The sequence below is a fragment of the Thiocapsa bogorovii genome, from assembly GCF_021228795.1.
In the GTDB taxonomy this organism is placed as follows: domain Bacteria; phylum Pseudomonadota; class Gammaproteobacteria; order Chromatiales; family Chromatiaceae; genus Thiocapsa; species Thiocapsa bogorovii.
Genome location: NZ_CP089309.1, coordinates 2295911 through 2410942 on the forward strand (window position 1 = coordinate 2295911; position 115032 = coordinate 2410942).

The 115032-nt window shown below is 65.3% G+C and carries 98 protein-coding genes, 1 tRNA gene and 12 pseudogenes (2 of these 111 only partly in view); 42 read left to right on the forward strand and 69 right to left on the reverse strand.

Features of this window, described 5'->3' with window-relative positions; genetic code table 11:
- From prmA to purD, 6 genes are all read left to right on the forward strand, one after another.
- Positions 1-798, forward strand: the 3' portion of a protein-coding gene (gene prmA / locus LT988_RS10405; protein ID WP_232410074.1) for a 50S ribosomal protein L11 methyltransferase. Its footprint begins 105 nt before the window's first position; 798 of the gene's 903 nt are visible here — the last part of the coding sequence; its start codon lies beyond the left edge, outside the window; its stop codon occupies positions 796-798.
- A 183-nt stretch (positions 799-981) separates the two neighbouring features.
- Complete coding sequence (gene dusB, locus LT988_RS10410; RefSeq protein ID WP_232410075.1) at positions 982-1980, forward strand: tRNA dihydrouridine synthase DusB; 999 nt, start codon at positions 982-984, stop codon at positions 1978-1980.
- Positions 1977-2285, forward strand: a complete 309-nt coding sequence (locus LT988_RS10415; protein ID WP_232410076.1) for a helix-turn-helix domain-containing protein — start codon at positions 1977-1979, stop codon at positions 2283-2285. The genes dusB and LT988_RS10415 overlap by 4 nt, the downstream gene beginning before the upstream one ends.
- 60 nt (positions 2286-2345) lie before the next feature.
- On the forward strand, positions 2346-3905 hold the full coding sequence (gene purH / locus LT988_RS10420; protein ID WP_232410077.1) for a bifunctional phosphoribosylaminoimidazolecarboxamide formyltransferase/IMP cyclohydrolase: 1560 nt from the start codon (positions 2346-2348) through the stop codon (positions 3903-3905).
- A 186-nt stretch (positions 3906-4091) separates the two neighbouring features.
- Entirely contained in the window at positions 4092-4865 is a 774-nt protein-coding gene (gene lpxA, locus LT988_RS10425; protein WP_232410078.1) for an acyl-ACP--UDP-N-acetylglucosamine O-acyltransferase, read from the forward strand.
- Positions 4866-5066: 201 nt separating this feature from the next.
- Complete coding sequence (gene purD, locus LT988_RS10430) at positions 5067-6356, forward strand: phosphoribosylamine--glycine ligase (protein WP_232410079.1); 1290 nt, start codon at positions 5067-5069, stop codon at positions 6354-6356.
- A 104-nt stretch (positions 6357-6460) separates the two neighbouring features.
- Here purD and LT988_RS10435 read toward each other — a convergent pair whose 3' ends face one another.
- The 4 genes from LT988_RS10435 to LT988_RS10450 all read right to left on the reverse strand — a co-directional run bounded on the left by LT988_RS10435 (position 6461) and on the right by LT988_RS10450 (position 10676).
- On the reverse strand, positions 6461-9196 hold the full coding sequence (locus LT988_RS10435) for a phospholipase D-like domain-containing anti-phage protein (protein ID WP_232410080.1): 2736 nt from the start codon (positions 9194-9196) through the stop codon (positions 6461-6463).
- Positions 9193-9471: a hypothetical protein gene (locus tag LT988_RS10440; RefSeq protein ID WP_232410081.1), complete on the reverse strand. Its 279-nt coding sequence runs from the start codon at positions 9469-9471 to the stop codon at positions 9193-9195. Before LT988_RS10440 ends, LT988_RS10435 begins: the two co-directional genes overlap by 4 nt.
- A 74-nt stretch (positions 9472-9545) precedes the next feature.
- Positions 9546-10340 carry a hypothetical protein gene (locus LT988_RS10445; protein ID WP_232410082.1) on the reverse strand — a complete coding sequence of 265 codons (795 nt, stop codon included), beginning with the start codon at positions 10338-10340 and terminating at the stop codon, positions 9546-9548.
- A gap of 36 nt (positions 10341-10376) precedes the next feature.
- Positions 10377-10676, reverse strand: coding sequence for a hypothetical protein (locus LT988_RS10450; RefSeq protein ID WP_232410083.1), 300 nt, complete (start codon positions 10674-10676; stop codon positions 10377-10379).
- A gap of 372 nt (positions 10677-11048) precedes the next feature.
- Between LT988_RS10450 and LT988_RS10455 the strand changes: the two genes are divergently transcribed.
- Positions 11049-12347, forward strand: a complete 1299-nt coding sequence (locus tag LT988_RS10455) for an IS256 family transposase (protein WP_232410084.1) — start codon at positions 11049-11051, stop codon at positions 12345-12347.
- 511 nt (positions 12348-12858) lie between these two features.
- Here the strand turns inward: LT988_RS10455 and LT988_RS10460 are convergent.
- Positions 12859-13101, reverse strand: a pseudogene (locus LT988_RS10460) (transposase); the annotation flags it as partial.
- A gap of 70 nt (positions 13102-13171) precedes the next feature.
- Here LT988_RS10460 and LT988_RS10465 point away from each other — a divergent pair.
- From LT988_RS10465 to LT988_RS10475, 3 genes are all read left to right on the forward strand, one after another.
- Positions 13172-13918, forward strand: a complete 747-nt coding sequence (locus LT988_RS10465; RefSeq protein ID WP_232410086.1) for a hypothetical protein — start codon at positions 13172-13174, stop codon at positions 13916-13918.
- Positions 13919-13974: 56 nt separating this feature from the next.
- A protein-coding gene (locus tag LT988_RS10470; RefSeq protein WP_232406471.1) for an IS3 family transposase occupies positions 13975-15542 on the forward strand; the annotation gives its coding sequence in 2 pieces (ribosomal slippage) (positions 13975-14431 and positions 14431-15542; 1569 coding nt in all).
- Positions 15543-15559: 17 nt separating this feature from the next.
- Positions 15560-16492, forward strand: coding sequence for a transposase (locus LT988_RS10475; protein WP_232410087.1), 933 nt, complete (start codon positions 15560-15562; stop codon positions 16490-16492).
- On the opposite strand, the gene LT988_RS10480 is transcribed toward LT988_RS10475, so the two are convergent.
- From LT988_RS10480 to LT988_RS10505, 7 genes and pseudogenes are all read right to left on the reverse strand, one after another.
- The gene (locus LT988_RS10480; protein WP_232410088.1) at positions 16475-16891 is read right to left on the reverse strand and encodes a transposase; all 417 of its coding nucleotides are present in this window, start codon (positions 16889-16891) and stop codon (positions 16475-16477) included. The genes LT988_RS10475 and LT988_RS10480 overlap by 18 nt on opposite strands.
- A 17-nt stretch (positions 16892-16908) precedes the next feature.
- Positions 16909-18476, reverse strand: a protein-coding gene (locus LT988_RS10485) for an IS3 family transposase (RefSeq protein ID WP_232406471.1) whose coding sequence is annotated in 2 segments (ribosomal slippage) — positions 16909-18020 and positions 18020-18476 — 1569 coding nt in all. Because the reading frame shifts where the segments join, the coding sequence is not laid out codon by codon here.
- Between the two features lie 175 nt (positions 18477-18651).
- Positions 18652-19397, reverse strand: a pseudogene (locus LT988_RS25690) (ISL3 family transposase); the annotation flags it as partial.
- Positions 19398-19606: 209 nt separating this feature from the next.
- Positions 19607-20626, reverse strand: a complete 1020-nt coding sequence (locus LT988_RS10500) for a hypothetical protein (RefSeq protein ID WP_332460563.1) — start codon at positions 20624-20626, stop codon at positions 19607-19609.
- A gap of 63 nt (positions 20627-20689) precedes the next feature.
- Positions 20690-20743, reverse strand: a pseudogene (locus tag LT988_RS25550) (DUF1156 domain-containing protein); the annotation flags it as partial.
- A gap of 45 nt (positions 20744-20788) precedes the next feature.
- Positions 20789-20923 carry a hypothetical protein gene (locus tag LT988_RS25410; protein WP_332460564.1) on the reverse strand — a complete coding sequence of 45 codons (135 nt, stop codon included), beginning with the start codon at positions 20921-20923 and terminating at the stop codon, positions 20789-20791.
- 30 nt (positions 20924-20953) lie between these two features.
- On the reverse strand, positions 20954-21766 hold the full coding sequence (locus LT988_RS10505) for an NYN domain-containing protein (protein WP_232410091.1): 813 nt from the start codon (positions 21764-21766) through the stop codon (positions 20954-20956).
- Between the two features lie 203 nt (positions 21767-21969).
- On the opposite strand from LT988_RS10505, the gene LT988_RS10510 reads away from it, so the two are divergent.
- Together LT988_RS10510 and LT988_RS10515 are read left to right on the forward strand one after the other, a co-directional pair.
- Complete coding sequence (locus tag LT988_RS10510) at positions 21970-22260, forward strand: type II toxin-antitoxin system TacA family antitoxin (protein WP_232410092.1); 291 nt, start codon at positions 21970-21972, stop codon at positions 22258-22260.
- Entirely contained in the window at positions 22257-22754 is a 498-nt protein-coding gene (locus LT988_RS10515) for a GNAT family N-acetyltransferase (RefSeq protein WP_232410093.1), read from the forward strand. Before LT988_RS10510 ends, LT988_RS10515 begins: the two co-directional genes overlap by 4 nt.
- Positions 22755-22844: 90 nt before the next feature.
- Here LT988_RS10515 and LT988_RS10520 read toward each other — a convergent pair whose 3' ends face one another.
- The 3 genes from LT988_RS10520 to LT988_RS10530 form a co-directional block, all read right to left on the reverse strand.
- Entirely contained in the window at positions 22845-23411 is a 567-nt protein-coding gene (locus LT988_RS10520; RefSeq protein ID WP_232410094.1) for an anti-phage-associated DUF3780 domain-containing protein, read from the reverse strand.
- Positions 23408-24973, reverse strand: coding sequence for an IS3 family transposase (locus tag LT988_RS10525; RefSeq protein ID WP_232410095.1), 1566 nt, complete (start codon positions 24971-24973; stop codon positions 23408-23410). The genes LT988_RS10520 and LT988_RS10525 overlap by 4 nt, the downstream gene beginning before the upstream one ends.
- 275 nt (positions 24974-25248) lie before the next feature.
- Positions 25249-28359 carry an anti-phage-associated DUF499 domain-containing protein gene (locus tag LT988_RS10530; RefSeq protein WP_232410096.1) on the reverse strand — a complete coding sequence of 1037 codons (3111 nt, stop codon included), beginning with the start codon at positions 28357-28359 and terminating at the stop codon, positions 25249-25251.
- A gap of 380 nt (positions 28360-28739) precedes the next feature.
- Here LT988_RS10530 and LT988_RS10535 point away from each other — a divergent pair, with 380 nt between their 5' ends.
- Together LT988_RS10535 and LT988_RS10540 are read left to right on the forward strand one after the other, a co-directional pair.
- On the forward strand, positions 28740-28967 hold the full coding sequence (locus tag LT988_RS10535) for a hypothetical protein (protein ID WP_232410097.1): 228 nt from the start codon (positions 28740-28742) through the stop codon (positions 28965-28967).
- A gap of 328 nt (positions 28968-29295) precedes the next feature.
- Positions 29296-30684, forward strand: a pseudogene (locus LT988_RS10540) (IS1380-like element ISTro1 family transposase); the annotation flags it as partial.
- A gap of 265 nt (positions 30685-30949) precedes the next feature.
- On the opposite strand, the gene phbB reads toward LT988_RS10540, so the two are convergent.
- The 4 genes from phbB to LT988_RS10560 form a co-directional block, all read right to left on the reverse strand.
- A complete protein-coding gene (gene phbB / locus LT988_RS10545) occupies positions 30950-31690 on the reverse strand; it encodes an acetoacetyl-CoA reductase (RefSeq protein WP_232410098.1) in 741 nt (246 codons plus the stop codon).
- Between the two features lie 179 nt (positions 31691-31869).
- The gene (locus tag LT988_RS10550) at positions 31870-32235 is read right to left on the reverse strand and encodes a phasin family protein (protein ID WP_232410099.1); all 366 of its coding nucleotides are present in this window, start codon (positions 32233-32235) and stop codon (positions 31870-31872) included.
- A 143-nt stretch (positions 32236-32378) separates the two neighbouring features.
- Positions 32379-32903: a polyhydroxyalkanoate synthesis repressor PhaR gene (gene phaR, locus LT988_RS10555; protein WP_232410563.1), complete on the reverse strand. Its 525-nt coding sequence runs from the start codon at positions 32901-32903 to the stop codon at positions 32379-32381.
- A 113-nt stretch (positions 32904-33016) separates the two neighbouring features.
- Positions 33017-34201, reverse strand: coding sequence for an acetyl-CoA C-acetyltransferase (locus tag LT988_RS10560; RefSeq protein WP_232410100.1), 1185 nt, complete (start codon positions 34199-34201; stop codon positions 33017-33019).
- 194 nt (positions 34202-34395) lie between these two features.
- On the opposite strand from LT988_RS10560, the gene phaE reads away from it, so the two are divergent.
- Both phaE and LT988_RS10570 read left to right on the forward strand, forming a co-directional pair.
- Positions 34396-35475, forward strand: a complete 1080-nt coding sequence (phaE, locus tag LT988_RS10565) for a class III poly(R)-hydroxyalkanoic acid synthase subunit PhaE (RefSeq protein ID WP_232410101.1) — start codon at positions 34396-34398, stop codon at positions 35473-35475.
- A 99-nt stretch (positions 35476-35574) separates the two neighbouring features.
- Positions 35575-36645 carry a class III poly(R)-hydroxyalkanoic acid synthase subunit PhaC gene (locus LT988_RS10570; protein ID WP_232410564.1) on the forward strand — a complete coding sequence of 357 codons (1071 nt, stop codon included), beginning with the start codon at positions 35575-35577 and terminating at the stop codon, positions 36643-36645.
- Positions 36646-36692: 47 nt separating this feature from the next.
- Here LT988_RS10570 and LT988_RS10575 read toward each other — a convergent pair whose 3' ends face one another.
- Entirely contained in the window at positions 36693-38423 is a 1731-nt protein-coding gene (locus LT988_RS10575) for a B12-binding domain-containing radical SAM protein (RefSeq protein ID WP_232410102.1), read from the reverse strand.
- Between the two features lie 276 nt (positions 38424-38699).
- On the opposite strand from LT988_RS10575, the pseudogene LT988_RS10580 reads away from it, so the two are divergent.
- The 5 genes and pseudogenes from LT988_RS10580 to LT988_RS10600 form a co-directional block, all read left to right on the forward strand.
- Positions 38700-40088 (forward strand): annotated as a pseudogene (locus tag LT988_RS10580) (IS1380-like element ISTro1 family transposase); the annotation flags it as partial.
- A gap of 589 nt (positions 40089-40677) precedes the next feature.
- Positions 40678-42867 carry a transglutaminase family protein gene (locus LT988_RS10585; protein ID WP_232410103.1) on the forward strand — a complete coding sequence of 730 codons (2190 nt, stop codon included), beginning with the start codon at positions 40678-40680 and terminating at the stop codon, positions 42865-42867.
- Positions 42864-43835, forward strand: a complete 972-nt coding sequence (locus LT988_RS10590; protein WP_232410104.1) for an AAA family ATPase — start codon at positions 42864-42866, stop codon at positions 43833-43835. The genes LT988_RS10585 and LT988_RS10590 overlap by 4 nt, the downstream gene beginning before the upstream one ends.
- Before the next feature lie 102 nt (positions 43836-43937).
- Positions 43938-45224, forward strand: a complete 1287-nt coding sequence (locus LT988_RS10595; protein WP_232410105.1) for a DUF58 domain-containing protein — start codon at positions 43938-43940, stop codon at positions 45222-45224.
- Between the two features lie 240 nt (positions 45225-45464).
- Positions 45465-46973, forward strand: a complete 1509-nt coding sequence (locus tag LT988_RS10600; RefSeq protein WP_232410106.1) for a hypothetical protein — start codon at positions 45465-45467, stop codon at positions 46971-46973.
- A gap of 128 nt (positions 46974-47101) precedes the next feature.
- Here LT988_RS10600 and lipB read toward each other — a convergent pair whose 3' ends face one another.
- The 18 genes and pseudogenes from lipB to LT988_RS10690 all read right to left on the reverse strand — a co-directional run.
- A complete protein-coding gene (gene lipB / locus LT988_RS10605; protein WP_232410565.1) occupies positions 47102-47749 on the reverse strand; it encodes a lipoyl(octanoyl) transferase LipB in 648 nt (215 codons plus the stop codon).
- 8 nt (positions 47750-47757) lie between these two features.
- A complete protein-coding gene (locus LT988_RS10610; RefSeq protein ID WP_232410107.1) occupies positions 47758-48033 on the reverse strand; it encodes a YbeD family protein in 276 nt (91 codons plus the stop codon).
- A 116-nt stretch (positions 48034-48149) separates the two neighbouring features.
- Entirely contained in the window at positions 48150-49289 is a 1140-nt protein-coding gene (locus tag LT988_RS10615; RefSeq protein ID WP_232410108.1) for a D-alanyl-D-alanine carboxypeptidase family protein, read from the reverse strand.
- Positions 49290-49399: 110 nt separating this feature from the next.
- Complete coding sequence (gene mltB / locus LT988_RS10620) at positions 49400-50425, reverse strand: lytic murein transglycosylase B (RefSeq protein WP_232410109.1); 1026 nt, start codon at positions 50423-50425, stop codon at positions 49400-49402.
- Between the two features lie 148 nt (positions 50426-50573).
- Positions 50574-51671 carry a rod shape-determining protein RodA gene (gene rodA / locus LT988_RS10625; RefSeq protein WP_408648076.1) on the reverse strand — a complete coding sequence of 366 codons (1098 nt, stop codon included), beginning with the start codon at positions 51669-51671 and terminating at the stop codon, positions 50574-50576.
- A gap of 28 nt (positions 51672-51699) precedes the next feature.
- Positions 51700-53574 (reverse strand): penicillin-binding protein 2, encoded by a 1875-nt coding sequence (mrdA, locus tag LT988_RS10630; protein ID WP_232410111.1) that lies wholly within the window; start codon positions 53572-53574, stop codon positions 51700-51702.
- A gap of 196 nt (positions 53575-53770) precedes the next feature.
- A complete protein-coding gene (gene mreD, locus LT988_RS10635) occupies positions 53771-54259 on the reverse strand; it encodes a rod shape-determining protein MreD (RefSeq protein ID WP_232410112.1) in 489 nt (162 codons plus the stop codon).
- Positions 54256-55158 (reverse strand): rod shape-determining protein MreC, encoded by a 903-nt coding sequence (gene mreC, locus LT988_RS10640; RefSeq protein WP_269752141.1) that lies wholly within the window; start codon positions 55156-55158, stop codon positions 54256-54258. The genes mreD and mreC overlap by 4 nt, the downstream gene beginning before the upstream one ends.
- Positions 55139-56185 carry a rod shape-determining protein gene (locus tag LT988_RS10645; RefSeq protein ID WP_232410114.1) on the reverse strand — a complete coding sequence of 349 codons (1047 nt, stop codon included), beginning with the start codon at positions 56183-56185 and terminating at the stop codon, positions 55139-55141. Before LT988_RS10645 ends, mreC begins: the two co-directional genes overlap by 20 nt.
- 194 nt (positions 56186-56379) lie before the next feature.
- On the reverse strand, positions 56380-56652 hold the full coding sequence (locus LT988_RS10650; protein ID WP_232410115.1) for an oxidative damage protection protein: 273 nt from the start codon (positions 56650-56652) through the stop codon (positions 56380-56382).
- Complete coding sequence (locus LT988_RS10655) at positions 56649-56996, reverse strand: NUDIX domain-containing protein (RefSeq protein WP_232410116.1); 348 nt, start codon at positions 56994-56996, stop codon at positions 56649-56651. Before LT988_RS10655 ends, LT988_RS10650 begins: the two co-directional genes overlap by 4 nt.
- A 117-nt stretch (positions 56997-57113) precedes the next feature.
- Positions 57114-58448, reverse strand: coding sequence for a group II intron reverse transcriptase/maturase (gene ltrA / locus LT988_RS10660; protein ID WP_232407872.1), 1335 nt, complete (start codon positions 58446-58448; stop codon positions 57114-57116).
- Positions 58449-58962: 514 nt separating this feature from the next.
- Positions 58963-59742 (reverse strand): annotated as a pseudogene (gene mutY, locus LT988_RS10665) (A/G-specific adenine glycosylase); the annotation flags it as partial.
- A 43-nt stretch (positions 59743-59785) separates the two neighbouring features.
- The gene (locus tag LT988_RS10670) at positions 59786-60112 is read right to left on the reverse strand and encodes a putative signal transducing protein (RefSeq protein ID WP_232410117.1); all 327 of its coding nucleotides are present in this window, start codon (positions 60110-60112) and stop codon (positions 59786-59788) included.
- 57 nt (positions 60113-60169) lie between these two features.
- Positions 60170-60243, reverse strand: a tRNA-Gly gene (locus tag LT988_RS10675).
- Between the two features lie 108 nt (positions 60244-60351).
- On the reverse strand, positions 60352-60801 hold the full coding sequence (locus LT988_RS10680) for a hypothetical protein (protein ID WP_332460566.1): 450 nt from the start codon (positions 60799-60801) through the stop codon (positions 60352-60354).
- A 228-nt stretch (positions 60802-61029) separates the two neighbouring features.
- A complete protein-coding gene (locus tag LT988_RS10685) occupies positions 61030-62424 on the reverse strand; it encodes an IS1380-like element ISTro1 family transposase (RefSeq protein WP_232406659.1) in 1395 nt (464 codons plus the stop codon).
- A gap of 98 nt (positions 62425-62522) precedes the next feature.
- Positions 62523-63908: pseudogene (locus LT988_RS10690) on the reverse strand (AMP-dependent synthetase/ligase); the annotation flags it as partial.
- Positions 63909-64311: 403 nt separating this feature from the next.
- Here LT988_RS10690 and LT988_RS10695 point away from each other — a divergent pair.
- Complete coding sequence (locus LT988_RS10695) at positions 64312-65388, forward strand: efflux RND transporter periplasmic adaptor subunit (RefSeq protein WP_232410118.1); 1077 nt, start codon at positions 64312-64314, stop codon at positions 65386-65388.
- Complete coding sequence (locus tag LT988_RS10700) at positions 65381-68626, forward strand: efflux RND transporter permease subunit (RefSeq protein ID WP_232410119.1); 3246 nt, start codon at positions 65381-65383, stop codon at positions 68624-68626. Before LT988_RS10695 ends, LT988_RS10700 begins: the two co-directional genes overlap by 8 nt.
- Before the next feature lie 237 nt (positions 68627-68863).
- On the opposite strand, the gene LT988_RS10705 is transcribed toward LT988_RS10700, so the two are convergent.
- Genes LT988_RS10705 through LT988_RS10715 form a run of 3 tightly spaced genes read right to left on the reverse strand, consistent with a single transcriptional unit; the run spans position 68864 to position 70247 of the window.
- Positions 68864-69205 carry a hypothetical protein gene (locus LT988_RS10705; RefSeq protein ID WP_232410120.1) on the reverse strand — a complete coding sequence of 114 codons (342 nt, stop codon included), beginning with the start codon at positions 69203-69205 and terminating at the stop codon, positions 68864-68866.
- A 33-nt stretch (positions 69206-69238) separates the two neighbouring features.
- On the reverse strand, positions 69239-69625 hold the full coding sequence (locus LT988_RS10710; RefSeq protein ID WP_232410121.1) for a thioredoxin family protein: 387 nt from the start codon (positions 69623-69625) through the stop codon (positions 69239-69241).
- Between the two features lie 46 nt (positions 69626-69671).
- On the reverse strand, positions 69672-70247 hold the full coding sequence (locus LT988_RS10715) for a Uma2 family endonuclease (protein WP_232410122.1): 576 nt from the start codon (positions 70245-70247) through the stop codon (positions 69672-69674).
- A 202-nt stretch (positions 70248-70449) separates the two neighbouring features.
- Between LT988_RS10715 and hemB the strand changes: the two genes are divergently transcribed.
- From hemB to LT988_RS10735, 4 genes are all read left to right on the forward strand, one after another.
- Complete coding sequence (gene hemB, locus LT988_RS10720; RefSeq protein ID WP_232410123.1) at positions 70450-71463, forward strand: porphobilinogen synthase; 1014 nt, start codon at positions 70450-70452, stop codon at positions 71461-71463.
- Positions 71464-71649: 186 nt separating this feature from the next.
- Positions 71650-72471, forward strand: a complete 822-nt coding sequence (aroE, locus tag LT988_RS10725) for a shikimate dehydrogenase (protein ID WP_232410124.1) — start codon at positions 71650-71652, stop codon at positions 72469-72471.
- A gap of 5 nt (positions 72472-72476) precedes the next feature.
- On the forward strand, positions 72477-73352 hold the full coding sequence (locus LT988_RS10730; RefSeq protein WP_232410566.1) for an NAD(P)-dependent oxidoreductase: 876 nt from the start codon (positions 72477-72479) through the stop codon (positions 73350-73352).
- Positions 73353-73521: 169 nt separating this feature from the next.
- Positions 73522-74229, forward strand: a complete 708-nt coding sequence (locus tag LT988_RS10735; protein ID WP_232410125.1) for a hypothetical protein — start codon at positions 73522-73524, stop codon at positions 74227-74229.
- A 30-nt stretch (positions 74230-74259) separates the two neighbouring features.
- Here the strand turns inward: LT988_RS10735 and LT988_RS10740 are convergent, their stop codons facing one another.
- A complete protein-coding gene (locus tag LT988_RS10740) occupies positions 74260-74694 on the reverse strand; it encodes a helix-turn-helix transcriptional regulator (RefSeq protein WP_232410126.1) in 435 nt (144 codons plus the stop codon).
- Between the two features lie 44 nt (positions 74695-74738).
- Here LT988_RS10740 and LT988_RS10745 point away from each other — a divergent pair, with 44 nt between their 5' ends.
- The 4 genes from LT988_RS10745 to LT988_RS10760 all read left to right on the forward strand — a co-directional run bounded on the left by LT988_RS10745 (position 74739) and on the right by LT988_RS10760 (position 78203).
- On the forward strand, positions 74739-75290 hold the full coding sequence (locus LT988_RS10745; protein ID WP_232410127.1) for a hypothetical protein: 552 nt from the start codon (positions 74739-74741) through the stop codon (positions 75288-75290).
- Between the two features lie 159 nt (positions 75291-75449).
- A complete protein-coding gene (locus LT988_RS10750) occupies positions 75450-76391 on the forward strand; it encodes an ADP-ribosylglycohydrolase family protein (RefSeq protein ID WP_232410128.1) in 942 nt (313 codons plus the stop codon).
- Positions 76388-77164 carry a metallophosphoesterase gene (locus LT988_RS10755; RefSeq protein WP_232410129.1) on the forward strand — a complete coding sequence of 259 codons (777 nt, stop codon included), beginning with the start codon at positions 76388-76390 and terminating at the stop codon, positions 77162-77164. Before LT988_RS10750 ends, LT988_RS10755 begins: the two co-directional genes overlap by 4 nt.
- 79 nt (positions 77165-77243) lie before the next feature.
- Positions 77244-78203 carry a metallophosphoesterase gene (locus tag LT988_RS10760; RefSeq protein WP_232410130.1) on the forward strand — a complete coding sequence of 320 codons (960 nt, stop codon included), beginning with the start codon at positions 77244-77246 and terminating at the stop codon, positions 78201-78203.
- Between the two features lie 509 nt (positions 78204-78712).
- On the opposite strand, the gene LT988_RS10765 is transcribed toward LT988_RS10760, so the two are convergent.
- Together LT988_RS10765 and LT988_RS10770 are read right to left on the reverse strand one after the other, a co-directional pair.
- On the reverse strand, positions 78713-79384 hold the full coding sequence (locus tag LT988_RS10765) for a cysteine hydrolase family protein (RefSeq protein ID WP_232410131.1): 672 nt from the start codon (positions 79382-79384) through the stop codon (positions 78713-78715).
- A gap of 429 nt (positions 79385-79813) precedes the next feature.
- Entirely contained in the window at positions 79814-80524 is a 711-nt protein-coding gene (locus LT988_RS10770) for a DUF3581 family protein (RefSeq protein WP_232410132.1), read from the reverse strand.
- Positions 80525-81008: 484 nt separating this feature from the next.
- Here LT988_RS10770 and LT988_RS10775 point away from each other — a divergent pair, with 484 nt between their 5' ends.
- A complete protein-coding gene (locus tag LT988_RS10775; RefSeq protein WP_232410133.1) occupies positions 81009-81356 on the forward strand; it encodes a hypothetical protein in 348 nt (115 codons plus the stop codon).
- 64 nt (positions 81357-81420) lie between these two features.
- Complete coding sequence (locus tag LT988_RS10780; RefSeq protein WP_232410134.1) at positions 81421-81843, forward strand: hypothetical protein; 423 nt, start codon at positions 81421-81423, stop codon at positions 81841-81843.
- Between the two features lie 527 nt (positions 81844-82370).
- On the opposite strand, the gene LT988_RS10785 is transcribed toward LT988_RS10780, so the two are convergent.
- Together LT988_RS10785 and LT988_RS10790 are read right to left on the reverse strand one after the other, a co-directional pair.
- Complete coding sequence (locus LT988_RS10785) at positions 82371-82670, reverse strand: hypothetical protein (RefSeq protein ID WP_232410135.1); 300 nt, start codon at positions 82668-82670, stop codon at positions 82371-82373.
- A 64-nt stretch (positions 82671-82734) separates the two neighbouring features.
- Entirely contained in the window at positions 82735-83232 is a 498-nt protein-coding gene (locus LT988_RS10790; protein WP_232410136.1) for a YHS domain-containing (seleno)protein, read from the reverse strand.
- A gap of 243 nt (positions 83233-83475) precedes the next feature.
- Between LT988_RS10790 and LT988_RS10795 the strand changes: the two genes are divergently transcribed.
- Positions 83476-85308 carry a sigma-54 interaction domain-containing protein gene (locus LT988_RS10795; protein WP_232410137.1) on the forward strand — a complete coding sequence of 611 codons (1833 nt, stop codon included), beginning with the start codon at positions 83476-83478 and terminating at the stop codon, positions 85306-85308.
- Positions 85309-85413: 105 nt separating this feature from the next.
- Here the strand turns inward: LT988_RS10795 and LT988_RS10800 are convergent, their stop codons facing one another.
- The 10 genes and pseudogenes from LT988_RS10800 to LT988_RS10845 form a co-directional block, all read right to left on the reverse strand.
- Complete coding sequence (locus LT988_RS10800) at positions 85414-86793, reverse strand: FAD-containing oxidoreductase (RefSeq protein WP_232410138.1); 1380 nt, start codon at positions 86791-86793, stop codon at positions 85414-85416.
- Positions 86794-86861: 68 nt separating this feature from the next.
- Positions 86862-88607 (reverse strand): MOSC domain-containing protein, encoded by a 1746-nt coding sequence (locus tag LT988_RS10805; RefSeq protein ID WP_232410139.1) that lies wholly within the window; start codon positions 88605-88607, stop codon positions 86862-86864.
- Positions 88608-88692: 85 nt separating this feature from the next.
- On the reverse strand, positions 88693-89169 hold the full coding sequence (locus LT988_RS10810; protein WP_232410140.1) for a nuclear transport factor 2 family protein: 477 nt from the start codon (positions 89167-89169) through the stop codon (positions 88693-88695).
- 90 nt (positions 89170-89259) lie between these two features.
- On the reverse strand, positions 89260-89667 hold the full coding sequence (locus tag LT988_RS10815; RefSeq protein WP_232410141.1) for an isochorismatase family protein: 408 nt from the start codon (positions 89665-89667) through the stop codon (positions 89260-89262).
- A 102-nt stretch (positions 89668-89769) separates the two neighbouring features.
- Positions 89770-90003 carry a hypothetical protein gene (locus tag LT988_RS10820; RefSeq protein ID WP_232410142.1) on the reverse strand — a complete coding sequence of 78 codons (234 nt, stop codon included), beginning with the start codon at positions 90001-90003 and terminating at the stop codon, positions 89770-89772.
- Positions 90004-90420: 417 nt separating this feature from the next.
- Complete coding sequence (locus LT988_RS10825; protein ID WP_232410143.1) at positions 90421-90915, reverse strand: anthrone oxygenase family protein; 495 nt, start codon at positions 90913-90915, stop codon at positions 90421-90423.
- A gap of 122 nt (positions 90916-91037) precedes the next feature.
- Complete coding sequence (locus tag LT988_RS10830) at positions 91038-91460, reverse strand: VOC family protein (protein ID WP_232410144.1); 423 nt, start codon at positions 91458-91460, stop codon at positions 91038-91040.
- Between the two features lie 236 nt (positions 91461-91696).
- Positions 91697-91819 (reverse strand): annotated as a pseudogene (locus tag LT988_RS10835) (Rpn family recombination-promoting nuclease/putative transposase); the annotation flags it as partial.
- Between the two features lie 66 nt (positions 91820-91885).
- Positions 91886-92416 (reverse strand): ester cyclase, encoded by a 531-nt coding sequence (locus LT988_RS10840; RefSeq protein ID WP_232410145.1) that lies wholly within the window; start codon positions 92414-92416, stop codon positions 91886-91888.
- Between the two features lie 138 nt (positions 92417-92554).
- On the reverse strand, positions 92555-93493 hold the full coding sequence (locus LT988_RS10845; protein ID WP_232410146.1) for an alpha/beta fold hydrolase: 939 nt from the start codon (positions 93491-93493) through the stop codon (positions 92555-92557).
- Positions 93494-94077: 584 nt separating this feature from the next.
- Between LT988_RS10845 and LT988_RS10850 the strand changes: the two genes are divergently transcribed.
- The 3 genes from LT988_RS10850 (at position 94078) to LT988_RS10860 (ending at position 96103) form a co-directional block, all read left to right on the forward strand.
- A complete protein-coding gene (locus LT988_RS10850) occupies positions 94078-95031 on the forward strand; it encodes an alpha/beta fold hydrolase (RefSeq protein ID WP_232410147.1) in 954 nt (317 codons plus the stop codon).
- 218 nt (positions 95032-95249) lie between these two features.
- Positions 95250-95627, forward strand: coding sequence for a DUF6152 family protein (locus LT988_RS10855; RefSeq protein WP_232410148.1), 378 nt, complete (start codon positions 95250-95252; stop codon positions 95625-95627).
- Positions 95628-95629: 2 nt separating this feature from the next.
- Entirely contained in the window at positions 95630-96103 is a 474-nt protein-coding gene (locus LT988_RS10860) for a hypothetical protein (protein ID WP_232410149.1), read from the forward strand.
- Between the two features lie 72 nt (positions 96104-96175).
- Here the strand turns inward: LT988_RS10860 and LT988_RS10865 are convergent, their stop codons facing one another.
- Both LT988_RS10865 and LT988_RS10870 read right to left on the reverse strand, forming a co-directional pair.
- Positions 96176-97369, reverse strand: coding sequence for a serine hydrolase domain-containing protein (locus tag LT988_RS10865; RefSeq protein ID WP_232410567.1), 1194 nt, complete (start codon positions 97367-97369; stop codon positions 96176-96178).
- A 672-nt stretch (positions 97370-98041) separates the two neighbouring features.
- Positions 98042-98704, reverse strand: coding sequence for a DUF1826 domain-containing protein (locus LT988_RS10870; RefSeq protein WP_232410150.1), 663 nt, complete (start codon positions 98702-98704; stop codon positions 98042-98044).
- Between the two features lie 453 nt (positions 98705-99157).
- Between LT988_RS10870 and LT988_RS10875 the strand changes: the two are divergent.
- A pseudogene (locus LT988_RS10875) lies at positions 99158-99409 on the forward strand (ATP-binding protein); the annotation flags it as partial.
- A 218-nt stretch (positions 99410-99627) separates the two neighbouring features.
- On the opposite strand, the gene LT988_RS10880 reads toward LT988_RS10875, so the two are convergent.
- The 7 genes from LT988_RS10880 to LT988_RS10910 all read right to left on the reverse strand — a co-directional run bounded on the left by LT988_RS10880 (position 99628) and on the right by LT988_RS10910 (position 108613).
- Positions 99628-100608, reverse strand: a complete 981-nt coding sequence (locus LT988_RS10880) for a universal stress protein (RefSeq protein WP_232410151.1) — start codon at positions 100606-100608, stop codon at positions 99628-99630.
- A gap of 22 nt (positions 100609-100630) precedes the next feature.
- Positions 100631-102313: a cation:proton antiporter gene (locus LT988_RS10885; protein ID WP_232410152.1), complete on the reverse strand. Its 1683-nt coding sequence runs from the start codon at positions 102311-102313 to the stop codon at positions 100631-100633.
- A 45-nt stretch (positions 102314-102358) separates the two neighbouring features.
- Positions 102359-105094 (reverse strand): cation-transporting P-type ATPase, encoded by a 2736-nt coding sequence (locus LT988_RS10890; protein WP_269752121.1) that lies wholly within the window; start codon positions 105092-105094, stop codon positions 102359-102361.
- A gap of 290 nt (positions 105095-105384) precedes the next feature.
- The gene (locus LT988_RS10895) at positions 105385-105540 is read right to left on the reverse strand and encodes a hypothetical protein (protein WP_232410154.1); all 156 of its coding nucleotides are present in this window, start codon (positions 105538-105540) and stop codon (positions 105385-105387) included.
- 946 nt (positions 105541-106486) lie between these two features.
- The gene (locus tag LT988_RS10900) at positions 106487-106951 is read right to left on the reverse strand and encodes a DUF1826 domain-containing protein (protein WP_232410155.1); all 465 of its coding nucleotides are present in this window, start codon (positions 106949-106951) and stop codon (positions 106487-106489) included.
- A 294-nt stretch (positions 106952-107245) separates the two neighbouring features.
- On the reverse strand, positions 107246-107782 hold the full coding sequence (locus LT988_RS10905) for a GNAT family N-acetyltransferase (protein ID WP_232410156.1): 537 nt from the start codon (positions 107780-107782) through the stop codon (positions 107246-107248).
- Positions 107783-108376: 594 nt separating this feature from the next.
- Positions 108377-108613 (reverse strand): hypothetical protein, encoded by a 237-nt coding sequence (locus LT988_RS10910; RefSeq protein ID WP_232410157.1) that lies wholly within the window; start codon positions 108611-108613, stop codon positions 108377-108379.
- 97 nt (positions 108614-108710) lie between these two features.
- On the opposite strand from LT988_RS10910, the gene LT988_RS10915 reads away from it, so the two are divergent.
- Positions 108711-109028, forward strand: coding sequence for a hypothetical protein (locus LT988_RS10915; RefSeq protein ID WP_232410158.1), 318 nt, complete (start codon positions 108711-108713; stop codon positions 109026-109028).
- Positions 109029-109252: 224 nt separating this feature from the next.
- Here LT988_RS10915 and LT988_RS10920 read toward each other — a convergent pair whose 3' ends face one another.
- The 3 genes and pseudogenes from LT988_RS10920 to LT988_RS10935 all read right to left on the reverse strand — a co-directional run.
- Positions 109253-109849 carry a diheme cytochrome c gene (locus LT988_RS10920; protein WP_232410159.1) on the reverse strand — a complete coding sequence of 199 codons (597 nt, stop codon included), beginning with the start codon at positions 109847-109849 and terminating at the stop codon, positions 109253-109255.
- A gap of 16 nt (positions 109850-109865) precedes the next feature.
- A pseudogene (locus LT988_RS10930) lies at positions 109866-110221 on the reverse strand (DUF1924 domain-containing protein).
- A gap of 26 nt (positions 110222-110247) precedes the next feature.
- Positions 110248-110517, reverse strand: a pseudogene (locus LT988_RS10935) (cytochrome b/b6 domain-containing protein); the annotation flags it as partial.
- 349 nt (positions 110518-110866) lie between these two features.
- On the opposite strand from LT988_RS10935, the gene LT988_RS10940 reads away from it, so the two are divergent.
- Both LT988_RS10940 and LT988_RS10945 read left to right on the forward strand, forming a co-directional pair.
- A complete protein-coding gene (locus LT988_RS10940) occupies positions 110867-111082 on the forward strand; it encodes a PepSY domain-containing protein (protein ID WP_232410162.1) in 216 nt (71 codons plus the stop codon).
- 567 nt (positions 111083-111649) lie between these two features.
- A pseudogene (locus LT988_RS10945) lies at positions 111650-113038 on the forward strand (IS1380-like element ISTro1 family transposase); the annotation flags it as partial.
- Positions 113039-114102: 1064 nt separating this feature from the next.
- Here the strand turns inward: LT988_RS10945 and LT988_RS10950 are convergent.
- A complete protein-coding gene (locus LT988_RS10950; protein ID WP_232410163.1) occupies positions 114103-114255 on the reverse strand; it encodes a hypothetical protein in 153 nt (50 codons plus the stop codon).
- Positions 114256-114953: 698 nt separating this feature from the next.
- Here LT988_RS10950 and LT988_RS10955 point away from each other — a divergent pair.
- Positions 114954-115032 carry the 5' end (the start) of an NAD(P)H-dependent oxidoreductase gene (locus tag LT988_RS10955; protein WP_232410164.1) on the forward strand. Its footprint extends 557 nt past the window's final position, so the window shows 79 of its 636 coding nt (coding positions 1-79); its start codon is at positions 114954-114956; its stop codon lies off the right edge, out of view.

Sequence of the window (115032 nt, forward strand, 5' to 3'; positions counted from 1 at the left end):
GCCGACGAACCCCAGCTCGAGCCGGGCCCGGGCGAGACGCCACTCTGGTCGCAGGTCAAGATTTCAGCCCTGTTCGATGCGGACCCCGAGAGCGAGGCACTGGTCGGCCGTTTGGTCGATCAACTGGTGCGTGAGCCGCGCTCCGGCGGTGCTTGTGGGCCTCGCGTCGAGCGGATCGAGGATCAGGTCTGGGAGCGGGTCTGGCTCGACACCTTCAAGCCGACCCGCTTCGGTCGGCGTCTTTGGGTCTGTCCGCACGGGCAGGATCCGGATGATCCGGAGTCCGTCGCCGAGGCCGTGGTCGTCGCGCTGGATCCGGGGCTGGCCTTCGGGACCGGGCATCATCCGACCACCGCGCTCTGTTTGGAGTGGCTCGACGGTACCGCGCTCGACGGCAAAACGGTTCTGGATTACGGCTGCGGCTCGGGGATCCTCGCGATCGCGGCGCTGCAACTTGGGGCTGCACAGGCGATCGCCGTCGATCATGACCCTCAAGCACTGGAGGCGACGCGGGACAACGCCCTTGCCAACGGGGTCGCCGACCGACTCGCGATCTACGGGCCGGATGAGGTGCCCGAGCTGAAGGTCGATGTGACCATCGCCAACATCCTCGCCGGGCCGCTGATCTCGCTGGCCCCTCGGCTTGTCGAGTCGCTGCGACCGGGCGGCGCGCTGGCCGTCTCGGGCGTGCTTGCCGAGCAGGTCGAGACAATCCGCGCGGCCTATGGCGAGCGGATCGAGCTCGCACCGACACGCCTGCGCGAGGATTGGGCGCTCATCTGCGGGACGCGCCGGTAGAGCGGACAAGCGTAGCGCAGTCCGCCGGCTCCGGCTCAGGGATCGGTAGACTGCGCTCTCGAATGTCCGCCCGATCCTCCATGTCGACCCGACCGCTCCGATCGGCGACGTGGCCAGGCGGGCGAGTCAGGCTCGTTTCGAAACATGATTGGTTCAATCGCGCCTACTGTATCGAGTCCGTCCATGAATCGCTCATTCGCCATCGGCCCCCACCGCTTCGAAAACAATCTCATCCTTGCCCCGATGGCCGGGGTGAGCGATCGACCCTTCCGTGCGCTTTGTCGGCGAATGGGTGCGGGGCTCGCGGTTGCCGAGATGGTCTCGTCGAACACCGCGCTTTGGGGCACACGCAAATCGGTGCGGCGTCTGGACTACGCGGGCGAGGCCGGTCCGGTGTCGGCGCAGATCGTCGGCGCGGATCCGCTCGACATGGCCGAAGCGGCCCGGATCAACGTCGACCTGGGCGCCGACATCGTCGACATCAATATGGGTTGTCCCGCAAAGAAGGTCTGCAAACGCGCGGCGGGCTCTGCACTGCTGCGCGACGAGGTCCTGGTCGGGCGTATCCTCGAGTCCGTGGTGGCTGCGGTCCCGGTCCCGGTCACCTTGAAGATCCGCACCGGCTGGTCGCCCGAGAACCGCAATGCCGTGCGGGTTGCGCAGATCGCGCAGGAGTCCGGGATCGCCGCCTTGACCGTCCATGGGCGTACGCGTGCCTGCAGCTACGGCGTACCCGCCGAATACGACACGCTCCGTGCCGTCCGCGCGGCGGTGACGATACCGCTCATCGCCAACGGCGACATCGCGAGCCCCGAACGGGCGAAACAGGTCCTGGACTGCACCGGCGCCGATGCTATCATGATCGGACGCGCGGCCCGGGGACGACCCTGGATCTTCCGCGACGTCACGGCTTACCTGACCTCGGGCACACTGCCGGTCGAACCTCCGAGGCACTGGATCCATGCGCTCCTGCACGAGCATCTCGATGCCTTGTATCGGTTTTACGGCGCCCATGCCGGCGTGCGAATCGCGCGCAAACACATCTCCTGGTACTGCCGTCACTTACCGGGTGCAGCGATCTTCAGAGACATCGTCAACGGGACCGAAACCCCGGCGGAGCAGTTGTCGCGGGTCGCCGCGTTCTTCGAGCAATGCCCCGAAACGGAGAATCAAGCAGCATGAATTCAGTCGCCTTGGACAGTGTATCCGAACCGACATCGATGGGGCTGCAGGTGGTGGAGGCGGATCGCACCGACCCACTGAGTAAATGCGTACAGGATGCCCTGCGCTTCTATCTCGAGAACATGGCCGGCCATGACGTGGTCAACCTCTACGCCCTGGTGCTCGAGGAAGTCGAGCGCCCGATGTTCGAGACCGTTCTGGACCACACCAACGGCAACCTGAGCCACGCCGCGAAGATCCTCGGCCTGACGCGCGCCACCCTACGCAAGCGACTGGCCGCTCACGGGATCGAGCGCGCGCGCTGACCCCGTATCGCCGGCCGCAGCGCAGGCCCCCTTTCAGATCATCAGACCGGATCGACCCCCATGCAATCCATTCACCGCGCCCTGATCAGCGTGTCCGACAAGACCGGCCTCGCCGCCTTCGCCCGCGACCTTGCCGTCAAAGGCGTCGAGATCCTGTCCACCGGCGGAACCGCCCGGCTCCTCACCGAGCAAGGCATCCCCGTCACCGAAGTATCCGACTACACCGGATTCCCGGAGATGATGGACGGTCGGGTCAAGACCCTGCACCCGCGCATCCACGGCGGCATCCTGGGGCGTCGCGGCGTCGACGACCGGGTCATGCGCGAGAACGAGATCAAGCCGATCGACCTGGTCGTCGTGAATCTCTACCCCTTCGAGCAGACGGTCGTCGATCCGTCCTGCGATCTGGCCACGGCCATCGAGAACATCGACATCGGCGGCCCGACCCTGCTGCGCGCCGCGGCCAAGAACCACGCGTCCGTTTCCGTGGTCGTCGACTCGGCCGACTACCCCCGTATCACCGCGGAGATCGCCGAGCACGGCGGAGTGAGCGAGGCCACGCGTTTCGATCTGGCGGTCAAGGCCTTCGAGCACACCGCCCGCTACGACGGCGCCATCGCCAATTATCTCGGCGCAAAGCTCGCGACCGACACCCCCGGCGCCTTCCCGCGCACGCTGAGCCTGCAGCTCGCACGCAAGCAATCCATGCGCTACGGGGAGAATCCGCATCAGAACGCGGCCTTCTACATCGAGCACGGCGACCTGGAGACGAGCATCGCCACCGCCAGCCAGATCCAAGGCAAGGCGCTGTCCTACAACAACATCGCCGATACGGATGCGGCGCTCGAGTGCGTGAAGCAGTTCTCCGAGGGTCCGGCCTGCGTCATCGTCAAGCACGCCAACCCCTGCGGTGTCGCACTGGGCGCCAACCTGCTCGAGGCCTACGAGCGCGCCTACAGCACGGACCCGGAATCGGCTTTCGGCGGCATCATCGCCTTCAACGGCGAGCTCGACGGCGAGACGGCCCGCACCATCGTCGAGCGTCAGTTCGTCGAGGTCATCATCGCACCGCGCGTGACCGCCGAGGCCAGCGAGGCGGTCGCAGCCAAAAAGAACGTCAGACTGCTCGAATGCGGCGAGTGGGACAGCGAGCTGGTCCACCGACTCGACTTCAAACGCGTCAACGGCGGTCTGCTGGTTCAGGATGCCGACCTGCGCCTGACCGAAGCGCTGAAGACCGTCACCGAGCGCGCGCCGAGCGAGCAGGAGCTTTCGGACCTGCTCTTTACATGGCGGGTCGCCAAGTTCGTCAAATCCAACGCCATCGTCTACGGGCGCGACGCCATGACCATCGGTGTCGGCGCCGGCCAGATGAGCCGTGTGAACTCCGCACGCATCGCCTCCATCAAGGCCGAGCAGGCGGGTCTCGTGGTCGCCGGCGCCGTCATGGCCTCGGACGCCTTTTTCCCCTTCCGCGACGGGATCGACCAGGCCGCGGCGGCAGGGATCACGGCCGTGATCCAGCCCGGCGGCTCCATGCGCGACGAAGAGACCATTGCCGCGGCCAACGAGCACGGGATCGCGATGCTCTTCACCGGCATGCGGCATTTCAGGCATTAGATCGCGTCCGGACCGACAGGCACTGTTTTCGTTTCGGCGAGGCCTTGGAGCCACCAGCCCAGGCCGGAGTCGACGCGATTTAAGTCTTTATTTTTTATTCTTTGAACCGCGTCGACTCAGAGCTTTCATGACGCGCCGACCTCGATCGACGCCATCACCTTCTTGACTCACACAGGACGCGGTTCAATGGGCATCCACCCGACGGCCATCATCGAAGACGGCGCCGAGCTGCATCCCTCGGTCACTGTCGGTCCCTATTCGATCATCGAGTCCGGGGCCGTCGTCGGCGAAGGCTGCCGGATCGAGTCCTGCGTGCGCATCTTCGGCGCGACGCGGATGGGCGCACACAACCGGGTCTGTCACGGGGCGACGCTCGGCTCGGAGCCCCAGGATCTCGGCTTTCGCCCGGAACTGGCGCGGCCGCTCGTGATCGGCGACCACAATCACTTCAAAGAAGGCGTCAACATCAGTTGCGGCATCAAGTCCGAGGCGGGCACCCGCATCGGCAGCCACAATTATTGGATGGCCTTCTCGCATGCGGGTCATGACTGCATCGTCGGCGACCACAACATCTTCGCCAACACGGCCACGCTCGCCGGTCATTGCGAGGTCGCGGATCGGACCTTCCTCTCGGGACAGGTCGCCGTGCATCAGTTCTGCCGGATCGGCTCCTATGCCATGGTCGCCGGGGTCACGGGTGTCGCGCAGGACGTGCCGCCGTTCGCCCTGGTCGACGGCCATCGCGCGCGCATCGTGGGTCTGAACGTGGTCGGCTTGCGGCGCGGCGGCTTCTCGCAGGAGCAGCGCACGCGCATCAAGGCGGTCTATCGACTGGTCTTCCGCTCCGGGCTGCGCCCGGGCGAGGCACTCGCCCGAGCCGAGCAGGAGTACCCAGGCCCGGAGACTCAATCCATCGTCCAGTTCATTCAGTCGAGCCGGCGCGGCGTCGTCTCGTTTTAAACCGCGTCCAGAGCGAAATGCTGATTCGTGAGTGAGATAGACGTTGGCTGCATCCACGACCCTTAGCCGGGACGCGGTTTAAAATAATTTATTTTTTAATCGTTTAAACCGCGCCGGCTCCAGCGCTCGTCAAATCTGCCGGAGCCGATCCCATCCCAAAACATCGCATACCGCGCTGAGCGCGGTTTAAAGGTGACAGGTATGAAGATCCTGATCGTCGGCAATGGCGGGCGCGAGCATGCCCTCGCCTGGAAGGCCGCACAATCGCCGCTGGCCGAGCGCGTTTACGTTGCGCCCGGCAACGGCGGCACCGCGCATGAGCCCAAGGTGGAAAATCTGCCGATCGCGGCGGACGACATTCCCGCACTGGTGCGTTTTGCCACCGAGCAGGCAATCGACCTGACCATCATCGGCCCGGAGGCACCCCTGGTCGCGGGCGTCGTCGATGCCTTCAAGGCGGCCGGGCTGCGCTGTTTCGGACCGACCCGCGACGCTGCGCAGCTCGAGGGCTCGAAGGCCTTCACCAAGGATTTCCTCGCGCACCATCGCATCCCGACGGCGTCCTACGGCGTCTTTACCGAGACCGAGCCTGCGCTCGCCTATCTGCGTCGCGTCGGCGCACCCATCGTCATCAAGGCCGACGGTCTCGCCGCGGGCAAGGGTGTCATCCTGGCCGAGGATCTCGCGACCGCCGAGGCGGCGGTGCAGGACATGCTCGGCGCCGGGCGCTTCGGCAGTGCCGGCAATCGCATGGTCATCGAAGAATTCCTGACCGGCGAGGAGGCGAGCTTCATCGTCATGGTCGACGGCGAGCACATCCTGCCGCTCGCCACCTCGCAGGATCACAAGGCCCGCGACGACGGCGATCGCGGACCAAACACCGGCGGAATGGGTGCCTACTCACCGGCACCGATCGTCACCCCGGACATCCACGATCGCGTCATGCGCGAGGTGATCGAACCGACCGTCGCCGGGCTCGCCGCCGAAGGCATCCATTATGTCGGGTTCCTTTACGCCGGCCTCATGGTCGCCGCCGACGGGACGCCCAAGGTGCTCGAGTACAACTGCCGGCTCGGCGACCCCGAGACCCAGCCGCTGCTAATGCGTCTGGAGTCCGACCTAGTCGAGCTGTGCCTGGCCGCGATCGAAGGTCGTCTCGATCGGGTCAGGGCCGTCTGGGATCCGCGGCCCGCGCTGGGCGTAGTCATGGCGGCCGGCGGTTATCCGGACAGCTACGAGACCGGCCACCCGATCAACGGGCTGGACGCCGCGCTGCCCTCGGACGTCAAGGTCTTTCAGGCCGGCACAAAGGCGGATGGATCGGCGATCCTGACCAACGGCGGACGGGTCCTCTGCGTCACCGCACTCGGAAACAGCGTTTCGGAGGCGCAATCCCGAGCCTATCAAGCCATCGAGAATATTCGGTGGGAAGGCTGCCGGTTCCGGCGCGATATCGGTTATCGGGCGATTGCCCGCGAGCCGTCGAGCTGAAGGTCATCCGCGCCCCGTGCCCGGCCGACCGCGCAGTCGATCATGCCGGGCAGGGTCGCTGATCAGGTTTGCGAGAGCGACCGCCGTATGGGCATCTGCTCGAATCAACCACTCCATCCCTGCCGCATCAGATTCTCGACATCCCGGCGTGACAGCACGGTCGCACAATCGCGCCAGGCCGCGTCGCTGGGCATGATGCTGCTGTTGTAGCGCAGATCAAAGCCGGTCGCCTGGCGGCGCTCCTCGATGTACTGGTCCATCTTCTCGCCCAGGGTTCCCAGGTCGTCGATCCAATCATCACGGATGGTATCGGGCAGGCCACCGAACAGGTCGTAGCGGTTGCGCATGCGTTCGGAGAGGCGTGCATAGACCGTCTCGTCCACCGTGCCCCGGTGCACCAGATTCAGCATGTCCACCGCCGGGCGCACCTGGCCGAAGCGTTTGATGCGCCCGATGCGCTGCTCCAGCCGGGTTGGATTCCAGGGCAGATCGACGTTGATCAAGGTGCCGAGCGTTTGCAGGTTCAGGCCCTCGCAGGCGGCATCGGTGGCCACCATCAGGCGAACCTCGCGATCGGCGACCATGCGTTTGAGCACCTCGCGCTCGATGCCGACCGCCTGGCCATCGCGATAGAGCCGGCTGCGATCGGCGCCGGCGTAGAGACCGATGGTCTGCTCCGGAAACTCGGCCGCCAGCGCATCGGCCACCCAGCGCGCGGTGTCGTAATACTGGCTGAAGATGATGCAGCCGAGCGCAAGCCAGCCCTCGTCTTTGAGGTAGAAGCGGATCGCGGTAAGCTTCGGATCATCGTCCATGCCTTCCAGCGCCGTGATCAGGCTCGCCAGTGCGGCGCGCTCGGCATCGGTTTGGATGGCCAGTTGCGCATCGATGTCTTCCGTCTCTTCCTGGATCTCACGCCCGGCGAGCAGGGTCCGCGCGGTATTGAGGCCGGCGACGCGGCTCGAGCAAACACGCTGCTCCATGAGGTTGCGCATGAATCCGCTCCCCTGACCGCGCTTGGCCAGCACGCGGCCGAAGGCGCGCGCTTCCTCGTAGGCGCGGTCGAAGTCCGGGGTGGTCCGCAGCGCATTGTCCTGGAACAAGGCGTTGAACCGATGCGGCGCTTGGACCAGTCCCCCATCCGGGTGGACATGGACGGCGATGCGCTCGAGCAGGCCGCGCTCCTCCAGCGTCGTGCGCTTGCGCAGCACCACATGGCGCACGAAGGGGTTCTCGCGCTGGAAGAAGGTCGCGCCGTCGATGGCGCGCTCCAGCTCGGTCTCCAGGTCGTCGCGCAGGTCCAGCGGCAGATCGCTCAAGGCGCCGGCCAGGTGCGCCGCGGGTGCCATGTCGAGCGCTTCGCGCAGGTTGCGGAACAGCCGCCGGGCATTCGGCTCGTTGCTGGAGGCCATGGTCGGCAGCGGCGAGCGCAGCAACCGCCAGCCGTAATCGAGCCCGTCGACGCGTTCGGCGCCGCACAGGATCGGCAGCACGCGCTCGGGGTCATGCCAGGGCGCGAGGTCGTTGCCGAACACGAAGCCGGTACCGCCGCGGTGCAGCACCCGTACCAGGTCCCATAGGTCGTCGGCGCGCGTCTGGATCGGGGTCGCGGTGCCGAGCAGGACGTGCTCGGCCCGGTCGGCGACGGCGAGCATGAAGGCCAGCAATGCATTTGGCTCGCCAGCGTCCGGGCCGTAGCCCTGCCGCGAACGGGCCTTGTGCGCCTCATCGAGAATGACCAGCGAGAAGCTGATGCCGGCCAAGACCTCCTTCTCCGTTGACGGCTGCACCATCAGTCCGGTGGAGACGATGCCGATACGCAGCGGGCAGCGCGCGATCTGCGCCGGTCCGCCTGGGGAGATCGCCCGCTCCTCCGGGTCGAGCCAGACCTTGCGGCTGGAGTGCCAGCGCGCACAGGGGATGCCGAGCTTGTCGAGCATCTCGGTCTGCCACTGTTCGCAAAGGGTCGCGGGGGCGAAGATGACGATGGGTTTGCGCCGTTTTTGCGCCTTTTCCGCGAGCAGGCACAGGGTCAGCGCCGCGGTGCCGAGCGACAGCGTCTTGCCCAGCCCCACCTCATCGGCCAGCAGCAGCCGGACCTGGCCGTGGTCGTGGTAATGGCGCAGGCACTCGGTGACAAAGCCCTGCTGCCAGGGTTGCAGGGCCATGCCCTCGCGATACAGCGGCGATTCGATCAGCGCCGCCGGCGTCAGCGTCGCCTCGCTGTCGAGCGCGGGGAGTTGTACCTCGACGCGCCGGCCACGGCGGGCGACCTCGCGGCAGACCGCCTCCGGTAGCGGGCGCGCCGCGTTCCACAGGAACTCGAACTCGGCCTCGATCCAGGCCACCGCCTCGGGCGAGTCGTCTTGCCAGAGGATCTCGTAGTGCTGCTGCCAGCCGTGGCGGGTCTCGTTCATCGAGCCGATAAAACCGAGCTTCTGCCCGTCGGCGCGCTCAATGACGCCGGCCTTACCATGCACGAAGCCGCAGACGCTGTCCGGTGCCACGCGAATCACCTGCCCGCGCTTGGCCAGGAAGGCATCCAGGCGTTGGTAGCGCGTGCGGTTGAGCAGGGATTCCGCCTCGATGGAGCGCTCGTTCCAGCGCCCGAGCATGCGCGCCTCGCGCAACTGGGCCACCTTCAGGTCCTCCGGCGCCAGGTCCACGTTACAGACGATGCGCACATCCGGGATCGGCTCCAGCCACTCGTGGGCGATCTCGAACAGGGAGCTGGTGAAGTAGCCGGCGATGCGCCGATAGCTGCGCGCGCCTTTGAGCTGCTCGGCCAGGAAGCTCTGGTCGAGGTGGTGGGTGCGGGAGGAGAGGCGGAGGATGGTCACCGCGTTGTTGCGTCGGAGAATCGATCAGGAAGCCCATTCCGGATCGCTCCGGCCAATATCTTGGGGACGACATCCTGGGGACGACACAAATCCGCGTCGCTGAGGCCTTCCGTCAGTCCGGCCAGCAGGTGCTTCAGGTCCTGGCCATTATCAGCGGCACTGACGGGAGGATCATCGATCAGCAACAGGACGCGCAGATGGGTCCCGTCGCGGATGTCCTCCGGCAGGCGAATACTGTGTTGTTCGACGGTAGCCTCAAGCTCGATGGCGCGCATCGGGACATCCTGCAAAATGCTGTGTTGGATAGGATTGAAGGTCAAGGCACGTCATTGCAATGACAGTCCAACGGCTACTGCAACCGCTGATTGCGCATGCGGCTGGCAATGGCCTCGGCTTTGCTTCGGGTCTCGGGTTGGCGGGCCTTGGCGGCGATGAAACTGGTCATGTCGATCAGCTTCGGGCGCAGACCCAGGTAATCGGGGACGGCGTCGCGCAGGTTGGCCATGACCACCTCGGCGTACTTGTCGGCCAGGAACTCCTGGATGGCGACGATCAGGGCGCCGAGCGGGGTCGGGCCGAGCTCGGTGCGGTCGGTGAGGTCGCGCGGTTTGAACTCGGTGACGGCCTTCAGGCGCGCGGCGTTGGGCTTGATGCTGGCCATGATGGCGGCGTAGTCGGCAACCCGGAAGGCCTTGGCGAAGTTCTGGTAGTTGTCGAGCTTGGCGGCGCCCGTGGTCTCCATGTCGAGCATGCGCAGATAGAAGCGCTGGATGCCGCTGATGGCGGCCCAGGTTTCCGATTCCAGTCCATCCGGCACCAGCAGGCCGTTGGCGGTCTCGGCGGCCTGCTCGACGATCTCATCGACCACGGTGGTCTCGCCCTTGCGGCGCGGGCGCAGCGCGAAGCTGGTCACGTCCTCGCCGCCGATGCTGGTGAAGCCGGTCAGCACCTTCAGCGCCGCGGCGTAGCCGGCCATCTGTAGGTCGGAGTCGTTGAACACCGGGGCGCCCATCTTCGCCTCGGTCTCGGTGTTGAGGTGCAGCATCTGCTGAATCTGGGCGTCCACCTCGCGCTTGACGGCCGGCAGGATGCGCTGTTTGAAGCCGGGGCGCTCACCGGCCGGGCGTTTGCGCAGCGCCAGCACCACGGTCCCCTGAACGAATCCGCCCTTCTTCAACTCCTAGGTGGTCTCGGTGGCGATGTACCAGGCGCCCACCACTTGCAGGCCGGCGGCCCAGAAGATGCTGACCATATCGGACCAGACGCCAGTGTCCTGGTGCGTGAACATCACGCACTGCATGCCGTTGTCCGGCATGTGCTCGGTCATCGCCCTGTAGGCGTCCACCATGCCGCGGCGGAATGCGTCGCCCGAGCCCTTGATGGCGAGGTCGCGACGAGAATCCCAGGTCCATTGGTCGAAGGGTGGGGATGGGTTCTTGCGGAGCCAGGCGATGAAGAAGTCGGTGATCTCGTGGTACATCACGGCGTCCCCATAAGGTAGATCCGTTACGTAAACATCGCAGTTGTTAGACAAATCCTTAGCCGCGACAGTGTCAACTGTTGCGCTTAAGCGCGAGTCTTCACTCGGATAAGGTTTTGTTACTGAGCTAATCAAATACGAGCTGGCACGGCAACCAAAATTGTCCAGCGTATTCAGGGCTTGGTTATAGAATGTACTCTGGCACGTCGGCTCGCGTTGCGAGGCGGTATTCCTTGGATCCCATCTGGCAAGCTTCGAGAGCTATGCTCGATTCTGGTGTATGAGCGGGGACTGATAGAGCTTGAGCAGGCGGCGCACCGTTGCTGACAATGTGGTTGTCGAGACCCAAAGCAGCAACGAGAGAGGTGCGCCATGAGCGACGATACGAGTACGGGGGCCCGCCGTGCAAGAGGGGATCGGGGCGAGGTGCTGGCCGAGCTGGGCCTGCCGCTGGAGGAGCTGGTGCGCCGCGGGGCGCGCGACATCCTGCAGCGGGCCATCGAGGCGGAGGTGGAGCAGCTGCTCGAGGAGTTTGCCGGGGTGTCGCTGATGGACGGACGCCGGGCGGTGGTGCGCAACGGTTATCTGCCGGCGCGCGAGATCCTCACCACGGTGGGTCCGGTGGAGGTGCAGGTGCCCAAGGTACGCGACCGCTCCGGGGCCGGGGTGAAGTTCAACTCCGCGCTGGCCCCGCCGTACGTGCGCCGCAGTGCCCGGGTCGCCGCGGCGCTGCCGTGGCTCTATCTGAAGGGGATCTCCAGCGGCGACCTCGGGGAGGCGTTGGAGGTGCTGGTGGGAGAGGACGCCAAGGGGCTCTCCGCGGCGGCGCTGGGCCGGCTCAAGGCCGCGTGGGCCGAGGAGTACAAGGACTGGACCCAGCGCAGCCTCGAAGGCCGGCAATACGCCTACTGGTGGGTCGACGGCATCTACACGACACTGCGCGAGAGCGACGATCCCAAGCTCTGTCTGCTGGTGATCATCGGGGTGAGACCCGACGGCACCAAGGAGTGGGTCGCCATCGTCGACGGGTTGCGCGAATCCACCGAATCCTGGCTCGACGTGCTGCGCGATCTGAAGGCACGTGGTCTGCAGGCGGGTCCGCGCCTGGCCGTCGGCGACGGGGCGCTGGGGTTTTGGGGTGCGCTTGAGCAGGTCTACCCCGAGACCGTGCATCAGCGCTGCTGGTTCCACAAGATGGGCAACGTGCTCAATGCCTTGCCCAAGTCGTTGCAAGGCAAGGCGAAGGCGGATCTGCAGGCGATCTGGATGGCACCGACCCGCAAGCAGGCTACGCAAGCCTTCAAGCGCTTCATCAGCCGCTATGGGGCCAAATACCCCAAGGCGACCGAGAAGCTCGAAAAGGACCGCGAGGCCCTGCTCGCTTTCTTCGCCTTCCCGGCCGAGCACTGGGTGCACCTGCGCACCACCAACCCCATCGAGTCCACCTTCGCCACTGTGCGCCATCGCACCGGCCGGACCAAGAACTGCGTCACCCGCGCGACCTTCCTCGGCCTGGCCTTCAAGATGAGCGAAGAGGCCGCCAAGACCTGGCGGCGCATCCGTGCCCCCGAGAAAGTGGCCGAACTGCTCGGCGGAACACGTTACGAAGACGGGATTCCGGTGTCCGACGACCCACCGGAGACCCAAGAGGAGCAACGGAAAGCCGCCTGATCAAACTCTGGCCCTATGGTCATACACCAGATTTGACAATAGCTCAAGCTTCGAGAGACGATCCAATGCGTCGCATAGCATTGGTGCTAAGAACGGATTCCCTATGCTCTGACGGCGAATTAGAGCAGCGAGTAGGATGGCTCTTGAGCAAAACAAATGGGACCAGTGCGTCCATCCGCGTGCTATGCGTAGCTCCCGCCCTTGGTAGCGCGGTGGACCACCTATCTCAATAGCTTGTTCGGCCACCAGGCCGGAGCACTGCCAGAAGACGAAATTCTCGACAAGCAAATTTTCAACCTTGCGTTCCCGGAGCAAGTCTTGGTCTTGCGCGCTCGCAAAAAATGTCTCAGCGCACCGCAGCCCGAGCGTCCCTTCGGTTGTCCATTGAATGCAGTACAAACGGTCTTGGAAAACATCCTCGAAACGAGGTTTGAAGTCAGTCTTTTGCCATAGCCGTAAATTATTGGCTCTTTTACGTTTGATGTGGGTAACCCGTCCAGGTATCCCCGGATCATGCTAACGCCTTTGCACACTGTTTGTTTGCAAACGGGCAGGCCGGCAGATGCGTGAGCTTGCCCGCGACCAAGTAGGCGATGGTGATGAGATGGCGCACGGTGCCGTAGCCGCGGGCCTTGGCCTTGGCGGCCTGGATCTGCCCGTTCGCCGCCTCGACCCGGCCGTTGGTGAGTTTGGAATCGAAGGCGTTGAGGATGCCGTCCCAATGGGTTTTGACGGTCTTGGCGAAGTCCTTCATCCTAAAAAGAGCAGTTAAACCTTGCCTCGAGTGATCCAAGCCGCTGAAATATCGGCGCAAGGAGGTCCCCATGAGCAACCCGATCCCTCACCCGCAGGGTGAACCCGAAACCACCGCATTGGTACCGCATGCCGGCCCGGTTGCGGTGGACACGTTTGGCGGGCGCGTCCACGTCGAGTGGGATGCGCAGGCGGCGGTCACCCCGCTGGGGCAGCTGCCGTTCTTCACCGAGTTTTTGCGCCTGGGCGGGCGCTTCGATGCCTGGGTCGAGAGCTGCCCGCTGAAGCTGACCAGCCCGAACGCCCCGAGCACGCGCGACGTTCTGGGTACCGCCATCCTGGCGGTGCTGTCCGGGCATCAGCGCTATGCCCACATCAGTGCCCTGCGCGGCGACACCATCAACGCCGCCCTGCTGGGCATGGAGGCGGTGGTGAGCGAGGACTCGGTGCGCCGCAACCTCGGCAAGCTCGATGAAGCCGACGGGGTGGCCTGGTTGCAGAACCACCTGGACGCCTGCGTGGCGCCGGTGCCGGGCGTGCCCTGGATTCTCGATGCCGACGTGACGGTCAAGCCGCTCTACGGGCATCAAGAGGGTGCGGTCAAAGGCTACAATCCGCACAAGCCGGGTCGGCCCTCGCACACCTACCATACCTATTTCGTCGCCGGTCTGCGTCTGATCCTGGACGTGGAGGTGCTCCCCAGGTGTCAGGATAGATGTCGCCTCCCTTTGGGAGAATGTGTGGGAGGATGGGGCATCACCGACCCGGGGCTTTGCGCCCTCCGGGGTCAGCCGGGAAGGAGCCCGAAGGGCGACTGACGGCTGACCCCGGAGGGCGCGGCGCAAGCGCCCCGAGGCATGAGAAGGCGAGCGACATGACAACCTATTCGAGCGAACTGAAAGACAGCATCCTGACGAAGCTACTGCCGCCCAACAACGTCGGCGTCCCGCAGTTGGCCGCGCAAACCGGCATCCCGCGCGACACCCTCTACGGCTGGCGGCGCGAGGCGTTGGGTCGGGCGCGTCGACCACGGGCATCGACGGTGCCTGCCGGGACGCTCGGCAGCGAGGAGAAGTTTGCCGTGGTGATGGAGACCGCCACCCTCAATGAGTTGGAGCTGGGCGCGTACTGTCGGCGCAAGGGCCTGTTCGCCGAGCAGATCAGCGCGTGGCGCACGACCTGCCAGCAGGCCAATGCGCCGCTGACGAGCACGACCGAGCGGGCCGAGCGGCGCGCCGAGCAGGCGGAGATCGTGCGCCTGGGTCGGGAGTTGCAGCGCAAGGACCGGGCCTTGGCCGAAGCCGCCACGTTGCTGGTGCTCCAAAAAAAAGTCCGGGCGATCTGGGAGGAGCCAGAGGACGCTCGCTCGCCTATGAGCGGCGCGTACAAGTGAGCGAGTACATCGCCCAAGCCTGTGCCGAGGGCGCCCGCCTGAGTCGCGCCTGCGCCGCCGTGGGGCTGTCCGAGCGCACCCTGCAGCGCTGGCGTCGCGACGGGGCGATCGGCGGCGACGGGCGCACGCGCGAGCACCGGACCGAAGGCGCGGTACGCACCCCGGCCAATCGGCTCTCGCCCCACGAGCGACAAGCCGTCCTCACAGCCGCCAACGCGCCCAGGTTCGCGAGCTTGAGTCCGCATCAGATCGTCCCGGCGCTGGCCGACGAGGGCTGCTACCTGGGATCCGAGTCGACCTTCTACCGCGTGCTGCGCGACGCCGGGCAGCTCGCCCGCCGCGGTCGCGCCAAGGCGCCGACACGGGTGCGCCCGCAGCCGCTGGAGGCGACCGGGCCGAATCGGGTTTGGAGCTGGGACATCACCTACCTGGCCAGTACCGTGCAGGGGATGTTCTTCTATCTGTACCTGATCATGGATGTCTACAGCCGCAAGATCGTCGGCTGGGAGGTCTACCCGCAGGAGTCCGCCGCGCACGCCGCCAGCGTCCTGCACAAGGCCTACCTGCGCGAAGGCGTGCACCCGGGCACACTGGTCCTGCACTCGGACAACGGCTCGCCGATGAAAGGCGCCACCATGCTGGTGATGCTCCAGCGCCTCGGGGTCGTGCCGTCCTTCAGTCGCCCGGCCGTGAGCAACGACAACCCCTACTCGGAGTCGCTGTTCAACACCGTCAAGGGTCGCCCGGACTTCCCCTCCGATCCCTTCGACGGCGTCGAGGCGGCACGCCGCTGGATGACGACATTCACCGCCTGGTACAACACCATCCACCTGCACAGCGCGCTGAAGTTCGTCACCCCGGCACAGCGCCATCGCGGCGAGGATGTCGACCTGCTGGCACGGCGCGACGCGCTCTATCAAGCCGCCAGAGACGACAACCCGACGCGCTGGTCCGGACCCACCCGCAATTGGACGCCGCCCGCTTCGGTCTTGCTCAACCCGGGAAAACCCCCTCGTGAACAGGAGAAGGCCGACACGAACATGACATGATTGATGCGACAACTACCTTGACACTTACCGTGCTGGACGGCAACCAAACCGCGTCCAAGTACAGCGCGCCGGGGCTGTGGGAGTTGCTCGCGCGCCTGCCGCGGGCGCACTGGCCGCTGTGCATTCGCGGCGACCGCGATTGGGGCACCCAAGCCAACATGGCGCGTGCCGAGCAGGAGGGGATCCCGTATCTGTTCAAGCTGCGCATGACCTCCAAGGTCAAGCAGACCGTCGAGCGCCTGATGCGCGATGCCGAGTGGTGCGATGCCGGTCAAGGCTGGCAGGGGGCCGAGACGACCCTGCGTCTGTCGGGCTGGAGCCGTGCCCGGCGCGCCGTCGTGCTGCGCCGGCGCATCAAGGCCGACCTGGCCGTCGTCGAGCAGGGTGATCCCGAGCAGCTGCGCCTGAGCTTCGCCGAGCTCACCGACGAGACGATCGTCTACGAGTACGCCGTGCTGGTGACCTCGCTGCCCCATGAGATCCTGAGCGTGGCGCAACTCTATCGCGATCGCGCCGACGCGGAGAATCCCTTCGACGAGCTCAAGAACCATTGGGGCTGGGGCGGCTTCACCACCCGCGACATCAAGCGCTGCCGCTTCATGGCGCGCATCACCGCCTTGACCTACAACTGGTGGAGCCTGTTCGTGCGCCTGGCCGACCCGACTCGGCACACCGAGGCGATCACCAGCCGCCCGCTGCTGCTCAGCGCACCGGCACGACTGACCCGTCACGGCGGGCAGACGCGCCTGACCATCAGCCATCCCCATGCCGAAGCCGGGTGGGTGGAGGCGACCTGCCGCGAGATCACGGCCTTCTTCAACACGCTGCGCCGAACTGCGGAGCAGTTGAGTCCCCTGCAACGCTGGTACCGGCTCCTCTCGCGGGCGCTGGTGAAGTATCTCAACGGCCGCCAATTGCAGCCGCCGGCGGTGTTACCGGCGCCGGCGTAGCCGCCGAACCGCCGGTATGTGTACTCGCCCGCGGGCCGAAAACGCTCCGCGACGGGCGCTAACTGCTCTTTTTAGGTTCATCGGCTCGAGGCGGCAGCGCCGGGCCCAGCTGTACCAGCGGGTGAGCAACGCCTCGGCCTCCTCGCGGGAGTCGGCCAGGCGGAAGATCTCGCGCAGGCTCTCCTTGATGCGGTAGGCCCGGTGGGTCTTGAGGTTGAGGCGGCGCAGATCGAGGTACTGGCGCAGCTGCCGACGGCTCCAGTCCTGTTGATCCTTGAGCCAGATGTAGCGGCTGCGCTTGAGCGCGGGCGTGGCTTTGACCTCCGCGCGGCGCACCGCATCCACGGCCTGATTGGCGAGCTGGATGAGGTGGAATTCATCGAAGGCGGTAAGTGTCAAGGTAGTTGTCGCATCAATCATGTCATGTTCGTGTCGGCCTTCTCCTGTTCACGAGGGGGTTTTCCCGGGTTGAGCAAGACCGAAGCGGGCGGCGTCCAATTGCGGGTGGGTCCGGACCAGCGCGTCGGGTTGTCGTCTCTGGCGGCTTGATAGAGCGCGTCGCGCCGTGCCAGCAGGTCGACATCCTCGCCGCGATGGCGCTGTGCCGGGGTGACGAACTTCAGCGCGCTGTGCAGGTGGATGGTGTTGTACCAGGCGGTGAATGTCGTCATCCAGCGGCGTGCCGCCTCGACGCCGTCGAAGGGATCGGAGGGGAAGTCCGGGCGACCCTTGACGGTGTTGAACAGCGACTCCGAGTAGGGGTTGTCGTTGCTCACGGCCGGGCGACTGAAGGACGGCACGACCCCGAGGCGCTGGAGCATCACCAGCATGGTGGCGCCTTTCATCGGCGAGCCGTTGTCCGAGTGCAGGACCAGTGTGCCCGGGTGCACGCCTTCGCGCAGGTAGGCCTTGTGCAGGACGCTGGCGGCGTGCGCGGCGGACTCCTGCGGGTAGACCTCCCAGCCGACGATCTTGCGGCTGTAGACATCCATGATCAGGTACAGATAGAAGAACATCCCCTGCACGGTACTGGCCAGGTAGGTGATGTCCCAGCTCCAAACCCGATTCGGCCCGGTCGCCTCCAGCGGCTGCGGGCGCACCCGTGTCGGCGCCTTGGCGCGACCGCGGCGGGCGAGCTGCCCGGCGTCGCGCAGCACGCGGTAGAAGGTCGACTCGGATCCCAGGTAGCAGCCCTCGTCGGCCAGCGCCGGGACGATCTGATGCGGACTCAAGCTCGCGAACCTGGGCGCGTTGGCGGCTGTGAGGACGGCTTGTCGCTCGTGGGGCGAGAGCCGATTGGCCGGGGTGCGTACCGCGCCTTCGGTCCGGTGCTCGCGCGTGCGCCCGTCGCCGCCGATCGCCCCGTCGCGACGCCAGCGCTGCAGGGTGCGCTCGGACAGCCCCACGGCGGCGCAGGCGCGACTCAGGCGGGCGCCCTCGGCACAGGCTTGGGCGATGTACTCGCTCACTTGTACGCGCCGCTCATAGGCGAGCGAGCGTCCTCTGGCTCCTCCCAGATCGCCCGGACTTTTTTTTGGAGCACCAGCAACGTGGCGGCTTCGGCCAAGGCCCGGTCCTTGCGCTGCAACTCCCGACCCAGGCGCACGATCTCCGCCTGCTCGGCGCGCCGCTCGGCCCGCTCGGTCGTGCTCGTCAGCGGCGCATTGGCCTGCTGGCAGGTCGTGCGCCACGCGCTGATCTGCTCGGCGAACAGGCCCTTGCGCCGACAGTACGCGCCCAGCTCCAACTCATTGAGGGTGGCGGTCTCCATCACCACGGCAAACTTCTCCTCGCTGCCGAGCGTCCCGGCAGGCACCGTCGATGCCCGTGGTCGACGCGCCCGACCCAACGCCTCGCGCCGCCAGCCGTAGAGGGTGTCGCGCGGGATGCCGGTTTGCGCGGCCAACTGCGGGACGCCGACGTTGTTGGGCGGCAGTAGCTTCGTCAGGATGCTGTCTTTCAGTTCGCTCGAATAGGTTGTCATGTCGCTCGCCTTCTCATGCCTCGGGGCGCTTGCGCCGCGCCCTCCGGGTCAGCCGTCAGTCGCCCTTCGGGCTCCTTCCCGGCTGACCCCGGAGGGCGCAAAGCCCCGGGTCGGTGATGCCCCATCCTCCCACACATTCTCCCAAAGGGAGGCGACATCTATCCTGACACCTGGGGAAGGTGATGTTCGCCCACGGCAGCTGCTCCTGCACCCCGCTGCGGTAGCTCCCCGACATGTCGATGCAGACGTCGCGCACGTTCTCCGCGCAGCCGCCGTGGGCCTCGAGGTCCTCGGCGAACTGCGCGACCACCTCGGCCTTGCGCCCCTCGGTGGCGAACAACAGCCGCGGTTCCTCCAGATCGTGAAAGAGGCTGATGTAGTGATGTCCCCGCCGCGCCGCGGTCTCGTCCAGACCGACGGCGGTGACCTGCGAGAAGTCCTCCTGCGCGCGCGCCTGCTCGACATAGTGGTCCAGCACCCGCCACAGGCGCATGTCGCTCACGCCCAGCAGCTGCGCGACCTGGCGTACCGTCATGGCCCGGCACAAGGCGACGATCAGCGCCTCCATCAACTGGGTGAAGCCGCTGCCGGGACGCGCCCACGGCACCTCCACTTGGGTGGTCTTGCCGCAGGCGTCACAGCGCACCCGCGGCACCTTGGCCTGAATGTACGCCTGGAACTGGAAGAAGTTCAGATGACGCCATTCCGGGCCTGCGTGTCATGCACCGGCTGGTGCTCCGCCCCGCAGTGCGGGCAGGTAAAGCGCGCCCCGCGGGCGAAGCCGACCGTGAAATCGATGCGTCCGGCCTGCGGATCGAAGTCCACCTCCCGGACCTCCCACGGTGTCTGCAACCCCAACGCGACGGTGAACAAGGAAGCGGAATCCACGGCAGTGACCTCCGGCGGTTGGCCTGTGGACATGTGGACGCGTCCTGCGGACCGGCCCGAGCCCTACGGGCCGTGTGGACAACCCCTGGACCGCGCCGAGCAAGGTCGTGCCGATTGCGAGCTCCTCGCCGGCGCGGCCCACCGGTTGACCACACTCTCGGGCCTCGCGCCCACATGCCCACAGGCCCAGCAACAGGTTTTACGAAATGTGCTCCAAAGGGTGTGAATCGGCAGGGCCGGAGTCAAGCCCTGACCCACAGGAAACGTAACAGGGCCAAATTATTGCGAAGATCGCCGTCGGCATCACGATAATCGCCGCGAATGGTCTTGATCGGCGTCAGATAGGTCCTGCCGTCGAGTTCATAGACCAGATTGCCGTCGCGGACTGTGCCTCGTTCGGCGGCCTGCATCTCGGCCACCGAGACGCCAGTCAGGATCTCGATGTCAAAGCGCTTGTTCGCATGATCCGGTACCAACTTCGCGACCACGTTACGGTTTCTCGAAATCACCCAACTCGGCGCCATCGGTACCATCCAGCCGGTCTCCGGACAGCGGGTCTCCAGGCAGTAGAGATAGGCCTTGGCCCGGTTGCCCTGGCTGTCGTGCTCAATGCCCAGTTCAGTGATCTCCCGATCCACCGCCTCGGCGACCTCGCGCTGCGCCCGCTCGATCTCGGCGCGCTGCTCGGGCGGCGCGCCGATGATGTTGAGCGCCCCCCAGGTCAGCATGCAGGCGATGGGGTTCAGGTCCGAGGCGTAGACATCGCAGCCCAGACGCGCGGCCTCGAACGGGATCGAGCCGCCGCCGCAGAAGGTGTCGCCGACCTTGGGCCGGTGGCCGAATCGCAGGACGCCGAGTTGCTCGACCAGTTCCTGATGCGAGTGCGCGTCGATACCGAAGCGGCCAAGATGGGCGTTCACCGCGGGCCAGATCGGGGCATAGAGTGCAGCCTGGTCCAGTTCCTCCGGGCGTTTGCAGAGGCCGGCGCGTTCCTCGTAGGTGGGAAAGGTCGCGAGAGCCTTGGCCAACAGGTCCAGCTTTTCCGCCGGGTCGATGTCGCGGAGCCAGCGTAGGCTGAGCCCCGGGTAGTCAACGAGGTCGATCGGAAATTGCAGCCGGTCGATCTCCTCGGCGGTGTGCGCCTGCCCTTTGAGGCTGTAGCTGAACGAGCGCCAGGGGTGTGCCAGTGCAACCCGCTCGGCGATGTCGGACGGCTTGAGCTTGGGCTCACGCCGCGCCAACCCGCCTTCGTCGAAGGCCATCAGTTTCTCGAAGATCTCCAGGTCTTTTTCGGGATCATCGGTTTGCGGCAGCAGGCTACCCAACAGGATGGCGCGGACCAGGATCAGCGGCTTGCGGCCCTTCCAGTAAGAGCCCAACGCGGTCAGCGTCTGCCCGGCGCCGGCCTTGCGCTCGCGCTGCGCCTAAAACGAGACCTTCTGCGCCGGGAACACTGCCTCGATCAGCGCCGGGGCGTCTTTGAGGGCGAAGGGTTGCAGCGCGGCGCCGGTCGCGGATGTCGTCGTCGGGGCTAGTGTTTCAGCAGCGTCCATGGGCATGGTGCGTTTCCGTCTGGGACAAAAATGAGGTCAAAAGAGGTAGCGCAGGTTCGCGCCAGAACCCATTTTCTTGAGTCCGGGCGTGGACTTGAGGAAGCTTGCGCGCGCAGCCTTGTCATAGCCGAGCTTCTGTAGGGCTTGGCCCACAGCCGAGGCAGGGTAGCCGCCTCCCGGCTGCTGTTTGCATAGACCGCGGACCTTTGCCAGCACCGCCTTCGCATCCTTGCCGACGGTAAGCGGCATCGGCTGAACAGGGGGCTCGGGTTTGGACGCCTGAATAACGACAGGGGGCGGCTGCACGACGCTGACCGACTTCGGCCAGGGGGCGTTAGCCGGCTTCAAGGCGGGCAGCAACAGGGTCGTCAACTGCGTATTGCGGGCCGTCGGGATGTCGCTGTCGGCATAAGCGACCAAGGTCTTGCAGCCGCGTGCCTTGGCCTGTTCGGCGGCGCCGATCAGCAGGTCGTCGCGCGAGACGACCACCACCAAGGTCTGCTCGCTCAGATGCGCGTCGAGCGCCGCCCCCAATGCCATCAGCAAAACGATATCCGCGCCGTTCTTACGGTGCGGTGCCGGTAGCGCCTGGATCGCGAGGTCGGGGTCCTCGGCGAGCAATGCGCTGCGCCAATCGTCGATCTTCTGGCCAAGATTGTTGCCGGCGATCGTGGCGCTGACGACGCGGGCCTTGAATTCGGTCCGGAACAGGTTGAGCAAGGGCGCCGCGCACTGGGCCGATTGGTTGTCCGCATCCACGTACAGCGCGACCGAGACGACCGAAACCGCAGGGGTTTCAGGCGTGGAGAGGGCGTCGGTGAGGGATCGAGGCGGCGTGTCGAGCGGCATGGTCAATCTCCTTATGCGTGATCCGCGACCGGTCAGCGTGCTCGGGTTTCGGCGGGATGCGCTTCGCTTTGCCGCCCTAAGGCTCTTCGGTGCGTGCGTCGTATGGGGTCTGTTTCAGCAGATCATCGGGCACGCGTGTCAGGGTCAGTGATGACACTGTCGTTACCTGCCTGCTAGTATGCTGACAAACGGGAGAATTTGCCATGTCGACTGCTCAAGAATTGGCCGCCAAGCGACAGACGCTCAATCTTCGCATCAAGGCGGAGGAGCGCGACTTGATCGACCGTGCCGCACGCATTGCCGGCAAGAACCGCACCGAGTTCATCCTGGACGCGAGCCGGCATGCGGCCGAGGAGACCCTGCTGGATCAAGCACTGCTGCGCCTGTCTCCCGATGCCTTCGCGGCCTTCGAGGCGCGCCTTGATGCGCCGCCGGCCCCGAATACTCGGCTGCGCAAGACCATGCGGGGCAGACCGCCCTGGGACACCGAGTGACCCTGAGTCCGCCGAGCCCTTTGACCGGCTACCATGATTGCAAAGGCTTTTCATGTGGTCGCAAGGCATTGGACGACTGGCTGAAAGGTCGCGCATTGCGGAATCAGTCGAGCGGGGCCTCCCGTACCTTCGTGGTCTGCGACCAGAATCGGGTCATCGCCTATTACGCGTTGGCCTCCGGGGCCGTTGCCATGACTGCGGCGACCGGTCGACTGCGACGCAATATGCCCGATCCCATTCCCGTGGTCATACTCGCGCGTCTTGCAGTCGATCATTCCCATGGCGGCAGGGGGCTGGGCCGGGCGTTGCTGCAGGACGCGGGCTGGAGGGTCCTGAACGCCGCCGACGCGATCGGCATTCGCGGCCTGTTGGTGCATGCCATCGACGCGGATGCCCGATGCTTCTATCACCATCTCGGCTTCGACTCCTCACCGCTCGACCCCGCGACACTGATGATCAGCCTCAAGGATTTACGCGCCAGCCTCGCGGACTGATCGGCCCATGGATTCACACCAGCCACGCGCGATCCGGTGCTCCATCGGTTCTTCGGCGGGAACCATCAATCCACCGGCGCCGCGGCCGCGTCAGTCGAACAGCCCCAATGTCTTATTCACCCCGGCTTCGCCGAGCTTTCGCGTCTCCAGTCGAGCTTTCAGCAACTCATTCTGTGCCACGTCGCCAAGCGCATAGCGCAGCGCAACCCGCCACCCGTGATCGCCGTCTTGAAGGCCGCCGGTGGCAATCGCCGTCATACCGAACAGCCACCAGCGTTCTTCGGGGCGCAGCGCCAGCCAATTACGCACGGCGATGCGGATCTTCTCGGGCTCGAGCTTCTCCACTGCCCAGGCCAACACGCACAGTTCCTTGCCGAGCAGGCGATCCACAGGTGTTTCGCCGACCTTCCAGGTACCGGTGGCGAGGTTGTGCTCCTTCAAGCGGGCATTGAAGGCGCGTTGGACCTCGGCACGGATGGCGGTCCAGCGGGGGCGCGCGAGCATGACGCGATCGAGGATTTGCTCTGGCGCGGCGCCGGCACCCATGCCTAAGTGCTCGCTGATGAGCACGGCCGCGGTGTTGCCGCGTGGGATGGTGACGACAAAGTGGTGCGGGTCGGAGGCGGTAAGTGTCAAGGTAGTTGTCGCATCAATCATGTCATGTTCGTGTCGGCCTTCTCCTGTTCACGAGGGGGTTTTCCCGGGTTGAGCAAGACCGAAGCGGGCGGCGTCCAATTGCGGGTGGGTCCGGACCAGCGCGTCGGGTTGTCGTCTCTGGCGGCTTGATAGAGCGCGTCGCGCCGTGCCAGCAGGTCGACATCCTCGCCGCGATGGCGCTGTGCCGGGGTGACGAACTTCAGCGCGCTGTGCAGGTGGATGGTGTTGTACCAGGCGGTGAATGTCGTCATCCAGCGGCGTGCCGCCTCGACGCCGTCGAAGGGATCGGAGGGGAAGTCCGGGCGACCCTTGACGGTGTTGAACAGCGACTCCGAGTAGGGGTTGTCGTTGCTCACGGCCGGGCGACTGAAGGACGGCACGACCCCGAGGCGCTGGAGCATCACCAGCATGGTGGCGCCTTTCATCGGCGAGCCGTTGTCCGAGTGCAGGACCAGTGTGCCCGGGTGCACGCCTTCGCGCAGGTAGGCCTTGTGCAGGACGCTGGCGGCGTGCGCGGCGGACTCCTGCGGGTAGACCTCCCAGCCGACGATCTTGCGGCTGTAGACATCCATGATCAGGTACAGATAGAAGAACATCCCCTGCACGGTACTGGCCAGGTAGGTGATGTCCCAGCTCCAAACCCGATTCGGCCCGGTCGCCTCCAGCGGCTGCGGGCGCACCCGTGTCGGCGCCTTGGCGCGACCGCGGCGGGCGAGCTGCCCGGCGTCGCGCAGCACGCGGTAGAAGGTCGACTCGGATCCCAGGTAGCAGCCCTCGTCGGCCAGCGCCGGGACGATCTGATGCGGACTCAAGCTCGCGAACCTGGGCGCGTTGGCGGCTGTGAGGACGGCTTGTCGCTCGTGGGGCGAGAGCCGATTGGCCGGGGTGCGTACCGCGCCTTCGGTCCGGTGCTCGCGCGTGCGCCCGTCGCCGCCGATCGCCCCGTCGCGACGCCAGCGCTGCAGGGTGCGCTCGGACAGCCCCACGGCGGCGCAGGCGCGACTCAGGCGGGCGCCCTCGGCACAGGCTTGGGCGATGTACTCGCTCACTTGTACGCGCCGCTCATAGGCGAGCGAGCGTCCTCTGGCTCCTCCCAGATCGCCCGGACTTTTTTGGAGCACCAGCAACGTGGCGGCTTCGGCCAAGGCCCGGTCCTTGCGCTGCAACTCCCGACCCAGGCGCACGATCTCCGCCTGCTCGGCGCGCCGCTCGGCCCGCTCGGTCGTGCTCGTCAGCGGCGCATTGGCCTGCTGGCAGGTCGTGCGCCACGCGCTGATCTGCTCGGCGAACAGGCCCTTGCGCCGACAGTACGCGCCCAGCTCCAACTCATTGAGGGTGGCGGTCTCCATCACCACGGCAAACTTCTCCTCGCTGCCGAGCGTCCCGGCAGGCACCGTCGATGCCCGTGGTCGACGCGCCCGACCCAACGCCTCGCGCCGCCAGCCGTAGAGGGTGTCGCGCGGGATGCCGGTTTGCGCGGCCAACTGCGGGACGCCGACGTTGTTGGGCGGCAGTAGCTTCGTCAGGATGCTGTCTTTCAGTTCGCTCGAATAGGTTGTCATGTCGCTCGCCTTCTCATGCCTCGGGGCGCTGTGCCGCGCCCTCCGGGTCAGCCGTCAGTCGCCCTTCGGGCTCCTTCCCGGCTGACCCCGGAGGGCGCAAAGCCCCGGGTCGGTGATGCCCCATCCTCCCACACATTCTCCCAAAGGGAGGCGACATCTATCCTGACACCTGGGGGAGGTGGCCGGCTTGCCAAAGCCCAGGGTGCGATGAGCATAGGCGACGTGCCCGGAAGCCCCACCCGGTTGTTTGGGGTTCGTGCTGGCAGCGGTAGTGGTCATGCGTCCTGAACCACGTCTCCGGCGGAGAGTCCGATGCCGGCCAGTTCGGCAAACTGCTTGAGGGCGAAGCCGTCGCCGAAGTCGATGCCGCCGCGGACGGTTACCTGCACGCCGGCCTGCTCGTCGCCGATGGCCGCGCGCACGCCGCGGATGGCGGTCTCGATGGCGGCGGCGGTCAGCGCGCGCTCGTTGAAGCGGATCTGTACCGCGTGCTCGCCTTCACCGATGATGATCTGCACACCGCGCAGCACGATATCGCCGCGCTCGCGAAAATCATCGATGACGCCGAAGACCTTATCGGTGGTGTCGATCGAGATCTTCTTGTGACCAGGGATCGAGGCCGGTTTGTTGTCGTCGATGATGACGCGATCGTCGCCGTCCGCGGGGATCTGAATCTTGGCCGGCTTCTCTACCTCGCCGGCCTTCGCGGCGACGAGCAGGGTGCAGGCCGTGGCCGGCACCGCAAAGGGTTCGCTGTAGACCGTCCCTTCCTTGGGATTGGTCCCGTCCAGGCTGTAGCGCAGCTCGGCGGCGGGCGTGCAGTGCAGCTCCAGTTTGCGCCCGTCGGCGAGCTTGTGAATCTCATGGCGAATGGTGAGGTCCGCGGTCCAACGGGTCGGCTCGCCGGTCTGGTATTTGCCGCTGCTGTCGACGGCGATGAAGTACAGCGTCGCCTCGGTTGTGCGGTAGTCCTCCAGGTCCTGCACCTGTTCGTCCTGCTCACTGACCGAATTGGTCTTGAGCACGTAGACGCGCGGGCTGTCGCCGGCGTTGCGCGGGGTGAGCGAGAGCGTGGTCTCGCCGGTCTCGCGGCTGGTACCGAGCGCGATGACGTTGACCGAGGTCTTCTCGGCCGGGAAGGGTCCCTTCTCGATCTGGCCGTCGGCGTGTTGCCGCCAGCGGCCTTGCTTGAGCGCCTCATCGCGCAAGACCTCCAGACCGCGGGCGCCCGGCAGCCAGGGCCAGGTGGGATCGGTCTTGGCGCGCATGAGCAGATCGCGCCAGGGCACGCGCCGATCCGAGGCGGGCCAGAGGTAGGTCTCGGCCATGGCCCAGTAGGCCGGCAGCTCGAGCGCGAGCTTGTTGTCGCAACGCCCACTGGCGAGCAGTTTCTCGATCTGCGTCTCGGCGGCGTACTCGCCGTCACCGAAACTGAGGCCGTTGTCGATGGTGGCCATGACCAGCTCGCCTTCACCAGTGGCACCGGGGGCCGGAAAGAACAGCCGGTTGTAGGCGCCGGAGACGGCCTTGGTGAAGCGCTCTTCGAGCTCTTCGAGCTTGTCGCGGGCCTCGTCATAGAGGGTATCGCCGGGCTTGAGGTTGGCCTGGATCTTCTCGATGGCATAGAGCTCGCGCAGCCGTGCCTCGACCTCGTTGGCCAGGTGGCTGTCGTTGCCGGACAGGATCAGGACGTTGTTCTTCTCCTGCTGGAATTCGTAGAAGTTGCGGATGGCCTCCGGTGGCGTGCGGCCGTCGGGCTGCACCACCAGCAGGATGCGGCTGCCGGACAACTTGACGTCGTCCAGCCGCGGCATGATCTGAACTTCTTGGTAGGCGGCGCGGGACTTGCTCTGCGCCTTGAACAGACCGGTGAGGCGGTTGATCAGGGCCTGTTCCAGCTTGGGCGCCGGCACCTGCCTGGCATCGCGCTCGATGCGCCGGCCGAGGTTCTCGGTCTCCTTGAAATAGAATTGCTCGCGTTCGCGGTGCAGGTACCAGGCGCGATCGCGCAGGCGCTCCAGGCCGGCCAGGAACTCGTCGGCCTTGCGGTTGGGGGCGGCCAGGTATTCGATGATCTCGGCCTGGGTCAGGCCGCTGTGGGCGCCGACCGCGCGCGACAGCGACGCGGACAGCACCAGTTTGGCGACCTGCGCGGCGGCATCGCCGCCGAGGTCGCCGTCGATCTCCTCGGCGCGGGCGTTGCCGTGGTCGGCGATGTCGTTGACCACCGCCGGCAGCAGGGCTGGGTTGACGCGCTGAACCTCGTCGCGTACTTCGACGTCGTTGAGATCCAGGTGCTGGGTGCCGATGAGGAAGACGTCGTTTGAGTCGCGGTTCCAGACGCTGCGCAGCAGCCGGGCGGTGAACTGCATCAGGCCGCGGGTCTGGCGAAAGCCCTCGTTCTCTTTGAACAGCGCGACCAGGTTCTTAAAGGACGGATGGAACGGGTAGGTCTCGCGGACCTCCTCGGCCACCTCTTCCATGGCGCGGGCGGTGATGTAGCCGCCGTCTTCGGCCGCCTTGACCTGCTCGGCGAAGGCCTCGGCGACCGAGTCGATGACGGATGCATCCGGCAGTGCGGTGAACAGGCGTTTCTTGAGGATCTGGTAGATCTCGTTGCCGGCGAGTTGCACCGGCGTGATGCTCTGCGCCTGGCGGCGGGACTCCTGCCGCAGGTTGGACATGACCCGCGCGAGGTCTTTGGTCTGCGCGTCGTAGCTGCCGGCAAGGTTGGCGATGACCACGCAGCAACGCGGCAGCTTGATCGCGGCGGTGAACAGGTTGCTCAGGGTGTAGGTGACGACATCGGCCAGCGAGCCCTTGCCGACGGCGCGGGTGGTGGCGTTGAGCAGGTACGGTGGCAGCTCGTCGAGGAGGATCAGGGTCGGTGTCTCGCCGATGATCTCGATCCATCTGGCCTCGTCGACCCCGCGCGGGCCGTCGACCCAGTAGGGGCGAATCCGTTCCGCTTGACCAAGCTGCTCGGTGATCTCGCCCCAGATGTAGTGGTCCGGGTCGTTGCGGCCGTTGAAGGCGGCGATGCGTGCCGGGCCGAAGTCGAGCCGCTCGGCCAACTGCGCGGGCAGCACCTCGGGGCGCAGGTGCGGATGCCGCGCCAGCAGGCCGAGGGCGGTCATCAGGTGCGTCTTGCCGCCGCCCATCGCCTGGGCGAGCTCGAAGGCGGCTTGATCGGACTTGCCGGCAAGGCGCAGTAGGCCCTCGCGGAACAGCGCCTCCATGCCGGCGGTGACATAGTTGCGGGCGAAAACGGCGCGCCCGTCGCCTTCATCGGTGATGAGGTCCGAGAGGTTTTCGATGGCCTCGGTCATCCGGTAGTCGTTGACCATCGGATGGATGCGGCAGGCGTCACGAACGGTTCCGAGCACGGCGATCCCCTTTGTGCATCAGGCACGTCCGGCCGACGTGCATTCAGTGTTGATCAGGGTCGTCCGCTACTCCGGCGGCTCGCCCCGGTCCTTGGATGCGTTGTGATCTGTCGGCAGCGAAGAACGCGATCTGTCGTTTGTACTTTACTCTATCGTACCCACTGCCATCTTCCACCGGAAGTGGTCGCCCAAATGCAGGCGCCGGATAGTGCATCCGCCAGTCTTGCTCGGTCTTCCTCGCGACCCGCCTTCAGGCCATCGTCCGTCCGATCTCGTCGTGGGGAGCGGTTCGTTGAACGGTTGAACTCTCTATTCCTTGTGGCCGGAGGCGGAGCCTTCTACGCTAGTGGGACCGCGATCTTCCCGGAGCAAAGAAACCGATGAGCGAAGCGCAGAAGAAGCCTGATCAAGAGCACGACGAACATCTCGCGCACGAACTGACCATGGCGGCGGCGCAGATGCAGCGTGCGATCCATGCCGCTATCCAGGCGGGCCTGAAGGTCACGCTGAAGGTCGAGACCATGAAGCACGTCGGCCATCACTATCCCGAGCCCTTGGTGGAGGTCGAGGTGGAGCGTGTGATCAAGCTCGGGTTAGACATGAGATAAAAAAAAGCCCGGCGGGGAGCCGGGCTGGAAACGTCTCATGATGAGAGAGACGAGGAGGACACTGGTATCGATCTTTAAGGTCTCGGGCTCCGCAAGTCGCCGGCAGGCCCGAGACATCGATGTTCTGATTTCCGATCTTCGATCTCTAACCCGCGTCTCGCCGAGGTTCTTGTCTGCAGCGAGGCTGTTATCGCCTGGTACCCAGTCTACGAGCACCCGACGCGGTCTAGCCCGAATATTTCATAAAAAAGGGCGACTCTCGTTCAACCCATTGATAAAATGGCTGTTCCGCCAAGAACGCTTCGGAAGAAGCTAAACGAGGTCGCCCATGCCCGAGTCTACCCCGGAACAGCTGCGTTTTCCCCCGGTCGCCGGTTTCACGGTCCGCGGCGACTTCGACGGCGGCGCCATGTCGTCTGACTTTGGCCCCATGATTCTGCGCGGGGTTGATCGGCAGATCGGCCTGACCGAGCGGTTGAGCGCAGCGATCGATGATTGGCGCCATCCGTCCTACACCACCCATCCGATGCGTGAGCTGATCGCGCAACGGGTCTACCAGATCGCCTGTGCTTACGAAGACGGCAACGACGCCAATGCGCTGCGCCGTGATGCGCTGTTCAAGCTGGGGCTGGAGCGCAAGCCGCTGGATGCGACGACGGACCTGGCCAGCGGGCCGACCTTCTCGCGTTTGGAGAATGGGGTCGGCGCGCGCGACCTCTACCGCATGGCGCAGGCCTTCGTCGAGGCCTTCATCGCCAGCTACCCGAAGGCGCCGCAGGTGATCGTGCTCGATATGGACCACTCCGAAGACGCCACCCATGGCCAGCAGGAGTTCGCGTTCTACAATCATCACTACGGCAACCATTGCTACTTGCCGCTGTTTCTCTTCGAGGGCCTCTCGGGGAAGTTCATCACCGCGGTGCTGCGTCCCGGCAAGCGCCCCACCGGCGCCGAGAACGCGATGATCCTCAAGCGCGTGCTCAAGCGGCTGCGGGCCGCGTGGCCACGCACACGCATCATCCTGCGCGGCGACGGACACTTCTCCAACCCCGAGTTGATGGCCTTGGCGATGGCCGATCCGTTGACGGATTTCATCTTCGGCCTGGCGGGTAACCGGGCTCTCACGCCACGGGCCGAGCCGTTCTTGGCCGACGCCCGCAAGCTCCATGCGCTGCGCATCGAGAACGCCCGGCGCGCCGACGCCGACGTACCCGAGCGGACCCGCACCTACCACGAGGTTGACTACCGTGCCGGTTCCTGGCCCGGCGCGTGTCGGACCATCCTCAAAGTCGAGGTGACGGCGCGCGGCGACAACCTCCGCTTCGTCGTCACCTCCTTGGACTTGCCCAGTCCCGAGTGCGTCTACCGCGATCTGTACTGCGCGCGCGGCCAGGACGAGAACTTCATCAAAATGATCAAGAACGATCTGGCCAGCGATCGCACTTCCGACAGCACCTTCTTGGCCAATCAGATGCGCTTGTTCTTCTCCTGCGCCGCTTACGTCTTGCACCAAACGCTGCGCACCGAGGTCCTCGTCGGCACGGAACTGGCCAACGCCCAGCCTGCCACCGTGATCATCAAACTGTTCAAGCTCGCCGTGCGCGTGGTGCAGTACAAAGACCGCGTGCGCCTGCACCTGCCCTCGAGCTGTCCGGTCAAGACGCTGTTGCAGCAGGTCACCGAGAGGCTCTTCAACGCGCAGCCCGGGCGGCGCCCGCCTGGACGCACATACATCCCCGCACGGGGATTTCAGCACGCGCACGACGACTATGCCCACCTCGGGCAGGGCATCGTACGCCTGCGCGGCGACAAAACTACTCGTGCCCCGTTGATCAAGCCCGTTGCCGCTCGGTATTTCCACCATTCAACCCCCGCGGCGTCCCGGTCATCGCCCTCGGTGACGCCCAGCGCCGCGCAAATCCGCGAGGCCAGTGTCGGCTGTGTCGGTTTATGAAACATCCGGGCTAGATGTGACGAGCCCCTCAATGCATGAAGAGGCCGCCGTTGACCGGCAGATTCGCGCCGGTGATGTATGCACTGTCGTCGCCGGCCAGGAAAGCGATCGCCGCGGCGATCTCGGCAGGCTGTGCCATACGGCGCATCGGAACGCCCGAGATAATACTGTTGCGCACGGTGTCGTCCATCGCCAGGGTCATGGCGGTCTCGACATAGCCGGGTGAAACGGTGTTCACAGTCACACCCTTGGATGCACCTTCCTGGGCCAGGGCCATGGTGAAGCCGTGCATACCCGCCTTGGCGGCGGAATAGTTGGCCTGGCCGAACTGACCGCGCTGTCCGTTGACAGAGGAGATGTTGATGATCCGACCGAAGCCGCGATCCAGCATCCCTTCCCAAACGTTGCGCGTCACGTTGAAGACGCTGTCCAGGTTGACCCGCATCACCGCTTCCCACTGTGCAAGCTCCATCTTCTTGAAGGTCTTGTCGCGGGTAATACCGGCACAGTTGATGAGGATATCGACCGGCCCGTGCTTCTCGGTGATCTCTTTGATCATGCGCGCACTGTCTTCGAAGGAAGACACGTCGGCAGCGATGGTGTCGATAGCAAAGCCCTCGGCCTCGCGATCCTTCTTCCAGGTTTCCGCAGCAGCGGCCTCGGAAGGATGATGATTGGCGACGACCGTGCAGCCGTCCTTCGCCAGACGGGTGCAGATCGAGGTACCGATGCCGCCGATGCCGCCGGTCACGAGTGCGATGCGAGCCATGTCTCTTTCCTCCGGGATTTTATTGGTGTGTGTCGTTCATCAGGTCCGGAGCGATCAACGCGCGATCCGCTCACGGGGGTTCAAGATCTTTCGATCACGAGCCATTCGCAAGCCCCCTGCATGGGGGGCTTGCGAATGGCGGCCCATCCCTGGGCTGCCGATTCTAGCCGACTGTCGAATTAGGCGGCCGGGACACTCTTGCGCAGGTCGGCGGAAACGTCGGCCATGCTCTTTTCGATCCAGGTGCGATAGTCGTCACGGACCTCGCTGATGGCCTGCATGCTGGTCTTGCCTTCGGCCAGGACGCGCTCGCTCAGCTCCTTGGTGGCCTCGACCTGGCCCTTGAAGAACTCATTGTAGCCCTTGGACTCGGTCGCAAGCTTCATGACACGCATAGCGTGCTCCATGTAGAGGCTCATGGCATCCATCTGGCGCGCAGACATCTTCTCGAAGATGCGGACGTTCATCTCGCCGAGGCTGGTCATGCGCTCGACGGTCTTGTTGGTGAGTTCGTTGACGGTGTTCAGCGTGTCGTTGGTCGTCATGGTCGTTGCTCCGATGTGTTGTGCAGTGCAGCAATTGTTGCAGTGCACAATAGTCGCGAGACGGATGTCTGTCAACCCCCGAGTTACCAATCAAATGGATTGAGTCAGGCCGCACCGATCGGCTGAAAACAGCCGGGCCCTACTCAGTCAGGCTCGTCGCGCCCTTTGTCGGCACTGCTGTCGGTCGGGGCGGGTTCCTTGCGACCGGCCTTGCCCCGCGGCTTGCCGCCGAGATCGAATCCGGCCGCGCGCATCAGCTCCCCTTGGATCTCGGACCACAGCTCGACGTTTTTCTGGGTCATCCGTGTCATGGCATCGAACGGGGTCTCGCCCAAAGAGCGGACCAGCTCGTGATGTTGTTTGGAGAAGAGATCCAGAGAACCCTCGAGATAGCGCGCGAACATGCCTTGGAGGGTACCGCCGTAGAAGCGGATGATTTGCGACAACATGGTCGCGCTGAACAGCGGCTCTCCGCCGCTTTCCTCCTCGAGCATGATCTGCAGCAGGATGGACCGCGTGATGTCGTTGTCGTTCGCCGTGTCGACCACCTTGAAGGCGGTGCAGCTCATGACGAGGTCACGTACGTCCGCGAGTGTGATGTAACGACTGACTTCGGTGTCGTAGAGGCGCCGATTCGGGTACTTTTTGATGATGCGCTCGTCGTTCATGGGCATCTGGGCCATGTCGTCCTTCAATCCGAGGAAGTGTACCCCAGTGGAGACGGGTACGACCTGCGGGGCCCGGCGATCCCTCGCCGGGGGACTCCCCGCCTGGGTTCGAATCAGACCCGCTCGACCGCCAAGGCGACGCCTTGGCCACCGCCGATGCAGAGGGTCGCAAGGCCTTTCTTGGCATCGCGCTTCTGCATCTCGTAGAGCAGGGTCACCAGCACCCGAGCACCGGACGCGCCGATCGGGTGGCCGATCGAGATGGCGCCGCCGTTGACGTTCACCTTGCTCAGATCCCAGCCCATCTCGTGATTGACCGACATCGCCTGCGCGGCGAAGGCCTCGTTCGCCTCGATCAGGTCGAGATCCTTGGGCGTCCAACCGGCCTTCTCCAGGCATTTGGTCGAGGCCGGGATCGGGCCTGTGCCCATGATGGCGGGATCCACGCCGGCGCTCGCGAAGGCAACCAGGCGAACCATCGGCTTGAGTCCGAGCTCCTTCGCCTTGGACTCCTTCATCACCACGACCATGGCCGCCCCGTCGTTGATCCCCGAGGCGTTGCCGGCGGTGACCGTGCCGGCCTTGTCGAAGGCCGGACGCAGCTTGGAGAGCGTCTCGGCCGTGGTCCCGGGGCGCGGAAACTCGTCCGTGGCGACCACGACCGGGTCGCCCTTACGCTGCGGTACGGCAACCGGAATGATCTCGTCGGAAAAACGTCCCGACTTGATCGCCGCCTCTGCCTTTTGCTGCGATGCCGCCGCAAATTCGTCCTGGGCTTCGCGGGTGAATGCGTATTTCTTGGCGATGTTCTCTGCCGTCACGCCCATGTGGCATTGATTGAAGGCATCCCAGAGACCGTCGACGATCATGGTGTCCTTCATCGCCCAATCGCCCATACGCTGCCCTTCGCGCGAGCGCGGCAGGACATGCGCGGACTGACTCATGCTCTCTTGGCCGCCCGCGATCACGATGTCGGCGTCGCCGCAGGCCACCGCCTGCATGGCCAGATGAACCGCCTTGAGCCCGCTGCCGCAGACCTTGTTGATGGTCATGGCCGGCACCGAGTGCGGAAGTCCGGCGTTCAGGGTCGTCTGGCGCGCCGGATTCTGGCCCACGCCGGCGGTCAGGACCTGGCCGAGAATCACCTCGTCGACCTGATCCGGGGAGATCCCGGTGCGCTCCATCAACGCCTTGAGCACGGCGGCCCCGATGTCGGTCGCGGGGAGTGAAGAGAGGCTGCCGCCGAAGGTGCCGACTGCGGTACGGCCCGCATCGACGATGACGATGTTGTCGCTCATGGTGTGAATGCCTTATGAATTTTGGAGTGGACGTCTATTCGGAGGGGGCCGGTCGTGACGCTAAGACCCGGCCGCGGGATCTAAAATGCCCCGCTCGCGCCGATAGAGCAACCCCGAGTTTACGCCGCTTTGTTGCAGTGCACAAATCGACGTGCTAACGTGTGCTGTAAAGTGACCCAAAGGAGGGCAAAACCATGAGTAATGAAACCTTTTTCAACGACGACTGGCTGGACCTGCAACGTCAGTACTGGGACAGCTGGACCGAGATGAGCCGTAAGGCGATGGGCACGCAGGGCGGCATGGGCGAGCTTACCAACCCATGGGAAAGTGCGCTCGACAATTGGTGGAAGGCGCTCGCGCCGGCCGCGCCCGATGCCTCCAAGGCCTTCGTGGAAAAAATGATGGAGCAGGGCAAGGTCTTCTTCCGTTTCGGCGAGGCCTTTGCTTCCGGAAAGCCTGGCGACGCCGCTTCCCCGGCCGACGGCATGGCGTTCTGGACCAAGGCGATGGAAGACATCCAGAAGCGCTTCAGCGGCTCGGTCGACGACGGCGACAACGTCATACAGCGCATGATGTCGTTCTGGGAGATGCCGCTCGACAACTGGCAGCGGATGATGTCCTCGATGTCGCCGATGCCCGGCGATGCGCTGCGCAACATGCCCCACGACCACGTCAAGGACAATCTCAACCGCGTGCTGTCCGCGCCCGGCCTCGGCTATACGCGCGAGGAGCAGGGCCAGTATCAGGAATTGATGCGCGCATCCATGGATTACCAGAAGGCCCTGCAGGAATACAACAGCTTCTACGCCCGACTCGGCACAAAGTCGGTCGAGCGCATGGGCAATTATCTCAAGAGCGTCGTCGAGAGCGGCAAGAGCATCGATTCGGCCCGCGCCATTTACGACAACTGGGTCAGCTGCTGCGAGACGGTGTATGCGGAAGAGGTCGCGACGCCCGAATACGCGCAGCTGCACGGTCACCTCGTCAACGCCCAGATGGCGCTGAAAAAGCGGATGGCGGTCATGGTCGATGAAAACCTCGGCGCCATGAACATGCCGAGCCGCAGCGAGCTGCGCACGCTCCAGGACCGTCTGCAGGAAACCCGTCGCGAGAACAAGAAGCTCAGCCACAGCCTGCACGCCATCGAAAAGCAGGTTGCGGCCCTTTCAGCAAACCCGTCCGAACGGCCGGCGACCGCCATCAAGGCGGCTGCACCCGCAGCCAAGGCACCGGTGCGCAAAAAAGCCGCGACCAAGACCACCAGCACCGACTAGCTCGGGCCGTCACACCACATGTAACGCATTCTCCGGCCACCCGATGAACCGGGCGCCGGAGCCGTGCATCCAACGTACACCGCGAGGAACCGAACCGTGATGATCCCGATCGATATCCGGCCCGACAAGCTCACCCAAGAGATGCTGGACTATTCGCGCAAGCTCGGCCAAGGCATGGAAAACCTGCTCAACGCCGAGAAGATCGACACCGGCGTAAGCCCGAAGCAAGCGGTCTACACCGAAGACAAGCTGGTGCTGTTCCGCTACGACACACCCGAGGGCGTGACCCCCGACCCCGTCCCGTTGCTGATCGTCTACGCCCTGGTCAACCGTCCCTACATGACCGACATCCAGGAAGACCGCTCGACCATCAAGGGTCTGTTGGCGACCGGGCAGGACGTCTATCTGATCGACTGGGGCTACCCGGATCAAGCCGACCGGGCGATCACGCTCGACGATTACATCAACGGCTATATCGACAGCTGCGTGGATCACATCCGCGAGGCGCACGGGGTCGAGAAGATCAACATCCTCGGCATCTGCCAGGGTGGCGCCTTCAGCCTCATGTACACCTCGATGCATCAGGACAAGGTCAACAGCCTGGTGACCATGGTCACGCCGGTCGACTTCAAGACCCCGGACAATCTCCTGTCCGCCTGGGTGCAGAACGTCGATATCGACCTCGCGGTCGACACCATGGGAAACATCCCGGGCGAGCTGTTGAACTGGACCTTCCTCTCGCTCAAGCCATTCAGCCTGACCGGACAGAAATACGTCAACATGGTCGACGTGCTCGACGACCCGGACAAGGTGAAGAACTTTCTGCGCATGGAGAAGTGGATCTTCGACAGCCCGGATCAGGCCGGAGAGACCTTCCGTCAGTTCATCAAGGACTTCTATCAGCGCAACGGTTTCATCAACGGCGGCGTCATGTTGGCGGGCCGGGAGGTGGACCTGAAGAACATCACCTGCCCAGTCCTGAACATCTATGCGATGCAGGACCACCTGGTGCCGCCGGATGCCTCCAAGGCGCTGAAAGGTTTGACCGGCAGCAAAGACTATACCGAGTTGGCCTTCCCCGGCGGCCACATCGGCATCTATGTCAGCGGCAAAGCGCAGAAAGAGGTCACCCCGGCCATCGGGAAGTGGCTGAACGCGCACTCGGCTTAAACCGCGTCCAGAGCGAGATGCTCACTTTCGAGGCAGGGCTGCCGCGTTTACGCGGCAGCCGACCTCGCGACCGGACTTGCCTCCGCCCCCTCATCGATCGTCTCGTCGATCGGCTGCATTGCCTGATCGACGTAGCAGTACCCCGGCCGCCGCGTGTCCTCCTTCACCCGCCGATAAAGTCGCCACACCCGCCAGGCGTAGGCGAGCAAACCACCGTAGGTCGTCGCAACCTCCCGAACCCGACGCGGGTAAAAGACCCACGCTGACTCGGTCGGCAGCTCCGAGCGGCGTTCCGTGCGGATCTTGCGGCGCAGAAACCCACCCTGCAGCGGATGCACCCGCTCGAACCTGAAGCAGCCGTAAAACTCCAGCGCGATCTCCATGATGCGTTTCGGATTGCGTTTGAAGGCCGCAGCGCGCCGCATCAGGGTCTCCAGGTGCGCCATCGAATAGTAGCTGTCCCACGCGCGACGATAGACACCCTGCCACTCCTGTGCGCTCATCCGCGGATGGGTCGTGCAGACATGCTCCAGGTCGTAGCGATTCAGATCCGGGTCGAGCGGCGCCCCCTTCGCATGCAGCGCCTGGTGGTCGGCGGAGCCGGGCAGCGGCGTTAAACAGAAGAACTCGAGGATGTCGAGCGGCAGTTCGCGCTTGATCGTCTCGATGTCGTTCAGGATGCGTTCCGGCGTGTCGTCGGGAAAACCCAGGATATAGCCGCAATAGGTCGTCACGCGTTGCTGCTGCCAGGCGAGCAGCATATTGCGATAGTTGGCGATCTTGTTCTGCTTCTTGTGTGCGGACTTCAGGTTGTCCGCGTTGACGCTCTCCAGCCCGATGAACACCCGCGAGACACCCGCTGCCCGCGCCTTGGTCACGAATCCGGGTAGGGTGTGACACATGGTATCGACCTGGATGGTGAAGTTGAGCTTCACCCCGAGCTCGCGGCGCAGCGCGGCGATGCGGTCGAAGATCGGCTCCCAGTTGCGATTGCGCGCGAAGTTGTCGTCGGTGATGAAGTAATGGCGGATCCCATGGGCCAGGTTGGCGCGCAGCAGCTGCTCGATGTCGTCCGGTTCGCGGAAACGGGATTTGCGGCCCTGCACGTTGATGATGGTGCAAAAGCTACAGAGAAAGGGACAACCGCGCCCGGCGTCGAAGGTCCCGGGCATCGGGGCATAGCGCCTCGCCACCTCGGGCGGAAGATAGGGCATGGTCTTGCCCTGCAGGTCCGGAAGCTCCGCCATGTGGTTGTAGAGTGGCTCCAGGCGTCGCGCGTCGGCGGCACGGAGCAGATCGGCGAAATGCTCCTCGGCCTCGCCGGCAAAGAGGGTGACACCCAAATCCATGGCCTCCTGCAGCTCCGGGGGGACGCCCGGAAGCATCGCCAAGGAGCCGCTGACATGGAAACCGCCCATGGCGACCTGCAGTCCTGCCGCCCGAAAGCGTCGCGCCAGATCCATGGCACGTGGGAACTGGTTGGATTGGACGCCCACCAGACAGACCAGACCCCGACCACCGTTGCCTTGGATCCGACGGATGATCCGCTTCACCGGGACCACCGTGTTGGTCTCGTCGTAGGCGTTGACCTCGATGCGCACCCCCTCGCCCAAGACGCCGGATTGGTCTGCAGCGCGGGTCAGCCCGTAAAGACTCGCGAGCGAGTTGGACGGGATCCATGCCTTGACCCACTGGATCACGTAGCCCTCGTCGTCGTAGTGCGACGGTTTGATCAATTCCACCTGAAAACGGGTCGTGGTCGCGCTGCTCGGACGCATGATGGTCCCTCGTCGACGGAGAAAGGGATGACCGCCTGGGACTGGACCGCCTGCGGCTTCAAACACCGAAAACCTCGGGTCTGCGGGAACAAAGTGAAGGCGAAGATTCAGTCGTCCAGGGCGGATTCTGCGCTCGATGCTAGTCCCGATCAGAGACACGGGCAAGCCTTGAACCTAGCCCGAATATTTCATAAAAAAGGGCGACTCTCGTTCAACCCATTGATAAAATGGCTGTTCCGCCAAGAACGCTTCGGAAGAAGCTAAACGAGGTCGCCCATGCCCGAGTCTACCCCGGAACAGCTGCGTTTTCCCCCGGTCGCCGGTTTCACGGTCCGCGGCGACTTCGACGGCGGCGCCATGTCGTCTGACTTTGGCCCCATGATTCTGCGCGGGGTTGATCGGCAGATCGGCCTGACCGAGCGGTTGAGCGCAGCGATCGATGATTGGCGCCATCCGTCCTACACCACCCATCCGATGCGTGAGCTGATCGCGCAACGGGTCTACCAGATCGCCTGTGCTTACGAAGACGGCAACGACGCCAATGCGCTGCGCCGTGATGCGCTGTTCAAGCTGGGGCTGGAGCGCAAGCCGCTGGATGCGACGACGGACCTGGCCAGCGGGCCGACCTTCTCGCGTTTGGAGAATGGGGTCGGCGCGCGCGACCTCTACCGCATGGCGCAGGCCTTCGTCGAGGCCTTCATCGCCAGCTACCCGAAGGCGCCGCAGGTGATCGTGCTCGATATGGACCACTCCGAAGACGCCACCCATGGCCAGCAGGAGTTCGCGTTCTACAATCATCACTACGGCAACCATTGCTACTTGCCGCTGTTTCTCTTCGAGGGCCTCTCGGGGAAGTTCATCACCGCGGTGCTGCGTCCCGGCAAGCGCCCCACCGGCGCCGAGAACGCGATGATCCTCAAGCGCGTGCTCAAGCGGCTGCGGGCCGCGTGGCCACGCACACGCATCATCCTGCGCGGCGACGGACACTTCTCCAACCCCGAGTTGATGGCCTTGGCGATGGCCGATCCGTTGACGGATTTCATCTTCGGCCTGGCGGGTAACCGGGCTCTCACGCCACGGGCCGAGCCGTTCTTGGCCGACGCCCGCAAGCTCCATGCGCTGCGCATCGAGAACGCCCGGCGCGCCGACGCCGACGTACCCGAGCGGACCCGCACCTACCACGAGGTTGACTACCGTGCCGGTTCCTGGCCCGGCGCGTGTCGGACCATCCTCAAAGCCGAGGTGACGGCGCGCGGCGACAACCTCCGCTTCGTCGTCACCTCCTTGGACTTGCCCAGTCCCGAGTGCGTCTACCGCGATCTGTACTGCGCGCGCGGCCAGGACGAGAACTTCATCAAAATGATCAAGAACGATCTGGCCAGCGATCGCACTTCCGACAGCACCTTCTTGGCCAATCAGATGCGCTTGTTCTTCTCCTGCGCCGCTTACGTCTTGCACCAAACGCTGCGCACCGAGGTCCTCGTCGGCACGGAACTGGCCAACGCCCAGCCTGCCACCGTGATCATCAAACTGTTCAAGCTCGCCGTGCGCGTGGTGCAGTACAAAGACCGCGTGCGCCTGCACCTGCCCTCGAGCTGTCCGGTCAAGACGCTGTTGCAGCAGGTCACCGAGAGGCTCTTCAACGCGCAGCCCGGGCGGCGCCCGCCTGAGACGCACATACATCCCCGCACGGGGATTTCAGCACGCGCACGACGACTATGCCCACCTCGGGCAGGGCATCGTACGCCTGCGCGGCGACAAAACTACTCGTGCCCCGTTGATCAAGCCCGTTGCCGCTCGGTATTTCCACCATTCAACCCCCGCGGCGTCCCGGTCATCGCCCTCGGTGACGCCCAGCGCCGCGCAAATCCGCGAGGCCAGTGTCGGCTGTGTCGGTTTATGAAACATCCGGGCTAGATCCGGCAGTTGACCGCTTCGTGCTTCATGCAAGGTCTTGACGGTCTTAGCGATCGCGCTTATCACACGGCTCACCGGTTGGGCGAAGGCCGCCTGATGCCGCGGGGGTGTCGCCCTCGACTCGACCCGTGGCATGATCCGGTGCTGGACCGACCGGAGATCATTACCGACACTCCGACCTTGCCAGGTTGCCGGGTATGCACCTCGAGATCACACAGACTGCACACGACGCCGAGTCTCGACCGGTCATTGCCGCGCGCGTCGCATCGCGCCTCGGCCACGACCCCGTTGTGGATCGAAGGCGTGTCGGCGCAGGCCCATGCGGAGTGGCCGGACAATGAGCGAGCAGGATCCGGACACGACGGACTTCGACCGCGCCGTCCGCACACACGACGAAGCCGTCGCGGCAATGGGGTTGGCCATCTGGGTCGGGACAGAGCCGACCTTCACCGATCGCTTCTCCGAGGCCCCCGAGTGGCTGAGTACGGCCTTGGGCGAGGACAAGGCGAGCCGCGCCGAGCAGCTCCTGTGCGCGCTGCAGACCCGAACGGGCGGCCTGGTTTTACGCACCCGGGGCCGGCAGTATCCCGGTGAAGACGAACCGCGCTGGAGCCTCGGCCTCTACGCCCGGCGAGACGGCGCGCCTATTTGGCACGGGCCGCCCGATCCCGCACTCGGCGCGACCCCAGACAGCGATTGCGATCTGGGCGGCCTGCACAGCGCGCTCTGCACAAGCCTGCGGCAGATCGGCTGCGGTGTGCGAGCGATCGCCGCGGACGAGGGTTGTCTCCATGTCGTCGCACGCTTTCCGAACGCCGATCAAGCGGCCGTCGAGGACGATCCGAACGCCGGCCTGTCCGAGCCAATGCAGGTGGACCCGGCGCTTGAGGGCCCAGGGCTTGAGGACCCGGCGCTCGACGAAACCCAAGCGACCGACGGACTGCCCTGTTTCGTTCTCGACCGCATCCCCTGGCAAGGTGCGCAGGTGGCGCGTGTCGAGCTGCCCGATTGCGAATCCGTCGAGCAGTTCGCGCGCTGCCTCGCGGCGATCGGCAACGCGGCCGCCAACGCCGGCCTTCCGGCACTCCTGCTCACCGGCCACCCGCCACCCGTGGATGCGACCGTCTCCTGGACCACCATCACGCCGGATCCGGCAGTGATCGAGATCAACATGGCGCCCTATCCCGACGTGACCGGGTTGCTCGCCGCCACGCGCACACTCTATGCCGCGAGCAGCGAGCTCGGACTCGCCCCCTACCGCCTCTACTACAACGGCGCGGTCGCTGACTCGGGCGGCGGCGGACAGATCACCTTCGGTGGGCCCAGCCCGCAGGCGAGCCCCTTCTTCGGCGCGCCGCTCGTCTTGCCGCGCCTGGTGCGGTATCTGAACCGACATCCCGCACTCTCCTATCTCTTCGCCCACGACCATATCGGCAGTTCCGGACAAGCCGTGCGCACGGACGAGCGCGGGCGCGACGCCTTCCGCGAGCTCGGCCTCGCACTCGCCTTGCTGGAACGCGGTCCGCCCCCCGACGCGGAGACGCTGTGGTCGGGACTGTCCCATCTCCTGACCGATGCCATCGGAAACAGTCACCGCGCCGAGCTCAACATCGAGAAGCTCTGGAACCCCTATCTACCCGGACGCGGAAAACTGGGGCTGGTCGAGTTCCGCGCCCTGCGCATGCAGCACACCCCGGGGCGTGCCGCGGCCCTCGCGGCCCTGCTGCGCGCCATCATCGCAATGCTCTGCACCCGAGACCTCGCTGCCCCGCTGTGCGATCACGGCGACGATCTGCACGACCGCTATGCCCTACCCTACTACCTCGAACGCGACCTCGAGGAGGTGTTTGCCGATCTGAGGACCGCGGGCCTCGGCCTCGATGCGCCCTTGGCCGAGCTACTGAGGCGCAACCGCGTGCGTCTGATCGCTCGGGTGCAGCATCGCGACTGCGAGCTGACGATCCGTCGCGCGGTGGAATTCTGGCCCTTGATCGGCGATGTGGGTCGCCAGGATCAGGAGACCTCCCGCCTCGTCGACGCGAGCACGACCCGCTTGGAGATCTGCCTGCGTGCCATCGAAGGGACGCCCGCCGAGGACTTCCACGACTGGCGGCTCGCGGTCGACAGGGTGCGACTGCCATGGCGTGCGGAGCAGGACCCGCAGGGACCGGCCAAGGTTTTCGGACTGCGCTATCGCAGCTTCGTGCCTTGGCAGGGTCTGCACCCCGCGTTGCCCGCCCAGGGCCCGCTGTCCTTGACGCTCTGGCATCCTGGGCACGTCGACGCCTTGCACCTGACCTTGCACGACTGGCGGCCGAGCGGAGGCGGCTACGACGGCCTGCCCGCCGACCTCGCCGAAGCCGCCGCTCGACGTGCAGAGCGCTGCGTGGCGGAGTCTGCATCCCCGCCCGCGCCGGAGACACTGCGTACGCCACCGCCTGAGGCCGTCACCCCCTATGCACTGGACATGCGCTGGCTTGCACTTGGGCTCGACAACCCTGACCCGGCATGGACCGAAGGGGCATGAGCCTGTCTGCCGAGGTCCAACGCTGCGCCGATTCGCTCGCCGCCCTCGAAGCGGCCATCGGCTGTGCCCTCGTGGGCCAACCGCGGGTCGTGCGCGAGTCCGTGGTGGCATTGGCCGCGGCCGGTCACGTCCTGCTGGAAGGCGTGCCCGGTGTCGGCAAGACCCTTTTGGTACACGCGCTTGCCGCCGCCGTCGGCGGACGATTCTCGCGGATCCAGTTCACGCCCGACCTGATGCCGAGCGATGTCACCGGGCATGCCGTCTTCGACATGAAGAGCGAGGCCTTCCGGATCCGGCGCGGCCCGATCTTCTGCAACCTGCTGCTCGGCGACGAGATCAACCGCGCACCCGCGAAGACACAAGCGGCGTTGCTCGAGGCCATGCAGGAACAACAGGTCACGATCGAGGGCGCCGCGCTGACGCTGAGCCCACCCTTCCTGGTCTTTGCGACCCAGAACCCGATCGAGCACGAGGGGACCTATCCGCTACCCAAGGCACAGCTCGATCGCTTCCTGCTCAAGATCATCGTCGATCACCCGGATGCCGACGAGGAGCTGGCCATGGTCCGCCAGGTGACACACGATCGGGTCGGCGACCGACTCGACGTCTCGGGCGTGCGCGAGGTCCTGAGCGCCACCGATCTGCTCGAGGTGCAGCAGGTGACCGCGCGGCTGCGGATCGACGACAGCGTCCTCGCCTATGCCGTGCGCTTGGTTCGCTCGACGCGCGATTGGCCCGGCGTGGAAACCGGGCCCGGCCCCCGTGCAGGGATCGCCCTGGTCCGCGCCGCGCGCGGACATGCGCTCGCCGACTCGCGAGACTACGTGACACCCGACGACGTCAAGGCGATGGCACCCGCCGTGCTGCGCCACCGCCTCGCCCTCGGCGCCGATCTGGAGATCGAGGGTCTCGGCCCGGAGGATGTCCTGCGCGATCTCCTCGCCGACGTGCCCGCCCCGCGCACCTGAACCGCGCCCGCTCAGATTCGCATGCAGGCCGAGCAGCCCGCTCTCGCTCGACAAGCCCGCCGATCACGGGAGAAACGGCTCGGCATAAGACCTCGCACCCCATTGGTTTTGGCACTCGCCGGCTGGACCTTCGTGGGCCTTCTCGCCGCCTGGTTTCTCGAGGCAAGGCTCGCCTGGCAAGGCATCGGCACCCTGCTCGGGGCGCTCGCCGCGGCCGACCTGGTGGCGCTCCTCGGGCTACCTTCGCCGGAGCTGCGTCGCCAGGTGCAGGGTATCCTGTCGCTCGGCACCCCGGGCCGGGTCCGACTCACCCTGATCAACCCATCGGCCCGAAACCTTCTGCTCCGTCTCCATGATCTGCATCCGAGCGCCTTCGCCGTTCAGGGCTTGCCGCGCGAGATCGCGCTCGGCGCCGGCACAAGCACAACGATCGACTATCGCTTGACCCCATCGCAGCGCGGAAGCTTCGCCTTCCCGGGCTGCGAGATCGCCTTGCGCTCGCCGCTCGGGCTTTGGATCGACATGCGCGCGCTGACCTTGTCGACGCGCTTGCGCGTCTACCCGAATCTCGCCCGAATCGCTCGCGACAACCTGCCCGCGATGCAGGATCGGCGCGCGGTTGCCGGTGAGCGCGTGCGACCGAGACGGGGCGAAGGGGCGGAGTTTCATCAACTACGCGACTACCATAGAGGTGATGGCTTACGGCGGATCGACTGGAAGGCGACGGCGCGGATGCGTAAGCTTATCGCCCGAGAGTACGAGGACGAGCGCGGCCGGCACCTCGTCTTTCTGCTCGATGCGGGCCGGCGGATGCGCCACTGCGATGCGGAGCGCTCGCACCTCGACGAGGCGTTGAGTGCAGTGCTCGCTGTCGCCTTCGTTGCCCTCGCGCACGGGGACGCCGTGGGGCTGATGACTTATGGCGGGCCGCGGCGCTGGTGTGCGCCGCGCAAGCAACCGCAGACCATGCAGCGACTGCTCGAACGCGTCTACGACCTCGAACCGAGCCTGGACGCTTCCGATCCGCTGCAGGCCGCACGCGAGCTGCTGCATCGAATGCCGAGACGGACCTTGGTGGTGATGATCACCAACAGTCGGGACGAGGATCAGTCCGGTCTGGAGCGAGCGGCGCGATTGCTGCGACGGCGTCACATGCTGATGATCGCGGACCTGCGCGAGTCGGCACTCGACCGGAGCCTAAATACCGCGATCAAGGATCTGCCCGACGCGCTGCGGTTCCATTCGGTGCACGGATGGCTCGCCACGCGGCGACGGCATCTGGATCGTGTGCGCCATCTCGGCGTCGAGATCCTCGACCTTCTGCCGGCGCAGTTGTCGGGCGCTTTGGTGGCGCAGTACCTCGCGATCAAGCGCGCCGGGCGGCTTTGATTTAAACCGCGTCCCTAGCAAGATGCTCATTCTCGAGTGAGCTCCACGTTTGGTGTGTCCACAACCATTGGCGGAGACGCGGTTTAATCTGATTGATCTTTTAGTATTTTAAATCGCGCAGGCTCCAGCGGTCTTCAAGTCTGCAGGGGCCGACCCCATCCGAAGCCGTCGCATGCCGCGCCGGGCGCGGTTTAAGTGCGAACACCCGCACACCAACCCATCCATCTCAGGAGCCAAAGAATGCGTTATCTGCTCGGCGCCCTTGCGCTCGCCGCGTCCATCCCCGTTCAGGCGGCCATCCCGGCGACCCCGGTCATGACCGTCTACAAGTTCAACGGCCCGATGGAGGTGCCTTATTACAAGGCCGATAGTTTCGCGCGCTCGGGCGCGAAATCCTCTGCCGGAACCCTGACGCAGGGGACCTCGGTGATCCCGTGTTTGATGATCCGTAACGGCAAGCCCTTGACGGACAGCTCGGGGACACCCTTCGTGGGGTTCGAGGTCGTCGTCGACCCGCGGAAGGCGAGCCGCAGCGACACCGAGCGGTTCAAGAGCACCGTCGCCGCCCGAAAATCGATGAAGGTGCAAAACCATCACTGTCCCTCCAGCGTGAAGAATGTCATCAACGTACGCGATCTCTATTCGCTCGAAAAGGCGCCCTTCTTTGATCCGCCATCGAGCGGCCGTTCCGGCAGCCCGGGTGGTACAAGCGAGCTTGACCGCATCGTGCGCAGCTTCCATGCGTCGAGCCAATGCGAGAAGGCCAATCGCAACCTCACCGGCCGTCGTGCCGCTCTGGATCGGGCCTGGGGCGACTTCATCCGCAGCAACGGGCGGCTCGGCTCCGAGGCCACGCTCGCACGCGCCAAACATCTCGACTACGCCATGCGCACGGCGATCTACGAGGGTCACCTCGAGCGCGGCTGCAACGCCTACGGGGCCTGCGAGCGCAACATCATCGTGCTCTCGATCCGCAACCGCGCGGTCGGTCAGTGTCTGAGCCGTCAGGGATGCAAGTTCCCGGGCGACTTCCAGGGCGTCTCCTCCTCGGTATCGCAGTACAACATCTGGGACGAATACCTGACCCAGATCTCCGGACTCACGGCCTGCTACCTACGCCCCGACCTCGCGGACAACGACCGCTATGCCAAGCTTCAGGCCATGTACACCCAGTCGGTCGGGGATGCCGAGCGGATCCTCTTCGGCAGCGAGCGTGACCTGCAGGCGATCTTTCCGGACAATCGTCTTTCGGATCTGACCTCGATGCGCCACTACTATCACGCACCCGCCATGGGCAAGTGCTTCCCCAATCACGACCGCGTCGAGTACATGACAGGCGCGGTCGCGCGTAATGGAGACGATTTCGCCCTGATCGCCAACACGCGGATCAAGGTCGGACCGGCGAGCGGGGACGGCTATCGGTTCGAGGAGTTCCGCTTCGAGGAGACCCCGGAGCGCGATATCGTTCGTACGGAAAACAACTATCCGGGGTTCATCGTCGACGGACGCAAGGTGTCGCTTCGCAAACCCAAGTCCTGTCCGCCGTACGGCATCCCGAGCGGCTGCCGTTCGGGCAACGTCGGTCGCTATCGCACGACCCCGAGCTGGCTCTCCTCCGGCAAACCGGTGGAGATCACCTGCAGCATCCAGGACCGGGGCGAGTCCTGCCGCGGGAGCGCCACTACCCGAACAACCCGCGTGGGCGGTGTCTGCGACAAGGAGATGCGTCCGGTCGCCGGCGTGCATTGACGCGAGGTCACACCGCATGAGCGCACCTTCGGTCGGCCGGTGTTCCAACATTTCACGGAGACCGAGGGTCGATTCGCCGATTGATTGCCCCTGAAGGAGGGCGAGCGGGAGACGCCCCGAACTCTGTATTAGGTACGTAGGAGACTCGCCGTCATCCCGAGCGATGCGGCGAGCAAACTGACCAAGCCGGCCTCGATCTCGGGCATTGACACGCCCGGTATCAGATCCGAAAACCGAGTGACGGCAAGGCCGGGATAGCCGCAGGGGTTGATACGACCGAAGGGGTCGAGATCCAGGCTCACGTTCAGGGCGAGTCCGTGATAACTGCAGCCGTTGCGGATGCGCAGACCGAGCGAGGCGATCTTGGCGCCCGCGACATAGACACCGGGTGCATCCGCGCGGCGCTCGGCCGTGACGTCCAGGGTCGCGAGCAGGTCGATGACCGCCTGCTCCAAGAGGCCGACAAGCCGCTTGACACCGAGTCCGGCCCGACGCAAGTCGAGCAGGACATAGACGACCAACTGTCCGGGACCGTGATAGGTGACCTGCCCCCCACGGTCCACCTTCACAACCGGAATCTGGCCCGGATTCAGCAGGTGCTCCTCGCGGCCGGCCTGACCGAGCGTGAAGACGGGCGGGTGCTCGAGCAACCAGAGCTCATCGGAGGTATCCGGGCGTCTCTGATCCGTGAACCCGCGCATCGCCTCCAAGGTCGGCAGATAGTCCCGATACCCCGGGAGACGACGCACCAGGAGCAGCGGGCGGGCATCCGCCATATCCGCCCTCAGATCACCCAAACGATGGACTCGTGGGCCGTGAGATCGCAATAGATGGCATCGAGCTGCGCACGGCTTTCCGCCTCGACGGTGAGGGTCACAGAGACCCATTTGCCGCCGCTGCTCAAGCGGGCGCTCACGTCCGCCTCCACGGGTCGCCTGGCATGCCGGCTCACGATCTCGATCACCAATCCCTCGAAATGCTCGTCGGCAAGGCCCATTGCTTTGATCGGAAAACGACAGGGAAAGACCAGAACGGACTCGGACGGGTTTTGATCGGACATGTCGGGCTCGGATATTCCCGGCCTCGAGACCGCTATCCCGGACGGGATCGGTTTCGACGGAGGTTTAGATTCGGCCATCTCGCACCTGTGATGTTTGGACACGGCCCCGATCCGGATCAGAACAGTCTGAGGACACTGTCCTTGGCCTTTTGCCACAGACCACCTTCTCCGACATCCTCGAGTGCCACCAGCGGCACGCGATTGAGCTCTTCCTCGCCGAGCATGACCACGATCTCGCCGACCTGGGCCCCGCGTGCGATCGGGGCGGTCAAGCTGTCCTCGGCCTTTTCCAGGCGCGCGCTCAGCTCGGGGTAACGCCCGCGCTGGAAGGTCGCGAAGACATCCGCCTCCGGGCCGACGGGCAACATCTGCTTGTCGCCCATCCAAACGCGCAAGGTCTCGACCGGCTCGTCGGCGGGATACAGACGATGGCTGTCGTAGACGCGAAAACCGTAGTTCATGAGGGCAAGGCTGGCCTCCGCGCGCGCGTTGGGCGAGGGCGCACCCATCACCACAGAGACAAGCCGCATATCGTCGCGCTTGGACGAGGACACCAGACAGTAGCCGGCCGCCTGCGTGTAGCCGGTTTTGACGCCGTCGGCCGACTCGTCCCGGCGCAGCATGGGATTGCGGTTTTGCTGGGTAATCCCGTTGAACGTGAACTCGCGCGTGCTGTACCAGGCATAGAACTCGGGAAACTCGCGGATGATCGCCATGGCGACCGTCGCGATGTCGCGCGCGGTGATGTAAAGATCCGGGTCCGGCAAGCCGTGCGGATTGGTGAAATGGCTTCCGGTCATTCCGAGCCGTTTTGCATTGGCGTTCATCATGTCGGCGAAGGCATCGACGCTTCCCCCGACGTGCTCGGCCAAGGCCACGCTGGCGTCATTGCCCGACTGGACGATCATACCCATCAGCAGGTCCTGGATGCTGACCTGCTTACCGACCTCGATGAACATCTTGGAGCCGCCGGTGCGCCAAGCCCGCTCGCTGACGAAGGCCTTGTCGGTCAGGGCGACCTTGCCCGACGCGATCTCGCGAAACACGACATAGCCGGTCATGATCTTGGTCAGGCTTGCCGGCTCCAGACGCTCGTCCGCGTTCATCTCGGCGAGGATCTGCCCGCTGTTGAAATCGATCAGCAGATAGCCCTTGGCCGCAACCTGGGGCGGGTCCGGGACAGGTTGCCGAGTTTGCGCCGACACCGGAAGGGCAAAGGCACAGATCAGCAACAACAGCTTTGAGGCTAACTTCATGTGGGATATCCGCAGGTCGGGACGATAGGCCAGTGATCGGGTGCATTCTAACCGCGGCCCGGCGCATTTGGCATCAGCATCCGGCGGATGCCGATCCGCGCCTGTGCCGACTAGAATGAGGCACCCACCTTATTCTGCTCTGCCGACATCGCCTCGTAGCCTTCGCGGATCGCTTCGCTGAGCTGGTAAACGGCCATGGCGTAGAGGTTGCTTCGGTTGTAACGGGTGATGGCGTAGAAGTTGTTCAGCCCCACCCAGTATTCGTCGTCGACCCCGTCGAGCCGAATCAGACTCGCCGGCACATCGTCAAACGGCGGCTCGTCCCACTCGACCCCCACGGCGCGCAGGGCCCCGACTGTCGTCTCGGGCGGGGCGGGTGTTTTCTCGACCAACGCGATCCCGGCCGGGACACCCGAGGGCAGCTTCACGGCAAAGGCAACGGGCTCGCCGGAGCGCCAACCGTGCTGTCTGAAATAGTTGGCGACGCTCCCGATGACGTCCGCGTTGCTGCGCCACAGGTCACGTCGACCGTCCCCGTCGAAATCGACCGCATCGTTGCGGTAGCTCGACGAGATGAACTGAGGCTTGCCCATCGCCCCTGCATAGGAGCCGACGGCTTGGAGCGGATCCAACTGCTCTTCGCGACTCAGTAGGAGAAACGCCTCGAGCTCGCGACGGAAGAAGTCGGCCCGCCTCGGATAGGCAAATCCGAGCGTCGTCAGCGCGTCGATCACCCGATGCTTGCCCACATTGCCGCCGTAGTTGGTCTCGACCCCGATGATGGCGACGATGATCTGAGGGGCGACGCCGTAGTCGGTCTCGGCACGCGCGAGCAATTCGGCATTGTCGTGCCGGAAGGCCACACCGCCGGCGATCCGCTCGGGCGTGACGAACAGCGCCCGATAGTCGCGCCAGGGCTTTGCTTCGTAGGGGCGGTCCATGGCATCGATGATCGTCTGACTGTAACGGGCATCAGCCAACAGGCCGCGCAGCTCTGCCGAGTCGAAACCGTGTCGTTCGACCATCTCGCGTGCGAAGACATCGGCCTCGATCGCATAGCCGGCCGGTTCGGCGTGCAGGTTCGCCGCGGCGAGCGCGACGCATCCGGCGAAGAGAAATCGGTAGACGATGGTCATGGGGCGTACCCTGTTGGATGTTCTCGAAATCGGAGGCGACGCACGAGCGAGACGCGATAGGCCTGTGCCGTGGCGTCGGTGATCGACCCCACGACAAGGATGCGCAGCGGCCGAGACTCCTCGCGTCGTCGCATGCATCCTCCTCGGATTAGCCGCGTGCGCGAATTCGATGGGTATGTATCCCCATGATCATCCCGAATCCGGCCATCAGGGTCACCATCGAGGTCCCGCCGTAGCTGATTAGCGGCAGCGGAACGCCGACCACCGGCAGCAAGCCGGTGACCATGCCGGTGTTGACGAAGACGTAGACGAAAAACACTAGGGTCAGCGCACCGGCCAGGAGACGCCCGTACCGATCCTGCGCCCGCGCCGCGATCACCAGACCACGCAGGATGATAAAAAGGTAGAGGGCGAGTAGGGCCAGGATCCCGGTAAACCCGAACTCCTCGCCGATGACGGCGAAGATGAAATCGGTATTGCGCTCGGGCAGAAACTCCAAATGTGACTGGGTGCCGTTCAGCCAACCTTTTCCGTCGATCCCGCCCGAGCCGATCGCGATCGTGGACTGAATGATGTGATAGCCGGACCCGAGGGGATCGGACTCCGGATTCAGGAAGGTGAGCACACGATCGCGCTGATAGTCATGCAAACCCATCCAGACGAGCGGGGTCACGGCTGCCGCAATGGCTCCGAGCGAAAGGATCATGCCCCAACCCATGCCGGCCACGAACAGCACCATGACGCCCGCACTGGCGACCAGCAACGAGGTCCCCAGATCCGGTTGCTTGGCGATCAGCACGACCGGGATCAGGGTCGCCACGGCCGCGAGCACCACCCACACGAGCTTCGGCGGCAAGGCGCGAGCGCTTAGCATCCAGGCAAGCAACATGGGCACCGCGAGCTTCAGAAGTTCCGAGGGCTGAAAGCGCACGACCCCGAAATCCAGCCAGCGCTGCGCCCCCTTGCCGACATCTCCGACCAAAAGCACTGCGATCAGCATCGCCACGCCGACCCCGTAGAGCAGCGGCGACCAGCTGCGAAGGCGCGCGGGGGGGACCTGTGCAACCGCGATCATCAGGCCGAAGGCGACCCCGAGCCGAACCAACTGCCGCTCGACCGCGGCAGGATCCTGGTCGCTCGCACTGAAGAGCACCATCAGCCCGAAACCGCATAGGGCCAGCAGGGCCACCAGCAAGGGTGCGTCCAGGTGGATCCGTTGCCAGAAACCGGGACGCCCCTGGTCCAAGGCATCGTCCGGAAAATGACAGCTCGACCTAGTCGCCACGCCCGCCTCCGGCATCACTCGGCTCGCTCGGCTCGTTCGCGACGCCGAGATAGGCATCCATAATGCGACGCGCGACGGGTGCCGCAGTGGCGCCGCCCCCGCCACCGTTCTCGACGATGACAGCAAGCGCGATGCGCGGATCCTCGACCGGCGCGAACGCAACGAACAGGGCGTGGTCCTTGAGATGCTTGGGGAGCGTCGCCGCGTTGTAGCGCTGATTCTGACCAAGGCTGAAAACCTGCGAGGTCCCCGTCTTACCGGCGATGCGGTATTCGGTACTGCGGATGCGCCGGGCGGTGCCGGATTCGACGACCTTGGCCATCGCGTCGATGATCAGATCCCATTGATGTTCGTCGGCAAGATCGATGGTGTGCGAGACCATCGGCAACTGCTCGGCAGCAGACGCACCGGGAGCCTGAGCGGCACGCGCGACCTGAGGGCGAATGACCTTGCCGTGATTGGCGACCGCCGCTGTGGCGACGGCCAATTGCAGCGGCGTCGCCAGGAAAGAGCCCTGCCCGATACCGACGATCAGGGTCTCGCCGGGATACCAGGCCTGTTTGCGCACCCGTCGCTTCCAGTCACGCGTCGGCATCAGTCCGCCCAGCTCGCCGGCGACATCGATTCCGGTCAAGGCGCCGAAACCGAAGTCCGAGAGAAAGCCCGAGAGTCGGTCGATCCCCAACCGGTTGGCCAGATCGTAGAAGTAGACGTCGCAGGACTGCACCAGTGCTTGCTCCAAGCTCAAGGCACCATGGCCGCCGCGACGCCAGCAGCGAAACCGATGGGAGTGTCCAGGCAGGCTGAACGCCCCTGGGCAATAGGTCGCACGCCGCGAGGTCGTCACCCCCTCAGCAAGTCCGGCGAGTGCGACAAACTGCTTGATGGTCGAGCCCGGTGGATACTGCCCGCGCACCGCTCGGTTAAACAACGGCTTGTCCGGCGATCTCAGCAAGGCTTGATAATCGGTCTGACTGATCCCTTCCACGAACAGATTGGGGTCAAAGCTCGGATTACTGACGAGGGCCAAGATGCCGCCGTTGCGGGGATCCAGGGCGACCACCGCACCGCGCTCCTCGCCGAGCGCTTCCTTCGCCGCTTGCTGCAGACCGATGTCCAGGTACAGATGGAGATCCTTCCCCGATACGGGCGGCTGACTCTCGAGTGTGCGGATCACCCGGCCGCGGGCGTTGACCTCCACCTGCTGGTAGCCGACCCGACCGTGCAGCAGTGCCTCATGCGCCTTCTCCAGACCACTCTTGCCGATGAAGTGGCTCCCGGCGTAATTGCTCTTGTCGATCCGGGCGAGCTCCTGCTCGTTGATCCGCCCGACATAACCGAGCACGTGGGCGGTGTGCTCGCCGAGCGGATAGGTGCGCACCAGCTCCGCACGGATATCGACACCGGCGAAACGATGCGCGTCGACCGCGAATCGCGCAACCTCGGCCGGCGTGAGATTCAGCCGGATCGGCACCCCCTGAAAACGCATCCGCTGTCGCTTTTGGCGCTCGAAGCGGGCACGATCCCGGGCGTCGATCGGGATGACTCGGGACAGCGCCTCGATAGTGGCATTCAGATCATCCACCTTCTCGATCGTGATCTCCAACGAGAACGACGGGTGATTGTCCGCGAGCAAGACCCCGTTCGCGTCGTAGACGAGTCCACGTGCCGGCGGCAAGGGCTGGACCTTGACCCGGTTGTCGCGGGACAGCACCGAGAAATGGTCGTGCTGATCGACCTGGAGGTGCATCAGTCGCACCACGACGAGTCCAAGCGCGGCGATCACCAGGGCCGCTGCGATCCATGCACGGATCGCGATCAGGCGGCTCTCGCGTTTACGGTCTTCGAGATTGGCTTCGAGCATTAAACCGCGCTCGGTGATGTAGTACTCGACCCCGGGAGGCTCCCCGTGGCTTTGCGGCTTCGGTAAACCTTCGAGTCGGCGCGGTTTAAGTCAGAAAAATTCAAAATTTCATACCGCGTGTGCTGAAACGGACGTTGGCGCGATGGCGGTCGAGCCGAGACGAGATGGGTGCATGTCATGCCGAAAGCGGCCTAGTCTAGACCAAACCGGCGCGGCGACCGAAGTCGCTGAGGATCACGAAGAGCCAGGGCCAGAGCAGAAGGCCGAGTAGAGTCGGAACCCAGTAGATCAGGAAGGGCATTGGCTGGCCCGTCGCAGCCAGGACCCACAAATTGAGCAGCCGCTCGACCAGAAGCAACACCCACACGAAAAGGGCCTGCTGCCACAAAGGGAACAGACGGATGCGTTGGTGAAGCTCGACGGCCGCGTAGGCGATCAGCGAGAGGCCCAATGCGTGCTGTCCGAACAAGGAGCCGGTGACCACATCGACGGCCAAACCAGCGGCGAAGGCTGCGAAGACCCCGAAACGCTCCGGCACCGTCAGACACCAGTACAGGGTAACGAGCGCCACCCACTGCGGCCGGAAGGCATCCGTCGCAGCAGGCATCGGCAAGACCGTGAGAAGGAGGGCGACCAGCAAGCTGACGAGGATCAGCCAGCCGCCTCGCGGTGCGGCTTCCGTCATGGCTTGGCGTCTTCGCTCGGCGCTGCGCCGGTCAGCGCCTTCTGCTGCATCTGCGGATCAAGGGTCCAGACCAGAAGGACCTCGCGGCTGCGATCGAGCCGCGCGGTCGGCTCGGCCAACACGGTTGTAAAGGGATTGTCGGGATCCTGGCGCACCGTGGTCACCCGTGCAACCGGATAGCCCGGGGGAAAACGCTCGCCCATTCCCGAGGTCACCAGCAGATCGCCCTCGCGGATGTCTGCATTTTTCGGGATGAAGAGCAACTCGAGCCCCTGCCCGACGCCGGAACCCGCCGCGATTGCGCGCAAACCGTTTCGGTTGACCTCGACCGGGAGCGAATGATCCGAGTCGGTGATCAAGAGTACAACGGACGAGAAGGGGTTGGTGCGGATCACCTGCCCCATCACGGCATTGGCATCCAACACCGGTTGGCCTACAAAAACGCCCGAGCTGGAGCCCTTATTCACCATTACCTGCTGGCGCGACGGCGTGAGATCGACGGCCAAGATTTCCGCGATCAGGACCCGCTCGCCGATGTTGAACGAGGAGCCGAGCAGATCGCGCAGGCGCATGTTCTCCGCCTCCAATGACTCGAACTGCTGTAGGCGGGCCTTCAACAGTAGGTTCTCGCGGCTGAGTGCCGTATTCGTCGCGCGCAACTGTGCCCCGTCCGTGAGCCGCTCGCGGGTGGCGCGCACGAGCGCAGAGGGCACGTCCACGGCCAGGTGCAACGGGTAGGCGAAGACGGACAGCAGCGAGCGCACGCGCTCGAGATGGTCGAATCGATGGTCGGTGATGATGAGGCCCAGCGCGCACACCACCGCCAGGATCACCCGGAGGGTCGGCGACGGCCCGCGAAGAAAGAGCGGTTTGATGGGATCACTCGGTCGTAAAGAGATCGATCCCCCGTGCGTCCAGCATCTCCAGCGCCTTGCCGCCGCCGCGCGCCACGCAGGTCAGTGGATCCTCGGCCACCACCACGGGCAGACCCGTCTCCTCCTCGATCAGACGATCGAAATCGCGCAACAAGGATCCGCCGCCGGTCAGCACGATGCCGCGCTCGGCAACGTCCGAGCCGAGCTCGGGCGGGGTCTGCTCCAAAGCCATCTTCACCGAGCCGACGATCGCCGCAAGCGGCTCCTGCAGCGCCTCCAGGATCTCATTGCTGTTGAGCGTGAAACTGCGCGGTATGCCCTCGGCGAGGTTGCGCCCGCGCACCTCGATCTCGAGCACCTCGTTGCCTGGAAAGGCCGAACCGATGCTGTGCTTGATGCGCTCGGCCGTCGCCTCGCCGATGAGTGTGCCGTAGTTGCGCCGAACGTAATTGATGATGGCGTCGTCGAAGGTGTCGCCGCCGACGCGGATCGATGCCGAATAGACGATGCCGTTGAGCGAGATAATGGCCACCTCGGAGGTGCCGCCACCGATGTCGATGACCATACAGCCGCGCGGCTCGTGGACCGCGAGCCCGGCACCGATCGCCGCCGACATGGGCTCCTCGATCAGAAAGACCTCGCGTGCACCGGCCCCGGCCGCAGACTCCTTGATGGCGCGACGCTCCACCTGGGTCGAGCCGCAGGGCACGCAGATCAGCACGCGCGGGCTGGGACGAATCAGACGCGACTCGTGCACCTTGTGGATAAAGTACTGGAGCATCTTCTCGGTGATGGTGAAATCGGCGATCACACCGTCCTTGAGCGGGCGAATCGCCGTAATGCTCTGCGGCGTGCGCCCGAGCATCATCTTGGCTTCTTCGCCGACGGCGACCACCGTTTTGCCCCCGCCCTTGCGCTCGTGACGGATCGCGACCACCGACGGCTCGTTGAGGACGATCCCCTGGTCACGCGCGAAAATGAGCGTGTTGGCCGTACCCAAATCGATCGAAAGATCGTTCGAGAAGATTCCACGAAGACTTCTGAAGAACATCAGGTGCGTACCTTGCGGGAGATAGAGGAGATCGCCGGCTCTCCCGCGGGCATCCTGGACAAGGATCCGTCGGGAAATCCATCGGAAAACGGCGAGCTAATCTAACAACGCAAGGGAAGATCGGCAAGGCGGGTGTTCAGCAGTGCATCCCGGCGACACGCTGAACGTTTGGCCGGGACGACAAGACCGCGCCGCTAGCTTTTCGGCGGGACGTAACCCTCGGGCATCTCCGCGCCTTCGCCGAAGAAATACTTATCCATCTGCTCTTCGAGAAACTTTCGCGATTTGGGGTCCATCGGGCTTAATCGGTTCTCGTTGATCAGCATGGTCTGGTGCCGGAGCCAGTCCTGCCAAGCAAGCTTGGATACGTTGGCATGGATGCGCTTGCCGAGCTCGCCAGGATAGGGCGCCCGATCCAAGCCCTCGGCCTCGCGGCCGAGCTTGACGCAGTGAACCATGTGGGTCATGAGACGTCTCCGTGTGGTTGAGCACGAACGGGCGGTTGCGCTCGGCCGGCTTGAAAGTGTTCCAGAATGCCCTTGATAGGCGCGGGGGTCCCGACGGCGCCGAGCTCGGCCCGATTCAGCCAGCGCTGCTCCTCACCGTCGGCAACGCGAGCGGGCGTCGTGTCGAGCTGCACCAGTGCGATTCGGATATCCAATGTGAAGTGGGAGAAGGTGTGACGGCGTGCCCCGATCATTTCAACCCGCGCGGGCGGAACACCGATGCGGGCGAGACACCAGTCGCGCGGATCCGCATCAGGCGCAATCTCGGGCAGACTCCAGAGTCGGAGAGTAAGCCGGGTCCTCACCGTCGGTTAGGCTGATGTTTGTGTTCTCTGTTTGCCGCCTGGTTTCCCGGCGGTGCCACATGATCTCGGCCATACGACGGTTTGTTCCCGGCTCCTCGCAGAACCGGACTTGGAGTGTTACACCATCCGGCTCCCAGCTTGAGTCTTCCACCAAGGAACGGGGTAGAGGTCGTGAATGATCCGCGCCGTCGGGAGCATGGGCTTGATGACCGCGTAGAAGCGCTTCCAGGTCAACGAGCGACGTTGGCTGCGCCGGTTGAGCCATTTGAACAACAGGCCCGTTGCGGCGTAAAGGTAACCCGATACGCCCCGGCTATTGCCGCTCACACCGTAATACTGGATGTGTCCGCGCAGATGCCGGATCAGGTACGCCACCATCGCCCGCCCGCCTCGCGCCCGCAACCCCCGCAGACGCTCGCTCAGGAGCTTGAGCTTCTTGCCGACCCGCTTGCCGTCGCTCTTACGCCCGACAACAAAGCGCCCCCGCCGGCTCTTCCCGACACAGTGAGTGAAGCCGAGGAAGCTGAAGGTACGCGGTCCGGGCGTCTCCGCCCGCGTCCGACCCAGCTGGTCGCTGCCGAAACGCAGCAGCGCCGTTTTGCTCGGCTCGACCTCCAGGTCGAACTGCGCCAGCCGTGCGGTCATCTCGGTGAGAAAGGCCCGTGCATCGCCTTCGTGCTCGAAGCAGGCCACATAGTCGTCGGCATAGCGAATCAGGTACGCCCGTCCCGTGCAGGTCCCCGCAAAGCGTTTCTCGAACCAAAGGTCGAGGACGTAGTGCAGGTAGATATTGCTCAGCACGGGCGAGACCAGACCCCCTTGTGGGGCGCCCTCTTCACTGGCCGTGAACGCGCCGTCCTCCATGATGCCGGCCTTCAGGAACCGCCGCACGATCCGCAACAGATTGGGATCGCCGATGCGGTGCTCCAGGAAGTCCATGAGGTGGGAGTGTGACAGATGATCAAAGAAGCCTTTGATGTCCGCCTCCACCACCCACTGCGTGCGCCCGTTGGTGATGACCTCGGCCACCCGGCGCAGCGCATCGTGCGCGCTGCGACCCGGCCGAAACCCGAACGAGCAGTCCCGAAACTCCGGCTCCCAAATGGCCTGAAGGATGCGGCCGAGGCGATCTTGGACCAGGCGGTCCTCGAAGCTCGGCACCCCCAACGGCCGATAACGGCCGTCCCCTTTCGGGATGTAGGTGCGCCGCACCGGCAACGGCCGGTACCCCAGACGGCGAATCCGTGCCGACAGATCCTCCAGACGCGCGTCCAGACCCACTGCATAGTCGTCCTTCCTAACCCCGTCGACTCCGGGCGCCTTGCGTCCGTCCTGGCGCTCGAAGCTTTCGCGCAACCCCTCCGGGTCAAACAACATGCCCATCAGGGACGTGAACCGCGTGTGCGGTTCCGCGCGCGCCATCAGTGTGAAACGCTCAAGCTTGCTGGTCACGGTCAGAGTCCTCTCGGTGTAGGGCCGTGTTTCACTCTTGCGTTGTCTCAAACCGCCACCCCTTCGCTCCGCCCGCATTACCGGGTATCAACGCTACTATAGGTGGCTCCGACTTCCGCGCATCGCTGCCCGCGTCCTCGCTTTTGACACTTGTTCGCGGGTGCCCGCCTCCGACGGACCGATACACGGATCTCCCTGGTTACCGCGTGCTCTCGATGTCAGGCTCGATACGGCCTCGGACCCCGGGGAGTACCCGTGCCACTCGCCATGACGCGACACGGACTGTTGCCTGCCGGAGGGACAAACCCGTCGGCACTCCCGACCAAATGTTTCGGGGCTCAACACCTTCAAGGTCGGCTCCACCCGTTACCTTTGCACCTCGCCTGCTGTCGTGCCTACGCATCGACGCGGCTGTTACCAGCCGCGCCGCAAGGCTCGATACCGGGCTCGTGGCTAGCGATTACCCAGGCGGGAGTTCCACCCGCTAGAACACGCGGCCTTGCCAGGCCGCACTGCCCCAAATTCCGCTCTTGGGCCGATGCTCCAGGAGGATATTGCCGGCTGGATCGACGAGGAGCAGCATCAGGGTCTCGCGGTGCGGAGGGCTGCGGCGCGGGCGGGGTGTCGGGAGCTCGGCCTGACGGCCCGAGTGTCGCGCAATGCACCGTTCGGACAACGGACAGCGCTCGCAGGCCGGGGTACGGCGCGTGCAGAGCGTGGCACCCAGATCCATCATACCCTGGTTGTAGGCGCCGACCCGGCTCTCCGGCGTGAGCCGTTCGGAGAGCGTCCAGAGCCGTTCGAGGACCACACGCTCGCCGGGCCAACCCTCGACGCCGAAGGCACGCGCGAGCACGCGCTTCACGTTGCCGTCGAGGATCGGATGGGGCTGATCCAGAGCGAGCGAGAGCACGGCACCGGCTGTAGAGCGACCGATGCCGGGCAGAGCCAACAAATGCTCGATCGCCGTGGGGAACACGCCGCCATGCAGATCTCGTATCCGGCACGCGGCGCGATGCAGATTGCGGGCGCGGGCGTAGTAACCCAGCCCGGACCAGAGGGCCATCACACGATCCTCCGACGCCTCCGCGAGATCCGCCACGGTCGGGTACTGCGCGACGAAGCGCTCGAAGTAGGGGATCACGACCGCGACCTGGGTCTGTTGGAGCATGATCTCCGAGACCCAGACCCGGTATGGCGTCGGATCGCGTTGCCAGGGCAAATCCTTGCGCCCGTGCCGATCGAACCAACCGAGCACGGCCGCGCCGAACCACGCCGAGGGGTCTGCGGTCATCGCCTCGCGCCAATCCGGGTGCGACGAGAGAGGGCTGCCGTCTTCAAGATCCGGTCTCCGCACGCGGCTGCCCGCAGTTCCAGCAGAGGTCGAAATCACCGTCCACCGATTCGCCGCAAGCACTGCATTGCCAGGTCCCGGTCTCGCTCGGACGCCGCGCATCGGCCTGAAATCGGCCGAGCAGCTCGCGACCGCGCTCGAGGTCGTCGTCTTCCACGACCCAGAGCGTAGGACCGATGTCGGCAGGAAGACCGCCCGCGGCACCGGAAAGATAGTCCCCCAGAATAACGGCCTCGACGAGGTGCCGATCCAAAAAGTCCAGCAGGAGTTGAGCCTCGATGCGATCTCGGGCCTGATAGAGACGTTGCATGGGGCCTACCGAAACGGTGCGGACTTCGCTGGAGAGGGATGCGGGGCGGGGGGAAGATGGAGCGGGTGATGGGAATCGAACCCACGCTATCAGCTTGGGAAGCTGAAGTTCTACCATTGAACTACACCCGCTTCGAGTCCTTAGTGTAGGCCCTGCCCGCCGCGCAATCAAGAACGAGACCCGAGCCTTGACCGGCCCCGCCCCGGCGCCGAACGGTCGCGGGACTGCGCTCGGCCGGATCAGGCATCCATCCCGTACATCTCCTCGATCTCGTTGCGATAGCGCGAGACGACCATGGCGCGCTTCACCTTCATCGTCGGCGTCAGCAGGCCGTTGTCGATGGACCAAGGCTCGAGCGTCAGCGTCGCGCGCCGGATCTTAGCGTAGCCTGGAAAATCGTGCAGTGAGGAGCGAATCCGCTTGAGGACCAGCTTGTTGAGCTGGGGATCGCGCAGGCTTTCCGGGTGCTCCGGATCCAGACCATGCTCCCGTGCGAGACCGGGCCAGAGATCTGCGTTCAACACCAATAAGGCCGTGAGGTAGGAGTGGCCCTCGCCGAGTACAACGACCTGCTCGAACAAAGGGTCCATCGAGATCGCCATCTCGAGGTCGGCGGGCGGGACCTTCTCGCCATTTGACAGAACCAGAATATCCTTTAATCGCCCGGTAATGTAGCCCGGATGTTTCATAAACCGACACAGCCGACACTGGCCTCGCGGATTTGCGCGGCGCTGGGCGTCACCGAGGGCGATGACCGGGACGCCGCGGGGGTTGAATGGTGGAAATACCGAGCGGCAACGGGCTTGATCAACGGGGCACGAGTAGTTTTGTCGCCGCGCAGGCGTACGATGCCCTGCCCGAGGTGGGCATAGTCGTCGTGCGCGTGCTGAAATCCCCGTGCGGGGATGTATGTGCGTCTAGGCGGGCGCCGCCCGGGGCTGCGCGTTGAAGAGCCTCTCGGTGACCTGCTGCAACAGCGTCTTGACCGGACAGCTCGAGGGCAGGTGCAGGCGCACGCGGTCTTTGTACTGCACCACGCGCACGGCGAGCTTGAACAGTTTGATGATCACGGTGGCAGGCTGGGCGTTGGCCAGTTCCGTGCCGACGAGGACCTCGGTGCGCAGCGTTTGGTGCAAGACGTAAGCGGCGCAGGAGAAGAACAAGCGCATCTGATTGGCCAAGAAGGTGCTGTCGGAAGTGCGATCGCTGGCCAGATCGTTCTTGATCATTTTGATGAAGTTCTCGTCCTGGCCGCGCGCGCAGTACAGATCGCGGTAGACGCACTCGGGACTGGGCAAGTCCAAGGAGGTGACGACGAAGCGGAGGTTGTCGCCGCGCGCCGTCACCTCGGCTTTGAGGATGGTCCGACACGCGCCGGGCCAGGAACCGGCACGGTAGTCAACCTCGTGGTAGGTGCGGGTCCGCTCGGGTACGTCGGCGTCGGCGCGCCGGGCGTTCTCGATGCGCAGCGCATGGAGCTTGCGGGCGTCGGCCAAGAACGGCTCGGCCCGTGGCGTGAGAGCCCGGTTACCCGCCAGGCCGAAGATGAAATCCGTCAACGGATCGGCCATCGCCAAGGCCATCAACTCGGGGTTGGAGAAGTGTCCGTCGCCGCGCAGGATGATGCGTGTGCGTGGCCACGCGGCCCGCAGCCGCTTGAGCACGCGCTTGAGGATCATCGCGTTCTCGGCGCCGGTGGGGCGCTTGCCGGGACGCAGCACCGCGGTGATGAACTTCCCCGAGAGGCCCTCGAAGAGAAACAGCGGCAAGTAGCAATGGTTGCCGTAGTGATGATTGTAGAACGCGAACTCCTGCTGGCCATGGGTGGCGTCTTCGGAGTGGTCCATATCGAGCACGATCACCTGCGGCGCCTTCGGGTAGCTGGCGATGAAGGCCTCGACGAAGGCCTGCGCCATGCGGTAGAGGTCGCGCGCGCCGACCCCATTCTCCAAACGCGAGAAGGTCGGCCCGCTGGCCAGGTCCGTCGTCGCATCCAGCGGCTTGCGCTCCAGCCCCAGCTTGAACAGCGCATCACGGCGCAGCGCATTGGCGTCGTTGCCGTCTTCGTAAGCACAGGCGATCTGGTAGACCCGTTGCGCGATCAGCTCACGCATCGGATGGGTGGTGTAGGACGGATGGCGCCAATCATCGATCGCTGCGCTCAACCGCTCGGTCAGGCCGATCTGCCGATCAACCCCGCGCAGAATCATGGGGCCAAAGTCAGACGACATGGCGCCGCCGTCGAAGTCGCCGCGGACCGTGAAACCGGCGACCGGGGGAAAACGCAGCTGTTCCGGGGTAGACTCGGGCATGGGCGACCTCGTTTAGCTTCTTCCGAAGCGTTCTTGGCGGAACAGCCATTTTATCAATGGGTTGAACGAGAGTCGCCCTTTTTTATGAAATATTCGGGGTAGATGTGTCCGTGTTCCAGACGCACCTGATCGCCGGTGTGCAGCCAACCATCCTGCGTCAGCACCCGGGAGGTGGCCGCGTGGTTGTTCCAATAGCCGAGCATCACGTTCTCGCCCTTCACGAGGAGCTCGTCCTCCGCTCCGATGCGTAGCTGCAGCCCCCGCAGGGGCACACCGACGCTCTCCGGGATATTGTCTTTGAGCGGATTGAAACTGATGACCGGACTGGTCTCGGTCAGGCCGTAGCCTTGCAACAGGGGTAGGCCCAGACCGATGAAGGTCTGCGCGACGGCGCTCGGCAGGGGCGCACCGCCGCTCACGGCGACACGGAGCGCTCCGCCGAGCTTGGCGAGGACTTGACCGGCGACCTTGCTGCGCAACAACGGCCAGAGCAGCATCAATGGGTGCCAGCCGCCACGTCCTTGCTCACGCAGAAAGGACCGCCACCCCGAGGCGACGGCGAGCCGGAACAGCCAGCGCGCGGGCGCCGGACGTGCTTCCAATTGGTCCAGGATGCGCTGGTGGACCCGCTCGAAGACCCGCGGGACGGCAATGATGACGGTGGGCCGAATCGCCTGCATATCGTCGGCAAGCTGCGCGACCGAACGCGCGAAGGCGACCGTCGCCCCGGCCATCATCGGCAGATAATAGCCGCCCGTGCGTTCGAGCATATGGGACAGCGGCAGAAAGGAGAGAAACCGATCCTCCTGATAGCAATCGATGATGGTGAGAGCACCATGCGCGTTGCCCAGGATGTTGCGGTGACTGAGCATGACGCCCTTGGGACGCCCGGTGGTCCCGGAGGTGTAGACGATGGTCGCCAAGGCATCCGGGTCGCCGGCACGTTGCTCGAGGTCCGGTGCGGTCTCCGGCAGCCAATCCTCGGCGATCACCACCCGCGGATCGGCGGCCGCGATCTCGCGTGCCGCGGGGCTCGACTCCAGGATCACGACGCGCGTCGGAAAAGGCCCATCGCCGAGCACCTCGGACAACCGCTTCCACCGTCCGGCATCGTGGATCAACAGCAGCTTGACCGCGGCATCCTGCAGGATATAGGCCGCGTTCTCCGCCCGGTCGTCCGTGTAGAGCGGAACCGTGACCAGTCCGAGCGACAGCGCCGCTTGGTCGAACACCACCCAATCGGGACAGTTGCGGAGCAGGATGGCGACCCGGTCCCCGCTTCCGAGCGCCTCGCCCGCGAGCGCCCGATGCCAGCGCGCCACTTGTGCACTCATCTCGGCCCAGGTCAGCTCGGACCATCCGCCGCCGCGCTCGAAATGGCGATAGGCGACACGCGTCGGCGAGCGCTTGACGCGTTGCACGAAGAGTCCGTCCAGGGTCTTGGCGCGGTCGATCGGAATCAGGTCCTCGGACCATCGGCTCACGGACTATCCTCCTGGTCTCGCCGCCCCGCGCAGCGAGTCGGCATCTCGATTCTCCGGCCCGGACCCGCGACTGGGCATCGCTGCTCGCGCGGGGGCCCGCAAGCCGGCCCGGATTCTGTTGTTTGCTCTATTGTCACTACGGAGCGCTTTGCGCACCAGCATCCGCGCGGGTTCGGGATGCGCAGTGGAGCCGAACGGCGGAACACGCCGGGCGGAAGCCGAAAATCCTCCGGCAACCGCCAAGCGTCTGCTAACCTCAGGACGCATCGCAACAGCTCATGCCTGCCCTGACCCCGGTGACGCGCCGCTTGGGCACACGACCCGTCGAGCACATCAATCGCCTTGTTTTGCCAATAGATTCTGTTAATATAAGCAAAATCTAATATTTTAGAGGACCGCCATCATGCCCCTCGTCCCATTGATCATACCTGCACTGGCGGGCCTGACGGCGCTTGCTGCGCTGAATCTTCAGGCCGCCGAGACCATCGCGCTGGACACCGCACCGGCTCAGTACCAAACCCTGCCGCGCGAATATCGACTGGACGGTGTCGTCGAGGCCATCAATCGCACCACTGTCTCCGCCCAAACCACGGGCCAGGTCCAAGAGATCCTGTTCGATGTCGAGGATTTCGTCGAGAAGGACGCGATCGTCGCTCGGTTGAAGGATACCGAGCACCGCGCACGGGTGGCCCAAGCCGCCGCCGATTTGAGGTCCGCCTCGGCGCGATTGGAGCAGACCCGGGAGGAGTACACACGCGTCCTCGGTCTGTTCGAGAAGAAGAATGTTTCCGAGTCCGCCATGGACCAGGCGAAGGCGGATCTTGCCGCGGCCGAGGCGGAGCTGGAGTCCGCCACCGCGCGGCTCGAGCAGGCGCAGGAGCAGTTGGAATACACCCAGATCCGCGCCCCCTACTCGGGGATCGTCACCCATCGCCATATCGAGGTCGGCGAGACGGCGAGCCCCGGCCAACAGGTCATGAGCGGGATCTCGCTCGATCAGCTGCGGGTGATCGTCGACGTCCCCCAGAGCGTCATCCCCTCGGTGCGCGAGGGCGGGACCGCTCGCATCTATCTGAGCCCCGAGGAGATCATCCAGTCGGATCGCGTCACCATCTTCCCGTTCGCGGACATGGGCTCCAATACTTTCACCGTGCGTCTCGACCTGCCGGAAGGTACGAAAGGTCTCTTTCCCGGCATGTTCGTGAAGACCGCCTTCGAGATCGGTGCCAAGCAGGAGCTGACGATCCCGTCCGAGGCCGTCGTCCAGCGCTCCGAGGTCACGGCCGTCTATGTGGTGGACGATGACGGGCGAGTCGGCTTTCGCCAGATCCGTCTCGGACGCGCCATCGACGGCGGCGTCGTCGTGCTTGCCGGGCTGGCCGAAGGCGAGCAGGTCGCGCTCGACCCGATCGCGGCGGGCGTCGCCTTGAAGTCGCAGTCGAGCACCGGCGGCGCCGAGGCGGGACAAGATCATGGCTGAACAGCTCGGCATCTCGGGCAGCATCGCCCGGCGCTTTCAAAACACCGAGATCACCCCGCTGCTGGCCATCGTCGGCCTGCTGCTCGGCCTATTCGCGATCCTCGTCACACCGCGCGAGGAAGAGCCGCAGATCAACGTCACCTTTGCGGACATCTTCATCCCCTTCCCGGGCGCCTCGGCGAGCGAGGTCGAGCACCTGGTCGCCGGACCGGCCGAGCAGGTCTTCTCCGAGATCAAGGGGATCGAGCATGTCTTCTCCGTGTCGCGCCCGGGCATGGCCGTCGTGACCGTCCAATACCGGGTCGGCGAAGACAACACGGACGCCGTGGTGCGGCTCTTCAGTAAGGTGCTGGCCAACCAGGATTGGCTGCCGCCGAACCTGGGTGTCGGCACCCCCATCGTCAAACCGAAAGGGATCGACGACGTCCCCATCATCACCGCCACGCTCTGGTCCCCCGACCCGGATGTCGGCGCCTTCGAGCTCGGGCAGGTCGCCCATGCACTCGAACAGGAGATCAAGCGTGTCCCAGGCACGCGCGACGTCTACACGGTCGGCGCGCCGTCCCAGATCGTGCGCGTTCTGCTGGACCCGCAGGCGCTTGCCGGCTACCAGATCGACCTGAGCGACCTTCGCCGCTCCTTGCAGGCGGGCAATGTCATCAGGGACAACCTCACGGTGACCGCCGAAAACGAGGAGATCCTCGTGCAGGCCGGCACCTTTCTGACCTGCCCGGAAGAGCTCCACCAGCTGGTCGTCGGCCTGCACGGCGGACGACCCGTCTATCTCAGCGACGTGGCGACCCTGGAGCGCGGCCCGGAGCAACCGGAGGCTTACGTGCGGATGGGCACCGGCGCGGGCGCGGTCCATACCGATCTCGACCTGTCCGGCAGCACCCCGGCCGTCACCATCGCGGTGGCCAAACAGGAGGGCGTCAACGCCGTCGCGGTCGCCGAGCAAGTCATCGAGCGTTTCTCACAGCTCGAAGGCACCTTCATCCCGGACAACGTCCAGGTCACGGTCACCCGCAATTACGGCGCCACGGCCGACTACAAGGCGCAGAAGCTGATCACCAAGCTGATCTTCGCGACGGCCTCCGTGGTGCTGCTGGTCTGGCTCGCCATCGGCTGGCGCGAGGCGATTATCGTCGGCGCGGCCGTCGTCGTGACCCTCGCCCTGACGCTCTTCGCCTCTTGGGCCTGGGGTTTCACCCTCAACCGGGTCTCGCTGTTCGCGCTCATCTTCTCCATCGGCATTCTGGTCGACGACGCCATCGTGGTCGTGGAAAACATCCATCGACATATGGCGATGAGCAAAGCCAAGCTGCTCGACCTCATGCCCAAGGCGGTCGACGAGGTCGGCGGACCGACCATCCTCGCAACCTTCACCGTCATCGCCGCACTGCTGCCGATGGCCTTCGTGAGCGGACTGATGGGGCCCTACATGAGCCCGATCCCCATCAACGCCTCGATGGGGATGCTGATCTCGCTGGTCGTCGCCTTCGTCTTCACGCCCTGGATGGCGAATGCCATGCTCGGCAAGCGCCACGCCGCGGGCGCCGGACATGCGCAGCACGGCGACGATCCGGATGCGGCCCATGCGGGCGGGCGTCTCGACCGCCTGTTCAACACCGTCATCGGGCCTTTTCTGGTCGGGCGCAAAGGCATCCTCAACCGCTGGCTGCTGCTGGCCGGGATCCTGATCCTGATCGCGGGTTCGATCTCGCTCGTCACCAGCCGGGTCGTGATCCTCAAGATGCTGCCGTTCGACAACAAGAGCGAGTTCCAGGTCGTGCTCGACATGCCGGAAGGGACCAGCCTGGAGCAGACGGCGCGGGTGCTGGCCGAGATGGGCGATTTCCTGGCAACCGTCGACGAGGTCACCGACTTCCAGATCTATGCCGGCACGGCCGCCCCCATCAACTTCAACGGTCTGGTGCGCCAGTACTATCTGCGCGAGGGCGCACACCTGGGCGACATCCAGGTCAACCTCGTCGACAGCCACCACCGCGATCTTCAGAGCCACGCGATCGCCGCCGGCATGCGCGCCCCGCTGCAGGAGATCGCCTTGCGGCACGGCGGCAACGCCAAGATCGTCGAGATCCCGCCGGGCCCACCGGTGCTCTCGCCGCTGGTCGCGGAGATCTACGGGCTGAACTACGACGGACAGATCCGCGTCGCACGCGAGGTCCGCGGGATCTTCGAGTCCACGACGGACATCGTCGATGTCGACGACTCGGTCGAATATCCGTCGCGCAAGCGGGTCGTGGTCGTGGATCGCAGTAAGGCATCGCGTCTCGGCGTGCCGCAGAGTACTGTCGCTCAGGCGCTGTCCACGGTGCTCGACGGCGAGGATATGAGCTATCAGCACTGCGCCAACGTCAAATACGCCGTGCCGATCCGCGTCGAGTTGAGCGAGGCGGACAAGGCCGATCTGGATCAGGTGCTGGCCTTGCGGGTCCTCTCGATGTCCGGTGCACTGGTACCGCTCTCCGAGATCGTCGAGATCCAGGAGACCGAGCGGGCGCACAGCATCTATCACAAGGATCTGCTGCCCGTGGTCTATGTCACCGCCGACATGGCCGGAGAGACCGACAGCCCGCTTTACGGGATGTTCGAGATCTCGGATCGGCTCGCCGAGGAGCAGGGCCTGGAGCAATGGTTCATCCAGCAACCCGCCAACCCCTACGAGTTCAGCCTCAAATGGGACGGCGAGTGGCAGGTGACCTACGAGACCTTCCGCGACATGGGCATCGCCTACGGCGTGGGCCTGATCCTGATCTACCTGTTGGTGGTGGCTCAGTTCCGCAGCTATCTGGTGCCTCTGGTCATCATGGCGCCGATCCCGCTGACGATTATCGGCATCATGCCCGGCCATGCACTCCTGGGTGCGCAGTTCACCGCAACCTCCATGATCGGCATGATCGCGCTCGCCGGCATCATCGTGCGCAACTCGATCCTCTTGGTCGACTTCATCAACCAGCAGGTGCGCGAGGGTAAAGGGTTCGAGGAGGCCGTCATCAACTCGGCCGTGGTGCGCGCCAAGCCGATCGCGCTGACCGCCGCCGCGGCCATGGCAGGGGCGCTCTTCATCCTGGATGACCCCATCTTCTCGGGGCTGGCGGTATCGCTGCTCTTCGGTCTGTTCGTCTCGACCGTCTTGACCCTGGTCGTCATCCCGGTGGTCTATTACGGCGTGATGCGCAAACGCGTCGAGTGGATCCGGACCGCGACGGGCTGATCCTAAACCGCGTCCGGAGCGGCATGCATGATTTTCATTTTGTGTCGGGCTCAGGGATTTTTCCGACCTTTGCGGAGACGCGGTTTAGAATTTAAGGTTTTTAAAGTCTTCAACCGCGCCACCTCCAGCGGTCGTCAAATCTGCCGGGGCCGATCCCATCCGAAAACATCGCATACCGCGCTCGGCGCGGTTTAATCGGAGACCGGGTCGGGATCCCGATCTATTCGACATCTCTGCTCAATCCCCCCGAAACAGGATGACGGCCGCGCCATCCGTCCGCTCGATTCGTATCCTCAGCTCCGTATAGCCGCTCACCCCGAAGGGCTCGTCCCCGCAGCTGCAGCCGCCGACGATCTCGGTGAAAAACACACCGACGGCGACCTCGATCCGTTCGGCATCGGCCCGACGCGACAAGAGGGTGACCTCGAGACTCGCGGGGTCGATCAGGCCGCCCTGCTCGCCCGCAATCGGCAGAACCCCTTCCGGCAGGGCCAAAAGCTCGCCCCTCAATACCGCGGCAAAGGCCGGGGTTCCGAAGGCGCCGACCGAATCGAGGAGATGGAAGGCCGGTTTAGACATCTCATCGCGGGAGCGACGCGCGATCGACACGGCTCACGATACCACCAGGCCGGCAAGATCATCCGGCAGATGGATCCGCAGCCAATCGAGGATCTCATGGCGAGACCGCGCACCGCTGAAGCGCGCCAGCTCGGCACCGCGATGGAAGAGGATCACCGTCGGGAAGCCGCGCAGCTTGTACTGCCCTGCGAGCTTCATGTTCTCGCCCTCGTCGACCTCGATCTTGGCGAGAAGAACTTGCCCGTCGAGATCCGCGACCACACGTCCCAGGTGCGGCGCCAAGGCATGACAGGGCGCACACCAATCGGCCCAGAAGTCCACCAGGACAGGTCGGACCTCGGACGCTTCGATGACCTCGCGTTGAAAGCCGTCGAGATCGACGTCGAAGAGATGTGTAGACGGGTCGCCCGGGCTTGTCATGGAGAGCTTGTCCTTGTCGTTTTCAGTCTTCGGAGCACCCGAACCGCTACTCGGTCGGCGCCCACAGATCGTCCAAGGCGATCGTCACCGCATCGAACGGCGCGACCGACACCTGTGCGCCGCCCGCAAACCGTCCGATCTCGCGCCAGTCGCCGCCCTCCAACGCGTAGGCTTCCAGCGTATGGGCCCGGGGATCGATCAACCAGGCATAGGCGACCCCGAAGTGCGCGTAGATCGGCATCTTCACCTCGCGATCCTTGCTCTCCGTGGATGGCGAGAGGATCTCGCAGACCCAGTCCGGCGCCACGGTGAAGCGATGATCCTGTGGAATCCGCGGCAGTCGGCTGCGCCGCCAGCCGGCCAGGTCAGGCACGTCGACCTCGATGTCGTGGATGAAGTGCAGTTCGGGCTCGTCGATGATCCACCAGCCACCCGGACCACCTCGCCCTCTTTGAAACGGGCCGAACAGCTCGTAGCCCAAAGCCGACGCAGTCACCACGTGCGCACCACTCGGGCGCGGCTGGGTGTGGAGCTGGCCATTGAGAATCTCGCCCGTCAACCCTTCAGGCAGGGCTTCAAGCTGTTCGTAGAGTGTCGGGCGGACCTTCTGGTACGCAGACATGGCTCGGACTCCCGTGAGGGGTTCATCTGTGAAGCATAGTCGCGCGCCTTGACCTATATGGAAATGGCGCAGGCTATCTCGGCGTCGAATCCTATCGCGATACAGCCGCCGCACTGGAGCCATCCGAGCGCCTGAGCTATTGTATCGGCCCTGAGCGCCGGGGTGGTCCCGGCCGCGCCGGAGCCGACCCCGAGGCCATCCCATGCCCGATCGTGACACCCATCGTGCCGCCTTCCCCATCACCCGCATGCGCCGGATGCGCCGCGACGCCTTCTCGCGTCGCATGATGCGCGAGACGACCCTGACCCCGGACGATCTTATCTATCCGGTCTTCGTGCTGGAAGGCGCCGGGCAGCGCGAGTCGGTCGCCTCTATGCCGGGGGTCGAGCGTCTGAGCATCGATCTCTTGGTGGAGGACGCGATCGAGGTCCAGCGGCTCGGCATCCCGGCCATGGCGCTCTTCCCGGTCACCCCGCCGGAGGTCAAGTCGCTCGACGCACGCGAGGCGTTCAATCCCGACGGGCTTGCACAGCGCGCGGTACGTGCACTGAAGGCCGCGGTGCCGGATCTCGGGATCATCACCGACGTCGCACTCGACCCCTTCACCACGCACGGTCAGGACGGCCTGATCGACGAGACCGGCTACGTCATGAACGACGAGACGGTCGAGGTCCTGGTCCGCCAGGCGGTCTCGCACGCCGAGGCCGGTGCCGACATCGTCGCACCCTCGGACATGATGGACGGGCGGATCGGCGCCATCCGCACCGCGCTCGAGACCGAGGGCCACATCCACACCCGCATTCTGGCCTACTCCGCCAAGTATGCATCCGCCTACTACGGCCCGTTCCGCGACGCCGTCGGCTCGGCGGGCAACCTGGGCTCGGGCAACAAGTACAACTACCAGATGGATCCCGCCAACTCGGACGAGGCCCTGCACGAGGTCGCCCTGGACCTGGCCGAGGGCGCCGACATGGTCATGATCAAGCCCGGCATGCCGTATCTCGATATCGTGCGACGCATCAAGGACCAGTTTGGCGCGCCCACCTTCGTCTACCATGTGAGCGGCGAGTACGCGATGCTCAAGGCCGCCAGCATGAACGGCTGGCTCGACGAGCGCGCCGTGGTCCTGGAAGCCATGGTCTCGATGAAACGCGCCGGTGCCGACGGGATCCTCACCTATTACGCGAAGGATGTGGCGCGTTGGTTGGGGCGCTAAATCGCGTTTGGAACAGTATGCATCGTCTTCGGATTGGATCTGCCCCGGCGAGATCCTTGAACGTCGGAGCTGACGCGATTTAGGATGCGTCGAGCGTCTTGCCGCGATTTCCGCTGTTCGCTGACAGCTGACAGCAGGAGGCAGAAAGCTCCAGCTCGATCCACAACCAGAGGCCGCCAAACGCCCATGCCGGACCGATACGCCGTCATCGGCAATCCCATCGCTCACAGCAAGTCACCGCTGATCCACGCCGCCTTCGCCCGAGCGACCGGCCAGGATCTGGACTACGGGCGTATCCTCGGCGACCCGGATGATTTCCCCGGCGAGGTCCGCCGTTTCCTCGCAAGCGGCGGTCGCGGACTCAACGTCACCGTACCCTTCAAAGAGGCCGCTTGGGCGCTTGCGGACGAGCGCTCGCAGCGTGCCGAGATCGCAGGTGCGGTCAACACGCTGATTCGACTCGATGACGGCAGACTCCGCGGAGACAACACCGACGGGGTCGGTCTTGTGCGCGATCTTGTCGAGAATCACGGCTTTCGCTTTCCGGGCACGCGGGTTCTCCTGCTCGGAGCCGGCGGCGCGGCGCGCGGCGTGCTGGTACCGCTGCTCGAGAGCGGACTCGCCGGCCTGGTCATCGCCAACCGAACTGCTGTCAAGGCGCAACAGCTTGCTGATCTCGGCGCCCCGTTCGGACCTGCGCAGGCTCGCGGATTCGATGAGTTGGACGGCAAGCGATTCGACCTCATCATCAATGCAACGTCGGCCGGTTTGAGCGACACCGTCCCGGCAATCCCGGAGGACTGTCTCGCCTCGGGAGGCTGGACCTACGACATGCTCTACGCGGACACGCCGACCGCCTTCCGCCGTTGGGGACAAAGACACGGTGCAGCCCGGTCGCTGGACGGACTGGGAATGTTGGTCGAGCAGGCGGCCGAGTCGTTTTGGTTGTGGCGCGGCGTCCGTCCGGACACCGCGGCCGTCATCGCAATGTTGAGACACCGGGAGTAAGAATGATGAAGACCGCCGTGTTGGGCCTGGGTCTGATGGGTTCGGAGATCGCCCTGAGGCTGAAGCGACAAGGGCGGGAGATCATCTGCTGGAACCGAGGTCAGGCCAATCGTGGCGCCGCGGAGCGCCGCGGGCTCGACCTGGCGCAGACACCCGCCGAGGCGCTCGCAGCCTCCGAGCTGATACTCCTCGTCCTGAGCGACGCAGCCGCAATCACCGACACCCTGTTCGATCCGGCCCACCCGGTCGAGTTGCGCGGACGCGTCCTGATCCAGATGGGCACCATCGCACCCGAGGAGAGCCGAGCGATCGCCGAACGAGTGGCCTCGGTCGGCGGCAACTACCTCGAAGCACCGGTGCTGGGCAGTCTTCCCGAGGCGCGGGAGGGCAACCTGATCGTCATGGCCGGAGGCGACCGGGATCTCTTCGAGCGCTGTCGGCCTCTCCTGCGCGACCTGAGCCGCGACCCCCAGTGGATCGGCCCGGTCGGACAGGGCGCCGCACTCAAGCTCGCCATGAACCAGCTGATCGCGGGGCTCACCGCCAGCTTCGCGACAAGCCTCGCCTTGGTGCGCCGCGAAGGTATCGATGTGGAGCAGTTCATGGGCCTGCTGCGCAGCAGTGCGCTCTACGCCAAGACCTTCGACAAGAAGCTCGACAAATATCTGAGCCACGACTACGCCGGCGCGAGCTTTCCGCTCAAGCACCTGCTCAAGGACGTGCGCCTGTTCGCGCGCGTCGGCGAAGCCGCTGGATTGGACACCCGAGTGATCTCGGCGATCGAGGCCGTCTGCGCCGATGCGGCTCGCGTGGGTCTTGCCGATCAGGACTACTCCGCACTCTATGAAGCCCTAAGCCCTTCAACACCCTCGAAGGGGTGACCGAGGGCCGAGCGACACGACCCCTCCGCGCAACGAGCGCGGAGGATGAACACCGGCACATGGCGCGCAGCCACCCTCCGCGCCACGGAATCTTGAGTGGCAGGCTGCACAAATCCGATGTGCGGACAACTCGACACGACAATCGCGATCCTCCCGACCAAATCCCACCTTGCAAGGCGTCAAAATCCCCATGGAGCTTCCCTTCACCCACAAACCCGGTCGGCGCGAGCGTCATTTGCGACGCCGACACGAAAACCCGCTCTTCGCTTGGCCACCGCAAGAGGTCCCGCCCGAGGATCTGTTGGCAGCCCAGCAGGCCGATCACGAGGAGATGGAAACCTTCGCCACGGACTTCCGCGCACTCGTCCAAAAGGCCGTCGAGCTGCCGCCGGATGCCGGCAGCGAGGTGGTGCTGGGTTTCAAGGAAGCCCTGGAGCGGCACTACGAACAGTCCTTTGGCCTGCCGGAGACCCACACAGAAGAACGCGCGGCCATCCACAAACTCATCGCCCTCATCATGAAGGCCGTCAAGCGCGCAGCGGGTGCCGATCCGCTCGCCAGACAGGAGCTTGCCGACGAGGAAGAGGCCCGCGAGATCCACTTTCGCCTGCTCGAGCAACCGCTGGTGGCCGATCTGCTCCACCCCGAGTCGCCGATCGGCCCGGACGAGCTCGCGCCGGCCGTCCTCTCGGCGACGCTCGACGAGGTCGCCGCGGTGCTGCAGATCCTCGACCCCGAGCAATGCGCCGAGCTCGCGGATCAGGCCATCCGTCTGCTCGAAGAGCGCGCCGCGCAGGGCGTCGATGTCGCGGCGGCGCGCCGGCGTCTTGCCTTGATCCTTGCCGGTCTCGGGGTCGAAGACGTCCCGCGCCATTAAGATCGACGAACGGCGCGGACGCCCGTCACCTCAAACCGCGTCGCTCACTCCGGACCGATCGCTGTAGATCGCCGCCATCTTCCCCGCCTGCACCGCCACCACATGGCGCAAGTCCGGCGGGGCGATCACCTCCAGATTGTCCCCCGCCCCGAGCAGCCAGCGCAGCAGCTGGCCCGTGGAGGGGACGCGGGCCGACACCCGCAGATCGAACTCGGAACCCTCGGGCTCGTCCTCGAACCACTGCCCGGGTGCGAGCGGACAGGCGCTCAACACCGTGGCCAGATAGCCGCGGACCCGCAGCTCCAGATCGATCAGCTCGCCCTGACCGATATCAGCCTGACCGCGCGCGAGCGCCTGGTCCAGGTCGAACCCGGCAGCGGCCCGCGCGGGCGTGTCGCTCGCGACCTCCGCCCGCACGATCCGGTGCAGGGCATAGAGTCGCACGGGCGCGTCCTCGTCGTTCACTTCGACGCTCGCCGCTTTCAACCCTGGACGCGGGAGGTCTGAGCATGCCCCAACCTCGCACACTTTGGCGCAAGGACTTCGCCGCCGTACCGGCCTCGACGCGGCGCGCCGCGTGCTATGCCCTGCGACTGGTCCGCGCGCAACCCACGCTCGACGACCGATACACACTCGGTGCGCTCTGGTCTCTCTGCCTGCCGCTGTTCGAGCCCGAGCAGGTGGCGGCCTTCCTGTTCAACGCCGCCGGTCGCGACCCGGACGACGCCTGGGCGGACGACGACGAAACCCTGCAACCGCAGGACGATGCCGTCCTGCGCGGGCGTCTGCGCCGGTTCGACTTCAAGCTGCCCTTTTGGGCGCTCGCACCGGCACAGCGCTCGGCACTGTTCGCGCGCGAGGCGCTCGGGGATGTTTCCGCCCCGGTTCCGGCCGAGCTCGCGCGGCACCTGACGGCACTGGAGACGCTCACGCCCGGCGACTTCGCGACCGTGGCACGGCAGCGTACACTCCTCGGCGAGACGCTCGCGCCGGAGCAGTTCCTGCGGCGGTTGGCCGCGGAGAGTCGGATGAAGGGGGAGGCTCGGCAGGGCGCGGTCTGACGTCCGCGGGGGGACGGGGACCCATCGACGAGGACGAGCGGGATCATGTCGGCATGGAGCAGGTCCGGATCCCCGCGGCCGCAAGGATCGTCCCAGGACAATGAACATCCGCCTTTGTGCTCGAACAGGACCGCGCCTCATTCAATGGAGAAGACGCCCATGAACGGAACTGAAAACAACTCGACCTTTGCCGATCGCGCCCGTGCAGCCCTGCTCGCCCATGCGTGCGGCGACCGTTTCGGCGCCCCGCTCGAGTTCGTGACGGACGCAAGCGTACGCACCCGCCCGGTCCACTTGGGCCATTGGACCGACGACACCCACATGTCGCTGTATCTGGGCGAGGCGATCCTGGAGCATGGACCGGGGCCGCTCGACCCCGATCGTTTAGGCAAGCTGGTGGGCGAGGCCTTCGTGCCCTGGAGCCATGACCCGCTGACCCCGTCGACCGCGCCGGGCAACACCTGCTTGACCAGGGCCTCCCGCTTCGAGCGCGACCGCGACTGGACCGCCAGCGGGGTGCGCGCGTCCGACGGCTGCGGGGCGGTGATGCGGATCGTCCCCCTGGCGCTTGCCTATCGGGGCGACGACCTGATCGAGGCCGCACGCATCTCGGCGTTGCTCACCCACGCCCATCCCAACGCGGTCGAGGCGGCCATCGCCGGGGCTTGGCTGGTGCGGGCGATCCTGGAGACGGGTCGCTGGGATACGGTCCTGGTGGAGGATGCGATCCGAGGGCTCGACGGGCCTTGGCATCAGGGTGGAGAGGTCGCGTCAAGCCTGCGCGCGGCCATTGCGTGGTCGGCGCGCGGCGGGGACTGGCTCGACGAGGAGGCCATCCCGCCGGGCGACGGTGGCTGGCGCTCCGGCAGTGCGCTGGGCCTTGCGGTCGCGGCGGCGCTGCGCTGGCCGGAGGATCCGGGTCTGGCGATCGAGAAGGCCGCGCGGATCCGGGGCGATTCGGATTCGGTCGCCTGTCTCGCCGGCGCCCTGCTCGGCGCGGCGCTCGGCACGGGTGCGATCCCGGCCGAGTGGCTCGACACCCTGCCGCAGCGCGAGGAGATCGCCGGGCTCGCGGATCGCCTGCTCGGTCTCGACGCATGACGGCCACAGGCCCGCCGTTGGTGGCGATCGGCGACCTGCACGGTCATCTGGACCTGTTCGAACGTGTGCTCGAGCGCATCGACCGCGAGGCGCCGGATGCACGCATCGTCACCCTCGGCGATTATGTCGACAACGGCCCGCAGATCCAGGCTCTGCTGGATCGCCTGATCGCGTTGCAGGCCGAGCGCCCCGGGCGCTTCTTTCGGATCATCGGCAACCATGATCTGGCGTTGTTGCGGGCCCTTGGCTGGCCGGGACACGTTCCCGACAGGGCCTGGTACGCATGCTGGAGCGCACGCTACTGGAACCCGGGACTCGGCACGGCCGACGCCTATGAAGCGCACGACCTCGCGAGCTTCGCTGCGGCATTCCCCGCGCAGCATCGGCGTTTCTTGTCCGATCTGCGCTGGTTCTTCGACGACGGCGAGATCTTCTGCGTGCACGCCGGGTTGGATGTCGGCCCGATCGCCCCGCAACGTGCCGCGCTCGAACGCACGACACTGCCCGCGGAGCCGTCCTTCATGCCCGAAGCCTTGCGCGACAAGGGTCGGGCGACTCGGCACGATCCGGACTGGGAGCGCGTCGCGGTGAGCAGTCATACCCATCTGCCCGGACAGGCGATCTTCTCGGCACCGCGGCGAGTGTGTCTGTCGGCGACCTCGGATCACGGGGGCGGATTACTCGCGGTGCAGTTTCCCGAGCGACGCTGTTGGTGGACCGACGGGGGCGAGGCGACCGAGGTGAGGTTCCCCGCCGTATGGGCATCCGGGTGATCTACGCGAACCCCTGTCCCGCGGAGCATTGTCGACCCGCCTGCGCGGGCCGACCGACAGGGTCAAGACAGGAGCGAACATGTACGATCTGATCGGCGACATCCACGGCTGTGCCAATGAGCTCAAGGCGCTGCTCGCGAAGATGGACTACCGGGAACACCACGGCGTCTGGCGACATCCGACACGCCAAGTGATCTTCCTCGGCGACTTTATCGATCGCGGACCGGCGCAGGTCGAGGTGCTGGAGATGGTTCGCGCGATGGTCGACGCCGAGCAGGCGCTCACGGTCATGGGCAATCACGAGTTCAACGCCGTGGCTTGGGCCACGCCGATCTCGCCGGGCGCGAACAGCTATTTGCGGCCCCACTCCGAGGACAATCGCAGACAGCACGTGCAGTTCCTCGCTCGGGTCGGCGAGGGCAGCCAGGTCCACGACGAGTGGATCGACTGGTTTCGCGGCCTGCCGCTCTGGCTGGATCTGCCGGGTTTGCGCGTCGTCCATGCCTGCTGGCATCAGCCCTCTTTCAAGATCCTGACCGAACACCTGGACCACGGACAACGGATCCGCGACGAGACCGCTTGGGCCGCACTCACCCGAGAAGGCGACCCGGCCTACGAGGCGCTGGAGACGGTGCTGAAAGGCTTGGAGATTCCGCTTCCCGAGGGCGTCGAGTTCAAGGACAAGGACGGCAAGATCCGCCGGAATGTCCGCACCCGCTGGTGGAAAGAACACCCGATCACCTACCGCGATCTCGCGATTGCACCGACCGCGGTCATCCCGCAGATCCCGCACGAGCCGGCGCCCGAGGATATCCTGCCGGGGTACAACGGGGACAAGCCGGTGTTCGTCGGACATTACTGGATGAGCGGTACGCCGCGCCCGCTGTCCGCACGCGTCGCCTGTCTGGACTACAGCGTCGCCGCAGGCGGGAAGCTCTGCGCTTACCGCTGGGACCGAGAGCATGACCTGGTCGACGCGCAGTTCTGCTGGGTCGACGTGGATCGCAGCCAACCCGCAACGCAACGATCGGTTTCATGAAAGCGCACAAGGTCATTGAAGATTACCCGCGCTGGACGGCTCCGGTTGCGAGCCAATGGGTTGATCCTTGGCGCGGCCCTGGTCGGCTACCTTCCGGCGCAAGCCGCGAGACGCATCGACATGCCGATACCTGCAGATGAACGCGAGTACGTGGTCGCTCTCTTTCGGGTTCTTGAGGAACCTTCCCATGAATCGGAGCCGCTCCGGCTTGTGTGTCGCAGCAAGGCTATAGAGGGGGACGATGAGCCTTAGGCACCCTCCTGGGCTGCCATCTTGCGAAGCGCTGCCGCGGAGCGCCTCGTCGGGCGCTCTCGCTTCCACACCGCATCGAGAAAAGCCGCCGCCTGCGCCTCCGGCGGGCGCTTGGCCCGATAGGACAATTCCAGGTGCTGCCTGCGGCTGAACGACCCCCGCGTGCTGATCGCCGGCAGGTCGAAGGCCAGGATGCCTCCGATCAAGGGTGACGGGGCGCGGTAGCGGTGTCCGCACGCAACCGCATCGGCCCGGCCTCAGAGCCTCATGATGTCCCGCAGCTCCACGCTGCCGAGCACCTGGCAGTAGATCATGTTGAGGATCTCCAGCTCGCGCCGGTGAAGCTCGTCGGTACCGGCCGCGCAGGCGTCCTCGACCACGATGACGTTGAAGCTCTCGTCGGCGAGACTGCGTACCGTGGAGGAAACGCACTGATCGGTGAAGATCCCGGTCAGCACCACGTTGCGGATGCCCATGTTGGCGAGGATCAGGCGCAGGTTGGTGCCGGTCAGGGCGCTGTCGGTGGTTTTGGTCACGACGATCTCACCGGGGAGCGGCGCCAGCTCGGGTATCAGTTGACTGGCCGCGCTGTCCTTGGGCAGCAAGAGCGCGTTCCAGCCCGGCTTCTTCTGGCTGAGCGAGCGGTCCCGCCCGTCCTCGAGCAGGCAGGCGATGCGGGCATGGATGACGTCCATCCCCTTCGCGCGGAAGGCGTCCTGCAGGGCGCGGGTGGTCGGGATGACGATCTCGCGCATGCGCCGGTGGAAGGGGAACCAGCGCGCCGCCTCCTGCGGATCGGACGGGATCTCGAGATAGAGGTTCTGCACGTCGATGCTCAGCAGCGCTGTTTCGGCCGGGTCCAGCACAAGGTCCTCGGGCTCGGGTGCGTGCGCGTAGTAGAAGGAGCGGTAGGCGGTCTTCCAGTTCATTCAGACTCTCCGGGTCATTGGACGGACGGGTGTATCGCGCGGCCGAGCCCAGCAGGGGCGAGCCGTCTGCGCCGAGCATCCTCGCGAGTGCAGCGTAACCGGCTCGACCCGGTTGTGATCCGTCGCCAGCGGGACGTCTCATGGGCGATTACGCCGTCGGGCGTGACGATCCTATTCGGGTCGGCAGGGCGTCGAGGTTCAGCCGTGACCGGTCACCCAGCGCCCGAAAGACGGTCATTCCTCAATCCTCTTAGCGGTCCGTCGTGGCCGATACATGGGATTCTTAGCCCAAACTGCCGAAAACCCACTTTGGAAGACTGCATCGCCCTGCCCGACATGGATTGCAGCCCGGGGCTTGCCGAGGTCTATGAGCGGGAGGGTATTTCCGGCTCATCCCGAGCAGCCCCCGAGCCGGCATCCATAAGGCGGTCAGACGCCAGCCAGATAGGCTGCCTTCCACCCGGCATAGCGCTCGACCAACCCCCGTAACGCCTCGGGCTCATAGGCCCGCAAGCCGCTCAGGATCAGGGTCTTGGAGCCCTGCCCGACCGGCTCCCCGGCGGCAGTCAGGCGGAACCCGAGTCGGGCCTCGCCGCGCTTACCCTTCACCTCCAGCTCGGTCGATTCCAGAGCAATGCCCACGTCGGGGCAGTCCAATCGGTCCAGCTCGAACGACATCCGGTCGTAGATCACCAGGGGCCGATCCGGGTTGATCATCACGCCCTGCTGCTCCATAAGCGGCACCAGAATGTGTGGAAAATTCTGGCCCGAGAAGGCCACGTAGCGGCGCACGAACGATTCAATCATGACCAGATCCCTGGTCACCTGTCCCGAACGCTCGACCTCGAGACAGGGATTGCCGTCGGCCGTTTCGACCATGACGCCGGAGTCGCTCTGAATGACATTCAATGCGGCATCCGCTCCAACCATTCCGGTGAAGTGAAAGGTCATCCGACGCGCAAGACCACATCTGGCGAGGACAAGCGCAAAGAGGAGATCGCCAGGGGCACAGAAGCGCGGATTCATCGCATCGTGGATCGGATTGAAATCACCCGCGATCTCCTTGGCGAAGGCGCTGCCTTGCGGCGCGGAGATGCGCAGCGTGCCGTCTACGGCCGCGTGGAAAGGATCGAGAAACATGGCTCAAAGCTCCGAGGTATGGGAGGCCGGACGACCTGCCGCCGGGGTGAGGACAGGAGATCGACCGCGCGAGAGGGGTCGGGTTGGCGCTGGTTGTTCTAGTACCCCGTTCCACCCTATTTTGCATGCTCAGAGCCCCCCAAAGGCGCCGGGGCAAGGCACAGTCGGCGGGGAATAGTGGATCCTATTTCCAAGGGCTGTAACGCCGCCCCGGCGCCTTTGGGGGGCTCCCGAAGGGCAAGGCGAGAAGCGTTCGGCGCCGTTGTTGCGCGAGCTTGAAAGAGGACCACTCTTCCTTCACTCGCGCGCCTAGCCGCCGAACGCTTCTCGCCTTGCTGAGCACGCAAAATAGGGTGGAACGGGGTACTAGGGGTAAACTGGCGCTGCGTGCCCACGCACCACGCGGTTCATCCCCGCAGACGCGGGGAACACTTGGAGAAGCAAGCCCGCGAAGGCGCCCCGGCCGTGCCGAGGTTAAGCTTAGATGCCGTTTCAGATCCACTACGAGACGTTGGAGAACGTCTTCCCCCGCCATCAGCGAGAATCAGCCATGATCCAATGCTACGTTCGCGTTTGCTCGGTACTGCTGTGCTGGCTTGCTTTCTCCCCGGTCAGCCCTGCCGCGGATGCGCAGGCGTGCGACGCGCAGCCGCGCAAGGACTGCATCGCGAGCGCGGATTGCAGCTGGCAGACCATCGGTGCATGCGAGTCGAGCGGACAAGAGGCCATGGGTTGTGCCGGATACACCAAGGCCAAGCCCTGCAACGGGAGTCGAAACACCTCCGGCGCGAAATGCGAATGGGTGGTGTCGGAACAATGCGTCGCGCGATGACGCCGGGCGGGCACTCGGGACGCCTGACGTGTTTGGGCAACCCTCTTGAACAGCGGAGACCGGGATGACGCGGCGACAGAACTTCGTCGACGGCGAACGCATCCGGAAGGCTCGCACGCTGCGCCGTGTCGAGCCTATCTACGAAGTCCTCGCGCAAGCGCTGGCAACGATTCCGGATCTTCGCTTCATCAAGCTCTTCCCGGGACGGCTGAGTGCCTCGAACCAGCTATCGACGGACGGGAAGCAGAGTCCGGTCGTGGCGGTCGGCGCCGCGGGGACCATCCGCGTCGAGTTGCTCATCGACACGAAAACCCACGTGGTGCAATTCTACGGCATGACTTCCGCGCGGCAGGGCTGTGGGCGAAAGATGGTGGAAACCGTTGTTGCCGCCACACCCTCGGACTGGTTTCTCGCCGTTCCCTTCGACTGGAGCGGCGGTTTCTGGGCGCACATGGCGGATGAATACCCGCGAATCCAGATATTCTGACGCCGTGCCCGGCCCTGCAGGCACGCTGCCGATTTCGAGTATCGCCGAAGCGGATACCGCGGAGTGCCGCCGATCAGGCTGATTCGCGTTTAATCAGAGGAGCCGTTAGATGTCGAGCAAAAGCGGCTGACGACCCAGATCGACCACCGAGCCGAGCCAACCGACCAATCGCTGTGCTCCGGGAAGCCGTCACCGGTCTTTCGCAGCGTGGTGACTCTTCAATCCTGATACCGGTCACCCGCCGTCCGGCGACCGACGGACCGGTCACGCCCCTGGGCTGCCGCTCGGCTATCGGTCGTGAGCGACCGCTTTCTCCGGGACACCGAACCTCGCTTCGAGATCCTCCGCTTGCTGAGATGCGTCAGTTCAAGCCATCCGACCGACGTGCCTTGGTGAAGGCGTTGACTGTCACTCAGTAAAGACAGCGGGGGCGCGTGCCGAGCGAAAAACGGTCGCGCTCGCGCCACGGGCGCGGGGTTGCCGCCGGACGACCGGAGGGACGCCTTTCCTCCGGTCGCCGAGCTGTCCTACAGGAAACCCCCGTAGAAGGTGCTTGCGGGGGCGAGGTCGGAATTCATTCGCTCGTTGCTCGGGATCCGGCCCTCGATTGTTCGATCCATGTCCGCAAACCTCGTCGATCCCTCCACGATGCTATCCTCAAAGTGCTCCTCCGGCGAGGCCGACCGGCTTTCAGCGATGCGAGCCGTCTCCGTTCCGATCTCGGCCCAGATATAGGAATCCGGTCCGCCGACGCCGAATCCGCCTTGTCCCGCGAAGGCCGGTGAGATCACGAGTGTCAGGGCGAGGGTACCAAGGATGTTCTTCATGGTCTGTTCTCCAGTCAAGTGGGATTGTTTCTTGAGTCGAGCACGTGCCTTGGACGTGCGAGGGTCAGCGGCTGTTGACCTCGGAGACCGCGACGTGATGCATCCCGGGCCAGTTCTGCTCCGCCTTGGTCAAGGTCCCGACCTTGTCTTCCTCGTAGGCCGCGAAGGCGGCCGCGTCCAGGAACAGGTAGAGCTTGGAGTCGACGATGTCGGCGTAGCGCGGATTGGCGTCGAGCTTCTTGCCGACCGCGACGCCAAAGGCGCAGTAGCCGCCGTATTGCGGCTGATAGGCCGCGGGGTCGGCGGCGAAGGCATCACGCGTGTCTTGGCTGGCGAAGTAGTAGGCGACACCGTCGTGGACGTGGCTGAACTTGGCTTGGCCGTCGGTGACGCCGAGACCAAGCGCGAGGGCCACGCTGTCGGTGCCGCGCAGCGCAACGCGCTCGCCGGTACGGGTCGTGCCGCTTGAGAGGTTGTACTCATCGACGGCGAGTGCCACGGATGCGGTGGAGAGGCTGCCGATGACGGTGGCTACGCTGATCAGAGTGTGGATGGGCTTCATGACGTTACCTTTCAGTGATCGCCAGAGATTGGCGAGGTTTGTGAGCCCCGCAAGCCGCATGGCTCGCGGATCGTGCCGCCGGCGCTCGATGGCTTTTCCGGTCGTGCACTTGCCTTATTACAAGCGCCATGCCAACCATTAATATTTTTAAAAAACATAGAGATAAGATAGAGGCGCCGACTCAAGAGATTTGTGGACCACAAATCTCCGTGGTCTAATACGCAGAAATTTGGGGGGACAGCGATGACCGCATGGCCGTTTGCCGACGCGCCCACACTCGTGGCGGAGCTGGACGAAGCGCTCACCTGTCTTCACACCAGCCGTGGCTGGCGCGAGCGTCTCGGCTTGGCGCAGCCCCCGGAAGCGCCGGCCATGCCGCTCGGCGCCTTGCTCGCGCTGGATGAGCCGCCCGGGCTCGAGCATCGCCTCCGAAGCGAGGTGCTACGCGACGGCCACGCCATCGAGAACACGCCGGTCTCTTTGCGCGGCAAAGCCAGACTGACCCGGGGACTGCTGTCGGCGTGGCGCGCGGCGCCGGACGCGGGGTCACCGCGGCTCGTGCTGAGCGTGACCTGCAGCGAGGACCTCGACACTGCGCTTGGGGAGCTGCGGCAGTTGCGCACGCGCCACGAGCTCATCCTCAACGCCGTGGGCGACGGCATCTACGGCTTCGATCGCGAGGGCGGGCTCACGTTCGGCAACGCGGCCAGCATGGACATCCTCGGATGGGACCCGGAGCACTTGATCGGGAAGATCGCGCATGACGTGCACCATCACTCCCATGCGGACGGCTCGCCCTATCCGCGCGAGGACTGCCCGATCTACGCCGCGCTGAGAGACGGTGCCGTCCATCGCGTGGACCATGAGGTGTTCTGGCATACCGACGGCTCCGCCGTGGCGGTCGAGTACACCAGCACACCGATCGTCCAAGACGGCGCCATCCAGGGGGCGGTCGTGGTGTTTCGCGACGTCACCGAGCGCCGGGCGATCGAGCAGCAGCGCGAGGCGGCCTATCGCGAGATCGGCCGCCTCAAGGAGCAGTTGGAGCTGGAGCGCGACTATCTGCGCGAGGAGATCAAGATCAACCTGGACTTCGGGGAGATCATCGGCACCAGCGAGGCGCTGCGCCAAACCTTGGCACAGATCGCCGCCGTGGCCCCGACACCGGCCAGCGTGCTGGTCCTCGGCGAGTCCGGCGTCGGCAAGGAGATGATTGCGCGCGCCATCCATGCCCGCAGCGAGCGCGCCGACAAGCCCTTGGTGAAGGTCAACTGCGCCTCCATCCCGGCGGAGCTCTTCGAGAGCGAGTTCTTCGGCCACGTCAAGGGCGCCTTCACCGGCGCGCACCGCGACCGGGTCGGGCGTCTGCAGCTGGCCGACGGCGGGACCCTGTTCCTGGACGAGGTCGGCGAGATCCCGCTGAGTCTGCAAAGCAAGCTGCTGCGCGCGCTGCAGGAGCGCGAGCTCGAGCGCGTCGGCGACGACCGCACCATCCAGGTGGACGTGCGCGTAGTGGCCGCCACCAACCGCGACCTGGACGCCGAGATCAAGGCTGGACGCTTTCGCGAAGACCTCTTCTATCGCCTGAGCGTCTTTCCGATCCTGGTGCCGCCGTTGCGCGAGCGCCCCGAAGACGTCGCCCCACTGGCGCAGCACTTCCTCGAGCGGGCCTGCGCGGAGCTCGGGCGCGAGGGTCTGCGCCTGTCACAGCAGCAGGCCGATGCCCTGCAGCGCCACGACTGGCCCGGCAACATTCGCGAGCTGAAGAACGTGATCGAGCGCGCCGTCATCCTCGGCAAGGCCGGGCGCGCCCGGCTGGATCTGGCCATGCCGGGCGATGCCGGCACGATTGTCGATCCGCCGCCGACGGAGCCCGGGCCAGAGGGACCGGGCGGACACGCCGGCTTCGTCACCGACGCGGAGATCCGGGCGCGCGAGAAAGCGAACATGCTGGCCGCGCTGCGGCATGCAGGCTGGAAGGTCTGGGGCAACGATGGCGCCGCGCAGTTGTTGGGGCTCAAGCCGTCCACGCTGGCCTACAAGATGAAGGCGTTGGGTCTGCGCAAGGAGATCTAGCCGGCTTCACGTCGGAGGCCCTCTGAGATCCCGACGCCCGAATCGCGCCAGCGGCGCCGGTGTGTCGCCGAGCACCCGAACCCGCGCGACGCGGCCTGGCCCCGGCTATTCCAGGGCGCCGAGGTTACCCAGCAGCGTCGGAATCAGCTCGCTGACCGTGGGATGGATGTGCACGGCACGCTGGATGACCGTGTAGGGCGTACCGGCTACCATGGCATCGAGGAGCGTGTGGATGACCTCGTCGCCGCCGAGGCCGATGATCGCGGCGCCGAGCATGCGCTGGGTCTCCGCGTCGATCAGCACCTTCATGAATCCTTGCGTCTCGCCGCGCTCGCGGGCACGTCCGACCCGGGTCATCATGAGCTTCCCCATGAGGACCCGCCGGCCGGTGTCGCGCGCCTGCTGCTCGCTCAGCCCCGCTCGCCCGAGCGGCGGGTCGATGTAGAGGGCATAGGCCGGTATCCGATCGGAGACGCGCCGTGGCGCGTCGTCGAGCAGGTTGGCCACGAGGATCTCGTGGTCGTTGTACGCGGTGTGGGTGAAGGCGCCGCGGCCATTGACGTCGCCCAGCGCCCAGACACCCGGCGCGGTCGTGCGCAGCTGCTCGTCCACCAGGATGAAGCCCCGCCCGTCGGTCTCGATGCCGGCGCTGCTCAGCCCGAGATCATCCGTGTTGGGCTGCCGGCCGACGGCCAGCAACAGATGGCTGCCCTGGACCTCGGCCGGGCCCTCTTGGCAGTCCAGATGGACGGCAACCCCGGCGTCTTGCGCTCGAACGCTCAGGCATGCGGCATTCAGCCGGACCGCGACACCCTCGGTTTCCAGGATCTCCTGCACGGTCCGCGACACGTCCGCGTCCTCGTGCCGGATCAGCCGCTCGCCCTGCTCGATCACCGTCACCCGGCTGCCGAATCGGCGGTACATCTGCACGAATTCGAGCCCAACGTAGCTGCCCCCGACGATGACCAGATGCTCCGGCAAGACGTCCAGGTCCAGCAGGCTGGTGCTGGTCAGATACTCCACCTGGTCGAGCCCGGGCAGGTCCGGGACCGAGGGGCGCGCGCCCGTGTTGATGAAGATCCGCTCGGCGTGCAGGACCTCCCCGTTCACGCGCACCCGATTCGGACCGTCGAATCGGCCATGGCCGTCGTAGGTACGGAGGTTTGGCATGGTCTTCAGCCAGCCGGTGACGCCATCCTTGGAGGCCTTCACGACGGCGTCTTTCCGGGCCTTGACCCGCGCCATATCGACGTGGACCTCGCCGTTGATCATGACCCCGAACTCGGGTGCTCGTCGGGCCACGTAGGCGGCGCGGGCGCTCGCGACCAGTGTCTTGGTCGGCGTGCAGCCGACGTTGACGCAGACACCCCCGAGGTGCTCGCGCTCGATGAGGGCCGTGCTCAGCCCCGCGGCCGTCAGCCGCTGCGCGAGGGAGGGGCCGGCTTGTCCGGCGCCGATGATGATTGCATCGTAGTGTGTTGTCATGGCGGATTGCTCTCTGATTGATGGCGTGTGGGGATTGATGGCGTGTGGGTGAAGGCTAGGGCGGACCCTCAGATGGCGAGGATCAGGTCGCTCGCGGGAACCGAGCAGCAGATGAGCACGGACCCCGGGTCCGGACGCTCGACGGGCTCGATGCGGTAGGTCACCTCCCCGGCGATGCGCGTGCACAGGCAGGTGTGGCAGATTCCGGAACGGCAGCTGAAATCGGGTCGCAGACCACGGGCCTCGGCCAGCTCCAGGAGGCTCTCGACACCGGGATCCCAGGCGGCGGTGACGGCGGACCGCTCGAAGACCACCTCAAAGGCAGGCGAGCGGTCATCGTCCGTCACCCGGGTAGGCGCCTGTTCGGCACCCGCCTTCAGGACGGATGCGGGACCAAAGAACTCATAGTGGATGCGGTCCTCGGCGACGCCCCAATCCAGCAGCCCGTTATAGAGGGACCGCATGAAGGGCGTGGGACCACAGAGGTAGAAGTCATACGCCGCGGGCGGAAGCAGCGCCTTGAGTACGTCCACAGAGACATGACCGACGCCAGCGTGGCTCGGCCCTACAGCGTCCCCCGGCTCCGGCCGACTGTAGCGGACATGGAGATGGACACTGTCGTGCGCGGCGGCGAGACGCCGCAGGTGCTCACCCATGACCTGCTCGCGAGCGTTGCGCGCGCCGTGGATGAACCAGACCTGCCGCTTTGATCCTGCGGCAACGATGGCGTTGAGCATGCTGATCATGGGTGTCAATCCGATCCCGGCGCTGATCAGCACCACCGGCGTCTCCTGACCGGGGTCGAGGCAGAGCTCACCCCGGGGGGACCTGACACGGAGCTTCGTACCGGGCCGGACCTGGTCATGGAACCAACTCGACGAGAGGCCGGGCGGTGCCTCGGGCCGCTGCGCCGGGGGCAGCTCGCGCTTGACGCTCAGTCGATAGTGCTCGGGGTTGGGGGCGTCGGAAATCGTGTATGTCCGGGTGACCGGTCTTGGCTGGCCCGGGATGTCCAAGCTGAGGGTGAGGAACTGCCCTGGCTTGAATGCGGGCAAGGCCTCCCCGTCCTCGGGAGTCAGATAGAAGGACGTGACGGTCTGCGTTTCCGCGACCCTGCGATCCACGACGAACGAGCGCTCGCCATCCCACCCCCGCGGTTCGGGCGCCGACTGGGCCGCGTCCAGCTGCTTCTCCAGGTGCAGGCGCCAGGCATCCCCCAGGTCGCGGGAGGCAAGCACGCGCCGCAGTCCGTAGGGATCGCGTCTTCCGGACCGGTAGACATGAATGAACTCGGCGATGGTGACCGAGCGCGGGTCGCTGTCGACGCGCTCGATGGTGTCGCCCGCGCCGATCTCGCCCTCCTCGATGACGCGCAGGTAGAAGCCGAGCCGGCCGCTCTCCAGGAACCGACGCAGGAAGTCCGGCCCCGCGGCCATGCGCAGGGCGAGCTTGTAGCAGGGGATGCGGGGCTGCGTGACCTGCAGCAGGGCGCCGCCCACGCGGAACCGATCACCGACGCGCACCTGCTCCTCGGTCAGCCCTTGTAGCGTCAGGTTCTCCCCGAACTGACCGAACGGAAAGGGCGCGCGCTGGAGCGCTGCCTGCCAATAAGGGTAGTGCTCGACCGGATAGGCATACACGGCCATGTCGCGTCCGCCGTGCACCTTCCGGTCCGCCTGGCCATCGCCGTCGAGATTCAGCGTGCGCGCCCTGACGCGCCCGACGACGGGCTCTTTGAAGATGCCCGTGGTGATGGTGGCGCCCTGGTGGGGCACCTCCTTCGGGAGAGAGACGTTGACGGAGAGCAGTTTCATGGTTTCAGTCCAGGTTGGTTGGCCTTGGCTCGGCGGGGCTGCCGTCATCGCCGGCACAGGCAGGGCTCGCCGTTGCCGGCCGGGATCACAAGGCCAGCTCGGACAGGCCCTGGTGTCCCTCGGGCCGCGGTCCCGGCGGCCAATGGAAGAGGCGCTGCTCGGGGCGAATCGGCAGGTCATTGATGCTTGCCAAGCGCACGCGCATGAGTCCCTTTTCGTCGAATTCCCAGTTCTCGTTGCCGTAGGAGCGGAACCAGTTGCCCGCGTCGTCGTGCCACTCGTAGGCGAAGCGAACGGCAATACGGTTGTCGGTGAAGGCCCAGACCTCCTTGATCAGCCGATAGTCGAGCTCCCTGGCCCACTTGCGGGTGAGGAACTGGACGATCTGCGCGCGTCCGTTGACGAACTCCGCACGGTTGCGCCACCGGCTGTCCGACGTGTAAGCGAGCGAGACCCGCTGGGGGTCGCGGCTGTTCCAGGCGTCCTCGGCGAGGCGGGCCTTCTCCGCGGCGGTCTCGGCGGTGAAGGGGGGAAGCGGTGGTCTGGTGTCGGTGGTGCTCATGGGGGTTCTCTTTCTGTATCGGTGGCTCGAGTGTTGGTGTCCCCGACGCGCCAGGGTGGGATCGCGCCGGGGACAGGCGTGGGGCGGCGCTCAGTCGGCGCGCATGGCCGCGACCGCTTCCTCGGTGCTCCACACCGTATTGGCCAGGAAGCGGAAGTTCACGAGCGCGGCGGCGTAGCCGTCCCCTTCCTCGACCTGAGCGGCCGCCGTCGCATCCGCCACCACCGCGACCTCGAACCCCTGCTCGAGCAGCTCGCGCAGGTGGGACTCGGTGCAGAGATTGGCGGACATCCCGGCCAGCACGACCTTGTCGATGCCCTGTTTGCGCAGCTGCAGCACCAGGTCGTTGGTCTCGGGGCCGTAGATCTTGTGCGGGCTGGTGACGGTGGTTTTGCCGTCCTCGATCTCCATGCCGGGATTCGGCAGATCCGCGAAGGCGGGCGAGAGGGTTAGCGTCAGGGATGCGGCGACACACAGGGTCTTGGCGACGGTCTTCATGGTCTTGCTCCGGATCGTTGGATGGATGAGCGGTGCTCTGGGCAGCCCGCAGGTCTTCGAGCGCCGGCTCGATCGCCCTGGCTTTCGCCGCGACGGGTCGCGCTACAGGGACGGAGAGGCCCTGCCGGCGCGTCCCCAGTCGCACTTGTGCTCCACGCGTTGCAACAGATGCGCTTCCAGGCGCGTGCAGAGGGGCAGCCAGAGCCAGAGGCACAGGGCCAGCGCGCACAACAGGTCGGCGATGTGAAGACCGTCCATCACCATCCCGCCCAAGCTCAGGGCGAAGATCAGTCCACGGTTCAGGTTGATGAGGTGACTGCGTCGTTTGGCGTTCATATCGGCCTCTCCTGTCGCACGCTTGCTCTAAAACAAATGCCGAGCCAACAGATAATAATGTTCAAAAACATATGCTTATAGAGCGTCGCGTGCCACAGGAATTCGTGGACCACAAAAACTTGTGATTCGAGACTCAGGAAATCGAGGTGGCTGGATGACAGGTGGATCTGTCGGCGGGTGCACGGCCGCTCGCGTGCGGCTCCGCTAGCCGGGCGCAGGCGATCGGAGGCGGTATGGCGATCGCAACTGAGCTTAGGCGATCGTTCGATTGGACGAGCAGCTCAGCCGCTCGGTCGCGCAGAGGCCAGGTCGCCTTGCTCAATGCAGGCAATAATCCAGACCATCACGACGCTGGAAATGACTGGCGTTGGGGGCATTGAGGGCACTGGACTTCGGGCGCTGCGTTGAGGGGTCTGCTCAAAGCCTGAGCATCAGGAGTATCAGCAACACCGAGGTCAGGCTCGCCACGACCGTCCTGATCGCATTCCATCGATTCCAGCGCGGCTCGAATGCCCGGCGCGCCGATGCTTGCGCCGGCTCCTCCAGGCCATCGAGAGCGAGCGCTTGGAGCTGGTTGTTCAGCGGAACGTTCACGATGAACGTCGGGAGTTGGACACCGAGAAGATAGAGGGTCGCAGCGACGACGAGGAGCAGGCGATCGGCTCCATCCAAGGACCACAAGCCAAGAACGGCCGCGACGGCCAAGGTCGCCACCGAGCCGGCCCAGACGAGCACGAAGATCGGTTGCCCCCGCTGGATCACACCATCCATCACCTGAAACGCTCGGATGAACTCCCGGTCGCTCAAGCGCTTGAGGCCCGGCATCACCACGACAGCGAACGCCAACAAGAAGCCCGCGACCAACGAGCAGAGAAACGTCGCCAAAAGCAGGATGAGCTGCAAAAGTCCCATGGTGTCTCCAGTTGGTCGAGCGCCGGGGCGCCTGTCAGGAAGGGGCCGGAGCGCGCTGCACGTCGCCCTGTCGTCCGCAACACCAGGCTGCCCACGCGGGTCATTCCGGCGTCTTGCTCGGCTTAGCCCCGGGCGGTGCCCTTGAGCTCGACCGTATTGCCCTCGGGATCGCGGATGTAGAGCGAGGGTCCGCTCCCCAGGGCACCGTAGCGCGTCACGATCTCACCCACCTCCACGCCCTGCCCGCGCAGGTGCGCGATAATGGCGTCCGGATCCCAAGGCTGCACCTGCAGACAGACGTGATCCATGTTGGGCGCGCCGTGCTCGGGAGGCTCACCGCCCGCTCGGCCCAAGTCGCTCTTGACATCGACGAGATCGATCAAGGATCGCCCGGCGCGTAGCTGGGCGAGCCCGATCTCGCCTGGCCCGCGCTCCAGCCGGCAGCCCAGAACGTCGCTGTAAAACATGATCATGCGCTCCAGGTCGACGGCGCGAAGCACGACGTGGTCGATCAGAGCGATATTGATGGGGCTCGGCTGACGCATGGTGGCTCCTCCAGGTCGCTTGCGCGCATCTGAAGTCAGAGTGGCGCCCGTTGCGCGCGTTCCAATAGGCGGATGTGCGGCAGCAATCGCAAATCTCCTCAAAGTCCGCTAAGCGCGATTTTGCCGCCACACCCTGAATCGTTGGAAATGTCCATTTTTGGCCGAGTCCTTCTACCTCGGACCTTTCGGATCGACTGACCGCTGCTGGGGCCATGCGACCTCAGAGCAGTCAACCTTCCCAAGGGGATCTCGCCTGCGGCGGCCAGGTCCTGATTCAGCAGTCCGATATCGGTCAACAGCCGCACCGCCATGAGGCGATCGACGCTCGATTGAAACTCCAGCAGCAAATGGACGTAGACCGAGTGCTGGATCTCAAAACCCCGCATTTCGACTTGATCCGCGCTGCCTTCGCCAAAGTCCCGGCGTCAACCCTCATTGAAAAAGGGATCCGGCAACGCGGGATTTCGCAGCTTCGCCGCCGCCCCGGCACCGACCACCGGCAGGTTCGCCGGATCGAGCAGGCCGATCTGCACCAGAACACTCGCCTGATCCCAGTGGATGTGCTCGTACGATACCTTGCCATCCTGGATGCCGACGATCACCACGAATACCGCCTCGACCCGCTTGCCCGTCGGTTCCACCCCCGGAAGCATCCAGTCGATCTTCTGCGTGTGTGTGAAGGAGATGATCAGCTCATCGACCAGCCGCTCCTCGCTGTAGGTGCGGGAGACGGTCTCGAAGGTGACGTCCGGCGGGAAGAACTGCCCGACGAGCCGCTTGTCGTAGAAGGTCCGGACACCCTCCGGCCCCTGCCCGCCAACCATGGTCGGCACGTTCACCAGATGTGGGGTTGGCGCCATCGTCGCCAGCGTCCGGTCGAGATCTCCCTCCAACTCCGCGTTCATGTGCGCCGCAAAGATCGCATCGAGTCTTGCTTTCAGGTTCGGGTTTGACATTCGATGTGTGCTCGCAGTAGGGGTGGGCGCGCGCAAAGACGCTGCGACGCAAGAAATCAACGGGGCTACCCACGCTGAGTCGCGGTGATCACGAAGGACGAGGGCGACAAGATCGGCACGTGTGTGCAGCGACCCGGATTAGGGCACCACGCGTGCGGCATTGTCCGCCCCGAAAAACTCGACCAACAGGCGCTGCGTCTCGGCGGTGCGTTCGAGCATCGGCAGGTGGCCGGTCTCGGGCAGGACGACAAGCTGGCTTCCGGGTAGGCGCTTTCGGAGCGTTGGTGCAGCCGATGCCGGATAGATTGAATCCCCCTCGCCCCAGACGATGAGCGCGGGGATGTCGATGTCCAGTGGCTCATCGGCATCGCCGGCCAAGACGTCATCGAAGAGATTCACGATGTCCCAGACCTGCCGATAGTGCCGATTGCGCGCGACATAATCGCGAATCAGCTGTTCGCGCACCTCATCCGGAACCTCCGGCGGCTGCACAAACAGCAAACCCATCTCCAGCTCGAACTGCGCCTGGTCCGTGGGGATGAACGGATTGATGCCTCGCAGGATTGCCGCGCGGACCCCCGGACCCCAAGGCTCGACGCCCAATGGCGGCCCAATGAAGGCTAACCTGTGCACCCGAGCTGGATCGCACTGTGTGTACAAGGCCGCGATGGCGCCGCCAAGGGAGTTGGCCGCGAGGTCGAACGTCCTCAGCCCGAGCCCGTCGGCGAACTGACCAAGCAGCCGCACCTGACGTCGCAGATCGTAAACGCCCACCGGATAGTCGCTGCTTTGGCCGAACCCCGGCAGATCGGGGGCGATCGCATCGAAGCCGGCCGAGGCAAGACCGCACAGCACACCTTGCCACTGCTCCTTTTGCGCGAACAGTCCATGCAATAGGATAACCGGCTGTCCGTGCCCGGCACGATCGTAGTGGACGTGTCCGCCGTCGACCTCGATCGACGCGGAGTGCAACGCGCAGCTGTCCTCGACGTCCTTGGCCTGGAGGCCGGTGACAACCAGCAGTCCAAGGATAAGCCATGCCGGAAAAGTCGCTCGCAGGATCAGGAATTTACCCACGCTCTAGGCCTCGCCGTAGATCCATCGGTTAGCGGCTTGTCGGGCGAACAGGTCATGGCATCGACGCATATACCTTGTCGACTACGCCGTCTGATTTCAAGCGCGAAGGGGACCAGGCCGATGGCATTGCGGCGCGTCACTGGCTGACGCCCTTGCATCAGGTCTTGCCGGCCAACGGCCCATGCGCGGAGCATGCCCGGTGACAATGAACAAGGTCAAGATGTCGGGGTCTCAGACGCAACTGCTGAGGTACATCAAGCGGCACGATCGCAACTTCGGCAATATTGGCGACCCCCCTTCTGGTCATCTGCAACGGATCGTCAAGACGAGTACCGACCCAAGAGCGGTCCCTGGAGCCGAGATGTCTTAGGGGAGAAATCGGTATCAGCTGCCTCTCATCGACCGCAAGCGTATGGCTCTTCAATCCGAGCGGAAAGTCACTCGTTGTTCGACGAGAGACAAGTCGCGACCCAAAACCGACCTGTTTCGCGAACCGGACCCGCATCGCAAGGTGCTCCCCGGCGGCTGCCGTACGAGTTGGTCTTGACCCCGCGAGGTTGGGCTGAGAAGCCCGGAGGTATCAGATGCAGTGGTCTGCCGCGTTGCTGCTCGCCTTGCTTGCCGGATCGGCGGCTTGGACCCTGGTCACTGTTTGGCGGGCCGAGTCGGCCAATCCACCCATCGGGCGGTTCGCCGAGGTTGACGGGCTGCGCGTCCACTACACGGACCAGGGGCAGGGCCGGCCTCTCATATTGGTCCACGGCGCGAGCACCAGCCTTCTGGATTTCCACGCCAGCATCGGCGGAGCCCTGGCCGCGAGGTACCGGGTGATCGCCTTGGACCGCCTGGGCCACGGCTACAGCGAGCGTCCTGCCGATGCTTGGCCGAATCCATTGGCTCAGGCCCGCATCCTTTACAGCCTGGCACGGGAGTTGGGCCTGGAGCGCCCGATTCTGGTCGGGCACTCCTGGGGCGGCTCCGTGGTTCTCGCCTATCTGCTCGCCTACCCCGGCGAGGCGGCGGGCGCGGTGCTCCTTGCCGGCGTGACCCACCCCTGGGAGGGGGGCGTGGCCTGGTACAACGACCTGGCGGGGGTCCCGGTGCTCGGGTCGCTGTTCGCCTACACCTTGGGCGGGGCATTGGGCCCGCTCGCCATCGACGGCGGGATTACGCAGGTCATGGCTCCGGACCCGGTCCCGGATGGCTATCGGTCGCGCACCGGGGTCGACCTAGGCCTGCGGCCGCGGACCTTTCTGGCCAACGCCGAAGATATGCGCCGCCTCAGCCCCTTCCTCGCCGAACAGCGGGCCGGTTACGCTCGTATCCAAGTCCCGCTCTTGCTCATCACGGGCGATCGGGACGACGTGGTTCCCGCCTGGAATCATGCCGACCGCCTGATTCCGGAGGTCCCCGGGGCGCGCCAAGTCGCGATCCCGGGGGCCGGCCACGGCCTGCACCACACCCGAGGCGATCTGGTGGTGAGGCTCATCGAGGACTTTGTCGCGGAAACGGACGCGGCCCACGGCGCCGGTCATTGAGTCCGAAGTCGGCATTCCCGGGTCCGCGTGCGGTGTCCGGCACCGCTACTGGCCTCTGGTCGTGGGGTGGTGGCAGGGCGCCCTTCTCGGGCCATGCGCGACCGGCGCCCTGGTTCCCGCCGCCGCGCGGAACCGCTCGGGTGCCCGCCCGGCCGGCGGGTTGCAGGAGGCAGGGTGCGCCCCACCTTCAAGGGCAGGTAAACGCGGGAGGTCTACCCATGGCGCGACGCATCACCGGACGCATCTCCACCGCGGTCCTCGCCGCGGTCCTCGTCATGCCCGTGGCGGCGGTGGCCCATCACGGCTGGCGCTGGACCGCGGGCGAGAACATCGCCCTGACCGGTCTCATCACCGCGGTTCGGCTCGGCAATCCGCACGGGCTCGTGACCGTGGACGTCGAGGGCGAGCCCTGGACCGTCGAGGTCGGCCAGCCCTGGCGCAACGAGCGCGCGGGGCTGACCGACGCAGACTTCGCCATCGGGCGCGAGATCCGCGTCGAGGGCGAGCCGGACGCGGCCGCCTCGCGCCGGGTCATCAAAGCCGAGCGGCTTTGGTTCGACGGGCAGCGGCACGAGCTCTATCCCGAGCGCGATTGAGGGTGGAGGCGCTCGCCGCGCTCGGGGCGACGCTCGCCGACTGGCCGCTCGCCGAGACGATGCGGCGCACGCGCTGGGGTTACGCGGCGGCGAGCACCGGGCACGTGGCCGGGATCGCGCTGCTGGTCGGCGCACTCGTGCCCTTCGACCTGCGGCTCCTCGGCGCCTGGGCCTCGGTGGAGCGCGCGGTGCTCGCGCGGGTGCTCCTGCCGGTCGCGGCGGCGGGCCTGGCGCTGGCAGTGAGCTGCGGGGTACTGCTGTTCCTGGCGGCGCCTGCGGACTACCTCGGCGCGCCGCTCTTCCTCGCGAAGATGGCTCTGGTGGCGGCGGGGTTGGGCCAGGCGGCTGCGCTCCACCTCGGCCCCGGTCTCGCCGCGGCGGGGGCGATGCGGCTTCGGGTCGCCGGGGCGCTATCGCTTGTGTGCTGGACGGGCGCGCTGGTCGCGGGGCGGATGCTTGCGTTCGTCGGCGAGTGAGGGGGATCTTCGGCGTGGTTCCGGCCATCCTTGGCGCGCCCGTGATGGCGAACCCGCCGGGAGATCTCGGGTTTACGGCCCCGCTGCCGCCTCGATGACCGCCAGCGCCACCTTGGCGGCGTGGTCGGCCTCGCCCTCGGCGCCGCTGTTCAGCGCGATTGTAGCGACGAGATCCTTCTCGGGCAGGTAGATGTAGAGGGTGCGGAAGCCCATCGATTCGCCCTCGTACTGCCAGCCGGAACCGATCGCGGGCGAGGTGAATCCGGAGATGCCGAGGCCGAAGCCGCGGGGGTCGTCGGGGGTCAGCCGCGCGAGCGTCTCGCCGGTGCGCATCGACACGACCCGGGTGAGTTCGGCACGCGCGTCGGCATCCAGGAGATCGTTCGAGGTGAAGAGCGCCCGGACCCAGTTGTTGACCTCTTCGGGACGCGAGACGGCAGCCCCCGCGGCCCCGCCCCAGGACATGTCCTCGCCCTTGACGTCGGCGCCGTCCAGGGCCTTCATCCCGGGGTAGCCCTCGGCGACGAAATAGCCGGACGCCATCCGCTCGGTGATCTCGCGCGGATAGATGCCGGCCCGATAGGCGGTGTTCGTCAGGCCGTAACGGGGGCCGAACAGGCGGTCCTCGAAGTTCTCCTGGACCGTGCGTCCGCTGGCCTTCTCGATCACCATCCCGGCGAGGATGTAGTTGGTGTTGGAGTAGGCATAGCCCGATGTCGGGGCCGGGGCGCCGGGATAGGCGGGGTCGACGAAACCGACGAGGACCGCGGGCGAGAAGTGGCGCGACAGCCCGTTCCGACCGATATCGGCGATCATGGCGTCGACGTTGTCGTAGCTCGGGATGCCGCTTGTCATGTTCAGAAGCCGGCGCAGCGTGACGTCCTGCCACGCGGGATACTCGGGCAGCCACTCACCCAGCGTGTCGTCGAGGTCGAGCACCCCTTCGGACTGGAGTTGCAGCAGCGTGACCGAGGTGAAGGACTTGGTGATGCTCCCGATCTGGCACAGCGTGTCGGGCGTCACCTCGGCGGCGCCGGTCGCGTTCGAGACCTTGCCGGCGGTGACGTTCAGCGTGCCGCCGTGCTCGGGCAGGCTCACGCTGATCGAGATCGCGGTGGCCTTCTCGCCCGCGGCGGTATCTGCGATGTAGGCGTCGGCGATGGTCTGGAGCTTCGCGGCAAGCGCGTCGTCGGACTGCGCAGGCGCCGGCCCGCTCAGTGCGGCGGCAAGGGCGAAGACGGCTGGCCCGGCGATCCTGTTGGTCATGATCGGCACCTTGAAATCCGCTTGCGCAAATCGGTTCACCTGATGGCCGCATCAAGGCTGCCGAGGGCCGCGCGTCATGTCCCGCAGAAAACACGGCAGGAAAAAGAAGCCACCTCGACGGATCCAACCCCTCGGCGCGTCTAGCGACGCTCCATGATCGAGGCTAGCGGTGGATCAACGGCCGGTCAAGGCGCTATCTTGGCGAAGAGGTCCCGGTCCGGCGTCGGCTCGGGACCATCGTCCCGTGCGGGAAGTCCGCGGGCGGGGCGGCTCGCCGATGTGATTGAGCATCCACCATGACGGCGTGGATAGCTTGTTTTTCGTGTACGGCAGGCAGGGTGATCCCGTGGCGCGCGGCGAACGTCAATTGTCGGCTGTCCGCTGTCCCTTGGACTGCTGCCGTTGAGATTCGGGGAACGGATCGCGGCTCCTCGCTAGTACTCCTCATCAGACCTCCCGGATCCAGTGACCGCTCCTGGGGCCCAGCCGTCGCCCACACCGTCGACTCGGCTGACAGCAATCTGCCCAGCGTTCAGATCCGGTGTTTGCGGGGGCCAAATCTGTGGCGATACGTCCCGACGCATCGGCGAGATCCATCGGCACGCCCGTGCCGCCGGACGCGCACCGGCGTGCTCGCCGCCGCGAGGCGGATGTCAGGTGACGCGCTCCGAGTTAGTCGTCCCAGAGGGCATCCAGGGCCACGAGGATCCGAGGGTCCGAGCCCGGAGCGACCTGCGGGGAGCGGTGGATCGCGCCGCCGGCCGCGTTGCCCTGCCAGGCGCTGCCTTTGAGCAGCAGGATGTCGAAGGGCCGGGCTTGCCCGGTTGCCGGGGCGTCCGCGGCGCTGCCGAGCAGACCCCGAGGGTCGATCCGGGGATCGTCGAGCCACTCCGTACCCGGACCGCACCAGGTGCAGAGCAGCCGGATGCCGGTGCGGTCGATATGCCAGCGGGGGCACATGGCGCGCTCCAGACGCTCGATGCGCAGACCGATGGCTTGGCAGCCGAGCAGATCGCCGTAGAGCTCCAGCAGGAAGGCGAGCTCGCGCCGAACCGTCGGATGCGCGAACGGCCTTGCAAGCGGCAGGGTGTCGATGTCGGGAACGCCATCGGCGGAGAGCCGGACGACCGCCCGTAGGCCGGGCCCTGCGCTCGCGTGGAGGCGCTCGAGTGCGCCGAGCATGTTCGGGCTACCGGGGGGCGAGTGGACACAGATCTGGGTCTCCGGCATCAAGATCCGGGTCAGATCGGCGAGGGTCTCCGCCCGTTGCACCGTGTCGGTCGAGCTGCGGAACCCGAGCGGTGCGGCGCTCCGGATCACAGGTTGCGCTCTCATGGCGTACACCTCCAGGCTGAACGTTCGGATCCGGGCGATGCCGGATGGTCATCTCCGCGGTCTGGATCGGCGAGGTTCGCGAGGATCCGTTTCGCGGCTCGGACAGCATGCGCGGAGGCGGTACCTCGCCTCGGTCCTGCGCTCTTGCACCTAGGGTCGGGGGCACCCGCATCCGGATCGGCCGGCGCTAGAAATAAAATGTTATGTCGTTACATTTGGGGGTGAAAACCCTGCGGGAAATCGGGTAGTTGGTGATCGCCCACAGCTGCGACCAGTCGACCGACTTCCTCACCCGTCGGATCAGCCCGCGTCCTGTGCCGAATCTAATGTCCCCGTAACCCTCCGGGTGCAGGACTGCGGATGTGCTTTGCCTGTTGCCAATCCGACCTTACGCGACCCCGCCTGCCCGACGGCATGGCTCGGCCTTGCATTCATAACAAGAACGCCTATCAATTGCGACAATGGGCAGGGCGCCCGTGCCCTGCCCCGACATCCCGATCACCCGATCGGATCGAACCGCTCGACGACCGCCACGGCCGGCGCGCCACCCTCATGACCAACCAGTTTCCGGTCGAGCATTGGCACGACTTGATCGCGGATCCCACCCTGGCCGACGCGATCCTCGATCGCCTGGTCCACAATGCCTACCGGATCACCCTCAAAGGCGGGTCAATTCGCAAACGCCATGCCCGGACGTTGACCCCGACCGGATCGGCCGAATATCAACGCATCCCGGCGTCGCTTCGCTCCGACCGCCCCGGCAGGATGTTGGTGAAACAGGTGCCCGAATGGCTTGGAATGCGCATGCAACCAAGGCGGCTGCAGCTACGCGCTCTCTGAGTCTGAAGGGCCCCCATCGGCCGATGCGGGCCACACGATATGCTTCGGCGGCGAGCGACCGCCCAAGGCCGGTGTCCGGCGCGTCAGGATTCCAGGGTGACCGGCGACACGAATCCCTCCGGCTTGATGGCGAGCACCGAGCAATCGAGCTGGGTCAAGATCGTTTCCGCAGTGTTTCCGATCAACAAGCCGCTGATGCCGGTGCGGGCCACGGTGCCCATGACCACCAGGTCCGCCCCGAGCCGTTGGACCAAGGCTGGAATCTCCTCGCGTGCCCAACCCTTCACCAGGTGGGCATTCGGTTTCAGATAGCGGGTGGCTTCCGGACCTATTCGGTCGATCGTCTTCCGCATCAGTGCATGGAGGTTCTCTCGCCGGTGGCGTTCGACCTCCTGCACATAGGCCTTGATTCTTTCCTCGTCCGTGCTGAGGCATCCGCTGCGCATGACCCATTCCCCAACGGGCTCCCATGCATGCACGACGTGCAAATCGGCGAATTCCGACAGGGCGAGGGACGTCGCCATCTCCATCACCTGTCGGTTCAAGGCCCGACGGCCTTCGACCTCATCGACCGGATAGGCTTCATTCACATCCACAGCCGCCACGATGCATTCGAAGGCGCCAGACAACTGAGGCTTGATCATCCAGAGGGGGCAAGGACATTTGCGCAGCAGATGCAGATCCTCGCTGCCGAACAGACGATCGAGCCAGCCGGGATCCTCCGGTGTCTTGATCACCAGATCGCACCCTTCCCGCAGCACTTGACGAATGACCTCGATGAAGGGTGTACCAATCACCACCCGGCTCTGGATGACGACCCGCTGCACGTGAGGAGCCGCCAGATGGGACAGGAACTCTTCGCGTTCGGCCACCAGCCAAGATTGCAGGTCCCCCAAGACCGGACCGCCTTCGTGCGCTCCAATGCCGACAGGAACCCGCGGCACCACACCCAGGAGGGTTAGCCGGGCCTGGTTGTGCTGCGCCAATGCCACCGCCCGCTCCAGCACCGTGGTATCTCCAGGGGTGGCGGAAACCACGTACAGGATGTTTCGGAATCTGTTCACGGCATCGCCCTCCGGTTGGAAATCATTCATCTTTTCGGTCTATGGCATCATCGGACCACGACCCCTCCCGGCTGCGCCGGATCATGCCTGCCAGGGCCTCTACGGCGAAGTCCACTGCGTTGTGCATCGGGTAGATGACCGTCGGTACCCCCAGCCGCTTGAGTATCAGGCCGTCCTCGTCGGCGCGGGCGACGATGGCCAGGTCACGGGTGTAGTGATGGGTACGCAGCGCCTGCAACAGGCCACGATTGGAGGCGATGTCCGGCAGGGTACTGACAACCCAGGCGCACGAGGCCAGCGGCAGGGATTCCATTAATTCGGCCTCGGTGGCATCGCCGTAGCGTACCTCGAGGCCCTTGCCACGCCAGGCTCGGGCCGACTCGGGGTCAAAGTCCACCCCGACCACCGCCAGTCCGGCCGCCTCCAGCCCTTGGGCAAAGCGACCGCCGTAGCGGCCGAGCCCGAACACGATCACATCCGCGGGTCGGGTCGATCCAACCTCTTGCTCGGCGGCCAGCTCCCGCTGGGGGTTGCGCCGCTCGAACAGCCCCAGCCAAGGAGCTAGGCGCTCGTAGAGGGGATGGGAATAGATGATCATGTAGGTGGAAACCGCAATGGTGGTCACGCCCACCAGGGTGACCAGACCCAGAGCCTGCGTGCCGACATGGCCCAGGGAGATGCCCATGGCGATGAAAATGATGGAGAACTCGCTGATTTGGGCCACCGTGAGTCCGGCCAGGAAGCCGGTGCGCTTGCGGTAACCCATGTAGCCCATGATCGACATGACGATGAGTGGATTGCCGATCAGAACGAACAGGGACAGCACCACGGACGGCCAGAGCTCGCCGCCGAGGACGGAGAAATCCAACTTGGCGCCCAGATCGATGAAGAAGAACAGGAGCAGGAAATCGCGGATGCCGGTGAGCCGGGCGCTCATGGCGTCCCGGTAGCTTGTGGATGCCAGGGAAAAGCCTGCCAGGAAGGCCCCGGCCTCCTTCGAGAAGCCGGCCCACTCACCGAGGGCCGCCAAGCCGACGCCCCAGGCGATGGCGAATATCAGCAACAGTTCTTGAGAGCGCGCCATCAGGGATACCGCCCGCGGCAGCACATGGCGCATCAGCAAATACAGGGCGACCGCCGCCAGCGCCACCCGCCAGAGCAGCGAGAAGATCACCTCCGTCGGGGAGTCGCCGCCCCCGCCCAGGGCGCTCACGACCATCATGGCCAGTACCACGGCCAGGTCCTGGACGATCAGGAAACCGACCGCGATGCGGCCGTGCAGGGCGTCGATCTCGCGCTTGTCCGACAGCAGCTTGACGATGATGATGGTGCTGGAGAAGGTCAGCGCCACCGCCACGTACAGGGCCTCCAGCGGAGTCCGACCCAAGAGCAGGATCAGGCCGAAGCCGACGGCAATGGTGAAGCCTAATTGACCGAGACCGGTGGCGAGGGCCACCGGGCCGATGTGACGGACATGGGCGAGATCCAGCTTCAGGCCCACCAGGAACAGCAACACGGCAATGCCCATCTGCGCGAGCAGATCGATCTGATCATGTGCGGAGACGAAGCCGAACACCGCCGGTCCGACGACAATGCCCACCACGATGTAGGCGATGAGCAACGGCTGGCGCAGCCGCAGGGCCACCACCCCTGCGGCGGTGGCAATGATGAGCAGCAGGGCGAGCTCGCTGAAATGTTCCTGCATGATCGGTTCTCGTCGGGGATAGGTTGTCGGCGCCCGGGCATCCGGTCAGTAGCGTATCGGTGTCGTTTCTTCCCCCGCGACAACGGCCGACGTGCGGACAGCCGCGCTCAGACGTAGGCGCAGACGCTTCTCCAGCTCGATGATCACGAACAGGACGACCCCCACCGCAAGAATGAGCAGGGCGTCCCTCAACGGAATCGACTCGGTTTCAAAAACCCCCTGCATCGGCGGCAGGTAGGTGATGGCGATCTGCCCGACGACCACCAGAGCGATGGCCAACCAAAGCACCCGGGTGCCGCGCAATCGCCTCCAGCCGAGATTCTGGCTGTTCATGTTGCGGATGAACAGGAGATGGAAGATCTCCATCATCACCAGGGTATTCATGGCGATGGTGCGGGCCAGATCGATGGAATAGCCCTGCTCCACCGCGTAAAGGTAGATGCCGAACACCCCGGCCAAGAACAGAGCGGCCACGAGTACGATATGCCAGATCAGATCGCCGGACAGCAGCGGCTCGCCGCGGGGGCGTGGCGGGCGAGCCATGATGTCGTTCTCGCTGGGCTCGAAGGCCAGAGCGATGCCCAAGGTCACGGCCGTGATCATATTCACCCACAGGATCTGCACCGGCGTGACGGGCAGGGTCAGCCCCAACAGCAGGGCGAGGATGATGGTGGATGCCTCGCCGGCATTGGTGGGCAGGGTCCAACTGATGACCTTTTTGATGTTCGCGTACACCGTTCGCCCCTCGCGCACGGCGGCCGTGATGGAGGCGAAGTTGTCGTCCGCCAGCACCAGCTCGGAGGCTTCCTTGGCCGCCTCGCTGCCCTTTCGGCCCATGGCGATACCCGCATCCGCGCGTTTCAGCGCCGGGGCGTCGTTGACCCCGTCGCCGGTCATGGCCACGGTCAGTCCGTGGGCCTGCAGCGCCATCACCAGCCGCAGCTTGTGTTCCGGACTGGTGCGTGCGAACACGTCGGTGTCCAGCACCCGCTCGGCCAATTGGACGTCATCGAGCCGGTCCACGTCGACGCCGGTCAGCACCTTGTCCGGGTTGTCCAGACCGAGCTGCCGGCCGATGGCCGCCGCAGTGGTGGCGTGGTCGCCGGTGATCATCTTGACCCGGATGCCGGCGGATCGGCACTCGGAGACGGCGGCCACGGCCTCGTCCCGCGGTGGATCGATGAGACCGACCATGCCGAGCAAGGTCAGGAAACCATCGATGTCCTCATGCTCCAGGACCGTGTGCCCGGCAGGCATGGGTCTCGCCGCCAGGGCCAAGACCCGCTGGCCCTCGGCTGCGATCGCCTCCGCACGCGCGAGCCAGCCTTCCCGGTCCAGGGACGCCGTGGCGCCGGCCTCTCCCCTCTGCTCCCGGCACATGGCGAGGATCGTCTCCGGGGCGCCCTTGACGAACACGCGCCCGCTGCCCTCATGGTCATGGTTCAGGGTGGCCATGAAGCGGTGGCTGGAATCGAACGGGATGACGTCCGTACGCGCCCACCGGCCACGGATCTCGCCCCGGTCAAGCCCGGCCCTGCCGGCGAATGCCAGCAGCGCACCTTCCATCGGGTCTCCCTCGACTAGCCATCGGCCTTCCCGATTTTGCAGCTCGGCGTCATTGCACAAGACGGCCGCCAGCGCCAGATCTTCGAGGGGCGGATGCTCCAGGGGCGTCACAGACCCGTCGCCCAGGGTGAAGCGGCCGGCGGGCTCGTAGCCGGTGCCATCCACCCGGTAGAGGTGGCGCGCGCCGAGCACGCTGGCCACGCTCATCTCGTTGCGGGTGAGGGTGCCGGTCTTGTCCGAGCAGATAACCGACACCGACCCCAGGGTCTCGATGGCCGGCAGGCGGCGCACGATGGCGTTGCGCCGGGCCATAGCCTGTACACCAACCGCCAGGGTGATGGTCAGAACCGCCGGCAACCCCTCGGGGATCGCCGCCACCGAGAGACCGACCACCGCCATGAACAGTTCGGCGAAGGGATGCTCCAGCACCAGGTAGCCAAAGCCGAGGAGCAGCCCCGCCACCGCGAGGATGAAGACGGTGAGCCATTTGGCGAACACCGCCATCTGCTGCACCAGGGGGGTGGTCAGGGCCTCCACCCCGGCCAGAAGGTCGCTGATGCGCCCGATCTCGGTGTGCGCGCCGGTGGCCACCACCACGCCCATGCCCTGGCCGCTGGCGACGGTGGTACCGCTGAAGGCCATGCACTTGCGGTCGCCGAGGGCCGAATCGGTAGCCACCGGATCGGTGTGTTTGTCCACGGCGATGGACTCGCCGGTAAGAATCGCCTCTTGGATCGTCAGACCGTGCACCTTGACCAGGCGCAGGTCCGCGGGCACCTTGTCGCCGGCTTCCATCAGCACCAGGTCCCCGGGGACAACGGCCTCGCCGTCAACCACCCGGCGTACCCCCTCGCGTAGCACCGATGCGCGTGGGGCCAGCATTCTGCGGATGGCGTCCATGGCCTTTTCCGCCTTGCCTTCCTGCACGTAGCCGATCAAGGCGTTGATCAGCACCACGGCCAGAATCACCCCCGTATCCACCCAATGTGCCAACAGGGTGGTGATCGCCGCGGCGCCGAGCAGCACGTAGATCAGGATATTGTGGAACTGAGCCAGGAACCGTCTCCAGGCGCTCGGTCGGCACGGCTCCGGGAGCTTGTTGGACCCGTATTCGGCAAGCCGGCGGCAAGCCTCGTCGGCCCGAAGGCCGCTCATGCCGCTGTGGAGTGAGGAAAGGACGTCTTCTAAGCTTTCTTCATGCCAGCTTTTCATCATCAAAGTCCGCTTTGGAGGATGCGCGCTCACTCCCGCGCTCCCGAGTCGGTCGGCAGGAATAGAAGAGATCATTTACCGCGTTAAATATAGGGACATTGATGCGCACCCTGGGTTCGCGCCCTTGAATCGGATTTCCGGTTTGATTGAACGTCTTTTTCGCTGCGTTTCCCTGTTCTCGAAGAGAGCAGGCATCTCGCGGTCTGCTTGGAGGGGCCTGGGTGCGGGTCTCCCGCGCTTCTCCTTCCTCGACGATGGATCGGTAGGCAACGTTGTCGCGCAACTCTTCGGGTTCAAACAAAGTCAGGAAGCACTCTGGGGGCGTCGGGGTCGTGGATACCCTCCCCGCGGGCGTATTCGTTCACCTTGCGCATGAGGTCGTTGGTGGACTGGCCGGACAGCATGGGCAGCTTGTCTTCTCGGTCGCCGACGCCTCGGCTCAGGCGCATCGGCGGCACTCTCGTTTGTACCGTTGCTCTGCCTTCTTCACCTCCCCGGGCGTGCAGGTGAAACTCAATTCCGTCGGTCGCCGCACGGCAGGTGACCGTTCTCAGGATCTATGTGAAGGGTCCGAACTATGAGAAGCTCCGGCGCTGGCCGCAGGGTTTCCGAGGATTCAGGCTGCCAGTCGCTTCATATCATTCACAGCCCCTGCCGGCATTTCGGGACGTGACCGATCGGCTGTTTGGGAGGAAGGGCCGGTGGGCGTTCTACCAGACGCGCGGGGAACGGCGCGCTCATCGCCGGATCTGCCACGAGTCCCTGCGGACTGGTCCTCGTTGACCGGTTCGTAGATCCATCGCGTGATGAGCACAGCGGCGCCAGGACAGATCAAAGACCACTCAGGGCAAGCTGAGAACGATGTGAAGCTGGAGCGAGTGAAAAGGCCACGAAAGCCTTTGCCATCTGCGCCGAGCCCGAGCCGAAATTCGACGTCTCGAGCATTGGTGAGCGTCGCATCGAACATGCCCTGGGATGGATCCAACCCAGCGCTCGGCAATGCTGAAATGGCTGCTCTGCACAGGTCAGCGGGCGGATCAGATTCGCGGGTTACGTGTACGATATATGCACCGAGCGCACGTGGGTCGTGTCATCTGTCCACGCGATTTCGGACGCCGGCCGACGAGGCACTCGTGCCCTTTACTGGCCGAGAGCGACCTTGCGGGGCCGCAAGACTGAGCCGCCTCGACTGACCGCTGATGGGCCCAGCCGTCGCCCACACCGGCGACTCGGCTGACAGCAATCTGCCCAGCGTTCAAATCCGATGTTTGCGGGGGCCAAATCTGTGGCGATACGTCCCGACGCATCGGCGAGATCCATCGGCACGCCCGTGCCGCCGGACGCGCACCGGCGTTTTCGCCGCCGCGAGGAGGATGTCAGGTGACGCGCTCCGAGTTAGTCGTCCCAGAGGGCATCCAGGGCCACGAGGATCCGAGGGTCCGAGCCCGGAGCGACCTGCGGGGAGCGGTGGATCGCGCCGCCGGCCGCGTTGCCCTGCCAGGCGCTGCCTTTGAGCAGCAGGATGTCGAAGGGCCGGGCTTGACCGGTTGCCGGGGCGTCCGCGGCGCTGCCGAGCAGACCCCGAGGGTCGATCCGGGGATCGTCGAGCCACTCCGTACCCGGACCGCGCCAGGTGCAGAGCAGCCGGATGCCGGTGCGGTCGACATGCCAGCGGGGGCACATGGCGCGCTCCAGACGCTCGATGCGCAGACCGATGGCCTGGCAGCCGATCCGCGAGGCATGGAGAGCGGAGCGAGGCCGAGCGCCCCCCGGTAGGCGTCGGCGCGTGCGTGCCGCCGCAGCGGCGAAGCGGCCGTGGTCGCGAAGCCGCGAAGGCGGTATGCAAAGCGCATCCGACACGCCGTCGAGCTCTTCGACGAATGGCCTTGCGCAGCGCGTCCCGGAGCGGGGCGAACCGGGGTTAAGACGGGTCGTCGCCAAGGAGCAGTCCGTCCGGCCGCAGGAGCGCCCGGACGGATTCACGAGCAACACACGACTCTCCGGTCACCACGCAACCTTGCAGACTATTCGTCCTGGTCGAAGCATTGCGGGGCGGAAGGCGAGGGAAGTAACGGGCTGACGCTGCAGAGCGATGGCTCGGGGCGGGCGGGTCACTCGGTACGAATCGTTGCCGTGCACATCTCGCCCGTCCCGTCACACCTCGTCTGCGCGCAACGACGGGCCAACCGCTGCGAAGGCCTCGTGGAACGCGACAGTTCCCCGCGGCAGCGTCCCGTCGAAGGACAGTGCGAAGAAGACCTCCGGCGGGACGCCCTCGAGGACGAGCTGCGGGCAGTTCTCGAACCCGAACCTTCGGTAGTATTCCGGATGCCCCACCAGGCAGCAGCCGCGCGCCTGCATGCGCTTGAGCCGCGACAAGCCTTCGCGCACCAGGGCTTGGCCGATCCCTCGGCACTGAACCTGCGGCAAGACCGACACCGGGCCGAGTCCGTACCAATCCCCCGTACCGTCCGACAGGGCCACGGGCGAGAACGCGATGTGGCCGACGACACGGCCATCGAGCACCGCGACGAGCGAGAGCGCGAGGGTCTCGGCGGCGCGGAGCGCGTCGATGATGAAGTGTTCGGTCTGGTTGCTGATCTCCAGATCCCGAAACGCCGCTATCGTCACCTCGGCGATCGCGGCGATATCGTCGTTCGTCTCGTTCCTAATCTCGATGTCCGACGTCATGATCTCGATCTCCGCGGCTTTTAACCCGATGGTTTCGCCCGATGTCTGCACCAGCGATCTGGCTTACGCGTTCGGTGGCGTCGCCTTCGTGGACGCGGTCGGCGGGAAGAGCGCCTGTACCCGCAGTATCCGGTCGCGGTCATCGGGTTGTCGATCCGGGATGGCATCCTATGCGGCTTATGCTCTTCGCCACCATTCGTCATCCGGCACGCCGTTCGGGGCTCCGACCGCCCGGCGATCGGCACTCGTCATGACGGTCAGGCAGACCGGAGCGGTGTCGGTTAGGCGGCTGCGGAAGCGTTTGGTGGAGGGGAGTTGGTGAACCGAGCGGACGCCCATGAAAAGTGCGACCAGCATTGCGTCTCATGGTCGACTGCACCATCGCGCGATCACGACCCGGTCACTCAGTCGCCACGGGCGGGCGATCGCAAGATCAACGATTGCAGAGGTGAGCCTTCTCATCGGCGCCGCTGCGCTCGAGCGCGCCCTTGATATCACCACGCACAACCGCGGATAAGTGGGTCCCCGAGAGCGGGGCCGGATTGGCGCTCTGGGCCTGGGTCGACTTCGCTTCATGGAGCAACGTGACCCCGATCAGGCCCCACCGCGATACAGCTGGGCTGGTTGACTCTCGACGAAGCGTCGAATCGCGTCCTCGATGTCGAAGGCGGGCTCGAGCGCCGGTCGCCCGCTCGTCTTGGCGCGGGCGGGGCGAAGCCCGCCCGCCCGGGTGGCCGCACTGATCGGGGCCGCGGTGAAGCGGTTCGTCCGCCTGAACGTGGCTGGATGGCGGTTCTGGCTGGCCTGCGATTGAATCGAATCCGTCAGCATGTATCGGTCCTCCGGTGGCGTCGTGAGAAGTGGCCTGGCCGCGACCTGATCGCGACCTTGGGCCCAGCTTAAGGAGATGCCACTGACCGAACCCTAGATGGCCTTGTCAGCAAACGATCAGCCAACCGGGACGACCGGCCTCTTCAGCTTTGACCGGCGGCCATCTCGCGCGCTCGAATCGGCGTCCGACAGCCACTGGCGCCCCCGTGCGCCGTGCGAGCAGATCATCGGCGAGCGGCACATCGAAGAGAGTGAAGACACTCGCCGCCAGAACACCAGCGAGGTGACTCTGCCAATGACGGCGCCGGTCTCGACACCGGCGCCACTGGACGGAAGCAAGGTCAGGAAGCGGGCGGGGGAAACGATGTTGGCCAAGCCGGGCTCGGCTTGCTCGATCGCGGCGAGGAGAGTGTGACGCCGGCGGGCCAGTTCCTCGTCGGTCTAGCTGCCGATCGGCAGGCGCCCGCCGACCCGCTGAGCATGACGAAGAAGACACCCCGATCCTCCTTGGGGATCGATTCCGGCGGGATTTGCTCGAACCGCCAAAGCCCGCCGACCAGGGTGGTGAGGAAGAGCAAGGTCTCCAGGACGATGGCGATCCCCGGGGTCATCGCGCGCGATTGCTTTGCCCGACCTGGATCAATCCTTCCAGGGTCCATGGCCTGGAATGTCGATCTGCCGCTCGTTGTAGTTCCCTTCGGTCGCCCCGCGATGGCAGGCATTGCACTTACTGAAGCTGCCAACCTCCGGGTTGCCCGCCACCAGACGGGACGGAATCTCATCGTGCTCGTTCTTGAAGTTGGCGGTTGCGCTGATGCGCGGCAGTGCGCGGCCCGTGTTCGACCCGCTGGCGTCGAGGCGCAGAGGATCGCCCTGCAAGGCCAGGTCGGCGGAGCTGGCGCCGAGGAAGGCGCTGATCTCGGTGCGCAAATCCTCCGTGAGGGAGGCGTCATCGCCATAATGATTCGCAAGCGCCGTGGGCGTCACGATCTCCGCCCAGGCGCGTGGCGGCAGCAGTCCCGGTTGGTAGGCCATGTGACAGGAGCCGCACTCCGCGTTGTAAATGGCATTGACGACAGGCGAGAGTGGGGCGCGGGACTCCATCCAGCCGCTTTCCTCCTGGCCGCCCTCGCGCCTTTCATCGTCATCGTCGTCATCACCGAAGGCCAAGCCGACAGCGCCCGGCGAAAGCGGGCCGACGGCCAGCAGGATGAGGATGGGTTTGGGATGCTTCATCGATCGGGTCTCCGGATTACTGGGTCTTGATGTAGGCAATGAAATCGGCCTTTTCGGTCGCGGTGCATTCGCGCCCGAGGGTCCAGTTGCAGTTGCGTAGCAGCCATTTGTCGACCTTCTTCTGGTCGGTCAGGCGTTGTGGATTGGCTGAGGGCGCCATGGGTTCGATCGTCTTGCCGGTCTTGGCGTGACGGCCCCCCGGGTCAGGTCGCGGCCGTGACAGGTGGCGCAACTGCGCGCGGGCGAGCCGTCCGTTTGGGTGTATTCCTTGGTCCAACCGGCTTGCCCAGCCGCCGGGTCGGCGGCAAGTAGGGCAGTCGGCAGGGTCAGCGCGCCAGTCGCGACCAGGGCAATTGCAAAGCGTTGTTTCATCAGTCTTCTCTCCGTTTGTGTCCGGTCACCATGGCTCCGCCGGCCGGGTTGTGTCCCAGATAGCGCGGGGCGCGGAAGGCCAAGGCGTCCTTGAGATAGGCGATGATTTGGCGTGGTCCGCGCACGAAGTCGGTAAACCGGGCGTGCCGGGTCCCGATGACGCCCCAGACGAGGCGAATGGCGATCAGGCTCAGGACGAGGTATCCCACCCAGACATGCAGGCCAAGCAGCTCGTCCTCGACGATAAAGTCGATGGCAAAAGCGGCGGCCAGGGTCCAGTGGAAGGTCCGGACCAGCGGATCTCAGACGCGCACCCGTGGGCTTGCGGCAGGTGTGATGGCATCAGGTGGCGTGGCCCCCAAGGTGCCCGTGGCGGGTGTCGTCATAGTCGGTTCTCCAATTGAGTTCGTCGCTTGAGCGATCACGAGACGTTGCGACCCTGTTGCACAGATTACCGAGACCACACTGACCGGTGGCTATCGGGCCCTGTCAGCGTTCGGTCATTTGGGATCCCGCCATAATCGTCCGCATGAACATCGCGTCTCGCCGTCTTCAGTCTCTTACCTCCTTGCGGGGTTACTGGCCTGCGCTTCGGTCCACGGGCCCCCCCGGCGCGACTACGATCACGACCACGCGCGTCAGGCATTGAGTCGCGTCGAAGCGCGCCCGATCGCTGAAATCCTGGCTGAGGTGGCGAACGCGGTGCCGGACGAGGTGATCGGGGTGGAATTCGAGCGAGCGCGGCGCCGCGGCGCCGAGGTGTGGGTCTACCAACTCAAGATTATTGCCAAGGACGGGCGTCTGCTGAAGGTCGAGGTGGACGCGGCCACCGACCGCCTTCTGGTGGCGGAGGAGGACTGATGCGCGACTGAGCCGCTAATTCGCTTGCCCACGCTGCACGCAACTGGATGTCCAGAACCCGCGCCGGGGGCCTGGAGTTCGCCGACATGATCACGCTCCGCGCGGTCGACTTGGCCGATCTGCTGCTTTTCTTCATCGACCTGGGCGGGTTAGGGGTCTAGGGTCACTTCTCGCATCGTGACAGGATTTGCGGCCTTCACGTCACTGCCTGCTTTGCCCCAAGTCCTGCCGCCCTGCAACACGAACCGACGTGGCATAGCTCCCCGCGTGAAGTGATCGGTGACTTCAGCAGCGGCAGGAGTTTGCAAATCGTGTACAAGAGACGTCGGCGTCGGCGGTACGAGTGACGGCTTATGGCCTTCAGCCATCACTGGGACAACGTCTCTAAAGCAGGCTCAGGTTGTCGGGGATTGAACTGCGCGGATCTGCCACTCGGAATCGCCCCGATATCGAGCGTCCTTGAACCTAGCCCGAATATTTCATAAAAAAGGGCGACTCTCGTTCAACCCATTGATAAAATGGCTGTTCCGCCAAGAACGCTTCGGAAGAAGCTAAACGAGGTCGCCCATGCCCGAGTCTACCCCGGAACAGCTGCGTTTTCCCCCGGTCGCCGGTTTCACGGTCCGCGGCGACTTCGACGGCGGCGCCATGTCGTCTGACTTTGGCCCCATGATTCTGCGCGGGGTTGATCGGCAGATCGGCCTGACCGAGCGGTTGAGCGCAGCGATCGATGATTGGCGCCATCCGTCCTACACCACCCATCCGATGCGTGAGCTGATCGCGCAACGGGTCTACCAGATCGCCTGTGCTTACGAAGACGGCAACGACGCCAATGCGCTGCGCCGTGATGCGCTGTTCAAGCTGGGGCTGGAGCGCAAGCCGCTGGATGCGACGACGGACCTGGCCAGCGGGCCGACCTTCTCGCGTTTGGAGAATGGGGTCGGCGCGCGCGACCTCTACCGCATGGCGCAGGCCTTCGTCGAGGCCTTCATCGCCAGCTACCCGAAGGCGCCGCAGGTGATCGTGCTCGATATGGACCACTCCGAAGACGCCACCCATGGCCAGCAGGAGTTCGCGTTCTACAATCATCACTACGGCAACCATTGCTACTTGCCGCTGTTTCTCTTCGAGGGCCTCTCGGGGAAGTTCATCACCGCGGTGCTGCGTCCCGGCAAGCGCCCCACCGGCGCCGAGAACGCGATGATCCTCAAGCGCGTGCTCAAGCGGCTGCGGGCCGCGTGGCCACGCACACGCATCATCCTGCGCGGCGACGGACACTTCTCCAACCCCGAGTTGATGGCCTTGGCGATGGCCGATCCGTTGACGGATTTCATCTTCGGCCTGGCGGGTAACCGGGCTCTCACGCCACGGGCCGAGCCGTTCTTGGCCGACGCCCGCAAGCTCCATGCGCTGCGCATCGAGAACGCCCGGCGCGCCGACGCCGACGTACCCGAGCGGACCCGCACCTACCACGAGGTTGACTACCGTGCCGGTTCCTGGCCCGGCGCGTGTCGGACCATCCTCAAAGTCGAGGTGACGGCGCGCGGCGACAACCTCCGCTTCGTCGTCACCTCCTTGGACTTGCCCAGTCCCGAGTGCGTCTACCGCGATCTGTACTGCGCGCGCGGCCAGGACGAGAACTTCATCAAAATGATCAAGAACGATCTGGCCAGCGATCGCACTTCCGACAGCACCTTCTTGGCCAATCAGATGCGCTTGTTCTTCTCCTGCGCCGCTTACGTCTTGCACCAAACGCTGCGCACCGAGGTCCTCGTCGGCACGGAACTGGCCAACGCCCAGCCTGCCACCGTGATCATCAAACTGTTCAAGCTCGCCGTGCGCGTGGTGCAGTACAAAGACCGCGTGCGCCTGCACCTGCCCTCGAGCTGTCCGGTCAAGACGCTGTTGCAGCAGGTCACCGAGAGGCTCTTCAACGCGCAGCCCCGGCGGCGCCCGCCTAGACGCACATACATCCCCGCACGGGGATTTCAGCACGCGCACGACGACTATGCCCACCTCGGGCAGGGCATCGTACGCCTGCGCGGCGACAAAACTACTCGTGCCCCGTTGATCAAGCCCGTTGCCGCTCGGTATTTCCACCATTCAACCCCCGCGGCGTCCCGGTCATCGCCCTCGGTGACGCCCAGCGCCGCGCAAATCCGCGAGGCCAGTGTCGGCTGTGTCGGTTTATGAAACATCCGGGCTAGATCCGGCAGTTGACCGCTTCGTGCTTCATGCAAGGTCTTGACGGCCTTAACGATCGCGCTTGTCGAATGGCTCACCGGTTGGGTGAAGGCCGCTACGACCCCTGGAGCACGCCCCGCGCGGCGCCCGACTGCGTTGCAACGCGTTGTCGTAGAACCACTACGCCGCCGCGTTGCGCCTTGCCGGACACCGCGCGGGACGCACTCCAGGGGCCGTTCAACTGCCGGATCTAGGTTGAAGCGACCCGCAGTCCGGCCGAGGAACTGCGAATCCGGCATCGCGGGCGGCTATACCGGCTGCGCGTGGCGAACGCCGGTCACCTCGAGCTCGTCAGGCCGAAGGGATCGGTCCGGACGCCCGGTTTATGCTGACGGATCGGCTTTGTCCGCAGCGGTGCCCGGACGCGGCGTAGCTGCATACGGGATTGCGCGACGCAGTCGTGACCATAGCGGTTCCGGCAATCCGAATGATCAAGGTCGCCCGTGCGTCCGCGCCCGTCGAAAACGCACCGATCTGCACTTTCGGTTGCGAAATCTCAGGGTAAAGCAGGCGGAAATGAGCCGATACTTTGCACTCGGGCGGCGCGCGAGTCGCTACCTTGGAGCCCCGCCGCCGGCTGGTACGGGTACGGGTAATGAATCATTCAGGTGGACGCGCCGAGCCGAGGCGACCGAGCGGAGAGGCGTACGAGTGCGTGGACTGGTACTTCCGCAAGAAATCGCTCTGAGCCTGCACATCCGGATTGCATGATGCGCAGAGCCCCGGCCGAAAGGTCGGGGCTTTTTGCGCTTCGGGGCTGAGTGCGGTGAGTTCGGTCAAAAACGGGGCAGGTTCGAACCAGGCTTCGGGGTCTTGAACTCACGCGCCCCGTAGATCCACGCCGCTGCAGCCGAGCCGGCATCTGCGGGATGGAACCAGCGCAGGCGTGACTGACGGTGAAGCATGGCCGTGTAATCCGCCGAGTCCATCCAGCCTCCGGAGCTTTCCCGCCTTTCATCGCAATGTCACCACAGCGTCCCGATCCCGAACCGTACGAATACCGGGTCGCGTGTCACGAGCGGCATGCGCTCCAAGGTGCTTTGTGCTGCGAGCATCCGGTCGAATGGTCTCGGTCGTTCCGGTCGCGTCTCTCGGAGGCATGGTGTCCTTCCATGTACGCATCGCTGCGCGTGATCCTCGGCCGTTCGCAACGGATCGTGGTCTTGGGGGCTGTTTCTGAAATCGGCGTTGAGGCGTTAGTAGCCCTCGGCAATATCCTCGTAAGGGTTGTTGCAAGCGTCTTGCTCGACGGAAGCATGCCGCCATGGCTCGGCGATGCCACCGCCCCGGTTCCGGCCGACCTCGCGCGACACCTTGCGGCGCTGGAATCGCCCAAACGCGGCGACTTCGCGACCTTGGCGCGGCAGCGTACACTCCATCGCCGAGACGATCGCGCCGGAGCAGTTTCTGCGCCGGTTGGCGACCGAATGTCGGATGAAGGGGGACGCTCAGCAGTGCGTGGTCTGACAGACCGCCGACGTCAACGTTGGAGGACTGGATTTCGGGGGAACCGCGTTGTTCTCGGCTTACGAACCTTCTGTGGCAACATACCCGCATCCACGCCCGGCCGCTGATCGGGAGATCGGGCGACTCGGCCCACGCAACCGATTCTCCCTTGGATTGACAGATGCCCGATGACCAACCCCCACCTTACCCGCGTCGGATTCTAGTCCTCTTCGCGCACCCGACACAGGAGCGATCGGAGG

Excerpts from the sequence above, each read along its gene's own strand:
- LT988_RS10670 (WP_232410117.1), bottom strand. The coding sequence starts at position 60,112 with ATGCAACGTCTCTATCAGGCCCGAGATCGCATCGAGGCTCAACTCCTG.
- LT988_RS10770 (WP_232410132.1), bottom strand. The coding sequence starts at position 80,524 with ATGTTTCTCGATCCTTTCCACGCGGCCGTAGACGGCACGCTGCGCATC.
- LT988_RS10820 (WP_232410142.1), bottom strand. The coding sequence starts at position 90,003 with ATGAACGCCAAACGACGCAGTCACCTCATCAACCTGAACCGTGGACTG.
- LT988_RS10895 (WP_232410154.1), bottom strand. The coding sequence starts at position 105,540 with ATGCGCCTGAGCCGAGGCGTCGGCGACCGAGAAGACAAGCTGCCCATG.
- LT988_RS10750 (WP_232410128.1), top strand. The coding sequence starts at position 75,450 with ATGAACGGAACTGAAAACAACTCGACCTTTGCCGATCGCGCCCGTGCA.
- LT988_RS10840 (WP_232410145.1), bottom strand. The coding sequence starts at position 92,416 with ATGTCAAACCCGAACCTGAAAGCAAGACTCGATGCGATCTTTGCGGCG.
- LT988_RS10500 (WP_332460563.1), bottom strand. The coding sequence starts at position 20,626 with ATGGCCTTCGACGAAGGCGGGTTGGCGCGGCGTGAGCCCAAGCTCAAG.
- LT988_RS10755 (WP_232410129.1), top strand. The coding sequence starts at position 76,388 with ATGACGGCCACAGGCCCGCCGTTGGTGGCGATCGGCGACCTGCACGGT.
- LT988_RS10915 (WP_232410158.1), top strand. The coding sequence starts at position 108,711 with ATGGCCTTGTCAGCAAACGATCAGCCAACCGGGACGACCGGCCTCTTC.
- purH (WP_232410077.1), top strand. The coding sequence starts at position 2,346 with ATGCAATCCATTCACCGCGCCCTGATCAGCGTGTCCGACAAGACCGGC.
- LT988_RS10710 (WP_232410121.1), bottom strand. The coding sequence starts at position 69,625 with ATGACAAGCCCGGGCGACCCGTCTACACATCTCTTCGACGTCGATCTC.
- LT988_RS10600 (WP_232410106.1), top strand. The coding sequence starts at position 45,465 with ATGCGTTATCTGCTCGGCGCCCTTGCGCTCGCCGCGTCCATCCCCGTT.
- phaE (WP_232410101.1), top strand. The coding sequence starts at position 34,396 with ATGAGTAATGAAACCTTTTTCAACGACGACTGGCTGGACCTGCAACGT.
- LT988_RS10505 (WP_232410091.1), bottom strand. The coding sequence starts at position 21,766 with ATGCCGCTCGACACGCCGCCTCGATCCCTCACCGACGCCCTCTCCACG.
- mltB (WP_232410109.1), bottom strand. The coding sequence starts at position 50,425 with ATGACCATCGTCTACCGATTTCTCTTCGCCGGATGCGTCGCGCTCGCC.
- LT988_RS10810 (WP_232410140.1), bottom strand. The coding sequence starts at position 89,169 with ATGAGCACCACCGACACCAGACCACCGCTTCCCCCCTTCACCGCCGAG.
- LT988_RS10575 (WP_232410102.1), bottom strand. The coding sequence starts at position 38,423 with ATGCGTCCGAGCAGCGCGACCACGACCCGTTTTCAGGTGGAATTGATC.
- LT988_RS10855 (WP_232410148.1), top strand. The coding sequence starts at position 95,250 with ATGGCGCGACGCATCACCGGACGCATCTCCACCGCGGTCCTCGCCGCG.
- LT988_RS10590 (WP_232410104.1), top strand. The coding sequence starts at position 42,864 with ATGAGCCTGTCTGCCGAGGTCCAACGCTGCGCCGATTCGCTCGCCGCC.
- LT988_RS10920 (WP_232410159.1), bottom strand. The coding sequence starts at position 109,849 with ATGAAGCATCCCAAACCCATCCTCATCCTGCTGGCCGTCGGCCCGCTT.
- LT988_RS10415 (WP_232410076.1), top strand. The coding sequence starts at position 1,977 with ATGAATTCAGTCGCCTTGGACAGTGTATCCGAACCGACATCGATGGGG.
- LT988_RS10870 (WP_232410150.1), bottom strand. The coding sequence starts at position 98,704 with ATGAGAGCGCAACCTGTGATCCGGAGCGCCGCACCGCTCGGGTTCCGC.
- LT988_RS10765 (WP_232410131.1), bottom strand. The coding sequence starts at position 79,384 with ATGAACTGGAAGACCGCCTACCGCTCCTTCTACTACGCGCACGCACCC.
- LT988_RS10695 (WP_232410118.1), top strand. The coding sequence starts at position 64,312 with ATGCCCCTCGTCCCATTGATCATACCTGCACTGGCGGGCCTGACGGCG.
- dusB (WP_232410075.1), top strand. The coding sequence starts at position 982 with ATGAATCGCTCATTCGCCATCGGCCCCCACCGCTTCGAAAACAATCTC.
- LT988_RS10790 (WP_232410136.1), bottom strand. The coding sequence starts at position 83,232 with ATGAAGCCCATCCACACTCTGATCAGCGTAGCCACCGTCATCGGCAGC.
- LT988_RS10525 (WP_232410095.1), bottom strand. The coding sequence starts at position 24,973 with ATGACAACCTATTCGAGCGAACTGAAAGACAGCATCCTGACGAAGCTA.
- phbB (WP_232410098.1), bottom strand. The coding sequence starts at position 31,690 with ATGGCTCGCATCGCACTCGTGACCGGCGGCATCGGCGGCATCGGTACC.
- LT988_RS10890 (WP_269752121.1), bottom strand. The coding sequence starts at position 105,094 with ATGATGAAAAGCTGGCATGAAGAAAGCTTAGAAGACGTCCTTTCCTCA.
- purD (WP_232410079.1), top strand. The coding sequence starts at position 5,067 with ATGAAGATCCTGATCGTCGGCAATGGCGGGCGCGAGCATGCCCTCGCC.
- lpxA (WP_232410078.1), top strand. The coding sequence starts at position 4,092 with ATGGGCATCCACCCGACGGCCATCATCGAAGACGGCGCCGAGCTGCAT.
- LT988_RS10745 (WP_232410127.1), top strand. The coding sequence starts at position 74,739 with ATGCCCCAACCTCGCACACTTTGGCGCAAGGACTTCGCCGCCGTACCG.
- LT988_RS10715 (WP_232410122.1), bottom strand. The coding sequence starts at position 70,247 with ATGTCTGCGTACCAGAAGGTCCGCCCGACACTCTACGAACAGCTTGAA.
- LT988_RS10885 (WP_232410152.1), bottom strand. The coding sequence starts at position 102,313 with ATGCAGGAACATTTCAGCGAGCTCGCCCTGCTGCTCATCATTGCCACC.
- LT988_RS10550 (WP_232410099.1), bottom strand. The coding sequence starts at position 32,235 with ATGACGACCAACGACACGCTGAACACCGTCAACGAACTCACCAACAAG.
- LT988_RS10785 (WP_232410135.1), bottom strand. The coding sequence starts at position 82,670 with ATGAAGAACATCCTTGGTACCCTCGCCCTGACACTCGTGATCTCACCG.
- LT988_RS10570 (WP_232410564.1), top strand. The coding sequence starts at position 35,575 with ATGATCCCGATCGATATCCGGCCCGACAAGCTCACCCAAGAGATGCTG.
- hemB (WP_232410123.1), top strand. The coding sequence starts at position 70,450 with ATGCCCGATCGTGACACCCATCGTGCCGCCTTCCCCATCACCCGCATG.
- LT988_RS10450 (WP_232410083.1), bottom strand. The coding sequence starts at position 10,676 with ATGTACCACGAGATCACCGACTTCTTCATCGCCTGGCTCCGCAAGAAC.
- LT988_RS10830 (WP_232410144.1), bottom strand. The coding sequence starts at position 91,460 with ATGCGTCAGCCGAGCCCCATCAATATCGCTCTGATCGACCACGTCGTG.
- LT988_RS10535 (WP_232410097.1), top strand. The coding sequence starts at position 28,740 with ATGAGCGAAGCGCAGAAGAAGCCTGATCAAGAGCACGACGAACATCTC.
- LT988_RS10700 (WP_232410119.1), top strand. The coding sequence starts at position 65,381 with ATGGCTGAACAGCTCGGCATCTCGGGCAGCATCGCCCGGCGCTTTCAA.
- LT988_RS10615 (WP_232410108.1), bottom strand. The coding sequence starts at position 49,289 with ATGAAGTTAGCCTCAAAGCTGTTGTTGCTGATCTGTGCCTTTGCCCTT.
- LT988_RS10440 (WP_232410081.1), bottom strand. The coding sequence starts at position 9,471 with ATGCGCGCCATCGAGCTTGAGGCTACCGTCGAACAACACAGTATTCGC.
- LT988_RS25410 (WP_332460564.1), bottom strand. The coding sequence starts at position 20,923 with ATGCCCATGGACGCTGCTGAAACACTAGCCCCGACGACGACATCCGCG.
- LT988_RS10610 (WP_232410107.1), bottom strand. The coding sequence starts at position 48,033 with ATGTCCGATCAAAACCCGTCCGAGTCCGTTCTGGTCTTTCCCTGTCGT.
- LT988_RS10560 (WP_232410100.1), bottom strand. The coding sequence starts at position 34,201 with ATGAGCGACAACATCGTCATCGTCGATGCGGGCCGTACCGCAGTCGGC.
- LT988_RS10800 (WP_232410138.1), bottom strand. The coding sequence starts at position 86,793 with ATGACAACACACTACGATGCAATCATCATCGGCGCCGGACAAGCCGGC.
- LT988_RS10650 (WP_232410115.1), bottom strand. The coding sequence starts at position 56,652 with ATGACCCACATGGTTCACTGCGTCAAGCTCGGCCGCGAGGCCGAGGGC.
- mrdA (WP_232410111.1), bottom strand. The coding sequence starts at position 53,574 with ATGCTCGAAGCCAATCTCGAAGACCGTAAACGCGAGAGCCGCCTGATC.
- LT988_RS10815 (WP_232410141.1), bottom strand. The coding sequence starts at position 89,667 with ATGAAGACCGTCGCCAAGACCCTGTGTGTCGCCGCATCCCTGACGCTA.
- LT988_RS10730 (WP_232410566.1), top strand. The coding sequence starts at position 72,477 with ATGAAGACCGCCGTGTTGGGCCTGGGTCTGATGGGTTCGGAGATCGCC.
- LT988_RS10910 (WP_232410157.1), bottom strand. The coding sequence starts at position 108,613 with ATGCTGACGGATTCGATTCAATCGCAGGCCAGCCAGAACCGCCATCCA.
- LT988_RS10585 (WP_232410103.1), top strand. The coding sequence starts at position 40,678 with ATGAGCGAGCAGGATCCGGACACGACGGACTTCGACCGCGCCGTCCGC.
- LT988_RS10950 (WP_232410163.1), bottom strand. The coding sequence starts at position 114,255 with ATGGACTCGGCGGATTACACGGCCATGCTTCACCGTCAGTCACGCCTG.
- LT988_RS10465 (WP_232410086.1), top strand. The coding sequence starts at position 13,172 with ATGAGCAACCCGATCCCTCACCCGCAGGGTGAACCCGAAACCACCGCA.
- LT988_RS10520 (WP_232410094.1), bottom strand. The coding sequence starts at position 23,411 with ATGATTGATGCGACAACTACCTTGACACTTACCGCCTCCGACCCGCAC.
- LT988_RS10865 (WP_232410567.1), bottom strand. The coding sequence starts at position 97,369 with ATGACCAACAGGATCGCCGGGCCAGCCGTCTTCGCCCTTGCCGCCGCA.
- LT988_RS10510 (WP_232410092.1), top strand. The coding sequence starts at position 21,970 with ATGTCGACTGCTCAAGAATTGGCCGCCAAGCGACAGACGCTCAATCTT.
- LT988_RS10805 (WP_232410139.1), bottom strand. The coding sequence starts at position 88,607 with ATGAAACTGCTCTCCGTCAACGTCTCTCTCCCGAAGGAGGTGCCCCAC.
- LT988_RS10825 (WP_232410143.1), bottom strand. The coding sequence starts at position 90,915 with ATGGGACTTTTGCAGCTCATCCTGCTTTTGGCGACGTTTCTCTGCTCG.
- mreD (WP_232410112.1), bottom strand. The coding sequence starts at position 54,259 with ATGACGGAAGCCGCACCGCGAGGCGGCTGGCTGATCCTCGTCAGCTTG.
- LT988_RS10455 (WP_232410084.1), top strand. The coding sequence starts at position 11,049 with ATGAGCGACGATACGAGTACGGGGGCCCGCCGTGCAAGAGGGGATCGG.
- LT988_RS10780 (WP_232410134.1), top strand. The coding sequence starts at position 81,421 with ATGACGCGGCGACAGAACTTCGTCGACGGCGAACGCATCCGGAAGGCT.
- LT988_RS10645 (WP_232410114.1), bottom strand. The coding sequence starts at position 56,185 with ATGTTCTTCAGAAGTCTTCGTGGAATCTTCTCGAACGATCTTTCGATC.
- lipB (WP_232410565.1), bottom strand. The coding sequence starts at position 47,749 with ATGGCGGATGCCCGCCCGCTGCTCCTGGTGCGTCGTCTCCCGGGGTAT.
- LT988_RS10705 (WP_232410120.1), bottom strand. The coding sequence starts at position 69,205 with ATGTCTAAACCGGCCTTCCATCTCCTCGATTCGGTCGGCGCCTTCGGA.
- LT988_RS10680 (WP_332460566.1), bottom strand. The coding sequence starts at position 60,801 with ATGAAACATCCGGGCTACATTACCGGGCGATTAAAGGATATTCTGGTT.
- phaR (WP_232410563.1), bottom strand. The coding sequence starts at position 32,903 with ATGAACGACGAGCGCATCATCAAAAAGTACCCGAATCGGCGCCTCTAC.
- LT988_RS10795 (WP_232410137.1), top strand. The coding sequence starts at position 83,476 with ATGACCGCATGGCCGTTTGCCGACGCGCCCACACTCGTGGCGGAGCTG.
- LT988_RS10685 (WP_232406659.1), bottom strand. The coding sequence starts at position 62,424 with ATGCCCGAGTCTACCCCGGAACAGCTGCGTTTTCCCCCGGTCGCCGGT.
- LT988_RS10850 (WP_232410147.1), top strand. The coding sequence starts at position 94,078 with ATGCAGTGGTCTGCCGCGTTGCTGCTCGCCTTGCTTGCCGGATCGGCG.
- LT988_RS10905 (WP_232410156.1), bottom strand. The coding sequence starts at position 107,782 with ATGACGTCGGACATCGAGATTAGGAACGAGACGAACGACGATATCGCC.
- LT988_RS10775 (WP_232410133.1), top strand. The coding sequence starts at position 81,009 with ATGCCGTTTCAGATCCACTACGAGACGTTGGAGAACGTCTTCCCCCGC.
- LT988_RS10760 (WP_232410130.1), top strand. The coding sequence starts at position 77,244 with ATGTACGATCTGATCGGCGACATCCACGGCTGTGCCAATGAGCTCAAG.
- aroE (WP_232410124.1), top strand. The coding sequence starts at position 71,650 with ATGCCGGACCGATACGCCGTCATCGGCAATCCCATCGCTCACAGCAAG.